The organism is Microbaculum marinum, from assembly GCF_037855135.1.
GTDB lineage: Bacteria > Pseudomonadota > Alphaproteobacteria > Rhizobiales > Tepidamorphaceae > Microbaculum > Microbaculum marinum.
Window position 1 is genome coordinate 342,775 of the sequence record NZ_JAZHOF010000005.1, and the last position, 94,904, is coordinate 437,678.

Genomic DNA, 94,904 nt, shown 5'->3' on the forward strand with positions numbered 1-94,904 from the left:
ATCGTTCAGGCCGCAATTCGGAGAATTCCTTTCGAACCCGCAATGCGCAGTGTTTCGGAAACATTTCGACAGAGGTTGAAGTATCCCCGCCTGATGACGGGCACCGACTGGGAGATATTTGCCTCGGCGGCTCTGAAGCAGTCGGACGAAACAAACACGCCGCCACGGGCCCTTTCGGTGGAAGCGTTCGAGGAACGTTTGTTCGCCTTGTTGGAGTGCACCGGGGCCGGCCTGTGTATCCTTGCGCCCCGATCACTCGCCCTCGCGCCGTCGGTGGACGGCGGCGGCTCATCCTACGACTTTGCATTAAGGCGCCACGGGGGATATCTGCTCCGGATCGCGTTGACTGATGGCGATAGTCTCGACGGAAACCGAATCTCGGTGGCAAACCACGAGGACAGTCGCGCCTTCATAAGATGCCTGGGTGATCAACCCATCGAGCGGCTCGCACAGGGGGACTTTCCCAACAGCGAAAACTTCTCGTTTGATCTGTTGCCGCCGTACGAAAACAACGATGTATTTGATCCTCAGGCGCAGCCGGACAGGGACAATGATCTGACGCGCTATTTTGAGAATTCGGCGCCACTGCGTATTGGATCGAGCTATCTGGCTGGCTTCAAAACCAGAAATGGGACTCACGTCGCCATCGGTTTCCAATGCTTCCGAATCGCGGAAAGCGAAAAGCTGCTGGTAGCCTGGCGAATTCTGAAAATCTGGAAGCCTGACGAAAATCCCTCCCAGATTCTTCCATGGTGGCAGCCGAGTGCCTGGCGCGAGATGTGGCGTCCACCGCAAAACAACCGACATTTGTGATATTCGCTCAGTGATCTGCCCGGTAGACAACGACTTGACCCTCAGAGGAGGTTTCGGACGGGGGCCAGCCAGCGGTTTCGCGGCGAACGGGCGTTGCCTGACGCAGGCGGGATCTCCGTTGTCCCGGCCTCGTCGACGCCAAGGCATGATCGTCAGACCGGCGAAAGCCGGCCGTCCGCCACCTCGAGGCACTGCGCGTCGGCGGCGATGTCGGTGAACAGGGCGCGGTCGGTGCCGGTCATCCAGGCCTGGGCGCCGAGCGCCAGGATCTCGGCAAACAGGGCGGAGCGGCGCATGTCGTCGAGATGGGCGGCAATCTCGTCCAGCAGCAGCAGCGGCGCAACGCCCCCGGAGGCGTCCGCGACCAGGCGGGCATGGGCCAGTATCAGGGCGATCAGCAGACCCTTCTGCTCGCCTGTGGAGGCGAGAGCCGCGGGCACGCCGCGGCCGCGGTGGATGACCGACAGGTCGCTGCGGTGCGGGCCGGAGAGTGTCCTGCCGGCTGCCGCGTCACGGGCCCGCCCGAGACCGAGCTCCTCGCGGTAGGCCTCCTCGACCTCGAGCGAAGGACGCTGGTCGCCGGCGCCCGTCTCGAACGCGCCCTCGATCGCGATTTCGGGATCTGGAAAGACCCCGCCCGCCCGCTGCCGGAGCGCCTCGGTCAACCGCCGCACGGCGCCGGCGCGCGCCGTGGACACGGCGACGCCGAGTTCGGCCATGGCATGTTCGACGCTGCCGAGCCAGCGGTCGTTGCCCCTGAAGTCCTCCAGCAGACGGTTGCGCTGCCGCATCGCCTTCTCGAAGTCGGCGACACGGCTCGCGTGACCGGGATCGAGCGTCAGGACGAGGCGATCGAGGAAGCGGCGGCGGTCGGAGGCCGGGCCGGTGAACAGCCCGTCCATGGCCGGCGTCAGCCAGAGCGCCCGGACGATCTCGCCCAGCACGCTGACGGAGGGCGCCGGCTCGTGGTTCACGCGGACCACGCGACCGCTGTCGCCACGCCGGAAGCCGGTGCCGATGTCGATCGCACCGACGTCCGGCCCGCCGGCCCGCCGGTCGACGCCGGCGGCGACCGCGAACGCGCCCGCACCCAGCCGGATGACGCTGTCGAGCTGGGCGGCCCGCAGGCCGCGGCCGGGCGTCAGGTAGGAGACCGCCTCGAGCAGGTTGGTCTTCCCGGCGCCGTTCGCCCCGGTCAGCACCACCGGCCGCGGATCGAGGTCGAGCCGCAGGCCCGCGTAGTTGCGGAAGTCGGTCAGCGTCAGGCGCGAGATCGAGACGCGGCCGCCGCCGCGCTCGCCGTTCTCAGCAAGGGAAAATCCGGAATTCGGCAGGGCAGGCACCCTCCCCGCTACCCTATCCTGCGCCCGGGCCTCAGGCCGAGCGCGTTCGGCACTCGGAACCCACCGCGCTTCGACCCGTGCTCGCCCGTGGCGCCTAGACCCGCATCGGCATCAGCACGTAGAGGGAGGCGCGGTCGCCATCGTCGCAGATCAGCGTCGGCGAGCCCGGGTCGGCGAGCTCGAAACGGGCCTCGCCCGTCTCCAGCTGCCCGATGATGTCGAGCAGATAACGGGCATTGAAGCCGATCTCCAGCGCGTCGGCCGAATAGCCGACGGGGATCTCCTCGGTGGCGCTGCCGGAATCGGGATTGTTGACCGTCAGCACCAGGTTGTCGTCGCTCATGGCCAGCTTGACGGCACGGCCGCGCTCGCTGGAGACGGTGGAGACGAGATCGACGGCGCGTCCGAAGGACTCCCGGTCGACCGTCATGATCTTCTCGTTGCCCGTCGGGATGACGCGGCCGTAGTCCGGGAAGGTTCCGTCGATGAGCTTGGAGGTCAGCACGACCTGTCCGATGGTGAAGCGGATCTTGTTGGTCGACAGCTCGACGCCGACGGCCTCCTCGGGATCTTCCAGCAGGCGCTGCAGCTCCTGCACCGCCTTGCGCGGCACGATGATGCCGGGCATGCCCGAGGCGCCGTCGGGACCGTCGATCTCGACGCGGGCGAGGCGGTGACCGTCGGTGGCCACGGCGCGCAGCATCGGCCCGGCGTCGGCGTCGACGGCGTGCAGGTAGATTCCGTTCAGGTAGTAGCGCGTCTCCTCCTGGGAGATCGCGAACTGGGTTTTGTCGATCAGCCGCTTCAGGCCGACGGCCGGCACCATGAAGCGGTGGGTGAACTCGCCTGCGGTGATGTCGGGAAAATCCGATTCCGGCAGGGTCTGCAGCGAAAAGCGGGCATGGCCGGCCGACAGCACTATGGTGCCCGAATCGGGTCCCGATTCGAGCTGCACCTGCGCGCCGTCCGGCAGCTTGCGGACGATGTCGTAGATGACGTGGGCCGGCACCGTGGTGGCGCCGGGCTGGGAGACGTCGGCGGAGACGGTCTCGACGACCTCGATGTCCAGATCCGTCGCCTTGAGCTGCAAGGTCGTGCCGTCGACCCGGACCAGCACGTTGGAAAGGATCGGAATTGTGTTTCGCCGCTCGACCACACGATGCACGTGTCCGAGCGACTTCAGAAACGCGGCGCGTTCGAGCGTGACTCGCATGGCGAGGAATCCTGTCGTCTCACCGGCCGGACGCGAAGCCCGCCGGACCCTGATGTCCCACCCCTTTGCAAAGAGGCCCCACCCAACGGGAAAGGACGGAGAACTTGCCTACAAAGCCGCCGCTTTGCAAGTGCGGGACAGCCACCCGGCTGGCGGGCCGGCGGGAGCCTGTCGCCGCACCTGTCGACAGGGTGTGGATGGCCGGTGGAAAGACGGTGGACGCGCGGTGGATGGAGGAGGCCTCAGGCCTCCCCGTCCTCGATCCGGCGCCGCAGCGCCTCGATGTCACGGGCAAGTCCCTTGTCGTTGCCGATCAGCCCCTCGATCTTGCGCACCGCGTGCAGCACCGTGGTGTGATCGCGGTTGCCGAAGCGGCGACCGATTTCCGGCAGCGAGCGCGGCGTCAGCACCTTGGCCAGATACATGGCGATCTGCCGGGGCACGACGATGGCCCGCGTGCGGCGGCTCGACACGAGGTCGGAGCGGCTGACCTGATAGTGGCCGGCGACCACCCGCTGGATGTCCTCAATGCGGATCTGCGGGCGCTCCTGCGCGGCGACGAGGTCGCGGATCACGCGCTCGGCGAGGTCCACCGTGATCGGCATCCCGGCATAGCAGCAGTACGCCGCCAGCCGGTTCAGCGCGCCTTCCAGCTCGCGGCCCGAGGAGGAGACGTGCCGGGCCACGTAGTCGAGCACTTCCGCCGGCAGTTCGATCTTCTGGCCGCGGTCGGCCAGCGCCTTGACGCGCGCCTCGAGGATCTGCCGGCGCAGCGCCAGCTCCTGGTTGCCGATGCCGGCTACCAGTCCGCCGGCGAGGCGCGAGCGGGTGCGCTCGTCGAACCCGTCCAGTTCGGTGGGCGGGCGATCGGCGACGATGACGACCTGCCGGCAGCCCTCGATCATCGCGCTCATGGTGTGCCCGAACTCGCGGTGAGTGGCCTTGCCCTGCAGGAACTGCAGGTCGTCGATGAGCAGCAGGTCGATCGAGCGCAGCGCTTCCTTGAAGCCGATCGCCGAGTCGCTGCGCAACGCGGCGACGAAGCGGAACACGAACTGGTCGGCGGACATGTACAGGATGCGCCGCTGGGGATTGGCCGCCGCCGCCTCCCAGGCGATCGCGTGGAGCAGGTGGGTCTTGCCGCGCCCGACGCCGCCGTGGATGAACAGCGGATTGAACATCGTCCCCTCGGAACCGGCGCGCGCCATGGCCAGCGCCGTATCGTGGGCGATCTTGTTGGATGCGCCGACCGCAAACGAGCTGAAGCGGTAGCGCGGATCGAGCGGCGCGCTGTCGAGCGGCCCGCCCTGCGCGGACTGCGGCTTCCCGGCAGCCTTTGCCGCGCCGGCTTCCGCGCCGGTGATTTCCTTCGGGCGCCGGACGACCGCGGCGGCCTGGGACTGGGATTTCTCCGCCGCCTGCGCCGTCTCCACGCCGCGCACCCGGATATCGATGCGCTCGACACCGACGTTCTCGGCGCGCCACAGCGCAAGGATCCGCGTTCCGTAGTTTGTCCGCAGCCACATCCTGAGGAACGGCGTCGGAACCGACAGCACGGCGGTCATGCCGGAAACCTCGACGAACGCAAGGCCCTTGAACCAGCTCCGGTAGATGTCCTCCCCGAACTCCGCCCGCATGCGCTTGAAGATCCGCCCCCAGGCATCGCTGTGGTCACCGCTACCCGCGCGCACGGCTTTTCTCCTGTCGCCCCGTTGGTCGTCGCGATCGTCCCGCCCGTCGAGCGCCGCCGGCCGGCCGCCACCGTCGCAGCCCGCGGATGCCCCCCCGCCCGGCATTTCGACACGGTCGATCGCCTCATCGTCGATCAGTCTCGGCGCGCCGCTCTGTCCCAGTTCCATTTCCCATCCTTTCTTCTGCGTGGCCCGGGGTCCCATCCCGATACCTCCGGTCATCAGCTCTGCACCCAGGGCAGACCGGCCGCCTTCCAGCCGGCGACGGTGCCGCGATGGCGGGCCTCGTCGGCCGGCCCCTCGAAACCGTCGGAGACGTTGACGCAATTGCTGTAACCCGCCGCGGCCATCGCCGCCGCCGCCGCAGCGCTCCTTCCGCCGGACCGGCAGAGGAAAAAGATCGCCGTATCCTCGCCCGCGCCACGTTCGTCCAGCAGCCGCTTCAGCTCGCCGACGAACTGCCCGTTGACCTGCATACCCGGATACTGCTGCCATTCCAGCAGCACCGGCTCCCGGGCGACCGGCGACAGATCCGGAACGCCGACAAATGTCCACTCCGCACGGCTGCGCACATCCACGAGAACTGCCTCAGAGTCCTTCTCCAGTTCCGGCCAGACGTCACTCGACGGGAGATCCGCCCTGTAGCCACCAGCGGGCATCGACACACACCTCTTCTGATCGCCGGAGACGCTTGATGTCATCGGCTCTGTACGAATGGAATTTGTTTGCTGACTCGAACCCGCCCGACGCCGGGATGCTCGATACTAGACTGAATTAATTATCGACGTAGAGGATGCTGAACACTTGTATTCCAAGGGTCGAACACTTCCCGTGCAACATCGCAATACTTCCCCGATGCTCGTTAAACAAGCATTCATTCGTTGCCTAGAATATTGAGTGATCGACGGCCCCCGCCGATGACTTGAAGATACACATCGGCCTCTGGGGAGGCAACCGCCGGAGTTTAAGATTCCGTCAAAAAACCGACGTCTGAATGTGACCGGCTTAATACCCTTCCGGGCAACCGACTGAGGAGTCAGGCAAAACCCAAATGCCATGACGCATGATCCGGAGCACCGAATTCCGCTCCGAGTCATACCTCCGCTCCGGGACCATCGGTGCGCCGGGGGCGGGGAATCCCCGGGGCCGACCCGTCTTGTCGCCAAGTCATTGACTTAGCAGCCAAAAAGTTGCGCACCGAGGTTCCCGGACCGGGACCTGTGAGCCCCCTCCCGCTAAACCGTTGATTCAACGATTTTCTTCGGAACGAGGCCCGCAACGACAAAGGCCCGGCGCTTGGCCGGGCCTTCAGGATGTCCGCGAGGATGGCGTCGGCTCAGGCCGGCATCGCCTTTACGCGTGCCGCCAGCCGGGAGACCTTCCTGGATGCCGTGTTGGAATGCAGGACGCCCTTCTGCGCGGCCCGCATCAACTCCGGCTGCGCGGCCTTGAGCGCCTCGCTCGCCACCGTCCGGTCGCCGGCGGCGATCGCTTCCTCGACCTTGCGCACGAAACCGCGAATGCGGCTCCTGCGCGCCTTCTTCACAGCCGTCCGCCGCGCAATCTTGCGCGCCGCCTTCTTGGCCGACGGGGTATTCGCCATGTACGCTCTCCGAAACTGGGCCGGTTCGTCGGAAACACCCTCGGGGACCTACCCGCCAAACCGGGTTCGCCCGAGGACAAGACCGGACCTGTGCCCGAAATACCAAAAGCGGCGGTATTGGTCCCCGCCGCGTTCCGGCGCTGTATAAACGGTTCGCCTTCCCGTCGTCAACTGTCAGATCGGGCGATCAGCAGGTGGTCGCCAGTGTCGTTGCGCGGGAAAGTGCCGTTGCGGAGGACGACGTGCGCTGCCGGCGCGGGGTGCCGCCTTATCGGTTCTGGAAGTTGGCGCTGCGCTTGTCGATGAAGGCCTGCATGCCTTCGGACTGGTCCTCGGTCCCGAAAGCGGAGTGAAACAGCCGCCGCTCGAAGAGGATTCCCTCCGCCATCGTCGTCTCGTATGCGCGGTTGACCGCTTCCTTCGTCATCATCACCGCCGGCAGCGACATGTCGGCAATCTTGTCCGCCGCCTCGAAGGCTGTGCCGAGCAGTTCGTCGGCAGGCACCACCCGGCTGACCAGGCCGGAGCGCTCCGCCTCGTCGGCATCCATCATCCGGCCGGTCAGGCACATGTCCATCGCCTTCGACTTGCCGACGAACCGTGTCAGGCGCTGCGTGCCGCCGCCGCCAGGCATGACGCCGAGATTGATCTCCGGCTGGCCGAACTTGGCGGTATCGGCGGCGATGATGAAATCGCACATCATGGCGAGTTCGCAGCCGCCGCCGAGGGCGTAGCCGGCGACCGCCGCGATGATCGGCTTGCGGGTGCGGGGGATGCGGTCCCACTCGCCGAGCAGGTTCTCGACGTAGGCCGTCACCGAGTCGTAGGGCTGCATCTCCTTGATGTCGGCTCCGGCGGCAAACGCCTTCTCGCTGCCGGTGATGATCATGCAGCGCAGGTCGGGATCCGCCTCGTACTTGTCGAGAGCATCGCTCAGTTCGGCGATCAGCTGCCGGTTCAGCGCGTTGAGGGCCTTCGGCCGGTTCAGCGTGACGAGGATTACCGCGCCGCGAGTCTCCGTCTTGATGGTTTCGTAGGCCATGTACTCTCCCCTGAGGTCCCGAACTGTGAATCGCGCCGCGTGAAGCGCTACAGGAGCCCGCGATCGCCTGCAACCGGGCGGCGCGGGCCAATGTCCGCGCCGGCCTATCGCTGGCAGGCGGGACAGTAGAATGTCGACCGGCCGGACTGGACGATCCGCGCCACGATGCCGGTGCATCCCGGCGTCGGACAGGGCTCGCCCTCCCGGTCGTAGACGCGGAAGCGGTGCTGGAAATAACCGAGCGACCCGTCGGTCTGGCGATGGTCGCGCAGCGAGGACCCGCCCGCCTCGATCGCCTCGGCGATCACCGCCCGGATCGCCTCCGTCAGCCGTTCGGCCCGGAGCCCCGGCGCCCCGCGCTTGCGGGTGATCGATCCGGCCTCCCGGCGCGGCGACAGGCCGGCGCGGTGCAGCGCCTCGCACGCATATATATTTCCGAGGCCGGCGATGATGCGCTGGTCGAGCAGGGCCGCCTTCAGCGGCATGAAGCGCCCGCGCAGCGCCTGGTCGAGATACGCCGCGTCCAGCCGGTTGCCGACCGGCTCGACCCCGAGGCCCTTGAACAACGGGTGATCGTCGAGCTCGTTTCGCGGCACCAGCGTCATGAAACCGAACCGGCGCGGATCGTTGTAGGTGATCGTCTTGTCGCCGGACATGGTAAAGACGACGTGGTCGTGAGCGGCGGCCTTCGATCGGTCGTGGTGGAAGACGCCCGGCATCTCCGGATCGCCCGCGCCTTCGATCCGGAACGACCCGGACATGCCGAGATGCATCACCAGCACGGTGCCGTCGTCGAGATCGGCAAGCAGGTACTTCGCCCGCCGGCCGAGGCCGGTCACGTCGCGGCCCTTCAGCCGCTCCTCGAAGCGGTCCGGAAACGGAAAGCGCAGGTCCGGCCGCCGCGCCACTGCGTCAACGAACCGCGCCCCGCTCATCGCCGGCTCGAGGCCACGGCGCACGGTCTCGACCTCCGGAAGCTCGGGCATTGCGGGCGCTCTGTCGGTTCCTGCTGCGAATTTCGCCGGCAACGGGCCGGTAACCGGTCCGCCATTCGGCGGCGCGGCGACGATAGCGCGCGAGGAGGCTCTGCGCTATGGTCCCCGCCATGATCGACAACGGTTCAGACAGCGCGCCCGAGACCGCGCCCGAAAGCGGTATGTCCCGGGACACGCATTTCGGCTTCCAGACGGTCCCGGATTCGGAAAAGCAGGGCCGCGTGGACGCCGTGTTCGACCGGGTGGCGCGGCGCTACGACCTGATGAACGACCTGATGTCGGGCGGCCTGCACCGGATCTGGAAGGACGCGATGATCGCCTGGCTCAGCCCGCCGAGAACCGGGGCGGGCTGGTCGGTGCTGGACGTCGCCGGTGGCACCGGCGACATCGCCTTTCGGATTGCCGAGGCCGCTCCCGCCTCGGAGGTCACCGTGCTCGACATCAACCCGAACATGCTGGATGTGGGGCAGGCGCGGGCCCGCAAGCGCGGCCTTGCCGACCGGCTGACATTCGTGGAAGGCAATGCCGAGGACACCGGCCTGCCGGATGGCGCGTTCGACGCCTACACGATCGCCTTCGGCATCCGCAACGTCACGCACATAGATGCGGCGCTGGAGGAGGCCTACCGGGTGCTGAAGCCCGGCGGCCGTTTCATGTGCCTGGAGTTCAGCCAGGTCGAGATGCCGTTGCTCGACAGGATCTACGACCTGTATTCGTTCAATGCCATTCCCGCGATGGGCCGGATCGTCGCCGGCGACGCGGAGTCATACCGTTACCTCGTGGAATCGATCCGCCGCTTCCCCGACCGTGAGACCTTTGCGGACATGATCCGCGACGCGGGATTCTCGCGGGTACAGTGGCGGGCGCTGTCGGGCGGCATCGCCGTGCTGCATTCCGGCTGGCGGACATAGGGCGACGAAGGTGTTCCAGTCTATCGCGCATCTGGGCCGGCTCGGCCGCGCCGGCTGGGCGCTGACCCGCGAAGGCGCATTCGAGCTCATCGACCCGACCGACCTGCCGGGGCCGCCGGCGACGGCCGTCCGCTTCGGCCGGCTGCTCGGCCGCATCGTCGGCCGCCACACGCCCAAGGACGCCCGTCTGGCCGCGGCCTTCGCGCGGCTCGGCCCGAGCTGGATCAAGCTCGGCCAGTTCCTCGCGACGCGCCGCGACGTGGTCGGCGACGAGATCGCCCGGGACCTGTCGCAACTCCAGGACCGGCTGCCGCCGTTTGCGGACGCGACGGCGCGCAAGGCGGTCGAGGCGGCGCTCGGCCGGCCCGCCCAGGACCTCTTCGAGGAGTTCGGCCCGCCCGTCGCCGCCGCCTCGATCGCCCAGGTCCACAAGGCGCGCGCCGACGGACGCGATCTTGCCGTCAAGATTCTCCGCCCGGGTGTCGACCGGCGTTTCCAGCGCGACCTGCAGACCTTCTTCTTCGCGGCGCAGACGCTGGAGCGGCTCGACCCGCAGACCCGCCGGCTGCGGCCGGTCGATACGGTCCAGACGCTCGCCCGCTCGGTCTCCATCGAGATGGACCTCAGGATGGAGGCCGCCGCGATCTCCGAGATCGCCGAGAACACCGCCGAGGATCCGGGCTTCCGGGTGCCGAAGGTGGACTGGAACCGCAGCGCCAAGCGTGTCCTCACCCTGGAATGGATCGACGGTATCCCGATCGCCGACCGCGACGCACTGGAGGCGGCGGGCCACGACCTACGGCGGCTCGGCGCGCTGGTCATCCAGTCGTTCCTGCGGCACGCGCTGCGCGACGGATTCTTCCATGCCGACATGCACCAGGGAAACCTGTTCATCGACGATGCCGGCAACCTCGTCGCCGTCGACTTCGGCATCATGGGTCGGCTCGGAACGCGGGAGCGGCGCTATCTCGCAGAGATCCTGTGGGGCTTCATCCGCCGCGACTATCGCCGCACGGCCGAGGTCCATTTCGAGGCGGGCTACGTGCCGGCCCATCATGCGGTGGAGGATTTCGCACAGGCGCTGCGCGCCATCGGCGAGCCGTTGCGCGACAAGACCGCCAAGGACATCTCGATGGGCAGGCTGCTGACACAGCTGCTCGAGGTCACCGAGCTGTTCGACATGAAGACCCGGCCGGAACTGCTGCTGCTCCAGAAGACCATGGTGGTGGTGGAAGGGGTCGGCCGCAATCTCGACCCCGAGCTCGACATGTGGAAGACGGCCGAGCCGGTCGTCGGCGAATGGATCAAGCGCAATCTGGGGCCGCAGGGCGCCGTCGCCTCGGCTGCCGAGGGCGCCGCCGGTCTCGGCCGGCTGATGTTCGCCGCGCCCGACCTGCTGATGCGCGGCGAGCGGATCGCCGCGGGCCTCGCGGAGATGGCGAGCAGCGGCTTCCATCTCGACCGCGAAAGCGTCGAGGCGATCGCCCGCGAGGAAGCGCGCAAGACCCGCTCGGGCCGGGTCGCGCTGTGGATCGGCGCACTGTCGCTGGCGGCGATCGCGGTGGCCGTGTGGTGGTAGCGCGATGGTGCGACGCAGCGGGCATCTGTAGTATGGCGGGCGCATGCAAAGTCACTGCGAGCCCATGAAGCGCGTCCTGCTCATCGTCGGCGGCGGCATCGCCGCCTACAAGTGCCTGGAACTGGTCCGCCGCGGCCGCGACCGGGGGATCGCCATGCGCTGCGTGATGACAGAGGCGGCGACCAGGTTCGTGACGCCGCTGTCGTTTGCGAGCCTGACCGGAGAGGCCGTGCACACCGATTTGTTCGCGCTCGACGAGGACACCGAGATCGACCACATCCGCCTGTCGCGGGAAGCCGACCTGGTCGTCGTGGCTCCGGCGACGGCCGACCTGCTGGCCAAGCTTGCCGGCGGCATCGCCGACAGTCTCGCCGGCGCAGTGCTGCTGGCGACCGACAAGCCCGTGCTGGTGGCGCCGGCGATGAACCCGCGCATGTGGTCGCATCCGGCGACCCGCCGCAACGTCGCACGGCTGAAGGACGACGGGGTCGCCTTCGTCGGCCCGAATGCCGGAGAAATGGCCGAACGCAACGAGGCAGGCGAAGGCCGCATGGCCGAACCGCACGAGATCCTCGATGCAATCGAGACGCTGCTCGGCGCGTCCCCGCAGAAATCGCTCGCCGGCAAGCGCGTCATCGTCACCTCCGGACCGACGCATGAGCCGATCGATCCGGTGCGCTACCTCGCCAACCGCTCTTCCGGCAAGCAGGGCCACGCGATCGCCGCCGCCGCGGCGGCCGCCGGCGCCGACGTGACGCTCGTTTCGGGTCCGGTCTCGATCGCCGATCCCGCCGGCGTGCGCACCGTGCATGTGGAGACGGCGCAGCAGATGCTGGCAGCCGTCGAGGAGGCGCTGCCCGTCGACATCGCCGTCTGCGCGGCGGCCGTCGCCGACTGGCGCCCGGACAGCGAGGGCGGCCAGAAGATGAAGAAGGACGGCAGCGGTGCCGCGCCCGACCTCCGTCTGGTCGAGAATCCCGACATCCTGCTCAGCCTGTCGCGCCACCACACGCTGCGTCCGCGACTGGTCGTCGGTTTCGCAGCCGAAACGGAGAACGTCATCGAACACGCCCGGGCCAAGCTCGAACGCAAGGGCTGCGACCTGATCGTCGCCAACGACGTGTCGCAGGCGACCGGCATCATGGGCGGCGACCGCAATACCGTGCATCTGGTCGCGGCCGGCAGCGTCGAGGACTGGGCGGAAATGGGCAAGGCCGACGTGGCGACACGCCTAGTGGATCGCGTAGCCGAGATGCTGGTGGCGAAGTGATGGAGTCCCGCGGAATGCCGGTCACGGTTCGCATCCTGCGGCTGCCGCACGGTGCCGGGCTGCCGCTGCCGGCCTACGAGTCCGAAGGCGCCGCCGGGCTCGACCTGCGCGCGGCGATCGATCAGCCGCAGACACTTCCCGCAGGCGACCGCGCGCTGGTGCCGACCGGCCTGGCCTTCGAACTGCCCGGAGGATACGAGGGCCAGGTCCGGCCCCGCTCCGGGCTCGCGGCGAAGCACGGCGTCACCGTGCTGAATACGCCGGGCACGATCGACAGCGACTATCGCGGCGAGGTCAAGGTGATCCTCGTCAATCTCGGTGCCGAGCCCTTCATCGTCGAGCCCGGATCGCGAATCGCCCAACTGGTCGTCGCTCCGGTGACCCGTGCGACACTCGTCGAGGCGGAGGAACTCACCCGCAGCGATCGCGGCGCCGGCGGCTTCGGCTCGACGGGCCGGTAGGGCTCCCGCCGACGCGCGTCACGCGGAATCATTTTCCCTCCCGACCGGCGGCAGTTATGGGTCGGGAAAGCGAATTCCAATCCTGCCGCCCGGCCTGGATTCCTGTTCCGGTTACGGCCTACAAGAGAAACCTGACGGCCTCGCTGCAAGGCAGCGGCCGCACTATGTTCAGGACTCCCCGAAAGGCGCGGGGCAGCAACGCCGACAAACCGAACGGAGTGAGGACAATGAGCCAAGCCACAGCACGCCAGCAGTCCGCCGAGCCGCAGCCCGGCCGCGGCCGCATCTACGATTCCATCACCGACACGATCGGCGACACCCCGCTGGTGCGCATGGACAGGCTTGCGAAGGCGCACGGGGTCAAGGCCAACCTGCTGGCCAAGCTCGAGTTCTTCAATCCGATCTCGAGCGTCAAGGACCGCATCGGCGTGTCGATGATCGACGCCATGGAAGCCGACGGAAAGATCGACAAGGATACCGTGCTGATCGAGCCGACCTCCGGCAATACCGGCATTGCGCTCGCCTTCGTGGCCGCCGCCCGCGGCTACAAGCTGATCCTCGTCATGCCCGAGACGATGTCGATCGAGCGGCGCAAGATGTTCGCCCTGCTCGGCGCGCAGCTCGAACTGACCGAAGGCCCGAAGGGGATGAAGGGCGCCATCGCCCGCGCCGAGGAACTCAACAGGGAGATCCCGAACTCGATCATTCCGCAGCAGTTCCAGAACCCGGCCAATCCGGCGATCCATCGCGCCACCACCGCCGAGGAAATCTGGAACGACACCAACGGCGACGTCGACGTCTTCGTCTCCGGCATCGGCACCGGCGGCACCATCACCGGCGTCGGCCAGGTGCTGAAGCCGCGCAAGCCGGACCTGCACATCGTCGCCGTGGAGCCGGAGGCGAGCCCGATCCTGTCCGGCGGTGAACCGGGTCCGCACAAGATCCAGGGCATCGGCGCCGGGTTCGTGCCGGACGTGCTCGACCGCTCGGTGATCGACGAGATCCAGACCGTCTCCAACGACGATGCCTTCGCCATGGCCCGCGAGGTCGCCCGCACCGAGGGCATCCCGGTCGGGATCTCGTCCGGCGCGGCGGTCAAGGCGGCGCTGAATGTCGCCAGCCGCCCGGAAATGGGAGGCAAGAACATCGTCATCATCATCCCCTCGTTTGCCGAGCGGTACCTGTCAACGGCCCTGTTCGAGGGCTTGTAGGCCGGCGCCCGAGACAGGGGCAGCGGACGCACCGCGTCCGCAGGACGGAAGGCCGCGGCGATGTCGTCGCGGCCGGCCGGGAAGGTTGCGCGGGCGGTCCGTTCTCCACCCGTCGGTTCGGTCTCGGAAGAAATGGTTGACAAGGAAACCAAAACGACATAGTTTCCTTGTCAACTAACAAGGTGCCCCGATGCCGCCGCGACGCCGTGTCTCCGACCTCGACAACCATCTCGGCTACTGGCTGCGCATGGTGTCGAATGCGGTTTCTCATGCCTTCGCGGCCAGGCTGGCGAAAGACGGCGTCACCGTCGCCGAGTGGGTGTTCCTGCGCAAGCTCTACGACGTCGAGACGCGCGCGCCGACCCGTCTCGCCGGCGATTTGGGCATGACCAAGGGCGCGATCAGCAAGCTGGCCGACCGTCTGATCGGCAAGGGGCTTGTCGAGCGGACCGCCGATCCCGACGACGGCCGCGCCCATACGCTCGGCCTCACGCGCTCGGGGCGGGACAAGGTTCCGCGGCTCGCCGCCCTGGCCGACGAAACCGATGCGGCCTTCTTCGGCGACCTCGAGCCCAGCGATCGTGCGGCGCTCGACAGGATCCTGAGGACCCTCGTCGAGCGACGAGGACTGAACGACGTACCGACCGAATAGGTCGCACCGACCCATCTGCAAGCAAAGGAACGCGCCATGAACGCGCAACAGGACGCTATTGCCAGGGCCTGCCTTTCGGCGGCTCACGACGGCTCAATGTCGTTTCCCGAGGCGGTCGGCGCGCTGATCGCCGCGGGCTTCGAAGGATATGCCGTCGACTACCGGTGCGGCACGACGACCTACTACCTGCCCAACGGGGACAGCCTCGTGCTGGAGAGCGGCGGACACGGCGGCGCCGTTGCGGAGCGGTTCGACGACGACGGGGTCGCGGCCTGCGTGCGCGAGGCCCAGGCAAACGCGCCCGGCTACACCTACCCGCTGTTCTGCGAGAAGGTGAAGGCATCCGGATGCGCCGGCTACCTTGTCTCCTTTTCGGGCCGGAGGGTGGTGTACTACGGCCGCACGGCGGAAACCCACGTCGAGTTCTTCCCGTAGAGAGGCGGCCGGCCGGATCGGCGACGACGATCCCCCGAGTCCACCTGCCTTCTACCCCGGGACGGCACGTTCCGGACCCTTTTATTCAACCATATGGTTGACTGACCGGCTCTGGGCATGTACATTCAACCACATGGTTGAATTACAGACTGTCGAACTCAATGCTGTCTTTCACGCCCTCGGCGACGTCACGCGGCGTCAGATGCTGCGCGAACTCGCCGACGGCGAACGAACCGTGGGACAGCTGGCCGAACCCTACGAAATCTCGCTGGCGGCTGCCTCGAAACACATAAAGGTCCTGGAGACCGCCGGCCTGATCCGGCGCGAGGTGCGCGGCCGCACGCATGTCTGCCGCCTCGATCCCGGACCGCTCGCCAGTGCCCATCAGTGGCTCGTGTTCTACGAACGGTTCTGGACCGGCCGACTGGACGTTCTCGAACGGTTGCTCCGGGCTGAGGACACCGAAGACCCCACCGAAACCAATGGAGACGAAGAATGACCGACGTTGCCACCATCGACACCTACGGTGACACCTACGGCGAAGTGATCGAGCCCGCGACGCTGAAAATCCAGCGTCTTCTGCCTGGCCCGATCAAGCGCGTCTGGGCCTATCTCACCGAGAACGACCTACGCCGGAAGTGGCTGGCATCCGGTGAGATGGATCTGAGGCCCGGCGCGCCGTTCGAGCTCACCTGGCGCAACGACGAACTGGACGATTCCCCGACCCGGCGGCCGGAGGGCTTTCCCAAGGAGCACCGGATGCAGAGCGAGATCATCGAGGTGGATCCGCCGCATCGACTGGTGTTCTCGTGGATGGGAGGCGGCGAGGTGTCCATCGCCTTGGAGGAACAGGGCAACAAGGTGCTTCTCACCCTGATCCACCGGCGCATTTCCGACAGGACCAACATGCTGATGGTCGGCGCCGGCTGGCACATGCATCTCGACATCCTCGTCGCCAGGGTGAAGGGGAACGAGTCGGCTCCGTTCTGGGAGGGCTGGCTGCGGCTGAAGGACGACTACGACCGGCTGATTCCCGCCTGAAGACCGACGGGACAGTCAGGCTCCGCCCGGATCGCGATCACGATCTTCGGGCGGAGCGCCTGAGCGGCAACATCGCCAGGATGCCGACTGCCGGTCCGAGCGCCGTTGCCGCCAGCACCACCGGCCAGCCGAACAGGCCGGCTGCCAGCGGAGCAAGCTGGACCGTCACGGCGGTCAGCGCGAAGCCGAGCGCGGTCTGGAAGGCGAGTAGGCTGCCGACCGACTGCGGCGGCGCGTAGTCGGCCACCAGCGCCGAGAACTGCCCTGAATCGGGCGCTACCGAGATACCCCACACCAGAACCACCGCGAAGGTGATCCAGACCGGACCGCCGAAAGTCACCGCGGTGAGGACCGCGCACAGTCCGCTCACGGCCATTGCGGCGACGGCGACTTCCGCCTTGCCGATCCGATCGGCCACCGCCCCCGCGGCGATGCAGGTCACGGCGCCGACGGCTATGCCCAGGAAAGCCGTCAGCGCCGCCAGCCTGGCCGCCTGGTCCGGCGCCATGGCGCGAGAATAGGAGGCGAGCGTCGCGACCCCCGCCCAGGCCCACATCACGTAGAGTTCCCACATGTGGCCGAGATAGCCCAGATAGGCCGCCCGGATCCGACGGTCGGTCCAGGCGAGCCGGATTGCCCGCGGCTCGAACCGGAGCGAGCGGGCGTGATGCGGCCCGAGTCCGGCCGCCAGCACCGCAAAGCCGCCGAGACACGCGACCGCGGAGACCGCAGCCACCGTCGCGCGCCAATGCGGACCGCCGAGGAAGGCTGCGAGGAACGGAATCGAGTTGCCGAACACCAGTGCGCCGATGAAGAGCCCGACGATGAAGCCGCGGTCCTTCGTGCCCCAGCCCACCGCGATCTTCATGCCGACGGGATAGACGCCGGCCAGCAGCGCACCGGTCGCGACCCGCGCCAGTATTGCCGCGTCGCCGCCTGGCGGCAGCACGACCAGCGACAGGTTGAAGGCGCTTGCGAGTACCGCCGAGAGCGCCAGCACGCGGCGCGGATCGTAGCGGTCCGGAATGCCGGAGATCGAGAAGAACAGGGCTCCGACGACGAAACCGGCCTGCACACCGCTCGACAGCAACGCTTGCCGCACGGTCGGAATTGCCGCCTCGCGCATCATCTCGGGCAGCACGGCTGCCGATGTGAACCAGAGGCTCAGCCCCGCGAGTTCGGCAAACAGCAGGAAGAACAGCGAGGAGGCCTTGGATGCAGCCAATTATCTCTGTCCGGTCGATGTGCCTTGCCGCAGGCGCAGCCTGCGGCACCTATCCACGATTATTCCGTTCCCGACGCGAAGATACAGGTTTCGCAGGCTAAAGTGCTGTTCCACCGCGCCCTGTAGCCCCGCGCGAGCTTGGTTTTCCGGGATTTCCGCCGTATCCTTCCGGCGGGACAGGGGGTGAGGAGAGTACGCCATGGGCCGATCGCCTGGCACCCGCTCGTTCCCGCCGTCGCCGCCGCGACGATCGCCATGCCCGCCGTGGCCCTTGCGGGCGACCTCGCCCGCCTCGAAGTGCTCGGCTTCGGTTCCGAGGGAAAGTACGTCGCCTTCGAGGAATATGGCGTCCAGGACGGCTCGGGCTTTCCCTATTCGACCATCTACATCGTCGACACCGATACGGATTCCTGGCTCCCCGACACCCCGGTGCGGATCGTCGTCGAGGAGGAGAACATCGAAGCGGCTGTGCCGCTGTCCGGGATGACGCGGAGAAGATTGCTCCGGCAACAGGAGCGACAGTGCCCGCCTACTCCCCGAGACCCAGCACGTCGGCCATCGAGTAGAAGCCCGGCTTGCGGCCGCGCGCCCACAGTGCCGCCTTGACGGCGCCGCGCGAGAAGATGCCGCGGTCCTCGGCGCGGTGGGTCAGTTCGATGCGCTCGTGCGGACCGGCAAAGCAGACGGTGTGATCGCCGACGACGGTGCCGCCGCGCAGCGTCTGGAAGCCGATGTCGCCCCGTTTGCGTTCGCCGGTATGGCCGCGCCGCGTCCACACCGAGTGGTCGTTGATCTCGACGCCGCGGCCCTCGGCCGCCGCGCGGCCGAGCATGTGGGCGGTGCCGGACGGCGCGTCGACCTTGTTGCGGTGGTGCATCTCGACGATCTCGATGTCGTAGTCGGCATCGAGCGCGGCGGCGACCTTCCTGGTCAGCGCCGCCAGCAGGTTGACGCCGAGGCTCATGTTGCCGGACTGCACCACGACGGCGTGGCGGGCGGCGGCGACCAGCTTCTCGATGTCGTCGTCGCTGAGCCCGGTCGTGCCGATGACGTGGGCGATCCGCGCCTGGGCGGCGAGTTCGGCGAAGGCGACTGTCGCCGCGGGAACGGTGAAGTCGAGGACGCCGTCGGCGCGCGCGAATACCGGCAGCGCGTCATCGGTGACCTCGACGCCGAGCGGGCCGGCGCCGGCGAGTTCGCCCGCGTCGGCGCCGATCTCGGCCGCGCCCTCGCGCTCTATCGCGCCGACCAGCGTGGCGCCGTCCGTTTCGGCGACGGTACGGATCAGTTCGCGCCCCATGCGTCCGGCGGCGCCGACCACTATCAGCCGCATGTCGGTCATGACGTTCTCCCGGTTAGTGGCGCCGGCACGGCAGGGGCGGGACGCCTGCGTCCCGCTGCGGCCGGTCCGAGCGCAAATGTCGGGATCCGAAGCACCACAAGCAACATCCTGACTCTCGTGGAGCTTTTGGATCTGAGATTCGATACGGCGCTTGCCGTCGCTCCGCTAGGCCGGCTGCGGCCCGTCGTAGCCCTGGACGATGACCAGATCGACCTCTCCCGACTCGCCGCGTTCGGCGATGGCGTGCTGGTACTCCGGCGACGCGTAGCAGTCGAGTGCGTCCTGATAGGAGGGAAACTCGATCACGACGTGCCGCGACTTGAACGCGCCGAGCTTGGTTTCGGAGTCGCCGGCACGCACCAGGAAGCGACCCTGATACTTGCTGAAGGCGGCGCCGTTGGCGGCCTGATAGCGCTTGTAGCCCTCCGGATCCGTCACCGTGACGTGTGCGATCCAGTACCCCTTGGCCATGTGGTTCCTCCGTACCTCATCTCAGGTGACGTTACGCAGCCGTTCCGATTTCCTCGACGATAGCCTCGGCGACTGCCCGCGGGTTTTCCGCCCTGGTGATCGGCCGCGCGACGACGACGCGGTCCGCCCCGTCGCGGATCGCCGTGGAGGGCGTGGCGGCCCGCTTCTGGTCGCCCGCGTCGCTGCCGGCCGGCCGGATGCCCGGCGTGATCAGTTCGAGCGCGTCGCCGACGGCGGCCCGGATCGCAGCGACCTCCTTCGGAGAGCAGATCAGCCCGTCCATGCCGATTTCGGCGGCCTGCTCGGCGCGTCTCAGCACCAGGTCGCGCAGATCGCCCTGATATCCGGCTTCGGACAGATCGCCGTCGTCGAGGCTGGTCAGGACGGTGACGCCCAGCAGCTTCAGGCCTGAATCGCCGCGCGCCGAGACGGCCGCCCGCATCGCCTGCGGATAGGCGTGGATGGTCGTGAAGTCCGCCCCCGTCGCGGCGATCGCCTCGACGGCGCCGGCGACCGTGTTGGGAATGTCGAGCAGCTTCATGTCGAGGAAGACGCTCTTGCCGGCATCGGTGAGGTCGCGGACCAGGCCGAAGCCGCCGGAAAAGGTGAGCTGCATGCCGATCTTGTAAATGCCGACGGCGTCGCCGAGGTTTGCGACCAACTCCTCGGCCGCGGCGCGCGCGGGCAGGTCGAGGCCGACGATCAGGCGGTCGCGCGGGTCGAGCATCGCCCGTGCGGAAGGCGGGGCCGCGTGCGCTGGCATGGTCATCGGGCCGCTCCTGTCTCGAAGATGGCGCTCAGGCGGCGCCGGGCGTTTGTGAATCCCGCAGGCGACGCTGTCAACGGAAAACGGGAAGCAGCCCGTATCGCGCAGCTTGTATCGCGCAGTCCGGATCCTTCAGACGCCTCCTCCGGCTGCCGGCAGTCTGGGGCTATGCCGCAAAGGTCGCCGCCATCGCCACCAGGCGTTCCGCCACGGTCTTCAGCATGGCCGCCGGACGCTCCGCGACGAGCCGGCCGCTGTCGTCGAAAGCCTGCGAGGCGGCGGGAACCGAGACCATCTCCGGGACCATCAGCGTGCCGAGGGCGTTTTCCAGCGAATGGCGGAGCTGGAGCAGGCCGCGATAGCCGCCGAAGCCGCCGTCAGATGCCCCGCCGAGGGCAAAGACGCGGCCTTTGTAGGGCCCGGGCCGATGGTTGGTCGCCTTCGGCCGGGAGACCCAGTCGATGGTGTTCTTCAGTAGCGGCGTGATGCCGCCATTGTACTCGGGGGCGGCGATGAAGATGCCCTGGCTGGCGACGAACAGACCGGCGAGACGGGCGGCGTTCTCCGGAACGCCCTCGTCCTTCTCCAGGTCGCCGTGATAGACGGGCAGGGGATAGTCGGCCAGCGAGATCTTCGTGACGTCGCCGCCGGCCTCACGAATCGCGTCGGCGGCGCTGGCGGCGAGCATCTCGTTGAGCGAGCCGGTGCGTATGCTGCCGGCAAAGACCAGAATTCGGGGGCTCGTCACGCGGGACCTCCTGTGCTCGAGCGAAAGAGCCGCGCGTGCAGGCGCCTCACATGCGGCAGGCGGTGGCCGGGATCCGTCTAGCCCCTGGAATAGACCCAGACGGTGGCCGGCGGCATGTTCAACAGTACCCGCTTGCCCCGGCGCACGTCGAATCGGCCGGGCTGCGCGGGAACCGGCGCCTGCGGCCCATAGGTGAACTGGATCAGCGGCGCGCCCGGTGCCAGCGCCTTGATGCCGGCCTCGATCAGCTCGATGCGCCGATCCATGGGGCGGCTGAGCAGCGGCAGGCCGGTGACGACGGAGGCGATCCGCGAGATTCCAAGCCGCTCCAGGTGGCCCGTGAGCGCGTAGGCGTCGCCGTTGACGATGCGCACACCGGGAAAGCGCCTGGCCAGCAGGCCGCAGAAGTCGGCATTGTATTCGATCAGGATCAGCCGGCGCGGATCTACCCCGCGATCGATCAGCGCCTTGGTGAAGACGCCGGTGCCCGGCCCGAGCTCGACCACTGGAGCGTTCGAGGCAAGGTCGACCTCGGCGGCCATCGCCCTGGCGAGCCACCGGCCGCTCGGGCTCACGGCCCCGGTCTTCAGCGGATTGCCGATCCATTCGCGCAGAAAGATCAACTCGTCGAGGATCGTCTGCTTGCGGATGTCGATTTGGCTTGATCGCATGTCGGAAGCTCCGATTGTTCAGGCGATGCGGTACATTGCGCGGGGCCGGCGGCCGGTCAGCCGCTCAGATCGTCCCAGAATTCCTTGACCTTGGAAAAGAAGCCCGAGGATTCCGGATTGGTCTGCTCGGAGGAGGCCTTCTCGAACTCCTCGAGAAGCTCGCGCTGCCGCCGCGACAGGTTCACCGGCGTCTCGACCATGGTCTGGATGTAGAGGTCGCCGTGCTGAGGGCTGCGCAGGACCGGCATTCCCTTCGACTTCAGCCGGAACTGCTTGCCGCTCTGCGTGCCGGCGGGGACCTTCACCTTGCTGCGGCCGCCGTCAAGCGTCGGAACCTCGAGCTCGCCGCCGAGCGCCGCGGTGGTGATGGAGATCGGCACGCGGCAGAACAGGTCGGCGCCATCGCGCTGGAAGATCTCGTGCGGCCTGACCGACAGGAAGATGTAGAGATCGCCGGCGGCGCTCGCCTGCGGGCCAGCCTCGCCTTCTCCGGCGAGCCGGATGCGGGTGCCGTCCTCGACGCCGGAGGGAATGTTGATCGACAGGTGCCGCTCCCTGGCGACGCGTCCGGCGCCGCCGCAGTCCCGGCAGGGATCCTCGATCACCTCGCCGCGCCCCTGGCAGATCGGGCAGGTCCGCTCGATGGAGAAGAATCCCTGGGCCGCGCGCACGCGGCCGATGCCGGCGCAGGTGCCGCACTGGACCGGGCTGGAGCCTGGCCTGGCGCCGGATCCCGAGCAGGTCTCGCAGGTGACGCTGGTCGGCACCTTGATCTCGGCCGCCTTGCCCGCATAGGCCTCTTCCAGCGTGATCTCCATGTTGTAGCGCAAATCGGCGCCGCGCTGGCGCCCGCCGCGCCCGCGGCCGCGCCCGCCGCCCATGAAGTCGCCGAACAGGTCGTCGAAGATCGACGACATCGACGAGGCGAAATCGTTGCCGAAGCCGTGCATGCCGCCGGTGCCGTCGAAGGCGGCATGGCCGAACTGGTCGTAGGCGGCGCGCTTCTGCGGGTCGCGCAGCGCCTCGTAGGCCTCGCTGACCTCCTTGAACTTGTGCTCGGCGTCGGCGTCGTCCGGATTGCGGTCGGGATGAAACTTCATCGCCAGCTTGCGGAAGGCGCTCTTCAGTTCCGTGTCGCTGGCGGTGCGGGTGCAGCCGAGAACTTCGTAATAGTCGCGCTTCGACATGTTTTCACAGTGTCCGGGTTTCACGGTGTCCGGCGGTCCGGCCCCCGGGGAGCGGAACGGGGCGCGTCAGGTACCAGGCGCGTCAGGTCAGGGTGTCGGGCAAAAAGAAGGGCCCTCGATCCGGCGAGCCATCTGGTCTCGGCGAATGAGGGCCATCCTTCATTTCTCTCGTTCGATCAGGCCGACTTCTTCTGGTCGTCGTCCTTCACTTCCTCGAAGTCGGCGTCGACCACGTCCTCGTTCTGGGTCGAGCCGGTCGCGGCGGAGTCGCCGGCCTCGGCTTCGGCCTGGGAGGCGGCGTACATCGCCTCGCCGAGCTTCATGGCGGCCTGCGCCAGCGCCTGCGACTTGGCCTCGATCGCCTGCGGGTCGTCGCCTTCCATCGCCGTCTTCAGGTCGGCAAGGGCCGACTCGATGACACCCTTGTCGGAGGCCGAGACCTTGTCGCCGAACTCCTCGAGCTGCTTCTCGGTGGAGTGGACGAGCGATTCGGCCTGGTTCTTCGCCTCGACGGTCGCGCGGCGCTTCTTGTCCTCGTCGGCATGCGCCTCGGCATCCTTGACCATCTGCTCGATGTCGGCGTCCGACAGGCCGCCGGAGGCCTGGATGCGGATCTGCTGCTCCTTGGCCGTCGCCTTGTCCTTGGCCGACACGTTGACGATGCCGTTGGCGTCGATGTCGAAGGTGACCTCGATCTGCGGCATGCCGCGCGGCGCCGGCGGGATGCCGACCAGGTCGAACTGGCCGAGCAGCTTGTTGTCGGCCGCCATCTCGCGCTCGCCCTGAAAGACCCGGATCGTCACGGCGGTCTGGTTGTCCTCCGCCGTGGAGAAGACCTGGCTCTTCTTGGTCGGGATCGTCGTGTTGCGCTCGATCAGGCGGGTGAAGACGCCGCCCAGCGTCTCGATGCCGAGCGACAGCGGCGTCACGTCGAGCAGCAGCACGTCCTTGACGTCGCCCTGCAGGACGCCGGCCTGGATCGCCGCGCCGATGGCGACGACCTCGTCCGGGTTGACGCCCTTGTGCGGCTCCTTGCCGAAGAACTGCTTCACGACCTCGTGGACCTTGGGCATGCGGGTCATGCCGCCGACCAGGACGACCTCGTCGATCTCGCCCGCCGACAGGCCGGCGTCCTTGAGGGCCGCCTTGCAGGGGGCCACGGTCTTCTGCACCAGATCGTCGACCAGCGCCTCGAACTTGGCGCGGGTGAGCTTCATGGTCAGGTGCTTGGGACCGGACTGGTCGGCCGTGATGAACGGCAGGTTGATCTCGGTCTGGGTGGCGCTCGACAGCTCGATCTTCGCCTTCTCGGCGGCTTCCTTCAGCCGCTGCAGCGCGAGCTTGTCGTTGCGCAGGTCGATGCCCTGCTCCTTCTTGAACTCATCGGCGAGATAGCCGACGAGCCGCATGTCGAAGTCCTCGCCGCCGAGGAAGGTGTCGCCGTTGGTCGACTTCACCTCGAAGACGCCGTCGCCGATCTCGAGGATCGACACGTCGAACGTGCCGCCGCCGAGGTCGTAGACCGCGATCGTCTTGCCGTCCTTCTTGTCGAGCCCGTAGGCGAGCGCCGCCGCGGTCGGCTCGTTGATGATGCGCAGCACCTCGAGGCCGGCAATCTTGCCGGCGTCCTTGGTGGCCTGGCGCTGGGCGTCGTTGAAGTAGGCGGGAACGGTGATGACGGCCTGATCGACCTTCGAGCCGAGGAAGGCCTCCGCCGTCTCCTTCATCTTCTGCAGGATGAAGGCTGAAATCTGGGATGGCGAGTACTTCTCGCCGTGGCCCTCGACCCAGGCATCGCCGTTGTCCGCCTTGACGATGTTGTAGGGAACGAGACCCTTGTCCTTCTGCGTCATCGGGTCGTCGTAGGTGCGGCCGATCAGCCGCTTGATGGCGAAGAACGTATTCTCGGGATTGGTCACCGCCTGGCGCTTGGCGGGCTGGCCGACCAGCCGCTCGCCGTCCTCGGTGAAGGCGACCATCGAAGGCGTGGTGCGTGCGCCTTCGGCATTCTCGATGACCTTTGGAGAGGAACCCTCCATCACGGCGACGCACGAATTGGTGGTGCCGAGGTCGATACCGATTACCTTACCCATTTTTCGAACCTCTCTTTCCGGCAGGCCGCTAAAGCCCTCTCATCGAGGCACTCATGGCCCGGACCCTCAGCCGGGGTCGCGGAACGGCCCCCACGTTCAATGGAGTCGCGACCCCGTCGGCTGACGAGGCTGCGTTGAGCGCTGATATAAGGAGACCGCCCAGACGTCGCAAGGCGGGAAGCCGATTGATTGGCGAATCCGCGACCGGCCGGTCGCGTGGCGGCTTGACGCAAGCGATTTGCCGAACAGGATGGCGCTCCGGCGTCGCCGGATTCATGGGCTGGTCCATGGGCCGGACCGGGGCGAAGGGACGAGCGAATGGACACCGACGAATTCCGAAGGCGCGGCCACGAGCTGGTCGACCGGATCGCAGAGTACTGGGAGACGATCGAGTCGCGTCCGGTGCGTTCGAAGGCACGGCCGGGCGCGATCGCCGCTGCGCTGCCCGCCGCCGCGCCCGAGGGGCCGGAGGGCTTCGATGAGATCCTCGCCGATTTCGATCGCATCCTGGATCCCGGCCTGACCAACTGGGCGCACCCGCGGTTCTTCGCCTACTTCCCGGCAAACATCAGTCCGCCCGCGGTTCTGGGCGAGATTCTCGCGGCAGGCCTCGGTCAGCAGGCGATGCTGTGGGAGACGTCGCCGGCGGCAAACGAGCTGGAAGCGGTCACCATGGCCTGGCTGGCCGGTGCGATCGGCCTGCCGGATGCCTTCCGCGGGACGATCCAGGATTCGGCATCGACGGCGACGCTCTGCGCGCTTATCGCCATGCGCGAGCGGGCGCTTGACTGGACGGGCAACAGCGACGGCCTGTCGGGCAAGCCGAAGCTCGTCGTCTACGCCTCCGCCGAAGCCCATTCCTCGATCGACAAGGCCGCGCGCATCGCCGGCTTCGGCGACGCGGGGCTGAGGAGGATTCCGGCCGACGACCGGTTCCGGATGACTCCCACGGCCCTGGAAGCGGCGATCGCGCAGGACCTGGCTGCGGGCAGCGTCCCCGCCGGCATCGTCGCCTCGGTCGGCGCGACCGGGGTCGGTGCGGTAGATCCGGTCTCGCAGATCGCCGACATCGCCGCGCGCCACGGGATCTACCTGCATGTCGACGCCGCCTGGGCCGGCTCGGCGCTGATCTGTCCGGAGTTCAGGGATATCGCCGCGGGGATCGAGAAGGCGGACTCGGTGGTCTTCAATCCGCACAAGTGGCTCGTCACCAATTTCGACTGCTCGGCGCATTTCGTCCGCGATCCGGCGGTGCTGCGCAAGGCGCTGTCGATCCTGCCGGCCTATCTCGTCTCCGAGGGCAGCACGGCGGGACCGGAGTACCGCGACTGGACGATTCCGCTCGGCCGCCGGTTCCGGGCATTGAAGCTGTGGTTCGCGCTGAGGAGCTACGGGCTCGAGGCGATCCGTGCGATGATCCGCAACCACGTCGCCTGGGCCGAAGAGGTCGAGGGCATGGTGGCGGCCGAACCCGGCTTCGAGCTCGCCGCGCCGCGCAGCCTCGCCCTCGTGGTGTTCCGGTACCGCCCGCACGGCCTCAGCGATGCGGCGCTCGATGCGCTCAACGACCGCCTGATCTCCATCGTCAACGAGACGGGCTTCACCTACCTGACCCGGACGCTGGTCGGCGGCCGCGTCGCGGTGCGCCTGTCTATCGGCAACCTGGCGACCGAGCGCCGGCACGTCGTCGACGCGTGGGAGCATGTCCGGGAGGTCGCCGAAAGCCTCGGCGGTACCGGCCATGGGTGACTCGCTCGAACTCGCACCCGGATGCCGGTACCTGCCGGGTTTTCTCGACCGCGCGGCGCAGGCGGCCTTGATCGCCGCGCTCGAGGCCGTCGTCGCGGCGGCACCGTTCTACACGCCTCGCATGCCGCGCACCGGCAAGCCGTTCTCGGTCGAGATGACCAATTGCGGTTCGCTCGGCTGGGTGGCGGACAAGGAGGGGTACCGCTACCAGGCGACCCACCCGGAGACGGGCGCGCCATGGCCGGCGATGCCGCCCGTGCTGCTCGAGGCATGGGAGCGGCTGTCGGGCTATCCGCATCCTCCGGAGGCCTGCCTGGTCAACCACTACGTCCCGACCGCCAAGATGGGCCTGCACCGCGACGAGGACGAACGCGACACGGCCGCGCCGGTTGTCTCGCTGTCCCTGGGGGACACCGCGATCTTCCGGGTCGGGGGCGCGCAGCGGAAGGGGCCCACCCGGTCAGTCAGGCTTGCGTCGGGGGACGCCATCGTGCTCGGAGGAGACAGCCGGCTGGCATATCACGGCGTGGACCGGATCGTTGCGGGCACGTCCACGGTGCTGGAGGACTGGCTGCCCGGCGGCGGCCGGGTCAACCTGACCCTGCGGCGGGTCACCCTGCCGGGGACAGGGTGACCTTAGGTTCGGGGTCTTGGGCTCAGCTGTTGACGCGCGGCGCGGCGTTGATGTCGTCCTGGGACAGTTCGGAGATGATCATGCCGTCGCGCTCCAGGATGATCCGTTCCGCAGGAATCGCGACTTCCTTGGCAAACAGGCCGAACAGCCCGCCGATCTTCGCATGAATTTCGGTGACCGCGCCGTTGCCGTCGATCTTGACCTCGCTGACGGTGCCGACCTTCGTGCCGTCTACGGCGGCGATCGGCTTGCCGACCCACTCGACCGCTGCGCCTGAGCCGATCGGCTGCTCCGTCTGCGCGGTGGCTGCGGCTTCACCCAACGTGTTGGCAGTCGGCGCCGCGTCCCCCTCGCCGGTCTCGTCCTCGATCTGGCGAACGATTTCGGCGTTGGGATTGTCGTCGGTTTCCATCTGGTCGATCGCCATCCGGTCAGCGTCGGTCTGTTCGCTCGCGGACTGGGCAACGGCCGTGCCTCCGGCGAGGCCGACCGAGATGAAAAGGACGGGTAGAAGCCTGGTGATGGTCATGTGACGGTCCTCGCTGTTATGGGGCCGGGCTGCTGTGATCGGCAGCCAAACGCGCGCGTCGTCATCACGGTTCCGTCCAAATGCGGCCGGATCCGGGAACTTCCGCGAGAATCGTGGGTGGCCTCAAAAGGACCCCGCCGGCGGCACCAAATCGCTGGAATTCCTGCACCGTTCTGCCTTGATCCGCTTCGGCCGCGCGAAAACGCCCGGTGCGGCAACGCAACTGCGCCCCGGTCGTCCGACCGGGGCGTCAGCACGTCATGCCGTCCTGCGATGAAGTCCGCCTGGCGGCGTCGCGGCTAGGCCTGCAGGCCGGTAGCGGCCTCGGACATTCCCGCGAAGAAGAGCAGGAGAACCGCGAAGATCACCGCCACCAGCGCCGTCGAAACCACCAGCACGTACCAGACGGGGCGATCGCGATCGCCCTGCCGGGCTTCGGTCGCGGTTTCACGGATCGGTTGGTCCTGTCGATAGGGATTACTCATGGCTACCTCGTTAGAGCTATCCTGAGCAAAACGCAGAAACCGGGGCGCCGTTCCGAGAGCCTGTCGCTTTCCGGGACCGCAGGTGAGCGAAACTACGCGGTCCTGTCCGTGCGGGCCGCTTCGCCGTCCGGCCTGGCGGCCTGCTTCGGGCCACCCTTGGAAACGCCCACCATCGCCGGCCGCAGGCAGCGGTCGGCAATCTTGTAGCCGGCCTGGACGACCTGGACGACGGTGCCGCTGGGAACGCTCTCGTCGGGGACCTCGAACATCGCCTGATGGTAGTTGGGGTCGAAGCGCTGGCCCTGCGGATCGATCCGGCTGACGCCGTGCTTCTCGAGCGTCTTCAGAAACTCGCGCTCGGTCATCTCGACGCCTTCGAGGAGACTGGCGAAGACCGGATCGGCGGCCTCGCGCGCCTCGCCGCCGACGGTGTCGAGCGCCCGGCGCATGTTGTCGCTGACGCCGAGCAGATCGCGGGCGAACTGCGAGATCGCGAACTGGGCCGCCTCCTTCTTTTCACGTTCGGCACGCTTGCGGAAGTTTTCCATCTCGGCGACGGCGCGCAACAGCCGATCGCGCAGATCGGCGTTCTCCGCACGCAGTTCCGCGTTCGGATCGGTGCCGGACACGCCCGGGTCATCGGCCGCGGCGGTCTGGTTCTCGGTCGACTCCGGAGCCTGCTCCGGCTTGTCGACGCCTTCCGGCTCGGAATTCTCGTTGGCGGCCTTGTTCATCTCGTCGCTCATTCGAACCTCGGAGAAAGCGGGATTGCGTGCAATGCCAGCCGCACCGCACGTCGGTCGGCCCCGATATCAGGGCTGGGAGGCAAAAAATCAACCGCTGGGCAACAGCCGCCGGAACGGCGGGCCCGTCAGTCCAGCAGCCGGCTCAGCAGCTGGGCCGTGTAATCGACCACCGGAACGATGCGGGCATAATTGAGCCGGGTCGGCCCGATGACCCCCAGCACGCCGACGATGTTCTCGTCGGCATCGCGATAGGGCGCCGCCACCACCGAGGATCCCGACAGCGAAAACAGCTTGTTCTCCGAACCAATGAAGATGCGCACGCCGTCGGCCCGCTCGGCATGGCCGAGCAACTCGATGATGTCGCTCTTCTTCTCCAGGTCGTCGAACAGCACCCGGATGCGCTCCAGGTCCTCGAGGGCGTGCAGATCCTCCAGCAGGTTCGACTGGCCGCGCACGATCAGGGTCCGCGGCCGGTCGTCCGATACCCCGGCCCAGGTCGCCAGCCCGGCATCGACCACCCTGCGGCTGAGCACGTCGAGTTCGGCTTCCAGCAGCGTTCGCGTGCGCTGGATCTCCTCGCGCACGCCGGCCAGCGTGCGACCCTGGATACGGGCATTGAGGTAGTTGCCGGCCTCCACCAGCGCCGAGGGCGGGATGTCCTCGTCGAGTTCGACGATGCGGTTCTCCACCGTGCTGTCGTCGCCGACCAGCACGACGAGGGCGCGTCTCGGCTCCAGCCTGACGAACTCGATGTGGCGGATGCGCATGTCGGTCTTGCTGGCGAGCACCAGCCCGGCGCCGCGCGAGAGCCCGGAGAGCAGGCTGGAGGCCTGCCCGAGCATTGCCTCCACGGACTGGTCGCGCTCGCCCGACGAGAATCGCGAATCGATCGAGCTGCGTTCGGCCGGCGACAGGTCACCGATCTCCAGCAGCGCGTCGACAAAGAACCTGAGGCCGAGCTCGGTCGGCATGCGTCCGGCGCTGGTGTGCGGCGCATAGATGAGCCCCAGCGCCTCGAGATCGCTCATCACGTTGCGCACCGAGGCCGGCGACAGCGCCATCGGCAGGGCCCGTGAAATGTTGCGCGAGCCGACCGGATCGCCGGTGTCGAGATAGGCCTCGACGATCCGCCGGAAGATCTCGCGGGAACGGGCATTCAGGTCGGCAAGCCCGGACAGGCGCGCACCGCTCAGGGTGGACGCGTCGGGGGACTTGCTGCCGGGCGGCCTGATCTGGTTCATGATGGCCGATTATGTGCGGTCGCCGGGCGCGGCCGTCAAGCGGCCTTTGGCCCGACCTCGGCCGCCTCGCGTTGCAGGCAATGGCGACCGGGCGAACCGGGCTGGCGAAGCGCCGATGAAGCGGTTAGAAATCCGCTGGCCGGCACGACCGAAGGGGCGCCGGCTTTCCGAAACCTGTCGTGTCAGGAGAAAAACATGCGGCCCTCCAAACGCGCTGCCGACGAACTTCGTCCGGTTCGCATCGAACGCGGCGTGTCTCGCCACGCGGAAGGCTCCTGCCTGGTCCGGTTCGGCGCCACCGAAGTGCTGTGCACGGCGAGCCTGGAGGACAAGGTCCCCGGCTGGCTGCGCGGCGGCGGCAAGGGCTGGGTCACGGCCGAGTACGGAATGCTGCCGCGCTCGACGACGGAGCGCATGCGCCGCGAGGCCTCGTCGGGCAGGCAATCCGGCAGGACGCTGGAGATTCAGCGGCTGATCGGGCGATCGCTGCGCGCCGTCATGGACATGGGCAAGCTCGGCGAGCGGCAGATCACCGTCGACTGCGACGTGCTCCAGGCCGACGGAGGCACCCGGACGGCGTCGATCACCGGCGGCTGGGTCGCCCTGCACGACTGCGTCCGCTGGATGGCCGCACGCGACATGTTCGTCAGCGAGCCGCTGATCGACCACGTCGCCGCCGTGTCCTGCGGCGTGTACGCCGGCGCCACCGTGCTCGACCTCGATTATCCAGAGGACTCCGAGGCGGAGACCGACGCCAATTTCGTCATCACCGGCGGAGGCAAGCTCGTCGAGGTGCAGGCGAGCGCCGAGGGCGATCCGTTCACGGAGGAGCAGCTCGGCGAGATGCTGGCGCTGGCCAAGACCGGAGTGGCCAGACTGGTGGAGCTGCAGAAGCTGGCAATCGCATGAGGCGGCTGCAGCCCGGCAGGCTGGTCGTTGCGACCCACAATGCGGGCAAACTGAGGGAAATCGACGACCTGCTCGGTCCCTATGGCTTCGACACGGTTTCGGCCGGCGAGCTTGGCCTGCCGGAGCCGGAGGAAACCGGCCAGACCTTCGAGGAGAACGCGATCCTCAAGGCGCGGGCCGCCGCGGAGGCGGCGGAACTGCCGGCCCTTTCCGACGATTCCGGCCTCGCGGTCGATGCGCTCGACGGGGCGCCGGGCATCCATTCGGCACGCTGGGCCGGACCGGACCGGGACTTCGCGCGTGCCATGCGCAATCTCGAGGAAGAGCTGCAGAAGCTGGGGGCGATCGCCCCCGAGCGGCGCACCGCCCGGTTCGTCTCCGCCCTGGCGATCGCCTGGCCGGACGGCCACGTCGAGACGGTTCGCGGCGAGATCGAGGGCACGCTGGTGTGGCCGCCGCGCGGCGAGCAGGGCTTCGGCTACGACCCGATGTTCCTGCCGGAGGGGCATGCGCGCACCTTCGGGGAAATGAGCGCGGAGGAGAAGCACGGCGGCCGGGCCGGTACCGATACCCCACCGCTGTCGCACCGCGCCCGAGCCTTTGCCCTGCTCGTGGAGGCGCACATTGGCGAGTGACACGGGCGGGCCGTCCGGCGGCTTCGGTGTCTATGTCCACTGGCCGTTCTGCGCCGCCAAGTGTCCCTACTGCGATTTCAACTCCCATGTCCGGCGCGAGGTCGACCAGGCGCGATATGCCCGCGCGCTGGTGTCCGAGCTCGGTTACATGGCGAGCCTGGCGCCGGGCCTGACCGTCGATTCGGTGTTCTTCGGCGGCGGCACCCCCTCGCTGATGGACCCTGCGACGGTCTCTGGCGTGCTCGACGCGGTGGCGGCGAACTGGCCCGTCGCCGACGGCGTCGAGGTGACGCTCGAGGCCAATCCGTCGAGCGTCGAGGCCGAGCGGTTTCGCGGATACGCGAGCGCCGGCGTCAATCGCGTCTCGCTCGGCGTCCAGGCGCTGGACGACGCCTCGCTGAAGTTCCTGGGACGACTTCACGACCGCAAGGACGCGCTCGCGGCGCTGGAGATCGCCCGCTCCACCTTCGACCGGGTGTCCTTCGACATGATCTATGCGCGCCCCGGCCAGAGCGCGGATGGCTGGCGGGAGGAGCTCGGCGAGGCCTGCGCGATGGCCGCCGATCACCTGTCGCTCTACCAGCTCACCATCGAGCCCGACACGCCGTTCGCCGCCCTGCATGCGCGCGGCCGGCTCGCTGTTCCCGGCGAGGACCTGTCGCGGGACCTCTATGACGTGACGCTCGAGACGACCGACAGGCACGGTCTTCCCGCCTACGAGATCTCCAATCATGCCCGGCCGGGAGCGGAGTCCCGGCACAACATGGTGTACTGGCGCTGTGGCCAGTGGGCAGGCATCGGCCCCGGCGCACACGGGCGGCTCGATATCGACGGCAATCGCACGGCGCTGTCGACGATCCGGGCGCCGGAAGCCTGGCTCGCCTCGGTCGAATCCGGGCAACACGGCATCGCGGACAGGCAGGTCCTCGATCCGGCCGAGATGACCGACGAATTCCTCGTGATGGGACTGCGCCTCAAGGAAGGAATCGATCCGCGCCGCTACGAGTCGCTGTCGGGACACGGCTTCGCGCCGTCGCGCATCGACGATCTGGTCGGCTACGGCCTGATCGAGATCCTGTCGGACGGCCGCATCCGCGCCACGCCGTCCGGCTTTGCGGTGCTCAACGCGGTGGTCGCGGATCTCGCGGCGTAAGGCTAGCCACCGGCACCGAAGGATCGCGGCGCCGGCTGCCGGATCGTCGCCGACCCGTTCTGCACCTCCAGGATCGCCAGACCGCGCTGGCTGGTGCCGTTGGGGCGGAATCGGAAGATCCCGTCGATGCCGGAAAAGCCGTCCGGATTGGTCAGGGCCTGGTCGGTGAACCCGCCGGCGCCGCCGATCCGCGCCAGCGCCGCCGCCAGCGTCACGGCGTCATAGGCGAGCGTCGCGGGGCGCGGCGGCACGGCGCCGAACCGCGCCTGGTACTTTGCGACGAAGGCCTGCCAGCCGTCCGGGTTGGGTCCCGGGAAAACGCCGCCTTCCAGACCCGTCAGGCGCCAGACCGCGGGCTCGTTCCACTGGCCGGAGCCGAGAAACTGGACGCGTCGCGGATCGATCCGGGCGTTCGCGAGCTCGGCCGTCAGCGCCGGCAGCACGGCCGGACCTTCCGGTATCAGAAGGGCGTCGATCTGGGGATCGGCGCCGCCGGCGACGGTGGCAAGCTGGGCGATCGCCGCCTTCATGGCCTCCGCGCCGGGCTCGTAGCGGGCGATGGTGACGACCCGCCCGGCGCTGGAGGCGACCGACTGCTGGAACGCCGCCTCGACGACGGATCCGTAGGCGCTCTGCGGCAGCAGCGCGGCAAAGGCGCGTTTGCCCTGTCGCCCGGCATAGGACACGATGCGGTTGACGTCGGTCTCCGGCAGGAAGCTCAGCAGGTAGACACCCTGCGAGGCGACGTTCGTATCGGTCGAGAAGGCGAGGACCGGGACCCTGGCCGCCTTGGTGATCGGCGCCACCGCGCCGACTTCGGCTGCAAACAGGGGGCCGATGACCAGCCGCGCGCCGTTCGCCACCGCGGTCTGTGCGGCCGCGCTGGCGCCTTCGGGGGTTCCCCTGGTGTCGATGGGCAGGAGCTGCAGGTCGGCGGAGGGGATCTCCGACAGCGCCAGCTCTGCCGAATTCTGCAGGGCCTGCGCGGTCGAACCGGCATTGCCGGTGGCCGACAGGGGCAACAGCAGCGCGATCTTGATCGAGCCGGTGCCGATCGCATTCGACGTCGCTGTGGCGCCGGGATCCACGGGCGGGCCCGATTCGAAACCCTGGCTGCAGGCGCCGACGATCAGCGCGGCCGCGGCGACGCTCATCCCGCCGGCAAGCCCCCGCAGACGCCTGCGGCCGGCTGCGGCGGCCCTGGTTAGATACGCAAACACGTTACGCTGAGTCCTCTAAGCGGAAGTTCCCCCAGTCGCGCCATGCCGGCAATCGGGCGGGCAGGCGCGGCCCCGTGACAGCGGGCATCATACGCAGGATTGATCGTAGTTGCGACCCGCCAGAAATCAAAGCGTGAACTGCAACGGCCGACTGAGGGGGCCGCTTCGTGCCAGCCGGTTCGTGCCAGCCGGTTCGCGCCCGGCCGGTTCGTGTTAGGCTGCGCCATCCAACCGACCGATCCGTCATGACCGCCAGCCCCGACAACGCCTCCGTCAACGCCGCGATTGCGAATGCCCCGGCCGATCCGCCCGGCCTCTACGTCGTCGCCACGCCGATCGGCAACCTCGCCGACATATCGCTGCGTGCGCTGCGAGTTCTGGCGCGGGCCGGCGTCGTCGCCTGCGAGGATACCCGCGTTACCCGCAAGCTTATGACGCGCTACGGACTGTCGACGCCGCTGTTGTCCTATCATGAACACAACGCCGAGGCGCGCCGCCCCGAACTGATCGGGAGGCTTGCCGAGGGCGAGATCGTCGCGCTGGTCAGCGATGCGGGGACGCCGATGGTTTCCGATCCGGGCTCGAGGCTGGTGATGGCGGCGATCGAGGAAGGCCATGCGGTCTTCTCGGTGCCGGGGGCATCGGCACTGCTGGCCGCCCTCGTCGTCGCCGGACTGCCGTGCGACCGGTTCTGGTTCGAGGGTTTCCTGCCGCCAAAGCAGGCGGCGCGCCGCGCCCGTATCGCGGAACTCGCCCGGATCGACGGACCGGTTGTGATCTACGAGGCGCCCCACCGGGTCACCGCCGCCCTGGCAGACCTTGCCGAGGGGCTCGGCGATCGCCCCGCCGTGCTGGCCCGCGAGCTCACCAAGCGCTTCGAGACCGTGTTGCGGGCGCCGCTGCCCGAACTCGCCGCCAGCCTCGCGGCGGGCGGCTCGCCGAAGGGCGAGATCGTGCTGGTGATCGGTCCCGGCGCCGGTGACGCAGATTTGCTTTCCGACGCAGAGATCGACGATCGGCTCGCCGACCTGGCCGCCGACATGGGTGTCAAGCGCGCCGCCGCGCAGCTTGCCGCCGAAACCGGTCTGCGCCGCAGCGACCTCTACCGGCGAGCGCTGGAGCTCGGCGACCGACGTGCGGCCGGGGACGACGGGGAATGAATCGCACACCCGCCGCGCGCCGCCGGGCGGAATCCGTCGGGCGGACAGCGGAAACGGCGACGGCGCTGCTCTATATGGCTTTCGGTTTCCGGCCGCTCGCGCGTCGTCTGCGCACACCCGTCGGCGAACTCGACCTGCTTGCCCGCCGCGGTTCCCTTCTGGTCGCCGTGGAGGTGAAGCTGCGCGAATCGACCGCGATCGCCTCGGAAACCATCACCCCGCGCAACCGGCGCAGGATTGTCGACGCAACGAGATGGTGGCTTGCGATGAACCCCGAACACGGCCAATACACGATCCGCTTCGATGCGGTGCTGTGGGCACCCTGGTCGTTGCCGCGGCGCGTCGTCGGCGCATTCGACGCTGAGGTTTGAGGAGACGGGAATGGGGCTCAAGGTCGCCGTGCAGATGGATCCGATCGAGACGATCTCGATCAAGGGCGATACGACGTTCGCGCTGATGCTGGAGGGGCAGGCGCGCGGCCACGAGCTTGCCTACTACACGCCCGACACCATGGCGATGCGCGGCGAACAGGTCTTCGCCAGGATCGCGCCCGTCGAGGTTCGCGACGTCCAGGGCGACCATTTCACGCTCGGCGGGTTCGGCCGCTGCGAACTCGCCGAGTTCGACGTGATCCTGATGCGCCAGAACCCGCCGTTCGACATGCATTACATCTCGGCGACGCACATGCTCGAGCACATCCATCCCCGGACGCTGGTGGTGAACGACCCCGTCCATGTGCGCAACGCGCCGGAAAAGCTGTTCGTGATGTCCTTTCCGGACCTGATGCCGCCGACGCTGATAACCCACGACCTCGCCGAGATCCAGGCGTTCCGCGAGGAGTTCGGCGACGTCGTGATGAAGCCGCTCTACGGCTACGGCGGCGGCGCGGTGTTCCGGATGGTCCGCAACGACATGAATTTCGGGTCGCTCTACGACATGTTCGCCACCACCTTCCGCGAGCCCTGGGTCATCCAGCGGTTCCTGCCCGAGGTGACGGAGGGCGACAAGCGCATCCTGCTGGTCGACGGCGAGTTTGCCGGTGCCGTCAACCGGGTTCCCGCCGAAAACGACCTGCGCTCCAACATGGTGCGCGGCGGCGCGGCGAAGGCGACGGAGCTGACGGCGCGCGAACGCGAGATCTGCGAGCGGCTGGGCCCGTCCCTGAAGGAGCGCGGCTTCGTGCTGGTGGGCATCGACGTGATCGCCGGCAACCTGACCGAGATCAACGTGACGTCGCCGACCGGCATTCGTGCCGTACAGGCTCTCGGCGGGCCGAACGCCGCAGCGATGGTCTGGGACAGCATCGAGGCGAATCGGGCCGAATTCGCTGACGTTTCCTGAAGGTACGGGCGCCAACGAGGTTGCGTCCTGACGTTGCGGAGGCTATCCAGTGTGCTCCGGAGCTGGGGCATAGGAGGCCACTGCGGCGTCGTTGTCGGCAACGGCGTGGCGCGGTGAGGCTAATTGTCGGACCCGCGCATGGCACGTCGACCGCCCGAGGTAGTCCAACCTGCCGATGACACGCCCCGCGTGGTGATTGTCGCGCAGTCCGCCCAGGCGCTTTCCGGTGTCGGCGCCGCTGCCGGACGATGGGAACGCCTGGTATCCCATGTCGTCGAATTCGTCCTGCCGGCGCATTCAGGCCGGCTGGTCGAGAGCGGCAAAGGACGCCTGGTCCTCGAGTTCGGCGCCGTGCGGCCGGCACTGGCGGCCGCGTTCGCCATCCAGGCGGCGGCGGCCGGAGATGGCGGCGACGGGGCCTCGGGCGGGCCGCTGCAGCTGAGCCTCGGTATCGAGTTCGACGACGCGATCGCCGAGGGCAACGGCCACAGGGCTAGGGGCATCGAGGTGGCGTCCGGGCTGACGTCGCTGGCCGGGCCCGGCGAGATCGTCGTCTCCGCCGAGGCGCGCAGCCAGCTGACCCAGTCCCTCGACGCAGAGGTCGAGGATCTCGGCGAGTGCCCCGTCGACCGGATCGAGGAACCAATCCGCGCCTACCGCGTCGGTCCGCCGACGGCCGTTGCCTCCGATCTCCTGACGCCGCCGGAAGCCGACGTCCGGCCGACCCTGGCGATCGTGCCCTTCGCCGACCGGACCAATCTCAGCGCCCATCACTTCTTCGGCGAGATATTCGCCGAGGAGCTTATCCGCACGATGTCGCATTCGCACGAGCTCAACGTCATCTCGCGCCTGTCGACGACGGCGCTGCGCGGACGCGACCTCAGTCTCGCGCAGATCAGCACCCACCTGCGTTCCAACTACGTCCTGTCGGGCACCTATCGCGTGCTCGATCTCTATTTCGGACTGGATCTCGAACTCGCCGAGACGCGGTCCGGCCAGGTCATCTGGTCCGACCAGCTGGAAGGCCGGGTGGACGAGGTGGTGAGCGGCCAGCGGGAACTGGTCCACCGCGTGATCGCCGGCATCAGCGAGGCGATCCAATCGCGCGAGGTCCGCCAGGCGCAGCTCCAGACGCTGCCGACCATGCAGAGCTACACGATGCTGCTCGGCGCAGTCGGCCTCATGCACCGCCTGTCAGCTCGCGATTTCGAGCAGGCCCGCCGGCTGCTTGAAGCCGTCCACGAGCGCGCACCAGGCAGGTCGGAACCGCTGGCCTGGCTCGGCAAATGGTATGTTCTGCGGGTTCAGCAAGGCTGGACGGACGATCCGAAACAGGACGCGCAACATGCGCTCCGCTGTACGACAAGAGCATTGGACAGCGATCCCAACAGCGCCCTCGCGCTGACCATCGACGGCATCGTTAACACGAACCTGCTCAAGCGTCTGGATCTGGCGCAAGACCGATACGAGCATGCAATCGAGATCAATAGAAGCGAGGCACTGGGATGGTTGCTGAAGGGCACGCTTCATGCATTCAGAGGCGAGGGGCCTCAAGCTGTTCTGGATACCCAGCGAGCGGGAATGCTTTCGCCGCTTGATCCGCACCGCTATTTCTACGATTCGCTGGCGGCCACCGCGTATCTATCAAACTATCAATATGATCTGGCGCTGGAACATGCGAATCGATCTCTGCGGGCCAATAGAACTCATACTTCGACCCTGCGCGCGGCGGCTGTTGCGCAATGGCGACTCGGCCGCAGGGAAGAAGCAGGAGCGACGATCCGCGAGCTTCTCACGCTTGAACCGACACTGACCGTTAGGGGGTGGCTTAGACGCTCACCCAGCGCTGACTATCCGATTGGGCAGGAATGGGCCGCGATTTTTCGCGAGATCGGAATACCGGACTGACCAAAACTGCACCGCATCCAAAGGGGGAGTATCGATGACTTCGTTGTCACCTGAACAGGCGGGACTGGCGCCGACAGCTGGCATAGCCGGAATCGCCGGCATTGCTGGGATTGCCGGCATAGCCGGGATCGGGGGAGAAGCCGCGATAGCCGCGTGTCTCATAAACAATCGCGATGGAATTGTCGGTCGCTGGACGCCGACGTCCTCGGGACCGATGCCCCTGCAGCTCGAAGATGCGACAAATCTCGATCGCTGGTCATCTCGGGTTCGAGCCGGGATCATCGATTACGAAATGTTTTCTCGGCTCGGCTTTTCGCAGAAGCAAGACACCGGTCGTTTCACCGTCTGGCACCTCAAGACGTCGGCGGCGTCAGGAAACCAGCCACCAATGACACGGTACAGTCGCCTGTTCAACATGTCCCGGCCAAGTCTGGCCGTGTTCGAGAATCAGCTCGAGTACCTCAACCAGTATGCGGCCCTCCGCTCCGACCGGGCCGAGGAAATATTGTTTCAAATCAACGGGGCCATGGATTTCTTCTTTCCGATCATCGGGGTCCATCCCGAGCGCGCGAAATGGACGGTCGAACTAATATCGGCGGCTCAGCGGATGGCGTTCATCACCGAGATGCGCTTCAAACAAGCCCTTGCCTGCCGACGTCCAGACGAGTACTCGCCCCAGGTCCAGCCAATGATCCAGACGCCCGCGCATGGGAGCCTGCCTAGCGGGCATGCGACCGAATGCTTTACGGTTGCGATGGTGCTGATCCGACTCATGAAAGCGGCAGCTGCCGGGTCCGGCGGTGGCGTCCTGGCGCAGATGCCGCTGCTCGGTCAGCAGATCATGCGGCAGGCCGCGCGTATCGCGATCAACCGGACCGTGGCGGGGGTCCATTTCCCCGTCGACAGCGTCGCCGGCGCGGTGTTGGGACTGACCCTGGGCAGCTATCTCGCAGACCGCTGCGAGGGCAAGCCGGGCTACCGGTCGTGGCGCTTCATCGGTCCCGCCTTCCCGGGGGATGCGGATTTCGACTGGCAGACGCTCTACGACGTCGAAAAGGACACCTTCAAGCCCGTCGACTACACCCATCAGCCGGACGACCGCCTGTTCGGTGGCGACACGCAGTCGCCGCTGCTGGCCGAATTCTGGAACAAGGCCCTGTCCGAATGGTCCTGAGCTGACCGACTTCGTTTCCGTCCCGCCGGCGTGAGGGAGAGCGGCAATGGCATCCGAATGGAAGCAGGCAGGCCTGGAGTTCGGGACCGATCCCTATTGCGACTGGAGCCTCGGGCCCGGTCGCGATTTCCTGCTAGGTCACGACGAGCCCGATCCGTGGTTCACGACGCTGTTGCGCCGCGGCACCGATCCCGACACCGGCGATGTCGTCACGACGGCCAGGCTGAAGAGTGCGTTCAACGCGGCGGGGTCGGGGACGCCGGGCAAGGATCCGGTCGCCTACATATCCGCCTATTTCGACCGGCTCAGAGGCAAGTCGCGGCTGCCGGCCTACATCACCGCGATCGTTTCGGCCAAGTTCTTCAAGCTGCTCGCCGAACGGCCGGACCTCCAGGGCCTCGTCCCGGCGGCGGTGCTCGGCCTGCCGGCCGGCTTCCGGACGCCGTTCCCGGCCCCGCGGTCGCCGTCGCCGACCGGGCCCTGCAAGGTGGTGGTCGGCGTCATCGACGACGGTCTCGCCATTGCCCACGAGCGGTTCCGCCACGCCGACGGCACGACCCGGATCGCCTATGCCTGGGCACAGGACGGCCCGGTTCCTGCGAGCGGTGCGCCGGCCGGGTTCGGCCGGGAATACGACAAGGCGGCGATCGATCAGCTGCTCCTGCAGTGCACGCACGGCGGGCTTGTCGACGAGGATGCCTTCTACAGGATCGCCGGGCTCGCCGATTTCGGCCAGGCGGGACACAAGGGGGTCGCCGGCCGCAGCTCCCACGGCACCCATGTCATGGACCTCGCCGCGGGATACGATCCCCGTGACGGCGAGGGCGCCGAGCGCGCGATCGTATGCGTGCAGTTGCCCTCCGCGATCACCGCCGACACCTCGGGGGCGCGCCTGGACCCGTACGTGCACCTGGCGATGAACTACATCCTCGATCGCGCCGACTGGATCGCCCGGCAGCAGGGAAGCGGGCCGCTGCCGGTGGTCATCAATTTCAGCTACGGGACGGTGGCCGGCCCGCACGACGGGACCTCGGAGCTGGAGGCCGCGATCGACGAGTTCGTGCAGATCCACACCGGCCGGCCGCAGCCCGTCTCCGTGGTGCTGCCGTCGGGCAATAGCCACCTGTCGCGCTGCCACGCGCAGCTCGCATACGACACGACATCAATGGTCGATGCCGAGGCTGCGACCAGCGACCTCGAATGGCGGGTGCTGCCCGACGACCGGACCTCCAGCTTCGTCGAGATCTGGCTGCCCTACGCGCCCCCGCCGGTCGGCGCCAGCCGCGTCGAACTGCAGATCGCGCCACCGGGGTCGCCGACCCACCCGACAAGCCCGTGGATCGGGGAGGAGCCAGGACAGGGGGTCGTCTGGGAGCGGGACGGCCAAGTCGTCTGCAAGGCCGTCTACACGTTCGATCCGGATCCCAATCCGACCGGACGCGGCCGCTTCGTCGTCGCCATCCGGCCGACCGTGTATCTCGGTGCGCCCAAGCGGCTGGCCCCGTCCGGCGTCTGGCGCATACGCATCCGAAACATCAGCCTGGGGTCCGGCGAGATCGTCCACGCCTGGGTCCAGCGGGACGATACGCCTCACGGCTATCCGACGCGCGGCCGCCAGGCCTTCTTCGATCACGCCTCCTACGAGCGGTTCGACACCGGCGGCTTCGAGCTCGAGACCGACAGTCCGGCATGCATCGTCAAGCGGGCGGGCCTGATCAATGCCATCGCCACGGGCGAGAAACCGGCGGTGATCGGTGGCTATCTGCGCAAGGAGGCCGTCGTCTCGAAATATTCGGCCGGCGGCCCCACCACTCCCGTCCGCGACGCGCCCGCGCCCTGGCGCACCGGGCCGGACGCCGTGGCGGTCGGTGACGATTCACTCGTCCATTGGGGAGTCCTTGCCGCCGGGACGCGCAGCGGATCGACCGTGGCGCTGACCGGCACCAGCGTCGCCGCGCCGCAGGTGACCAGATGGATCGCCGACCGCTTCGTGGCGGGCGACAGCGGCGACCGCACGGCCGTCGCAGGCAAGGCGACGCAGGACGAAGCCGGCAGGTCGACACCCGCCCCGCCCGTCGCCCGCGGCGGTGCCGGCCGGCTCGACCTGCCGCCCGGGCGGGCGCTGCCCAGGTTCTGGCCGTAGCCCGGCGGCATGCCGTGACGCGGCGCCGGAATTGACGCATGCTTGCGCCGGGATCTGGCGATCCCGGCAGCAGGACGCGACAGGGGCGCAATCGGACATGGGATCCTTTCTGGACTCGATAACCGTCGAGCAACTCGAGACCGACCCCTATCCGGTCTATGCGCGGCTCAGGCGCGAGGCGCCGGTGGCCTTCGTCCCGGCGGTCAATTCCTGGCTCGCCACCCGCTGGGACGACGTTGCGGCAATCGGCAAGGATCCGGACCTGTACTCCGCCGAGGACCCCAACGCGCCGGTGTGCGTGGCCTTCGGCATGCCGGCGATCATCCATGTCGACGGCGACGTGCACAAAGCCCTCCGCGACGGCATCGCGCCGCACTACCTGCCGCGCAAGGTTGCAGGCTACATCGACGCGCTTGTGCGTCCGGTCGCCGAGGACCTCGTCGCGAAGATCGGGTCGAACGGCTCCACCGACCTGATGGCGGAGTATTTCGAGCCGATCTCGGTGCTCAGCCTCGCCCGCTCGTTCGGCGTGATGGATGCCGACGTGCCGACGCTGCGCCGCTGGTTCCAGGGCCTCGCCCAGGGGGCGATCAATTTCGAGCGCGACCCCGATCGCGCCGCCGTCTGTGCCGCGACCCGGGCCGAGATCGAGGAGACCCTGGATCCGATCCTGACGCGGCTCGCGCGGGAAAGCGACGGGTCGCCGATCGCCCACATGATGCACCACGGGATGTCCGACGGCGAGGTGCGGGCACGCGAGTTCATCATGCCGTCGATCCTCGTGACGCTGCTCGGCGGCATGCAGGAGCCCGGCCACGGCGGCGGCTCGACGCTGATCGCGCTGCTCGACAATCCGGACCAGCTCGACGAGGTGCGTGCCGACATGGAACGGATGCTGCCCAAGGCGATCCAGGAGGGTATCCGCTGGATGGCGCCGATCGGCACGCAGATCCGCGTGCCGACACGCGACACCGAACTGGGCGGCGTGACCGTGCCGAAGGGGCAGACGATCGCCGCCGTTGTGGCTTCGGCCAGCCGCGACGAGGCGAGGTTCGCCGATCCCGACCGCTTCGACATCCATCGCGACGAAGGCGGACACGCCTCCTTCGGCTTCGGACCGCATTTCTGCGCCGGCAAGTGGTTTGCGAACGCGCAGATCGAGGTCGCGCTTCGGGTGCTCTTGGAGAACACCAGCGAGATCCACCTGGACGGATCGCAGCCGCCCGTCTTTCGCGGCTGGGAGTTTCGAGCCCCCACGTCGCTGCATGTCCGCCTGGCGTGACCCGGCGATCCGGACGCCGGTCCGCCGGGCGGATCGGGTGCCGCGACGTCGCGTTCTGACTGGACGCTGGGGCAAACCCGTGAGACTGTCCGGCCTGTTCAATTCTGGGGAGGCCAATCGATGGAACCGAACACCACCGCGTCGTCGCAATCCGCAATGGTCGACAGGACGCGTGCCGCCATTCACGAACACCGCACCTGGTTCCTGATCCAGGGCGTCATCATGATCATCCTGGGCGCCGCGGCGATCCTGCTGCCGTGGGTCGCCACGCTGGCCTCGGCGATCTTCGTCGGCTGGCTGTTCATCATCGGCGGCGTCGTCCGCCTCGTCGCGACGTTCAGTTCCCGTCGCGCCCCGGGCTTCTGGTGGTCGATCGTCATCGGCATCCTGGCGATCATCCTCGGCTTCGTCATCGTCGCGAATCCCTTGGAAGGCGTGCTGACGCTGACCTACGCGCTGATCATCCTGTTCTTCATCGAGGGGATCTTCCAGATCATCGCGGCGGTCGAGTTCCGCAAGGCGACGGCGTCGAGCTGGATCTGGCTGATCCTCTCCGGCGTCATCGACATCGTCCTCGCCGTGCTGATCTTCGCGGGCCTGCCGGGAACCGCCGCCTGGGCGATCGGCCTCTTGGTCGGCATCAACCTGCTGTTCGCCGGCATCGCGCTGACGATGACGGCGCTGGCCGCCAACAAGCTGCCCGGCTGAGCAGCGCGCGGCCGCGGGGAGGCTGCCGGATACGGGACGGTCATGTTCGACGCCCTCGTCGCCGGCGCCTCCGTCAGCCTGCTCAACATCGCGATCCACGCTGCCGCGATGTCCGCACTGGTGCGGGCCCTGGCAAGCAGGATCGTCACCGCGTTCCACCGCAGCGCCATGGTGCGCCTGGTCGTCATCATGGTCACCTCGGTGGCCGTGCTGATGGCCGCCCACATCCTCGAGGTGTGGGTGTGGAGCCAGCTCTATCGGCTGCTCGGCGTGGCGCCGGCGACCGCCGACCAGTTCGCCTTCGCCTTCGTGAACTACACGACGCTGGGATACGGCAACGTCCTGCCGGAACCGCAGTGGGAGGTGATCGGCCCGATGACGGCGATGAACGGCGTCCTGCTGTTCGGCTGGTCCACGGCCGTCCTGTTTCAGGTGCTGTCGGTCAGCTACAAGGAACTGGACCGGCAGATCCAGCGCGTCGATCCGGATCGGGCCACCTGATACCGCTCCCGGTGCCGCGCCGGGAACCTTGGCCAATGTTCCCAATTTGTTCTTGATTGCACCCCGGCCTTGGCCTAAACTTGACGTTGCGTCAGAGCTCGCAAGGCCTCGAGGGGCAGGAGGGGGACGGCATGGTCGCTCGCGTCACCACGGTTGCATTCGTCGGCATCGAGGCGCGCCGGGTCGACGTGCAGGTGCAGATCGCACCGGGACTGCCGAACTTCTTCATCGTCGGGCTGCCCGACAAGGCCGTCGCCGAGAGCCGCGAACGGGTCCGCGCCGCGCTGACGGCGGTCGGATTGTCGCTGCCGCCCAAGCGCATCACCGTCAATCTCGCCCCTGCCGACCTGCCGAAGGAGGGCAGCCACTACGATCTGCCGATCGCGGTCGGCCTGATGGCGGTGATCGGCGCGCTTCCCGCCGATGCGCTGGCCGGCTGGAGCGTCCTCGGCGAACTGGCGCTCGACGGGCGCATTACGCCGGTAAACGGGGTGCTGCCCGCCGCGATCGGCGCCAACTCGATGGACCTCGGACTGATCTGTCCCGCCGAGTGCGGCCCGGAGGCGGCATGGGCGAGCCCCGCCATGGAGCTGCTGGCGCCGGCCGACCTGATCCAGATCGCCAACCATTTCAAGGGCACGCAGGTGCTGTCGCGGCCGAAGCCGGCCGTGCGCCAGGTCGAAGGGATCAGGCTGGACCTCGCCGAGATCCGCGGACAGGAGACGGCCAAGCGGGCGCTGGAGATCGCCGCGGCGGGCAGCCACAATCTCCTGCTCATCGGGCCGCCCGGCGCCGGCAAGTCGATGCTGGCGCAGCGTCTGTCCGGCATCCTGCCCAGGCTGAGCCCGGCCGAGCTTCTGGAGATCTCGATGATCCAGTCGATCGCCGGCGTGCTGAGCGGCGGCCGGCTGTCGGCCGAACGGCCGTTCCGCGCGCCGCATCATTCCGCCTCGATGGCGGCCATGGTCGGCGGCGGACCGCGCGCCCGTCCGGGCGAGGTGTCGCTGGCCCACAACGGCGTGCTGTTTCTCGACGAACTGCCGGAGTTCACGCCGCAGGTCCTGGATTCGCTGCGCCAGCCGCTTGAATCCGGGGAGACGGTGATCGCCCGGGCGATGCACCGGGTCACCTATCCTTCCCGGTTCCAGCTGATAGCGGCCATGAACCCCTGCCGATGCGGCATGGCCGGCGAGCCGGGCCACTCCTGCCGCCGCGGACCCCGCTGCGCGGCCGACTACCAGGCCCGCATCTCCGGCCCGCTGCTCGACCGTATCGATATCCGCCTCGAGGTGCCGGCCGTCACGGCGGCCGACCTCATCCTGCCGCCGCCGGCCGAAGGCAGCGCCGAGGTTGCAGAAAGGGTCGCGGCGGCGCGCCAGGTGCAGACCGAACGCTATGCAGCGCTCGGGCTCGACGGCGTACGCTGCAACGCGGAGTGCCCGGCGAGCCGGCTCGAGGAGGTGGCGCGGCCGGACGCCTCTGGCATGGCGCTGCTGCGCGACGCCTCCGATACCCTCGGCCTGTCGGCCCGCGGCTTTCACCGGGTGCTTCGGGTCGCCCGCACGCTCGCCGATCTCGACGGCGCCGATGCCGTCGGCCGGATCCATATCGGCGAGGCGGTCAGCATGCGGGCGGCGGGATCGGGGCTGCTGGCGGCAGCCTGACTGATTCGCCGCCGGCACCGGGCAGGCCTCGTGGCACGTCACGGGGGCTCCCGCCGTTGCGGCCGCCTCGACGGCACACACTATTCTCAGTCCCTGCGGCCACGGCGCACCGGCGAAGCGATGAGCTGTGCTGTCCGGAACGCCGGCAAACGTGCGGGATCCGAGGCCAATCCGGCCCCTCCGGCGAATTCAGGATTTCGGCCCGCACGACAAACCGGTTGCGGGGGCCGCTACGTTCGCAATTGTCACAGAACTGTCTGCGAACTATGATTCTAAGGTCGCGGGCGGGTAGGCTGACGGTCCAGGCGCGGACACCGTCGGCCGAGCGACCGGCCGCGAGGGGGAGACGAGCCGTCTATCAGCCATGATGCGGCAAAAGAACCAGATGCGACTGACCGATCGATTCCGGCCGACGCGACTCGTGCGGCGGTTCGTTCCGCTTGGACCGTTCTCGGGCATTGCGGGGCCGGACGGGGGGCTTTCCCCGCTTCCTGCCAGCAGGCCGCCGCTGCCCGATCCGCTGAAGCGCATCGGCTCGCTGGAGGTGCGGCTCGCCCGCAATGCGCGCGAGGTCCGGCTGGCCCAGGCGCTGCGCTACCGGGTCTTCTACCGCGAAATGTCGGCCCAGGCGGGCGCCACCGGAAAGCTGTGGCGCCGCGATATCGACGGCTTCGACGCGATCTGCGACCACCTCCTGGTGATCGATCACGACCCCGATCCGACCATCTTCCGCCGGCTTGGACGTCGTCTCACCAAGCCCGCCGTGGTCGGCACCTATCGGCTGCTTCGCCAGGATGTCGCCGAGCAGTTCGGCGGCTTCTACACCGCCGGCGAGTACGAGGTGAACGAACTCGTCGAGCGGCACCGGCCGAAGCGGTTTCTCGAACTCGGCCGCTCCTGCGTCCTCAAGGAGTATCGCAACAAGCGCACCGTCGAGCTGCTGTGGTCCGGCAACTGGCAGTACGTCCAGCACCACGAGATCGACGTGATGATCGGTTGCGCCAGCCTGGAAGGCACCGAGCCGAGCAAGCTGGCGCTGCCGCTTTCGTTCCTGCACCATCATGCGGCCGCGCCCGAGGAATGGCGCGTCCGCGCGCTGCCGTCGCGCTACGTGCCGATGGATCGCATGGCCCCCGACCAGATCGACATGCGCTCGGCGCTCGGAATGCTGCCGCCGCTGATCAAGGGCTATCTCCGGCTCGGCGCCCATATCGGCGAGGGTGCCGTGGTCGACCACCAGTTCGGCACCACCGACGTCTGCATCGTGCTGCCGGTCTCCTCGATCAACCCGCGCTACTACGGCCATTTCGGCGCGCCGCGCGAACGGCTGTCCTAGGCAAGCACCTCCCGGGGGCCGTGTCCCGGGCCCGGGCCGCAGACTTGCCCGGCCCTCGGATTGAGCCTCGGGCGTTCGACGCTCGAATTGCGCTGCGTTTCGCCGGCGCTGGCGGGCCGACCGGCGTTCTCACCCGTTGATGTTGTAGGCGGCAACGGAGGCCATGTTGACGAGGTCGGTATCGGTGGCGCCGAGGCCGACGATCTGGACCGGCTTGTCGAGGCCGACCAGCAGCGGGCCGATCACGGTCGAGCCGCCGAGCTCCTGCAGCATCTTGGTGCTGATCGAGGCCGAATGAATGGCCGGCATGACCAGCACGTTCGCCGGGCCCGACAGCCGGCAGAACGGATAGGCCGCCATCGCCTCGCGGTTGAGCGCGACGTCGGCGGACATCTCCCCGTCGTATTCGAAGTCGACATGCTTCTTGTCGAGGATCTTGACCGCCTCGCGCACGCGCTCCGAACGTTCCGAGGGAGGATGGCCGAAGGTGGAATAGGCGAGCAGGGCGACCCTGGGCTCGTAGCCGAGCCGGCGGGCAACGCCGGCAGCCTCCTCGGCAATTGCCGCCAGCTCCACCGCGGTCGGCATCTCGTGGATGGCGGTGTCCGCCATCAGCACGGTGCGTCCGCGCGCCAGCGCGATCGAGGCGCCGATCACCCGGTGGCCGGGCTTGGGATCGATGACCCGACGCACCTCCTCCAGCGCGATCGAATAGTTCCGCGTGACCCCGGTCACCATCGCGTCGGCGTCGCCGGTTGCCACCATGCAGGCGCCGAAGGTGTTGCGGTCGGTATTGACCATGCGCTGGCAGTCGCGGAACAGGTAGCCCTGCCGCTGCAGGCGGGAATACAGGTAGTCCGCGTAGTCGGAATTGCGCCGTGACAGCCGCGCGTTGACGATCTCGATGTCGTCGCGCAGCTCGAGGCCGAGTTGGCTGATCGTCTCGCGGACCTGCTCCTCGCGGCCGACCAGCACCGGCATGCCGAGGCCGCCGTTGGCGAAGGCGAACGCGGCGCGGATAACCTGCTCCTCCTCGCCTTCGGCGAACACCACGCGCTTCGGCGAGCGGCGGATCTTCGAATGAATGCGCTGCAGGGTGCCGGCGATCGGATCGCGCCGCGCCGAAAGCTCCTGCTTGTATCCGTCCATGTCGACGATCGGCTTGCGTGCGACGCCCGACTCCATCGCCGCGGCGGCGACGGCGGACGGGATGGCGCTGATCAGGCGGGGATCGAAAGGGACCGGGATGATGTAGTCGGACCCGTACCTGGGCCGGCTGCCGCGATAGGCGGCCGCCACCTGGTCGGGCACGTCCTCGCGGGCGAGGTCGGCGAGCGCCTGCGCAGCCGCGATCTTCATGTCTTCGTTGATCGTCGTCGCCCGGACGTCGAGGGCGCCGCGGAAGATGTACGGGAAGCCGAGCACGTTGTTGATCTGGTTGGGATAGTCCGAACGCCCGGTGGCGACGATCGCGTCCTCGCGGATCTCGGCGACTTCCTCCGGAGTGATCTCCGGGTCGGGATTGGCCATGGCGAAGATGATCGGCTGGTCTGCCATAGAGGCGATCATCTCCGGCGTGAACGCGCCCTTTGCCGACAGCCCGAACACGACGTCGGCGCCGCGCATCGCGTCGGCCAGGCTGCGCGCGTCCGTCTCGGCGGCGTGGGCGGATTTCCACTGGTTCATGCCGTCCTCGCGGCCCTTGTAGATCGCCCCCTTGGTGTCGCAGAGGATGACGTTGTCGTGGGGAAAGCCCATCGCCTTGATCAGCTCGACGCAGGCGATGCCCGCGGAACCGGCGCCGTTGCACACGAGCTTCGTGCTCTTGATGTCGCGGCCGGTGATGTCGAGCGCGTTGATCAGGCCTGCCAGCGCGATGATCGCGGTGCCGTGCTGGTCGTCGTGGAAGACGGGAATGTCCATCAGCTCGCGCAGGCGCTGCTCGATGATGAAGCAGTCGGGCGCGCGGATGTCCTCCAGATTGATGCCGCCGAACGACGGCGCCAGCGGCTTCACGCAATTGATGAATTCGTCGACGTCGAGCGTATCGACCTCGAGGTCGATCGCATCGACGTCGGCGAAGCGCTTGAACAGGACGGCCTTGCCCTCCATCACCGGCTTGGAGGCGAGCGCGCCGAGATTGCCGAGCCCCAGGATCGCCGTGCCGTTCGAGATCACCGCAACGAGATTGCCGCGGGCGGTGTAGTCGAACGCGCGGCTTGGGTCCTCGGCGATGGCGCGCACCGGCACCGCCACGCCCGGCGAATAGGCCAGCGACAGGTCGCGCTGGGTCGCCATCGGCTTGGTCGGCGTGATCTCCAGCTTGCCCGGCCGGCCCTGCTGGTGAAACTGCAGGGCTTCCTGATCGGTAAAGGTGGGACGGCGGCCCGGGTTCTTGGAATCGGATGCCATCTGCAAAGCGTCTCCCCAGTTGTCGCGCCGCCTTTTGACGGGTCGTCCCCGGCGGGCTTCGGACCTTACAGAGCGCCTTGGACGCGCTCAAGGCAATCAACGGGGTAAACTGTTCTGCTCCGGACGCCGTGTCCCCGCCACGGGCCGCGTCTCCTGTCCGGGCAGGGAAGCGGCACGGATCCTTGGGGATAAGCGCGGCAGCGGTGAAACCTGCGCGACGTTCTGCTAGGGTCCGGCAATGACCGCCCGAGCCGCCGAAATCACAGCGACCGCCGACAGTCACGTGGCCGAATCGGATCCGCGCGTGACCCCGATGATGCGGCAGTTCCTGGAGATCAAGACGGCCAATCCGGACTGCCTGCTGTTCTACCGGATGGGTGATTTCTACGAACTGTTCTTCGAGGACGCCGAGACCGCCAGCCGGGCGCTTGGGATAACCCTGACGACGCGCGGCAAGCATCTCGGCGACGACATCCCGATGTGCGGCGTCCCCGTCCACGCCGCCGACGACTACCTGCAGAGGCTGATCGCGCTCGGCCACCGGGTCGCCGTGTGCGAGCAGCTCGAGGACCCCGCCGAGGCGCGCAAGCGCGGCTCCAAGTCGGTGGTGCGGCGCGACGTCGTCAGGCTGGTGACACCCGGCACGCTGACCGAAGACAACCTGCTCGACTCCCGGCGCAATAACTTCCTGGCCGCGCTGGCCCGCACGAAGGCGGCCGGCGACGACGGGTTCGCGCTCGCTTGGGCCGACATCTCGACCGGCGAATTCGGAGTCGCCGAGGCCGCCCGCCTCGAGCTGCCCGCGCTGATCGCCCGCGTCGAGCCGGGCGAGCTGCTCGTTTCCGATGCTCTCTACGACGATCCCGCACTGCGCAACCTTCTCCGCGAGACGCGCGCGGCCGTGACGCCGCTGCCGCCGGCGGTGTTCGATTCGACCTCCGCGGAGCGTCGGCTGCGCGACTACTTCTCGGTCGCCACCCTCGACGGGTTCGGACCGCTCACCCGCGCCGAGACGGCGGCGGCGGGTGCGGTGGTTTCCTATGTCGACCGCACGCAGGTCGGCGGCCGGCCGCCGCTGAGCCCGCCGATCCGGGAGACGCGCGGCGCGGTGATGGCGATCGACCCGGCGACGCGAGCCAACCTGGAGCTGGTAACGACCCTGTCTGGAGACAGGCGCGGCAGCCTCGCGGCGGCGGTCGACCGGACGGTGACGGCCGCCGGCGGGCGCGAACTGACCCGCAGGCTCGCCTCGCCGCTGACCGACCACGCGCGGATCGCCGCGCGGCACGAGGCGGTCGCCTGGCTCGTCGACAACGCGGCCCTGCGCAGGACGGTGCGCGAGGTGCTGCGATCGGCGCCGGACATGGCCCGCTCGCGCGCCCGCATCGCTGTGGGGCGTGGCGGACCGCGGGATCTCGCCGCGATTCGCGACGGCATCGCGGCGGCTCACGCGCTGGCCGGCCATCTCGGCGAGGTGCCGGACGCGGAGGGGCCGGACCGGCTCGCCGACATCGCCGGCCGTCTGCGGGCCCCGCAACGGGCGGTCCACGCGGAGCTCGCCGCCGCGCTCGTCGATGCGCCGCCGCACCTGCGTCGCGACGGCGGCTTCGTGAAGGCGGGTTTCGCCGCCGAACTCGACCAGGCCCGCGATCTGCGCGACGAGAGCCGCAAGATCGTTGCCGGCCTGCAGGCGAAGTACCAGGACGACACGGGCGTCAGGTCGCTGAAGATCCGCCACAACAACGTGCTCGGCTATTTCGTCGAGGTCACCGCCCAGCATGCCGGCAAGCTGACCGCCGAACCGAACTCGCAGACGTTCTTCCACCGCCAGACGCTGGCCAGCCAGATGCGGTTCTCCACGGGGGAACTGGCCGACCTGGAAGGGCGGATCGCGACCGCCGCCGAGCGGGCGCTGGCCCTGGAGATGGAGATCTTCGACGCGCTCGTCGCCAGGGTCGTCGCCGACGGCGAGGCGCTGGATGCCGCCTCCGCCGCGCTCGGCGAACTGGACGTGCATGCCGGCTTCGCCGAACTCGCCGTGTCGCGGGACTACGTGCGCCCGGTGATGAGCGACGACCTCGCCTTCGACATCCACGGCGGCCGGCACGCCGTCGTCGAGCAGGCGCTTGCCGGCGCGGGCGACGGGCCCTTCGTGGCCAATGACTGCGACCTGTCGCCGCCGCAGCCGGGCGACGGCAGCGAGGCGGACGGTGGCCGGATCCTGCTCGTGACGGGGCCGAACATGGCCGGCAAGTCGACCTTCCTGCGCCAGAACGCACTGATCGCGGTGCTGGCCCAGGCCGGCTCCTTCGTGCCGGCCGAGAGCGCCCGCATCGGCATCGTTGACAGGCTGTTCTCGCGGGTCGGCGCCGCCGACGACCTCGCCCGCGGCCGCTCGACCTTCATGGTCGAGATGGTCGAGACGGCGGCGATCCTGAACCAGGCGGGGCCGCGCTCGCTGGTCATCCTCGACGAGATCGGCCGCGGCACCGCGACCTTCGACGGCCTGTCGATCGCCTGGGCGACGATCGAGCACCTGCACGATGTCAATCGCTGTCGGTCGTTGTTCGCCACACATTTTCACGAACTTACCGCCCTGTCGGAAACCCAGGCGCGGCTGTCCAACGCCACCGTCCGGGTGAAGGAATGGAAGGGCGACGTCGTCTTCCTGCACGAGGTCGTGCCGGGCGCGGCGGATCGCTCCTACGGCGTCCAGGTCGCCAAGCTCGCCGGGCTGCCCGCAGCCGTCGTGTCGCGGGCGCGCGAGGTACTGCATAAACTGGAGGAAACCGACCGCAACGCCGGCGCCGCCGGCATCGTCGACGACCTGCCGCTGTTTGCCAGTCACGTCCGCCGGGCCGCCGCTCCGGCGGCCGCAGCGGGTTCGCCGTCCGTCCTGGCCGAGCGGCTCGCCGCCGTGACCCCGGATGACCTGACGCCCCTGCAGGCGCTGGAACTGCTATATGAACTGAAGGCCCTCGCCGCGAATCAGGCCGCCGATCCTGCCGGCGGCCGGGAACAGAGATGAACCGTCCGCACCGACAGCTCTCCGAAATCGTCGAAGCCGGAACGCTCGCCGCCGAGCTGAGCGACCTCCACGACAGGCATGGGACCGGTGGCGACGGCCGCGCCGCCATGCTCGCGCATCTCAAGACGGTGCGCACCGATGCCCTGAAGACCATCGAGGGGTGGCTGTCCGAAGACGGACGCGGCCTGGCGTGCGCGCGCCGTATCGCCGCGCTGCAGGACGCGATCATCCAGGCCGTGTTCATCTTCACGACGACCAGCCTCTACCCAATCGTCAACCAGACGTCCTCCGAACGGCTGTCGGTGATCGCTACAGGCGGATACGGCCGCGGCACCATGGCGCCGGGCTCCGATGTCGATCTGCTGTTCGTGCTGCCCTACAAGAAGACGGCCTGGAGCGAGAGTGTAATCGAGCAGATCCTCTATACGCTCTGGGACATGGAGCTGAAGGTCGGCCATGCCGTGCGATCGGTGGACGACTGCGTGCGGCTTTCGAAATCCGACATGACGATCCGCACCTCGGTTCTCGACGCGCGCTGGATTTGCGGCGACCGCCCGCTCTTCGACGAATTGGCCGCGCGATTTGATTCCGACGTCGTCGCCGGCACCGGCCCCGAGTTTATCGAGGCGAAGCTCGCCGAGCGCGACGCCCGCCACAAGCGCTCGGGCGAGTCGCGGTATCTGGTCGAGCCGAACGTCAAGGACGGCAAGGGCGGTCTGCGCGACCTGCATACGTTGTTCTGGATCGGCAAATATTTCTATCATGCAGGTTCCGGCGAGGATCTGGTCGCCGCCGGCGTCTTCGACAGGTCCGAGGCGCGCCTCTTCCACAAGTGCGAGGACTACCTGTGGGCGGTGCGCTGCCACCTGCACTTCCTGACCGGCCGCGCCGAGGAACGCCTCACATTCGACCTGCAGCGCGACATGGCGCGGCGTCTCAACTACCTGCCGCATCCGGGCATCCGCGATGTCGAGCGCTTCATGAAGCACTACTTCCTCGTCGCCAAGGACGTCGGCGACCTCACCCGCATCTTCTGCAACGCGCTGGAGGTCCAGCACGCCAAGCAGACGCAGGTGCTGTCCCGGTTCATGCAGCGATTCCGCCGCCGCCGCCCCGGCCTGCTGTCCGAGAGCGACGATTTCGTCATCGAGGCCGACCGGGTCAACGTCGCCGACGACCTCGCCTTCAAGCGCGATCCGGTCAACCTGATCCGGCTGTTCCACCTGGCCGACAAGTACAACCTGCCGTTCCATCCGGACGCGCTGAAACTTGCCCGCCGCTCCCTCAAGCTGATCGACGGGCGGCTGCGGGAGAACCGGGAGGCCAACGATCTCTTCATGAAGATCCTGACCTCCAAGAACGACCCGGAGGTGGTGCTGAGGGGCATGAACGAGGCCGGCGTGCTCGGCCGCTTCATTCCCGACTTCGGCAAGGTCGTCGCGCTGGTGCAGTTCAACATGTACCACCACTACACCGTCGACGAGCACCTGCTGCGGGCGATCGGCCTGCTGGCCGACATCGAACACGGCCGCCTTGGCGACGACCACCCGCTGGCCGACGAGATCATCCATACGATCCAGAACCGCGACGTGCTCTATCTGGCGCTTTTCCTGCACGACATCGCCAAGGGCCGGCCCGAGGATCACTCCATCGCCGGTGCCCGGGTGGCCCGCCGGCTTGCCCCGCGGCTGGGCTTTTCACCGGCGGATACCGAGACCGTCGCCTGGCTCATCGAGCATCATCTCGACATGAGCATGATCGCCCAGTCGCGCGATCTCGCCGACCGCAAGACCATCGAGGACTTCGCCGCCACTGTGCAGAGCCTGGAGCGGCTGAAACTGCTGCTGATCCTGACCGTCGCCGACATCCGCGCCGTCGGGCCGGGTGTCTGGAACGGCTGGAAGGGCCAGCTGTTGCGCACGCTCTACTTCGAGACCGAGCCGATCCTGGCCGGCGGACACAGCCAGGCGCAGCGCAAGTTGCGCATCGAGGCGGCGCGCAAGGATCTCCGCGAGGAGCTGTCGGACTGGTCGCAGGCGGAGTTCGACGCGTACTGCGAGCGTCACTATCCCGCCTACTGGGTGCGTACCGATCTTCGCCGCCAGATCGAGCATGCCCGGTTCCTGCGGGAACTGAGCGGAGGAAACCGCAAGCTGGCGACCAAGATCAGCACGGACGAATTCCGAGACATCACCGAAATCACGGTCTTCGCCCCCGACCATCCGCGGCTCCTGTCGATCATTGCCGGCGCCTGCGCGGCGGCCGGGGCGAACATCGTCGACGCGCAGATCTTCACAACCAGCGACGGATCGGCCCTGGACACGATCTTCGTGTCGCGCGAACTGCCCCAGGACGAGGACGAACGGCGCCGGGCGGCGCGCATCGGTCACCTGATCGAAGAAGCGCTGAAAGGCCAGATCCGGATCGGCGACCTGGTCGGCCAGCGCGCCACCAGGGGGCGCCGGATCCGCGCCTTCTCGGTCGAGCCGGATGTCCTCGTCAACAACACCTGGTCGAACCGCTATACGGTAATAGAGGTCTCCGGCCTCGACCGGACCGGCCTGCTGCACGAGCTGACGGGGGTGCTCGCCCGCCTCAATCTCAACATTGCCTCGGCGCATATCGCGACCTTCGGCGAGCGCGCCGTGGACGTGTTCTACGTGACGGACCTGACCGGACAGAAGATCACCAACGCCAACCGGCAGGCGGCGATCCGCCGGCACCTGCTGCAGGTCTTCACGCCGCAGCAGAAGGAGGCGGCGGCGTGACGACGGCACATCGGTGACGCACCCGTCCCTTTGGGATAGGTTCCGTCGCTTCGCCGGGCCCGGACCGGTCTCATCCTGACGGAACCACGCATGTCCCTGCTCAAGCACTTTGCGACCGTATCCAGCGGCACGGCGACCAGCCGCGTGCTCGGCTTCGTGCGGGACGTGCTGATGGCGGCAGGGCTGGGGGCGGGCCCTGTGGCCGACGCATTCCTCGTGGCGTTCCGGTTTCCCAACATGTTCCGTCGGATCTTCGCCGAAGGCGCCTTCAATTCGGCGTTCGTGCCGCTGTTCGCCAAGTCGCTGGAAGGCGACGGCGCGAAAACGGCCCGCCGATTCGCCGAGGAGGCGCTGTCGGGCCTGGTGTTCGTACTGCTGCTGCTCACGGCGTTCGCGGAAATCGCGACCGTGCCTCTCACCTGGATACTGGCACCCGGATTCACCGAGGACCCGGCCAAGTTCGACCTCACGGTCCTGCTGACGCGAATCTGCTTTCCCTATCTGCTGTTCGTGTCGGTGGTGGCGCTGCTGTCGGGCGTCCTCAATGCGCTGGGACGGTTCGCGGTCGCGGCATTTTCCTCGGCGTTCCTCAATCTGATCCTGATCGCCGTGCTGCTCGCCATCGCCTTCTTCGGGCTCGAGGGGACGCCGCGGGCGGGCATCTGGCTTGCCTGGGGCGTCTTCGTCGCGGGTATCGTGCAGCTTCTCATCCTGCTGCTTGCCTGTCGCCACGCCGGAATGGGGCTTGCGTTCGTGCGGCCGAGGATGACGCCGGGGGTGCGGAGGCTGCTGGCGCTCGGCATACCGGCGGTGGTCACCGGTGGTATCACCCAGATCAACATCATGGTGGGGACCATCATCGCCTCGATGCAGGCCGGCGCGGTGGCTTATCTTTACTATGCGGATCGCGTCTACCAGCTCCCCCTCGGGATCGTCGGAACGGCTATCGGCATCGTGCTGTTGCCGGAACTGGCACGGCGCCTGCGCGCCGGCGACCACGAGGGCGTGCATCAGGCGCAGAACCGCGCGTTCGAGTTCACCATCGCGCTGACGCTGCCGGCGGCCTGCGCGCTCGCGGTGATTTCCGCGCCGATCATGCGCGGCCTGTTCGAACGTGGCGCGTTCGACGAAACCGACACCTACGCCACGGCCGGCGCCCTCGCCGCCTACGCCGTAGGTCTTCCCGCCTTCGTGCTGGCCAAGGTGTTCTCACCGGCGTTCTTCGCCCGCGAGGATACCCGCACCCCGATGTGGTACGCCGGCGCCAACGCGGCGACCAATATCGTCCTTTCGCTGGCCATGTTTCCGTTCCTGAAGCAGGTCGGCATCGCGCTGGCGACCAGCATCGCCGGCTGGCTGTTTGCCGGCCTGCTGGCGCATCGCCTCTGGCGCGACGGCAATTTCGTGCCGGATCAGCGGCTCAGGGTGCGGGGGGTGAAGGCGATCATCGCCTCTGCGATCATGTCCGCGGTGCTGATACTGGGCAACTGGCTGCTGGCTCCCTACACCGGCCCTTCCCGCGAATTCGCCAATGTGGCGGTCCTTGCCGCGCTGGTGATGGCCGGCATCCTCACATACGGAGTGGCCGCGTTCTTCCTCGGCGTCATGACCCGCAAGGAGGTCGTCCGGGCGTTTTCGCGTCCGAAGTCCCCCGCCGCTTGAATCCCGCGACCCTATCGGCCATAAGGCGCCGGCATTTCCGGCTTTGCACGAGACCGGCCTTCACGAGACAGGAAGCGACATGACGGCGTTCCCGCAGCGCGTGTTCTCAGGCGTCCAGCCGACAGGCAACCTGCACCTTGGCAACTATCTGGGCGCAATCACCCGGTTCGTTGCCCTGCAGGACGACTATGACTGCATCTATTGCGTGGTCGACATGCACGCCATCACGCAGGCCGTGTCGGTGTGGGGCGGGCCCGAGGAACTGACCAAGAGCACCCGGGAGGTCACCGCCGCGTTCATCGCCTCCGGGATCGATCCGGAGAAGCACATCGTCTTCAACCAGAGCCAGGTGGCCGAGCACGCGGAGCTCGCCTGGGTGTTCAACTGCGTCGCCCGCATGGGCTGGCTGAACCGGATGACCCAGTTCAAGGAGAAGGCCGGCAAGCATCGCGAGAACGCGTCGGTGGGCCTGTTCGCCTATCCGAACCTGATGGCGGCGGACATCCTGGTCTACCGCGCCACCCACGTGCCCGTCGGCGAGGACCAGAAGCAGCATCTCGAGCTGGCGCGCGACATCGCCCAGAAGTTCAATACCGACTTTGCGGACTCGATCCGGCGGGTCAGCGGCGAAGACGAGTTCTTCCCGCTGCCGGAACCGCTGATCCAGGGCCCGGCGACCCGGGTAATGAGCCTGCGCGACGGAACCAAGAAGATGTCGAAGTCCGATCCCTCCGACTATTCGCGGATCAACCTGACCGACGACGCCGACACGATCGCCCAGAAGATCCGCAAGGCGAAGACCGATCCGGAGCCGCTGCCCGGCGAGGAAGACGGTCTCGAGCCGCGGCCGGAGGCCGCCAATCTGGTCGGTATCTATGCGGCACTGGCCGACAGGTCCAAGGCCGACGTCCTGGCCGAGTTCGGCGGTGCGCAGTTTTCCACGTTCAAGACGGCCCTGGCCGACCTGTCGGTCGCCAAACTGGCGCCGATCGCCTCAGAGATGCGCCGCCTGAGGGACGACCCGGGCTATATCGATTCGGTTCTGGAGCGCGGTGCGGGCCAGGCCCGCGATATCGCGGGCCCGGTGATGCGGAACGTCAAGGACATCATCGGCTTCCTGCGCTGATCATCCTTGGGCTCATCCCGCTTGAGATGAGTCCTGCCGCCCGCCGAGGCGACCGGAACCGGATCGAGGACCCGGTTCCGGAGCGCGCCGCGGACGTTTCCGTCCGGGGACATCAGGGCCGCTGGGGCGGACCTATGACGGGTGCCTTGGTCGGCGCCCCCATGCCCACGAAGATCACGATCTGCTTGCCGCCGGGATTGGTCTGGATCGGTTCCAGCAGCCAGTTGTTGGTGACCCAGACGTTGCCGGAGGGGTCGACCTGGGCAACGGTGTTGCGGGTCAGGCCATCGAAGGCGTAGCCCGACTTAGGCGAGATCGGGTCGCCGGTCGTCTTGCCGGCCGGGCATGTATCCGGATTCGGGCCGCAGAAATGCGACAGTCTCTGGCCACCGAAATTCGAAACCCAGACGTTGTTGTCGCCGTCCAGGGAGATGCCCCAGGGTACGACCACGCCGCCGCCGGTGAACGACCCCTTCACCGATCCGTCAGGTCCGAACATGATGACCGATGCGTCCGCCTTGTTCGGCGCGTTGAGGCTTTCGCCGACATAGCAGGGAATGACGACGGCGCCCGAATTTGCCACCCAGACGTTGCCCTCGGCGTCGGCCACCACGCCCATCGGCCGCTTCAGGCCGCCGGCCCGGCGCTCGGACAGGAACAGCAGGTTGCCGTCGGAATCGAGCTTGGCGATGCGGTTGTTGCGGTTTCCGGCCGTCCAGACGTTGCCGGCCGAATCGGTCGTCACGTCGAACGGCTTGCGGATGCCGATGTCCGAATAATTCTCGGCGAGGCTCGGTTCGCCGCCGGGATAGACCACCAGGGAGTCGTTGCCGCAACTGGCCGTCCAGACGTTTCCTGCCTGATCCGACGCCATACCCTGCGGCCGCAGGATGTCGCCGTTGGTGAAGCCTTTCCTGTCAGGCGACAAGGGCTCGCCGTCCAGGTTGAACTTCGACAGGCTCCTGTCGCGCTGCTTTTCCTCGCAACCCTTGCCCTGAAATCCGAAGTTCGACACCCAGACCTTGTTGTCCCTGTCGATGATGGTTCCGTAGCCGACGCCGTAGAGGCCGCCGCCCTCGTAGGGCGCACCGGGATAATCCTTGCCGGACGGGTCGAAGCGCAGCAACTGCTGACCGCCGCAGGCGGTGTCGAACGGGCTTTCCGTGTAGACGTAGTTGTTGCCGACCCAGGCGTTGCCGTCGGCGTCGAAGGCGAAATTGCCGGGCCCGTCGAGTTCCATGCCATTGCCGACGAAGCGCAGCGCGAGGGTCCAGGTCTTGGGCGCCCCGGGCATCGTCGGCTGATAGAAGTCGACCTTCTCCGACAGCTTGAACAGCTTGCCGCGCCGGTGGCCCGGATTGCGGGCGATGTTGTGGACCGCCTGCAAGGTGTTGGAAGGCGTCCTGGCGCCGGGGGGAGTGGCGAGCTTGAACAACTTGTCGCAGCGGGCCGGGCCGACCGATCGGGCACAGGTCGCCAGCAAATTCGCCAGCGAGTTGAATTCGCCCATGGTCTGGGTCTCGGACCCGTTCGGAGCGGTGGCAAGTACCTCACCCATCTCGCCCGTCTCGATGTCGACCATATTGCCCATCATCGCGAAGGCGTTCTTGGGTCCCGGCGCCACCCCGGCAATCCTGCGGCCGTTGAGGAACTGGTTGAAGGCATAGGCCGTGGCAATGGTGGTGTATTCGTTGATCGTGACCGGTCCCGGTCCACCGTTGGTTCCCAGGACGGTCGCAAACCGGATCGGGCCCCTTGGCTTGCCCTTGACGCCGAAGGCCGTCGCCCCGCCCTCCGACACCAGGTACAGGAGGGCGCCATCCGGCGCGTCATGGCTGATCGAGAAAGTACCGGCCGCATTCGTCCTGTCGCGGCCAAGCAGCATCGCATCCGAACTGCCGTCGCCGGCCTGATAGAGCAGGACGCGCGCTCCCTGCACGGAAGCTCCTGCGCTGACGACCCGGCCGGCCTGTTCGGCAGCAAATGCGGGTGTCGCCGTCAGCGCGCCGGCGACCGCCATCGCCGCCAGGGCCGACATGCGGCAGTTGTTCGTTCGACGGATTCGCAAGTTGCGCATATCCCACCTGTTGGTCTGTTTGCAGTTGGACGGATCGGACCCTAACGCAGCGTCGCCTCCATTGCACGAACGCTAGAACGGCACCGTTAACGTCGCGTGACGGGGACGTCAGTCGGACGCATCGCCATCCACGGGTGCGAGCCGCAAAACCGCGCCATCGACCTGGGCGACGTAGACGCGTCCCTTCGGTCCGATGCCGAAGGAGGTAGGGAAGGCCACTGTCAGCCCGACCGGCTTGTCATCCCGGGCGCCTCGGCGGGGGATGAAGCTGCGAAGTTCGCCGAGGCAGAAGTCCGCATACAGATAGCGGCCGGCGAGATCCGGAAGCGTCGGATCGGTGACGACATAGCCTCCGGTGACCGAGCAGCCTCCGTCGTCGTGGCTGTAGACGAGTGCGGGAAATGTCACCGGGTCGGCGCCGGGACGGTCCGCGTCGAACACCGCCTTTCCCTCGTACTGGGGCCAGCCGAAGTTTGCCCCCGCGGCCCGCACCCTCCTCAGCGAATTGATCTCTTCCCACCGGGCCTGGCCGACGTCGGCGACGAAGATCTTGTTGCCGTGCAGGGAAAACCGCCAGGGATTGCGCAGACCGTAGGCGTAGATTTCGTCGAGGCCGGGTTTGCCGCGAAACGGATTGGATCGCGGAATCCGGTAGGGCCGCTTCCTGCCGGGCGTCGGATCGATCCGCAGGATCTTGCCGAGCAGCCGGTCGGTGCGTCTTGCGTTGTCCCTGGGATCGCCGGTTCCGCCGCCGTCGCCTGTCGAGATGTAGAGATAGCCGTCCGGGCCGAACTGCAGATGGCCGCCGTTGTGGTTGGGCGCATCGCGGTGCGGGACGGTCAGGATGTGCCTTCGGCTTGAACGGTCGGCGCGCCTGCCGGACCGGGCCGATCGCCGGAATTCCTCGATCTCGAGGTCGCCGGTCCGCGAGGTATAGGCGACGTAGAACCGGCCGGACCTGCCGTAGTCCGGGGCGAATGCCATCGACAACAGCCCCTGCTCGTTGCCGGCGTCGTCGTCGGGCGGCCCGAGGACCCGCTTGCTTATGTTGAGGAACGGGCGATCGAGCGGCGTCTCTTTGCGCAGGACGCGAATCGTGCCGCCCTGCTCGACGACGAACACGAGCTTCCTAAATCCCGGCGCGCCCGTGACGGACACCGGTCGTTCGAACGTACCGACCCGTATCGCCTGAAGGTCCTGCGCGGCAGCGTGATGCGGAATGCAGAGAAGCGCAATGGCGGCGGCCGCTGCCAAAGACGTTCGACGCGTGCCGTACGCCCTCCTCCCGCAGTACCATGCCATGGCGTACCTCCCGCAAGCGTGGTGTCGATGCACTTCCATACGGAAACATTTCCGCGACCGGATCAACCCGGGGGCGACGATCAGAGGCAGTGCGCCCTCGCAGGTGCCTGCTTGCCGCGTCAGGCCGGCGATGGCAGCATGCCGCCCGTGGGCGGAGGTACATGATCAGCATGCGACGCAGCGGCGAGCCCGGTCATCGGAGAAAGTTCCTGGTTGTCATCGACGAATCGCCGGAATGCGACCGGGCCGTCTATTTCGCCAGCCGGCGGGCGCAGAATACCGGCGGCAAGCTCGTCATGCTGTTCGTGATGGAGCCCGGCGATTTCCAGCACTGGCTCGGCGTCGAGAACATCATGCGCGCCGAGGCCCAGGACGAGGCGCGCAGGGTGCTGGGCGAATTCGCCGAGAAGGCCCGCAAGTGGGCGGATGTCGAGCCGGAACTGGTGATTCGCGAGGGAAACGCGGCCGAAGAGGTGCGTAACCTGATCAACGAGGACGAGGACATCGCGGTCCTCGCACTGGCTGCCGGAACCGGCAAGGAGGGGCCGGGCCCGCTCGTCAGTTCGATCGCCGCGCGGGCGGCGGGAGACTTCCCCGTCCCGATCACGATCGTGCCCGGATCGCTGTCCGACGAGGAAATCCAGGCGGTTTCCTGATACGAGGTCCATTCGGCGGCAAACGGCCTACTGGATGGTAGAAATCCTCTGATCCGAGTACAATTCGCTGGTCTGCCGCCCTATATTGGGCTGCAGACGGGCCGCGCCCGCGATACGGAATTCCAACATCGGAGCCGCAGCGAAGGGCCCGATGCCTGAAAGGGTCAGACATGTTCATCCAGACCGAAGCGACGCCGAATCCGGCTACCCTCAAGTTCATTCCCGGCCGGCCGGTGCTCCCGGGCGATACACTGGACATCCGGACTCCGGAAGATGCCGCGGCATCTCCGCTTGCCCGCCGCCTGTTCGGCGTGCAGGGCGTCAGCGGCGTCTTCTACGGTGCCGACTTCATCGCCGTGACCAAGGAAGACGGCGAATGGCAGCATCTCAAGCCGGCAATTCTCGGCGCCATCATGGAGCACTACATGTCCGGCGAGCCGCTGCTTGCCGGGAACGATCTTTCGACGGAGGAGGCCGGCAGCGAATTCTTCGACGAAGCCGACGCGCCGACCGTTGCGACCATCAAGGAACTGATCGACACCCGGGTTCGCCCGGCCGTCGCCCATGACGGCGGCGACATCGTGTTCCAGGGCTACCGTGAAGGCGTGGTGTTCCTGCACATGCGCGGCGCCTGCTCGGGGTGTCCGAGTTCGACGGCGACCCTGAAACACGGAATCGAGAACCTGCTGCGGCATTTCGTGCCCGACGTTCAGGAAGTCCGTCCGGTCTGACCGGCTGCACGGGTCGGCCCGGGCCGCACCGGAACGCCGTCCGGATCGGCGTTCCGGTCTTCCATCGGACGCAAAAGCCGAATAGACGGCACTGCGATCTTGCGCGTGTCAGTTCCGGGGCATTGGCCGAGCCATGACAATCCTTGCCGTCGATACGGCGCTGTCGGCCTGTTCCGTCGGGATCCTCCAGGATGACCGTTCCACCGCCGTCAGCGAGGCAATGGCGCGGGGCCATGCGGAAGCGCTGATGCCTATGCTCGACCGGGTGCTCGGCGAAGCGGGGGTAAGCTACGGCGACATCGACCGATTCGCCGTGACGGTCGGGCCGGGAACCTTCACCGGCGTGCGCGTCGGTGTTGCCGCGGTGCGCGGACTGTCGCTGGTGACGGGCAAACCGGCCATTGCCGTAACGACTCTCGAAGGTCTTGCCGAAACGGCCCGCGCGCGAGCGGATGCTCTTGCCGGTCCTCTGCTCGTTGCGGTGGATGCCCGGCGCGAAGAAGTCTACGCGCAGGTGTTCGGCGCCGGCGGGGCGCTGAGCGAACCGATGGTGATCGGCCTGGAATCCCTCCTGATTCGCCTGCCGGTCGAAGTCGACGCGGTATTCGGATCGGCGGCCGAGGCCGTTGCCGCGGCCGCCGCCACTCACGGCCGCGAGATTGCGGTCCTGGGGGGGGGGGCGCGGATTCCGCGCCCGATCCGCTGGCGATCGCGCGCATCGCCGCGACGCGCCCGGCGGGGTCCGCACCGAAGCCGCTCTACCTGCGGCCGCCGGACGCCAAGCCGCAGGACGGTGCGAGGCTGGCGCGAAGATGAGCGACATGCCGGGCGCCCCCGGCCTCCTGCGGGCAGGCATGATCGCCCCGATGCAGGCCGAACAGGCGCGCGCCGCCGCCGCGCTGCACGCCGAAACGATGGACGATCCCTGGAACGAAGCGGCGTGGTCCGGCTTCATCGCCGATTCGACCGTCATCGCCCTGTGCGCGATTGCCTCGGACCGGCTCCTGGCAGTCTCGCTGCTACGGGCGGTTGCTGGCGAAGCGGAAGTCCTGACCATTGCCGTCGAGAGCGCCGCCCGCAATCGCGGTATCGGAGCTTTGCTGCTTTCCGAAGGACTTGCCGAGGCCGTGCGGCGGGGCGCCGAATCGGCGTTTCTCGAAGTCGCGGTGGACAATGCCGCCGCCTTCGCCCTCTATCGCCGGGCCGGATTCGTTGAGATCGGCCGTCGATCCGGCTATTACCGGCGACCGGCGGGACGAAACGGTGCCGCGGTCGACGCGCTGCGCATGGCGTGCCGGCTGTAGGTGCCGGCCGTCTCGCGGCCGATGCGACGAGGTTCCGATTCTGCGTGTGTCGGACTAGATTGGAGGGGGCTCGCAGACTCGCGAGAAGAGATGACGGACGAATCCACCTTCATCGAAGACCAGTGCCAGACGCGCGGCATGCGGATGACGGAGCAGCGCCGCGTGATCGCACGCGTTCTGTCGCAGGCCGTCGACCACCCCGATGTCGAAGAGCTGTACAAGCGCGCTTCGGCGATCGATCCCAAGATCTCCATCTCCACGGTGTATCGCACCGTAAAGCTGTTGGAAGACGCCGGAATCGTCACCCGTCTCGAATTCGGCGATGGCCGGTCGCGCTATGAACAGGTGCCGGAGACCCATCACGACCACCTCATCGACGTGAAGAGCGGCAAGGTCATCGAGTTCCGGGACGAGGAGATCGAACGCCTGCAGGAGGCGATCGCCCGCAAGTACGGCTTCAGGCTGGTCGACCATCGGCTCGAGCTGTTCGGCGTCCCGCTCGGCGACGACGAACGCTGAGACCGGGATCCGCCCATGGGAACACTCCGCGCCGTCTTCATCCTTCTCGTCATCGGCGTCGTCACGCCGCCGCTGATGGTGCTGCAGATGATCTTCCTGGCCACCGGCGCGTCGGCGGCCAGGACGCTTCCGGTCTGGTGGCACAGGTTCGTGTGCCGGATGCTCGGGGTGAGGCTGACCGTCGAAGGGAAGATGTCGCCGGCGCGGCCGCTGCTGATCGCCGCCAATCACGTTTCGTGGCTCGACATCAACGTGCTTGCCTCGATCGCACCCCTGTCCTTCATCGCCAAGAGCGAAGTCGCGACCTGGCCCGTCTTCGGCTGGCTGGCGAAACTGCAGCGTTCGGTCTTCGTCGACCGCAGTCGCCGCACCCGGACCAGGCACGTCAACAACGCCATTGCCGGCCGGCTCGCCGCAGGCGACGTGATGGTGCTGTTTGCCGAAGGCACCTCGAGCGACGGAAATCGGGTTCTGCCGTTCCGATCCGCCCTTCTAGGGGCGGCCCACGAACTGGCCCGCCTGGAGGACGACGACGGCAAGCCGGCCGGCCGCGAATGCTCCGCTGCCATCCACGTACAGCCTGTGGCGCTGATCTACACGCGGCTCAACGGGCTTCCGATGGGTCGACAGCATCGACCGATCGTCGCCTGGCATGGCGACATCGATCTTGGACCTCATCTCTGGCGGCTGCTGCAAGCCGGGTCGATCGATGTTACCGTCGCGTTCGGGGAACCGATCGCGCTGGTCGATTCCGCCGGCCGCAAATCCGTCGCCGTCGCGGCCGAACGCTCCGTACGCGGCATGGCGCAGAAGACGCTGGCCGGCCGCGGCGCCACATGGGGAGTGGCGGATGCAGCGGCGGGACACCTGTCCGCGACACTTCCCGCGCGCGCCGAAACAGGGTAAGGAAGGCGCAATATCGCCCGCCGGCGCGCAACCATTGCGGGACTCACGAGCGCGCAATGCATCCGGCGCAACGTGTTTGGACGCGAATGAAACCGGCATCGACTTTGAACAGGTTCCACGCTCAGGCATGACGGCTTCCCTCAAGAAGCTTTTCGTCAAGACGTTCGGCTGCCAGATGAACGTCTACGATTCCGGCCGCATGGTAGATGCGCTGGCCGGGGAGGGCTACGAGACGACCGAGCGGCTCGACGAAGCCGATCTGGTCATCCTCAATACCTGCCACATCCGCGAGAAGGCCGCCGAGAAGGTCTACTCGGAGATCGGTCGCATTCGCGCCGTCAAGGAAGCCCGCCGCAGTGATGGCAAGCAGACGCTGATCGGTGTCGCCGGGTGCGTCGCGCAGGCGGAGGGCGAGGAGATCGTCCGGCGTGCCCCCGCCGTCGATCTGGTGGTGGGGCCGCAGAGCTATCACCGGCTGCCGGATATCCTGCGCCGCGCCCAACAGGGATCAGTGGTCGAGACCGAGTTTCCGGTCGAGGACAAGTTCGACCATCTGCCCGGCGTCACGACGGGAAGGTTGCGGAAGGCCGGTCCGACAGCCTTCCTGACCATCCAGGAAGGCTGCGACAAGTTCTGCACTTTCTGCGTGGTGCCCTACACCCGCGGCGCCGAAGTGTCCCGCCCCGTCGAGGCGATCCTCGCGGAGGCGAGCGCACTGGCGGAGGCGGGCATGCGCGAGGTGACGCTGCTCGGACAGAACGTCAACGCCTATCACGGCGAGGATCGGGCGGGACGCGAGTATGGCCTGGCCGATCTGATCAGGGCCCTCGCGGCCATCGACGGTCTCGAACGCATCCGCTACACGACGAGCCATCCCCGCGACATGGACGACGCGCTGATCGCGGCCCACCGGGACATTCCCGAGTTGATGCCCTACCTGCACCTGCCGGTGCAGTCGGGGTCGGATCGTATCCTTGCGGCGATGAACCGTCGACACACGCGCGACGACTATCTCGGCCTGATTGACCGCATTCGCGAGGCCCGCCCCAACATCGCGATGTCGGGCGACTTTATCGTCGGGTTTCCCGGCGAGACCGACGCAGATTTCGAGGACACCCTGCGGATCGTCCGAGAAGTCGGCTACGCCCACGCCTTTTCGTTCAAGTACAGTCCACGGCCCGGAACGCCGGCGGCAGGTCTCGGAGCCCAGGTCCCCGAAGCCGTGATGAAGGCGCGCCTCGCCGCCCTTCAGGCGGTGATCGAGGACGGGCAGCGTGCGTTCAACTCGGCGACCGTCGGACGGAGCTTCGACGTGCTTCTCGAAAAGCCCGGCCGCAAGCCCGGACAGCTCGTCGGCCGATCGCCCTACCTGCAATCGGTCAACGTCGATGCCCCCGCGCACCTGCGCGGAGAAATCGTGGGGGTCCGCATCACCTCGGCCGGACCCAACAGCCTGTTCGGCGAAATGACCGCTGTGCGGGGGGACGACGCCCTTGCCAGGATGGAGGCGGTGTCTTGACGGACGCGCCGGTCGGCCGCATGCCCCGTGTTGCTGCCTCCGAACGCGTCCTGACTTTCGAGGACAATCGCCTCGCCAGCGACCTCTACGGCCAGTACGACCAGAACCTGGCACTGATCGAACAGCGTCTCGGGGTCGAGGCAAGTGCCCGCGGCAACCACGTCACGTTGCGCGGCACCCCGGAAGCCTGCGCTGATGCCGCCGATGTGCTCGACAGCCTCTACCAGCGGCTGATGCGCGGCCAGCAGATCTCGCTGGGCGACGTTGACGGCGCGATCCGGGTGGCAACGGCGCTGCCGGACCACCAGGACAACCTGCCCGGCCTGTCGGCCCTGGCCCAGGTTTCCACCCGCAAGCGCACGGTCACCGCCCGCACGCCCCGCCAGGATCTCTACCTGCGCGCGCTTGCCGAGAAGGACCTGGTGTTTGCCATCGGTCCGGCCGGCACCGGGAAGACCTACCTCGCCGTCGCCTTCGCCGCCTCGATGCTGGAGCGCGGCCAGGTCGACCGGCTCATCCTGTCGCGGCCCGCCGTCGAGGCCGGCGAGCGGCTCGGCTTTCTGCCGGGCGACATGCGCGAGAAGGTCGATCCCTATCTTCGACCGCTCTACGACGCGCTCTATGACATGATGCCGTCGGAGAAGGTCGAGCGGGGCCTGCAGAGCAGCACATTCGAGATCGCGCCTCTCGCCTTCATGCGCGGCCGCACCCTGTCGCATTCCGTTGTCATCCTCGACGAGGCCCAGAACTGCACGCCGATGCAGATGAAGATGTTCCTGACCCGGCTTGGCGACGGATCGAAGATGATCGTCACCGGCGACCCGAGCCAGGTCGACCTGCCGCCCGGCCAGAAATCGGGCCTGACCGAGGCAACCCGGCTGCTTGCCGGCGTCGAAGGCATCGCTCAGGTTGCCTTCGGCGATGCCGACGTCGTCCGCAATCCGCTGGTCCAGCGCATCGTGCAGGCCTACGACGCTGCCGAGCGCAACGCCGCGCCGGGGGGCGTCGCCGGAGGCCCCGACAGTGGATCCTGACGCTCCCTTACGTATCGAACTTGTCGAGGAGGCGGGGGACTGGCACCGGTTCGATCCGGCTGCCCGGATTGCAGCGGTGTCTGCAGCCCTTCCGAGATTCGTGGAGGAGGCATCGGGGGAGGTTACGCTCGTCCTTGCCGACGATGCGCTTGTATGCGATCTCAATCGGCGCTTTCGCGGCAAGGACAGGCCGACCAATGTCCTGTCTTTTCCTGCCGGCGATGCGGTTCCGGCTGGACATTTGCCGATCAATACTCATCTAGGCGATGTCGTGCTTGCCGCGGAGACGCTGGCGCGCGAGGCGGAGGCCGAGAACAAGACGCACGGAGACCATTTCAGTCATCTCGTGGTACACGGAATTCTTCATTTGATGGGCTATGATCATGAAACTGACGAGCAGGCCGCTGCGATGGAATCGCTGGAAACGGCAATCCTCGCCGACCTTGGCATAGCCGATCCCTACGCCGACGCGGTGCTTGACGCCGGCGATCACTGACCAGATCCTCATGCTTCAGACCATGCCCGAAGACCCCTCATCCAGGCCAGAAGAGCCTCCCAGTTCCACCGACGGCGGCCGGTCGTCGACCAGACCCTCCGCAATCCGCCGGCTGACAAGCCTCTTTGCACCGAAACGGTCTTCTTCGCTCAGGGAAAGTCTCGCAGGCGCGCTCGACGATGCCGCCGGAATTGCCAGCGACCCGTTTTCCGCCAAGGAACGGTCGATGCTGCGCAACGTGCTGGGCCTTCGGGATCTGCGCGTCGACGACGTCATGGTGCCGCGCGCCGACATCGACGCCGTCGAGATCAATGTCTGCATCGCCGACCTGATCAAGGAGTTCCGGGAGGCGGGTCATTCGCGCCTGCCGGTCTACCGCGATACGCTCGACGAGCCCGCCGGGATGGTCCACATCAAGGACCTGCTCGGCTGGATGACCGCCCGGTCGCTGCTCGACGAGACGGAGGTCGCGAAACGCCGCAGCGCGCCTGGCGGCCTCGATTTCCGCCGCGTACCGCTGAAGATGTCGCTTGCCGAAACCGGGCTGGTGCGGCCGGTGCTCTACGTGCCGCCGTCGATGCCCGCCGTCGACCTGCTCGTGAAGATGCAGGCCACCCGCATCCACCTTGCCATCATCGTCGACGAGTACGGCGGCACCGACGGGCTGGCCTCGATCGAGGATCTCGTCGAGGAAATCGTCGGCGAGATCGAGGACGAGCACGACGAGGAATCCGCGCCGATGATGATCCCCACCGATGACGGGGGCTTCATCGCCGATGCGCGGGCGCCGCTGGAGGAGGTCGTGCAGATCCTCGGCGAGGAACTTGAAATAGGCGATCTGGTCGAGGACATCGACACGCTCGGCGGCCTCGTCTTCAACCGCGCCGGACACGTGCCGGTGCGCGGCGAACTGGTGCAGTTCCCCGGTGGCTACGAATTCGAGATTCTCGATGCGGATCCGCGCCGAATAAAGCGCGTGCGCATTCACCGCCGCAACGGCTCCACGCCCCGCGGCGGTCGCCGCGAGCGGGCAACCGAAAAATCCGAGACCGCATCTCCCGAATCCGCTACATCCGGATCAGGCGTGCCGGAGCCGGATCGCGAACCCGACCGAACGGACGCCGCCTGACCGCAGCGGAGCAATCGCCTGTCCGTGCTTGATCCGATCGCCAGCCGCATCGCCGGCTCGCGGGGCTGGCGGCGAGCGGCCCTGGCGTTCAGCGCCGGGGCGATCTCGGCGCTGGCGATGCCGCCGTTCGATGTCTTCCCGGTCCTGTTCCTGACGTTTTCCGTGTTCGTCTGGCTGATCGACGGCGCTGTCGGCAGCGGCTGGCGAGCCCGCTACGGCGCCGCAGCCGTGACCGGCTGGTGCTTCGGGTTCGGCTATTTCCTGGCCGGCCTGTGGTGGGTCGGGTCGGCGTTCCTGGTCGATGCGGACATCTTCGGCTGGATGATGCCGATCGCCATCCTCGTCCTGCCGGCCGGCCTGGCCCTGTTCACGGCCGCGGCGGCCGTGCTGGCGCGGACGGTGTGGAGCGGCGGGCCGCGCCGGATCTTCGCGTTCGCGTTGGCGATCACGCTCAGCGAACTTGCCCGCGGCCACGTGCTGAGCGGGTTCCCGTGGAATTCCTACGGCTACGCCCTGACGACAAGTCCCGTGATGATGCAGTCGGCGGCGCTGTTCGGTATCGAAGGTCTCACGGCGATTGCCGCCCTCGTGTTCGCCAGTCCCGCAGCCCTGTCGGGCCGCGGGGCACCGCGCGCCCGCCTGGCGCTCCCGGTTCTGGCGGCCTGCATCCTTGCCGGTCTCGCCGGGTTCGGGGCCCTTCGGCTCTCCAGTGCCCACATCGGGATGGTTGAGGGCCTCGACCTGCGCATCGTGCAGCCGTCGATCCCCCAGGCGGAGAAATGGCGGCCGGAGAACCGCAACCGGATCTTCAGCGACTACCTGGACCTGAGCGACGGGGACGCTTCGGCGGACGCCGAGGGTCCCGACCTGCTGATCTGGCCGGAATCGGCTCTGCCCTTCGTGTTCGACAGCGAGCCCAATGCCCTGCCGGCGATCGCCGCGCTGCTGCAGCCGGGAACGACCCTGGTGACGGGCATGGAGCGTATCGAGCGCGATCCGCAGAACCGCAACGACTACCGGATCTACAACTCGGTGATGGTCATCGACGAGGCGGGCGAGATCCGGGACATCTACGACAAGGCCTGGCTGGTACCCTTCGGCGAATTCCTGCCGATGCAGAACCTGCTGGAAGCCCTCGGACTGCAGCAACTCACCCGTATCGTCGGCGGCTTCACGCCGGGACCGGGCCCGACCACGCTGAGCGTCCCGGGGGTGCCGGCCTTCGTGCCCGTTGTCTGCTACGAGGCGATCTTTTCCGGCGCCTTCGTAACTCCCGACAATCGGCCGGGCTGGATTCTCAACGTCACCAACGACGGCTGGTTCGGCGACAGCCCGGGGCCGTGGCAGCATTTCCGACAGGCGCGGATGCGTGCCGTCGAGGAAGGACTGCCGCTTGTGCGGGCCGCCAATACCGGCATATCCGCCGTGATCGATCCCTATGGCCGCATCGTCGAGCGGCTGGACCTCGGCGTCCGCGGCGTCATCGATTCCGGCCTGCCCCAGGCGATCGCACCGACACCGTTCAGCACGTTTGGGACCTGGGTCCTCCTCGCCATAGTTGCGTTGTTAATGATCGGTGCGGTAGAACGTAAATCCGGCTAACAATCTACGCGCTAGTTCATTATGCTGGACACGCATACGTACCCTTCTTCCAATTGGTACAAGGAGGCTTCGGAATAGAGGACAAATGCGCTAGCTTGACGATCAATAACCGTGTCCCCCAACGAATGGCGACACTCATCCCAACCTTGGCGAAGGCGAACCCGTCGCGCCGACTCAAAGACAAGATCCAATGAATCGCAAGGCACCCAACCCGATTGATGTACATGTCGGTAGCCGCGTCCGTCTGCGCCGCGTGCTTATCAACATGAGCCAGGAAAAGCTGGGCGAGCAGCTCGGCATCACGTTCCAGCAAGTCCAGAAGTACGAGAAGGGCACGAACCGCGTGGGAGCGAGCCGACTGTACCGGATATCGCAGGTCCTCGGCGTTCCCGTGTCCTTCTTCTTCGAGGACCTCGTCGGGGAGGGACAGTCCGACTCCGGTTTCGCCGAGACCCAGTCGGAACGTTACGTCGTCGATTTCATCTCCAGCGCCGAAGGCCTCCAGCTCAACAAGGCATTCCTGCGCATCTCCGAGCCGAAGGTTCGTCGCAAGATCGTCGAACTCGTCCAGGCGATCTCGAGCGACAACGACTGAAAACCCGCCTTTGATCACGTGCGCCGGCCGTCGCGGCGCCGCTTGACGGGTTGCATGGGGGCTGTCAAAACCCAGCCGGTTTCGGAGGCTGTCGTCTCCGGGATCGCTTTCTGACACCTGAATCGAGGAGCCCGTCGGCCGTGGCACGCAGCGAATACCTCTTCACCAGCGAATCCGTGTCCGAGGGCCATCCCGACAAGGTGTGCGACCGGATCTCGGACGCGATCGTCGACGCCTATCTCGCGGCTCAGCCGGATTCCCGGGTCGCCGTCGAGACGATGGTCACCACCAACAGGATCGTGCTTGCCGGCGAGGTGCGCGGCCCCTCGACGATCACCCACAGCCACCTGGAGGAGATCGCCCGGTCCGCCGTCAGGCAGATCGGCTATCAGCAGAAGGGTTTTCATTGGCGCGACGCCGCTGTCGAGGTCTACGTCCACCAGCAGTCCGCCGACATCGCCATGGGTGTCGATGCGGCCGGCAACAAGGACGAGGGCGCCGGCGACCAGGGCATCATGTTCGGCTATGCCTGCCGCGACACGCCGGCGCTGATGCCCGCTCCGATCTACTACGCCCACAACATTCTCAAGGCGATGGCCGAGGCACGCCACTCCGGGGCGCAGCCCGGGCTCGAGCCGGACGCCAAGAGCCAGGTCACGCTGCGCTACGAAAACGGCAGACCGGTCGGGGCGGCGTCGGTCGTGGTGTCGACCCAGCACGCCGAGAACCTGTCGACCGACGAAGTGCGCGAGATCGTGCGGCCGTACGTCCTCGATGTGCTGCCGGAGGGCTGGATGTGCCCGGAGGACGAGTTTTATGTCAATCCCACGGGGCGGTTCGTCATCGGCGGGCCCGACGGCGACTGCGGGCTGACAGGCCGCAAGATCATCGTCGACACCTATGGCGGCGCGGCCCCGCACGGCGGCGGCGCCTTTTCCGGCAAGGATCCGACGAAAGTCGACCGCTCCGCCGCCTATGCCTGCCGCTACCTTGCCAAGAACGTCGTCGCCGCGAACCTGGCAAGCCGCTGCACCATCCAGATCTCCTACGCCATCGGCGTCTCCAAGCCGTTGTCGCTCTATGTCGATCTGCACGGCACCGGCGAGGTTGACGAAGCGAAGCTGGAGTCGGTGCTGTCGGAGACCGTGAACCTGTCCCCGCGCGGCATCCGCGAGCATCTGAAGCTGTCCCGGCCGATCTATGCGCGAACCGCGGCCTACGGTCATTTCGGCCGCGAACCGGAGGCGGACGGCGGATTTTCCTGGGAAAAGACCGACCTGGTCGACACGCTCAAGAGCGCTTTTGCCTGAAGCTCCCGAGACCGGCGACAGGAGGCGGCTGCTCTACGGACGCCACAAGGGCCATCGTCTCCGGCAGCGGCAGGCGACGCTTGTCGATGAGACGTTGCCCAAACTGCGCCTGCGGCTCGATGCGCCATGTCCCGATGACCTGACGCGCCTGTTCGACGTGCCGGTCGAACGGGTCGAGATGGAAATCGGCTTCGGCGGGGGCGAGCATCTGGGTTTCCGCGCGGGCGAGAATCCGTGCACCGGCTTCATCGGCTGCGAGCCGTTCGTCAACGGCGTCGCAAAGCTTCTCGTCGAGATAGAAGAAAGGGCGCTCCGGAACGTGCGCGTCCATGACGACGACGCCCGCCAGGTGCTCGACTGGCTGCCGGATGCCTCGCTCGACCGGATCTGGCTGCTCTACCCCGATCCGTGGCCGAAGCGGCGCCACCGCAAGCGTCGCTTCCTCTCGCCGGAAAACCTCGATGTTCTGGCCCGGGTCATGAAACCGGGTGCCGACCTGCGCTTCGCGACCGACATCGACGACTATGCCGACCGAAGCCTCAGACTGCTGGCGGATCGCACCGATTTCGAATGGACCGCACGCCGCGCCGACGACTGGCGGAGACCATGGCAGCCCTGGCCGGGAACGAGGTACGAAGCCAAGGCCGCCCGCGCGGGAAGGACCCCCTGCTATCTGACGTTCCGGCGCCTCTGATCCGCGGCGGGCTGATGCCGCGCCGCCGAACAGATCAATGGCGCAGTGCAAAATTGAAGCGTATCCTGTGACGTCTTTCCGCAGGGGTACACGCTATGGTCCTCGGTCTGTCGATATCCGCATTCACCACGCTGCATGTCCTTCTGAGCCTCGTCGGCATCGCTTCGGGTCTGGTCGCGGTCGCTGCCATGATCTCGAGACGCTCCTCGCCCGGGTGGACGGCGTTGTTCCTGACCACGACTCTTCTGACGACGCTGACCGGCTTCCTCTTCCCGATCAGTGTGCTGACGCCCGCCCTCATCGTCGGCCTTGTCTCACTGGCCCTGCTGATCGCGGCGCTGCTGGCGCTCTACGCATTCCACTCGCGCGGGGCGTGGCGGTGGATCTTTGTCGTGACGGCCGTTGCGGCGCTCTACCTCAACGTCTTCGTGCTGATCGTTCAGGCCTTCCAGAAGATCGGATTCCTGAACGCGCTGGCGCCGACGCAGTCCGAGCCGCCGTTCCTCGTCGCGCAGGCCGCCGCGCTGCTGGCGTTTCTGATTGCCGGATACCTCGCAGCGGTCCGCATTCCGCCGAGAGGACTTCCCGCAGTCTGAGCGCGACCCGAGAGGGTCGCCGTAGCGGCACCCCGCCAGGACCGGAAAAGCGCTCGCGAAAACCGCCGGGCCTTGATTGCAGGCATTGCAGCCGGAAGCGCCGGGCGGCGGAGTCGTGCCGGCGCCACGGTGTTTCGTTGCGCCTTCGTCGTTGCTGCTGCCCGCGGCGCTTCCGCCGGCATCCTGTCGGGAGTCTCCGATTCCTGCGAGCGGGATCGAGTACCGCCATCGGCAGGATCACGCGCAGGCGCCGCGAAAGCCGTTGGCTGCCCTTGCGTTTGATGGGCGGCAAGTATATCTAGGCATGAAATTCCTTCTCATGACGTCTGTGACTGATTGAGAGTGGGTCCCCCGGGCCCGCTCCGCTAGCCGTTACAGCGATCATGAAGGCCGAAGAGAGTGCATGCAGTCAGCTGAGCCGAACCGTACCGGCATCGATCCGGCAGAGACCGAACCGCGTATCGTGCGCGAGACGGGGGTTGCCGCTCGCGTCGCCGCGATCGCCGAGCCGGTGGCCCAGGATCTCGGCTTCCTGCTCGTACGCGTTCGTGTCAGCGGCCGCGACGGCTGCACGGTCCAGGTGATGGCCGAACGGCCGAACGGCGAGATGTCCATCGACGACTGCGCCGACCTGTCGCGCGCCCTCTCGCCGGCGCTCGACGTCGAGGATCCGATCGATCGGGCCTATCACCTTGAAGTGTCATCGCCGGGCATCGACCGCCCGCTGGTGCGGCGCTCGGACTTCGCCCGGTGGCAGGGTCACGAGGTGAAGATCGAAATGGCGGTGGCGCTCGAGGGACGCAAGCGTTTCCGCGGCCGGCTCGCCGGCGTCGATGGCGGCAACGCGCTTGTCGAGCTTTCCGACGGCGCCAAGCCGGGCGACGAAGCGGCAGCCCCGGCATCGATCCCGATGGACGACATAGCCGAAGCGCGGCTCATCCTGACGGACGAACTGATTGCCGAGGCGCTCAGAGCGGGCAAGGCGAGACTGAAAGACGATTTCAACGGCGGCGACGACGCGGCCGGGTGAACGGACAACAACGGAGACCTTCAAAATGGCGACGGCAGTCAGTGCCAACAGGCTCGAGCTTCTGCAGATCGCGGACGCGGTTGCGCGCGAAAAGGTAATCGATCGGCAGATCGTCATCACTGCCATGGAAGACGCCATCCAGAAGGCGGCCCGCTCGCGCTACGGCAGCGAGACCAACATCAAGGCCGAGATCAATTCGAAGACCGGCGAGATCAGGCTGGCGCGGCTGCGCCAGGTGGTCGAGCATATCGAGACGCCCGCCTCCGAGATCGCCATCGAGGAGGCGCGGGAACGCAATCCTGCCGCCCAGGTCGGCGACTTCATCTCCGAGCCGCTGCCGCCGCTCGATTTCGGTCGCATCGCCGCCCAGTCCGCCAAGCAGGTCATCGTCCAGAAGGTCCGTGAGGCCGAGCGCGAGCGCCAGTTCGACGAGTACAAGGATCGGATCGGCGAGATCGTCAACGGCGTCGTCAAGCGTGTCGAATACGGCAACGTCATCGTCGACCTCGGCCGTGCCGAGGCGATCATCCGGCGCGACGAACTGATCCCGCGCGAGATGTACCGGCCCGGCGACCGGGTGCGCGCCTATGTCTATGACGTGCGCTCCGAACAGCGCGGTCCGCAGATCTTCCTGTCGCGCACGCATCCGCAGCTGATGGCCAAGCTGTTTGCCCAGGAAGTGCCGGAAATCTACGACGGGATCATCGAGATCAAGTCGGTCGCCCGCGATCCGGGCTCCCGGGCAAAGATCGCGGTGATCTCCAGCGATTCCGCCATCGATCCCGTCGGCGCCTGCGTCGGCATGCGCGGCAGCCGGGTGCAGGCGGTCGTCAACGAGCTGCAGGGCGAGAAGATCGACATCATTCCCTGGTCGCCGGACGCGGCGAGTTTCATCGTCAACGCGCTGCAGCCGGCCGAAGTGGTCAAGGTCGTCCTCGACGAGGATGCCGAGCGCATCGAGGTCGTGGTGCCGGACGACCAGCTGTCGCTTGCCATCGGCAGGCGCGGCCAGAACGTCCGCCTCGCCTCGCAGCTCACCGGCTGGGATATCGACATCCTCACCGAGCAGGAGGAATCGGAACGCCGGCAGAAGGAGTTCGCCGAGCGCACCGACATGTTCATGGAGGCGCTCGACGTCGACGAGGTTGTCGGGCAGCTGCTGACCTCGGAGGGCTTCTCCTCCGTCGAGGAAGTGGCCTACGTGCCGATCGAGGAGGTTGCCGGCATCGAGGGCTTCGACGAGGAGACGGCAGAAGAGATCCAGCTGCGCGCCCGCGAGTACCTGCAGCGCCTCGAGGAAGAGCTGACCGTCAAGCGCCGCGAACTGGGCGTCGAGGACGCGATGTCGGAGATCCCGGGCATGACCACGGCAATGGCCGTGGCACTCGGCGAGAACGACGTCAAGACCGTCGAGGACCTCGCCGGCTGCGCCACCGACGACCTGGTCGGCTGGTTCGAGCGGGTCGATGGCGAGAGCAAGCGGTTCCCCGGATTCCTGGACGGGTTCGATCTGTCCCGCGAGGAGGCCGAAGCGATGGTCATGGCGGCCCGGCTGAAGGCCGGCTGGGTGACAGAGGAAGACCTCGCCGCTGCGCAAGCCGGCGACGAGGGTGACGAAGACGGCGAGACGGAAACCGAGGAGGGCACTTCTGCCGAATCCGCATGAGGCCTCAGGGGTCGTCGACCTCCCGGCCGAAGGCGCCGGATCCGCTCAGACCGATATCGACACCGATGCCGGCCCGGGCGATCGTGCGCCTATGCGCCGGTGCATCGTCACCCGGCAGTCGCGGCCCGTCGACGACCTGGTAAGGTTCGCCCGCGCACCGGACGGCGCCGTCGTTCCGGACCTGCGCGGACGGCTTCCCGGCCGGGGTGCGTGGGTCACCGCGAAACGCGATACTGTCGCCGAAGCGGCCCGCAGGAAGCTCTTCGGGCGGGCCTTCCGGGCCGACAGCCGGGCACCGGAGGATCTTGCCGAGACGGTGGGAATGCTGATCCGCAAGGCTGCGCTGCAGCGTCTCGGGCTGGAACGCAAGGCGGGGCGGCTGGCGGTCGGGTTCTCGGAGACGGATGCCCGTCTGCGGGCCGGCCGGGCGGCGATGGTGTTGCATGCCAGCGACGCAGCGCCCGACGGAGTTCGCAAGCTCGATCAGGCGGCGCATGCCGGCACGACCGCCGGCGGTGAGCCGCCCTATATCTGCCGCGCGTTCAACTCAGCCGAAATGAGTTTGGCGTTGGGGCGCGGGAATGTGATACATGCTGCCCTCGAGAAGGGTGGCGCCAGCGATGCGGTAATCGCGCGATGCCGCCGAGTTGAACGCTATTTCGGCGGAATCGAACCGGCGGAACGTGTGAAACCGGCCGAATTAGCAGGAAGGACCGAATGACCGACACGAAGCAGCCGGAGGACAAGACGCTCTCGCTCGGCGGGCGCAAGACGCTCAGCCTGCGCCGCACGGTCGAGTCGGGAACGGTGCGTCAGAATTTCCCGCGCGGGCGTTCCAAGCCTGTCCTGGTCGAGAAGAAGAAGCGCCGGACCATCAGCGGTCCCGGCGAGGCCGAACACGCGCCTGTGGCAGCGACGGTGGAGCCCGAGGCCGAGAAGCCGGAATCGAAGCCCGCGGCACAGCCGAAGCCGTCGGCCACGCCGGCCCGGCCGGCCGCGCCGGCGGATGCCGTCAAGCGCCCCGGCGTCGTGCTGCGCACCCTCACCGACGAGGAAAAGGGCGCCCGCGCGCAGGCTCTCGCCGAAGCCAAGGTGCGCGAGAAGGAAGAGCGCCGTTCCGCCGAGGAAGAGGCCAAGGCCCGTGCCCTCGAGGAAGAGCGCCTGGCCAAGGAGCGCGCTGCCGCCGCCGCCAGGCAGGCGGAAGAGGATGCTCGCCGGAAGGCGGAAGATGAGGCGAATTCGCGCGCCGAGGAATCTGTCGCCAAGAGGTCCGGCGACGCCGAAGCGCCGGCCGCTGCCCCTGTCTCCACGCCGTCGCGCCCCGCAGCCGAGAAGACCGCAACGGCGGACGACGACTCGCGCAACAAGCGCAAGCAGACGCCCGAGCAGAAGCCGGTGCGGCGCGGCGAGGAACGCCGTCGTGGCCGCCTGACGATCTCCAATGCGCTGGACGAGAACGAACGCAACCGGTCGCTTGCCGCGATGCGGCGCCGGCGCGAGCGCGACAAGCGCGCAGCGGGCCCGCGCGAGCCGGGCGAGAAAATCGTCCGGGAGGTCGTGCTGCCCGAGACGATCACGATCCAGGAACTCGCCAACCGCATGGCGGAGCGGGCGGTCGACGTCATCAAGCTTCTCATGCAGCAAGGGCAGATGCTGAAGATCACCGACGTGATCGACGCCGACACCGCTGAAATCGTGGCCGGCGAACTCGGCCACACGGTCAAGCGCGTCTCCGAATCCGACGTCGAGGAAGGCCTGCACGGCGAGACGGACGCGCCCGACACGCTGAAGCCGCGGCCTCCGGTCGTCACCATCATGGGCCACGTCGACCACGGCAAGACGTCGCTGCTCGATGCCATCCGGGAGGCCAACGTGGTCTCGGGCGAAGCCGGCGGCATCACCCAGCACATCGGTGCCTATCAGGCGAAGGCGCCCGACGGCGAGGTCATCACCTTCATCGACACGCCCGGCCACGCCGCGTTCACCTCGATGCGCGCGCGCGGCGCCAAGGTCACCGACATCGTCGTGCTGGTGGTGGCAGCCGACGACGGGGTCATGCCGCAGACGATCGAGGCGATCAATCATGCCCGCGCAGCCGGCGTTCCGATGATCGTGGCGATCAACAAGATCGACAAGCCGGACGCCGACCCGAGCCGGGTCCGCACCGACCTGCTGCGGCAGGAAATCGTGGTGGAATCGATGGGCGGCGACACGCTCGAGGTGGAGGTGTCCGCGCTCAAGCACACCAATCTCGACAAGCTGCTGGAAGGTATCCAGCTGCAGGCCGAGGTTCTCGAGCTCAAGGCCAATCCGGACCGTCCCGCCGAAGGCGTCGTCATCGAGGCGAAGCTGGACAAGGGCCGCGGCCCGGTCGCCACGGTGCTCGTCCAGCGCGGCACCCTGAATGTCGGCGACATCCTGGTATGCGGTGCGGAATCCGGACGCGTGCGTGCGCTGATCGACGATCACGGCAACAACGTGACGTCGGCGGGTCCGTCGACGCCGGTCGAGGTGCTCGGCCTGGACGGAACGCCGGAAGCCGGCGACCAGTTCGCCGTCGTCGATACCGAAGCCCGCGCCCGCGAGATCGGCAGCTATCGCCAGCGCAAGAAGCGCGAGAACGTCCATGCGCGAGGCCTTGGCGCCAAGACATCGCTCGAACAGATGATGTCGCAGCTCAAGGAGCAGGGGCTGAAGGAGTTCCCGCTGGTCCTGAAGTCCGACGTGCAGGGTTCGGCCGAGGCGATCGTTGCGGCCCTCGAGGCTCTCGGCACCGACGAAGTTGCCGCGCGGATCCTTGCGGCCGGCGTCGGTGGCATCACCGAATCCGACGTAACGCTGGCTGCCGCGTCGAACGGGGTCATCGTCGGGTTCAACGTGCGTGCCAACAAGCAGGCCCGCGAAGCCGCCGAGCGCGACGGCGTCGAGATCCGCTACTACAACGTCATCTACAACCTCGTCGACGACGTGAAGGCGGCGATGTCGGGCATGCTCTCGCCGGAACTGCGCGAGGAGATGCTGGGCAATGCCGAGATCCTGGAGGTGTTCAACATCACCAAGGTCGGCAAGGTGGCCGGCTGCCGCGTCACCGACGGTATCGTCCAGCGCGGCGCCAGCGTCCGCCTGATCCGCGACAACGTCGTCATCCACGAGGGCAAGCTGTCGACGCTGAAGCGCTTCAAGGACGAGGTCCGCGAGGTCAACGCCGGGCAGGAATGCGGCATGGCCTTCGAGAACTACCAGGACATGCGTCCCGGCGACGTCATCGAATGTTACAAGGTCGAGTCGATCCAGCGCACGCTGTGACCGCTCTCGATTAGGTGCCCTGAAGCACATAGTCCGGTCAGCCGCGGTCCGACTCCGCGGCTCGCCGACAGGGATTTGCGTAATGATCTTCGAGATGTGCCGGCCGTCCGGGCCGGCTTCCGCGCCGTTCGGCGCCTTCCCTGCGCCATGACGCGCCGCGGTTCCAACGTTGCCGGCAAGCCGCCGTCCCAGCGCCAGCTCAGGGTCGGCGAGATGCTGCGTCACGCGCTGGCGGAAATCCTGCAGCGCGGCGACATCGCCGATCCGGTGCTGGAGGTAGCCGTGGTGACGGTGCCGGAGGTCAGGGCGACGCCGGACCTGCGCCATGCCACTGCCTTCGTCATGCCGCTGGGCGGACAGCACGTGGATGAAGTGATCGCCGCGCTGAACCGCAACCGCAAGTTCATCCGCGGCGAGCTCGCCCACAAGGTCACGCTCAAATACATGCCGGACCTGACCTTCGAGATCGACCGCTCGTTCGATGAAGGCGACCGCATCGACCAGCTGTTGCGGAGCCCCGAGGTCGCTCGCGATCTCGGCCCCGAAGACGGCGGGGACGGCGACTGATGGGCCGCCGGCGCCGCGAATCCCGGGTGCATGGCTGGCTGATCCTCGACAAGCCGGTCGGCCGCACCTCGACCCAGGCCGTCGGCCGCCTCAAGCGCCTGTTCGGGACCCACAAGGCGGGCCACGCCGGAACGCTCGATCCGCTTGCCTCCGGCTGTCTGCCGGTCGCCTTCGGTGAAGCAACCAAGACGGTGCCGTTCGTGGTCGACGGACTGAAGGTGTACCGGTTCACGGTTCGCTGGGGGGTCGAGACCGACACCGACGATTCCGAGGGGCGGACCCTCGCAACCTCGCCAAACCGACCGACGGATTCGGAGATCGACGCCGTCCTGCCGGAGTTCCTCGGCGACATCGAGCAGGTGCCGCCCCGGTTCTCGGCCATCAAGATCGCCGGCGAGCGCGCCTACGACCTCGCCCGCGAAGGCGCCGAGGTGGAGCTGCAGTCGCGGCTGGTCGAGATCCTCGCCTTCGAGCGCACCGGCCCGAGCCGCACCGATGACGAGGGAAACCTCGAGACCGAGTTCGAATGCGAGTGCGGCAAGGGCACCTATGTCCGCGCGCTTGCCCGCGACCTCGGCCGCACCCTGGGCAGCCTCGGGCATGTGGTGGCGCTGAGGCGCCTCGCCGTCGGCCCGTTCGGCGAAGAGGACATGATTCCTCTGGATAAACTTGAGGAGGTGTGCAATAGAGCCTCCGATCAGGGCGATCCGGCTCCGGAGGCCCTGGACGTTTTCCTACGACCGGTCGAGACCGCGCTGGACGACATCCCGGCGCTGGCCGTCAACCGGTCGGACGCAACCCGGCTCATCAATGGACAGCCGGTGTTGCTGCGCGGGCGGGATGCACCCGTGCTGAACGGTCTGGTCTACGCGACGACGCAAGGAAAGCTTGTCGCCCTCGCCGAGGCGGACCGTGGCGAGTTGCACCCCAGGCGCATCTTCAACCTGCCCGGATAGGAAACCGGGCACAACAGTTCGGAGACGATGTCGCAATGTCGATTACAGCAGACCGCAAGCAGGAACTGATCAAGGAATATGCCAAGGGCTCGTCGGATACCGGCTCGCCCGAGGTTCAGGTGGCGATCCTCACCGAGCGCATCGTCAACCTGACCGAGCATTTCAAGACGCACAAGAAGGACAACCATTCCCGGCGCGGGCTTCTCAAGCTCGTCAGCCAGCGCCGCCGGCTCCTCGACTACGTGAAGTCGAAGGACGAGGCGCGCTACCGGGATCTCATCGGCCGTCTCGGCATCCGCCGCTGACGGTCCAAACAGGCGGCGGACGATCCGCCGCCTTCCACCCCGGGGGCCTGGTGGCCATGGGGAGGATAGCCGGACGCTTTCTCCAGGAAGCCTCTCGCCATCTTGCCCATGGCTCGCCTGTTGGCCCCGCGAAGCCATGAGGCAAGACGTATGTTTGATATCCATCGCGAAGAGATCGAATGGGGCGGCCGCACCCTGGTCCTGGAGACGGGCAAGATCGCCCGCCAGGCCGACGGCGCGGTGCTCGCCACATACGGCGACACCACGGTTCTGGCAGCCGTGGTCGCCGCCAAGGAACCCAAGCCCGGCATCGATTTCCTGCCGCTGACCGTCCACTACCAGGAAAAGTACTACGCCGCCGGCAAGATCCCTGGCGGCTACTTCAAGCGTGAAGGGCGCCCGACGGAAAAGGAGACGCTGGTCTCCCGTCTGATCGATCGCCCGATCCGCCCGCTGTTCGTGTCGGGCTTCCGCTGTGACACGCAGGTGATCGCGACCGTGCTGTCGCACGATCTCGAGAACGATCCCGACGTTGTCGCCATGGTCGCCTCCTCGGCCGCCCTGACGCTGTCGGGCGCACCGTTCATGGGACCGATCGGCGCCGCCCGCGTCGGTTACATTGACGGCGAGTACGTCCTCAATCCGATGCTCGACCAGCTCGAGCAGTCGTCGCTCGACCTCGTCGTCGCCGGCACCGGCGATGCCGTGCTGATGGTCGAATCGGAGGCGCAGGAGCTTCCGGAGGACGTCATGCTCGGTGCCGTCATGCACGGCCACAAGGGCTTCCAGCCGGTCATCGACGCGATTATCCGGCTCGCCGAGCGCGCCGCCAAGGAGCCGCGCGACATCGCGGTCGCCGACAACTCCGAGATCGAGGCGAAGGTTTCCGAGATCGGCGCCAAGGGGCTTGCCGACGCCTACAAGATCGCCGCCAAGACGGAGCGTCAGGACGCCGTCGCCGCGGTCAAGGAACAGGTCATGGCAGCGCTTGCGCCGGCGGACGCCGCCGAAGGCGGCAATGGCGAGGTCTACGACAAGCAGAAGGTTGCCGACGCCTTCAAGAAGCTCGAGAAGAAGATCGTCCGCGGCTCGATCATCGAGACCGGCCACCGCATCGACGGCCGCGACCTGAAGACCGTCCGCCCGATCCTGGCGGAAGTCGGCATCCTGCCGCGCGCCCACGGCTCCGCCCTGTTCACCCGCGGCGAGACCCAGGCGCTGGTCGTGGCGACGCTGGGCACCGGCGAGGACGAGCAGTTCATCGATGCCCTGTCCGGCACCTACAAGGAGCGTTTCCTGCTCCACTACAACTTCCCGCCCTACTCGGTCGGCGAGACCGGGCGTATGGGTGGCGCCGGACGGCGCGAGATCGGCCACGGCAAGCTCGCATGGCGGGCGATCCACCCGATGCTTCCCGAGCCCACCGAGTTCCCCTACACGCTGCGCGCGGTGTCCGAGATCACCGAGTCGAACGGCTCGTCTTCGATGGCCACCGTCTGCGGCACCTCGCTGGCGCTGATGGATGCCGGCGTGCCGCTGAAGCGGCCGGTGGCGGGCATCGCCATGGGTCTGATCCTCGAGGAAGACGGCAAGTACGCGGTGCTCTCCGACATCCTCGGCGACGAGGATCACCTCGGCGACATGGACTTTAAGGTGGCCGGCACCGACCAGGGCATCACCTCGCTGCAGATGGACATCAAGATCGCCGGCATCACCGAGGAGATCATGCAGATCGCCCTCGAGCAGGCGCAGGGCGGCCGGATGCACATTCTCGGCGAGATGTCGAAGGCGCTGAACACGGCCCGTCCGGAACTCGGCGAGCACGCGCCGCGCATCGAGGTCATCACCATCCCCGTCGACAAGATCCGCGAAGTGATCGGGTCGGGCGGCAAGGTGATCCGCGAGATCGTCGAGAAGACCGGCGCCAAGATCAACGTCGAGGACGACGGCACCATCAAGGTCGCCTCCGCCGACGGCAAGGCGATCAAGGCGGCGCTCGACTGGATCAAGTCGATCGTCGCCGAACCCGAGGTCGGCGCGATCTACCGCGGCAAAGTCGTGAAGGTCGTCGACTTCGGCGCCTTCGTGAACTTCTTCGGCCCGCGCGACGGCCTCGTCCACATCTCGCAGCTGTCCAAGGGCCGCCCCGAGAAGGTGACCGACGTGGTCAAGGAAGGCGACGAGGTCTACGTCAAGCTCGTCGGCCTCGACGACCGCGGCAAGGTCCGCCTGTCGATGAAGGTCGTCGACCAGGAGACCGGCGAAGAGGACGACGCGGGCCAGGCGGCCTGATCGACCTCGGATTGATGTGCGAAGCGGCTCCGTGGGAAACCACGGAGCCGTTTTGCGTTGAGGGCAGCCGCCGACAGTCTCGTCTGGTTGCCGGACGGTGGGAGGAGGAATTGCCAGGACGGCCGAGTAAACCGCCCGAACAGATCAGAGCCGCGGCGGACGCGATTCGTGGCATCTTCCAGGACTCGCTTGCGGCCCTGTACCTGCACGGATCGGCGGTTTCGGCCAGAGGCCTTGGACCGCAGAGCGATATCGACCTTCTGGCGGTCATCGACTGTGCCATGACCGACGTGCAGCGCCGCGGACTCGTGTCGGCCCTCCTCGGGATTTCGGGACGTCATCCCGCAGCGCCTGACGGCCCGCGCAGCATTGAAGTCATTGTCTTCCTGAAGTCTGAACTGCACGCCAACATCCCGACGGCGCACAGCGAGTTCACCTATGGCGAATGGCTGCGAAAGGCGCTCGAAGGCGGCGAGCTGCCGATGCCAAATGTCGATCCCGAATACACATTGGTGCTGGCCCAGGCGCGACGCCGGGCCCGACCGCTATTCGGACCCCCGGCCGCGGAGCTTCTGCCCGATTGTGCGCTGGAGCACGTCATGCACGCCATGCGCGACGCCCTCCCGGCCCTGCTCGATGGACTGTTCGGCGATGAGCGAAATGTCCTGCTGACGCTCGCCCGGATGTGGCAGACCGCGGCGACCGGCGCTATCGTTTCGAAGGATGCCGCAGCAACGTGGGCGGCGCCGCAGATGCCGGACGAGGAAGCCGCGATGCTGACCTATGCTCGGGAGGCCTATCTCGGCCACCTCGAGGACGAATGGAAAGGCCGGCGGTCTGCAGTGCGGCGGACAGCGGCATTCCTGCGCCAGCGCGTCATCGAACTGGTTCAGTGACAGCCGGCGCGGATCTTGTATTTGCCGACTCGAATAGCTGCTCGGCAAAATGCCGTAGCAGGCGCTCTGCTACTCCGCCGCCTTCAGGCTGTCCGCCTCGCCGTTGCCCGCCTCGTCCCTGATCGTCTCCGGTCTCGGCATCGAGATGACGTGGTAGCCGGAATCGACGAAGTGCACTTCGCCGGTAACGCCGGAGGAGAGCGGCGAGAGCAGGTACACGGCGGAACCGCCGACATCGGCGATCGTGGTGGCGCGGCGAAGCGGCGAATGCGCCTTGTGGAAATTGTACATGCGCCTGGCGTCGGTAATGCCCGAGCCGGCCAGGGTACGCACCGGACCTGCCGAGATGGCGTTGACTCGGATCCCCTGCGGACCGTAGTCGGCGGCAAGGTAACGGACGCTCGCCTCAAGTCCCGCCTTGGCGACGCCCATGACGTTGTAGTTGGGCATCACCCGGGTGGCGCCGGAATAGGTCAGTGTCAGCAGGCTTCCGCCCGCCGGCATCATCGCCGCCGCGCGCCGCGCGACCTCGGTGAACGAAAAGCACGAGATCACCATGGTGCGCACGAAATTGTCGCGAGTCGTGTCGGCGTAGCGGCCCTTCAGCTCCGACTTGTCGGAAAAGGCCACCGCATGGACCACGAAGTCGACCGATCCCCAGGCGTCGGCAAGCGACGCGAAGACTTCGTCGACGGTGGACGTGTCCTCGACGTCGCAGGGAAACACGAGGTTCGACCCCAGGGATTCGGCCAGCGGCTTGACCCGCCGCCCGAACGCCTCGCCTTGGTAGGTGAAGGCGAGTTCCGCGCCGTGGCTGGCGAGCGCCTGAGCGATGCCCCAGGCGATGGAGTGATCGTTCGCCACTCCCATGATCAGACCGCGCTTGCCGGCCATCATTGCTTCGCTCATTCGCCTTTCCTGCCTTTCAGGCGCGCCGGCCTGTTGGTCGGACGCCTCAACCGGCGCGGCCGAACACCAGACTCGCATTGGTCCCGCCGAAGCCGAAGCTGTTCGACAGGACGGTATTGATCTCGACGTCGTCGCGCCGCTCGCGGACGATCGGCATGTCGGCGAATGCCGGATCGATCTCCTCGATATTGGCCGATTCGCAGATGAAGCCGTTGTTCATCATCAGCAGTGAATAGATTGCCTCCTGGACGCCCGCGGCACCCTGCGAGTGCCCGGTCAGCGACTTGGTCGCGGAAATCGGCGGGCACTTGTCGCCCGCGCCGAAGACTGCCCGAATCGCCGATATCTCCGGTCCGTCGCCGACCGGCGTCGAGGTGGCGTGCGGATTGATGTAGTCGATCGGATCCTTGACGTTGGCCAGTGCCATGCGCATGCAGCGCTCGCCGCCCTCGCCCGACGGCGCCACCATGTCGTCGCCGTCGGAGGTGACGCCGTAGCCGAGGAGTTCTCCGTAGATGCGGGCGCCGCGCGCCTTGGCGTGCTCGAGTTCCTCCAGCACCAGGACGCCGGCACCGCCGGAAATCACGAACCCGTCGCGGTTGACGTCGTAGGCCCGCGATGCCTTCTCGGGCGTGTCGTTGAATCGCGACGACATCGCGCCCATCGCGTCGAACAGCACCGACAGCGTCCAGTGCAGGTCCTCGCAGCCGCCGGCGAACATCAGGTCCTGCTTGCCGTACTGGATCATTTCGGCGGCATTGCCGATGCAGTGCGACGACGTCGCGCAGGCCGATGAAATCGAATAGCTGACGCCCTTGATGCCGAACCACGTCGACAGCGTTGCCGAGGCCGTCGAGGACATCGCCTTGGGCACCGCGAACGGGCCGATGCGCTTGGGGCCGCGCTCCTCGGCGGTGCGTGCCGCCTCGACGATGGTCTGGGTCGAGGAGCCGCCGGAGCCCATGATCAGCCCGGTGCGCTCGTGGCTTATCTCGTTCTGCTCCAACCCCGCGTCGCGGATCGCCTGGTCCATTGCCACGTGGTTCCAGGCGGTGCCGCGGCCATGGAACCGCATCGCGCGCCGGTCGACGAGATCGGTGACGTCGATGTCGGGCGCGCCATGTACCTGGGAGCGGAAGCCGAGGCGTGCGTAGTCCTCCGCCTTGCCGATGCCGGATTTCGCCTCGCGCAGCGACGCCACCACTTCCTGGGTGGAATTGCCGATGCTCGACACGATACCCATGCCGGTGACTACAACGCGTCTCATGGCTGCCTCGCTAGAAGTCCGTCGCGGATCCGTTCAGGCTCGCAAGTAAGCACCGTGCCGGCTCCGTCAAGACGACGCGGCCTCCGATTCGGGAGTGAACAGCCCGACCCTGATGTCGAGTGCCTTGAAGACAAGTTCGCCGTCCGCCTTCACCCAGCCGTCGGCGATGCCGAGGGTCAGCTTGCGGCGGATCACCCGCTTGAGGTCGACACCGAACTCGACGACCTTCGCGGTCGGTACCACCATGCCGGAGAACTTGACCTCGCCGACAGACAGGGCCCGACCGCGCCCAGGCGCGCCGAGCCAGCCGAGAAAGAAGCCGACCATCTGCCACAGGGCATCCAGGCCGAGCGCGCCCGGCATCACCGGGTCGCCCTTGAAGTGGCAGGGAAAGAACCACAGGTCCGGCCGGATTTCGAGTTGCGCACGGACCTCGCCCTTGCCGTGCTCGCCGCCGTCCTCGGAGATCGCGGAGATGCGATCGAACATCAGCATCGGCGGCAGCGGCAGCTGCGCGTTCCCGGGGCCAAACAGCTCGCCGCGCCCGCAGGCGAGAAGGTCGTCATATTCGAAACTGGACTGGCGTTCGGACATTCGCCTCGCTCGTCGTGACCTGAGACCGAGTTTGTTGTGATGAGAAATGCCGGCCGCTGCACGGGTCGGTCTCCCGGGCGGCCCGCGGCTTAACTATCATAGCTTTCCGGGCCTCGAAAGACCGCCGGGCCGCTCAATCCGGCGTCCGGAACCGTTGGCGCGCGGCCCTCGGGGACGGCAGGCGGCGCTTGCCGAAGGACCGTCCACGCCGTATATTTGTTCCGTATGCAACGATTTGCCGGATTGCCTTGATGACGGACTACAGGTCTGACCGCGAAATCGGAATCGGGTCGCGCGGCCATCGGCCCGACGTCGCCGGGCGGCTGCGCGCCGCCGGACTGCGCCCGACCCGCCAGCGCCTGTCGCTTGGCGCGCTGCTGTTCGACGGCGAGGACCGCCATGTGACCGCCGAGATGCTGCACGAGCAGGCGATCCGGGCCTCGGTGCCGGTGTCCCTGGCCACCGTCTACAACACCCTGCATCAGTTCACCCATGCCGGCCTGTTGCGCGAAGTCGCAGTCGACGGGGCGAAGTCGTATTTCGATACCAATACCAGCGACCACCATCATTTCTACGTCGAGGACGAGAACCGTCTGATCGACATCGAAGGCGGCAGCATCACCGTCGGCGGGCTGCCGCGCGCACCGGAAGGCATGGACATCACCCATATCGACGTGGTCGTGCGGGTGCGGCGGTCGCGGCACCGCTGAGCGCACCAGGTGGCCCTGCCCGACGAGGCGGGCCGCGTCAGTTGACGATTTCCTTCGGATAGACGCCCCAGAGCTGGTCCTGCGGCATCCAGCCGTTCACGTCGCTGACGGTGACGCGGCACCATGAGCCGTCGCATTTCTCCAGGTTGACCAGAACGCCGGGCTCGAGCCGGGCGGCGACCCGCTCGTCCCTGTCGGGATTGCGGAACATGTCCAGCGTCTTTTCCTCCGACCAGGGTGCCACGAGCGCGGTGCGGCGACCCGACAGGAGCGAATGGAAGACCCAGCCTTCCGCCCCTTCGCTGTCTCGGATGCGGCGCCAGTTGTCGTACTCCGCGATGATCTCCACCGGCAACCCGGCCTTCGCAAAGATCCAGCTGACCCGGTGATCCTCGCCGGGGCCGGCGCGCACGTTGATCCGGTCCGACTTCAGGCTGACGAAGCGCGGCAGCGGCAGGCCGCTGGGGCCTGTCCTGACGGCCGGCGCGGACTGGCCGGCGGCATTGTCCGCCCACGGCGGCACCGCGGCTGCGACGAGCGCGGCGACGGCCGTCAGGATGAAACGTCTGCTCAGCGAAGTTCCGGTCATTTCAATCCCGACGCCATTCCGGCCTTCTTGCCGACACCGATTCATCGCCGATCGGTACGACCGGGACCCGCCTGGATTTCCGCATCGACCGGTCCCTGTCGGCCCTGTCGCGCGGGGCCCTGTCGCGCGCCGCCCCATCGCAGCGATCCGCTTTGTGTTTGCCGGGCCGTCTGCTAGAGAATGCCGCAACGCGGCCTGCTGCTGCTGGAACCCCTATCACCTTATGGTAAATGACGGGTGAACGGGGGCCGAATCGCGGCGCGCCGACTCGCTGGATGCAAATCATGGAGAAGGCCGCCGATGCCCAAGACGCGACCGCTCGTCATCGTCACGCGGAAACTGCCTGACGTCGTCGAGACGCGGATGCGGGAGCTGTTCGATACGCGCCTCAATCTCGACGACCGCGCCATGACCCAGGCGGAGCTGGTCGAAGCGGTCCGCGCCGCCGACGTGCTGGTCCCCACAGTCACCGACCGGATCGACGCGGCCGTACTCAGCCAGGCCGGGCCTCGCCTGAAGCTGATCGCCAACTACGGCAACGGCGTCGACAACATCGACGTCGAGACGGCCACCACCCGCGGCATCGCCGTCACCAACACGCCGGGCGTGCTGACCGAAGACACCGCCGACATGACGATGGCGCTGATCCTGGCGGTTCCGCGCCGGCTGTCGGAAGGCATCCACATCATGGAATCCGGCGACTGGTCCGGCTGGACGCCGACCTGGATGCTCGGCCATCGCATCAACGGCAAGCGCCTCGGCATCATAGGCATGGGCCGCATCGGCCAGGCGGTGGCGCGCCGCGCCAGCGCGTTCGGCATGCAGATCCACTATCACAACCGCCGCCGGGTGCCGGCGTCGGTCGAGGAGCAGCTGGAAGCGACCTACTGGGACAGCCTCGACCAGATGCTCGCCCGCATGGACGTCATCTCGGTCCATTGCCCGCACACGCCTGGAACCTATCACCTGCTGTCGGCCCGGCGCCTGAAGCTGCTGCGCCCGGAAGCCTACATCGTCAATACCGCGCGCGGCGAGGTGATCGACGAGAACGCGCTCGCCCGGATGCTGGAAGCAGGCGAGCTGGCCGGCGCGGGCCTCGACGTGTTCGAACACGAGCCGTCCGTCAATCCGAAGCTGGTCAGGTCCGACAAGGTGCTGCTGTTGCCGCACATGGGCTCGGCGACAATCGAGGGCCGGGTCGACATGGGCGAAAAGGTCATCATCAACATCAAGACCTTCGCCGACGGCCACCGCCCGCCGGACCGCGTGCTGCCGTCGATGCTGTAGGGACAGGACGGAGCGTGCTCGATCACGTCTCCATCACAGTCTCCAACATCGACCGGGCGGAGGCGTTCTACGATGCCGTATTCGCCGCGCTCGGCGTGGCGAAGGTGGCGCGGGAGCCGAACCGGATAGGATATGGGGATCGCGCCTCGCAGGACCGTCCGGATCTGACCTACCTGTCGATCCGCGTCGGGGAGGCACGTCGCGTGCAGGGCCGGCACTGGGCCTTCAAGGCAGCGAGCCGGGGCGCCGTGGACGCCTTTTATGCCGCCGGACTTGCCGCCGGCGGACGGGACGAGGGCGCCCCGACTCAGGGCCCATTATCACCCGGCCTACTACGCCGCGTTCCTGGCGGATCCCGACGGCAATCGCATAGAGGCGGTCTGCCACCTGCCGGACTGACGCCTCACCGGCAAATGTCCGCCCGCCGGTCAGGCCGCGCCCTTGCGGGCCTCATGGGCTTCGTAGAGCGCGTATTCCTCGGCGACCGCCGTCGCCACGGCCGGTCGGGCCCGCATGCGGTCGAAATAGTCCTTCAGCGCGGGCCATCGCCCCAGGTCTATTCCCACCGGCCGCGTCCATCCGAGCACCGTCGCAAGATAGGCGTCGGCCACGGTGAAGCGGTCGAGCAGGAACTCGCGACCGGTCAGATGGCGCTCGAGATAGTCGAACCGCTTTTCCAGAAGATCGCGGGCGAAGGCCTTCGCGCCGTCGTTGCTGGCCGGCGAGAACTGCGGGTAGAACAGCGCCTTGTGCAGTTCCGACGTGATGAAGTTGAGCCATCGCTGCAGCCGGTAGCGCGCAGGTCCCGATCTTGCGGCCAGGCGCCCTTCGGGATCGAGATCGGCGACATATTGCAGTATGGCGCTGGTTTCGGTCAGAAGCTCGCCGGAGTCGGTCCGCAGCGCGGGCACCTGTCCCATCGGGTTGACGCGATGGTAATCGGAACCGTCCTCGAGCTTGCCCTCCATCCGGTCGACGCAAACGAAGGTTGCCGTCTGTCCCGTTTCGTAGAGCGCGATTCGCGTGGCAAGGGAGCAGGCCATCGGCGCGAAATAGAGTTCCATCCGTCACCTCCGTCGGTTGATTTTTGTACCGTATCGCACGAAATTAGCTTGAGGCAAGGATTATATGCGAAATGGTACAAAAAAGATCCGCCAGACGTGGAAGGCCGCGCACCTACGATCCTGACCGGGCTCTGCGGGAGGCGCGCGACCTGTTCTGGTCAAGAGGATTTGCCGCCACCTCGCTGGACGATCTCAGCGCGGCGACGAGGATGAACAGGCCAAGCCTGTACGGTGCCTTCGGCGACAAGCGCGCGCTCTATCATGCGGCGATGGCGCACTACCGGCGTGACGTCGGCGCCGAGTTGACCCGCATCGTCGCCGAAGAGGCGCCTTTGCGGGAAACGCTGATGCGAATTTATCGGTACGTGCTCGACATCTATTTCCCCGAGGACGGCCAGCCGCGCGGCTGCTTCATCGTCTCCATCGGTGTCGCGGAGGCGCAGGACGACGCGGATGCCCGGAGGATTGCGGCAGGGGCCTTCGAGGCGTTCGACGGCCTGTTCGAGAAACGCTTCCGGGATGCGGTGAGGACCGGAGAACTGCCGGGCGGCACCGACTGTGCGACGCTGGCGGGAATTGCATCCTCGATCGTCCACTTCCTCTCGGTCCGTTCGCGCATCGGCGAGAGCCGGGACACCCTCTATGCCTTTGCGCAATCCGCGGTCGACATGATCCTCGCCACCGGTCAGGCGCGCGCCGGCAAATGAGCGGGAGCCGGGGACCTCGGGCGTCCTTGCCGATCTCGGCGATCCTTGCCAAAGCCGCTCGGTGCGCTCATATGCGTGACGAGCCGGGTCCGCTGTCGGACCCGGAGAACCCCGAAGCGGAGCCAGCATGTCGGATACGTCCCATTCTCAGCGCATCATGGAATACGACGCCCGGGCGAAGTCCACGTTGCTCGCTTACGTCCTCTGGTTCTTCCTGGGATTCCTTGGTGCCCACCGCATGTACTCCGACCGGGTGGTGTCGGGCCTGCTCCAGCTTCTCCTGCACGGCATCGGCTGGCTGACGACTCCGATCCTGATCGGTTGGGTGTTCGTCGCCCTGTGGGCGGTCTGGTGGTTGATTGACGCGCTCCTCATTCCCGGCTGGATCCGGGACTACAACCTGAAAGTCGTACGCTGGCTTTCGGGTTGACCCGTCGTGTTCGCGACGAGCCGGACGTTGCGAATCCGCGCGCGATATGCCCCGATAAGGACACTTTCGGGAACCAAACCCGATATGTTTCGTTTGTAATGGATTGCCCGGCACTGTTCGCGCGAACGCATCAAGGAGAATGCAGATTATGTGGAAGATCCCCGTCGTACTGGTTTCGCTGTCGCTCCTGACGGCCTGCAACACGCAGCAGCAGCAGGGAGCGCTCGCTGGTGGCGCGATCGGTGCGGGCACCGGCGCGGTCGTCGGCGCCATCGCCGGCGGTTCGGTTGAAGGCGCGCTGGTCGGCGCGGCCGTAGGCGGCGCGGCAGGCTCGATCATCGGCGCGGTCGCCAATCGTCCCGGCTATTGCTACGCCTATGACAATTACGGCAACCGCATCGTCGTCGAATGCCCGCCCGGTTGGCGGGGCTGATCGGCGCTGCGCGTCCGGTCTGATCGTCTGAAAAACCTGCGCACGGGCGCGTCGCATTCGGCGCGCCCGTCTTGCTGTGGACGCAGGGATGCAAGCCTGATCAGTAATTGATGGTCTCGACCCGCATCGACAGTCCGTCGAACAGCAGGAGCCGGCCGATCAGCGGGTCGCCGATGCCGGTGATCAGCTTGATCGCCTCCAGGGCCATCATCGATCCGATCACACCGGTCAGCGCGCCCAGGATGCCGGCCTCGGCGCAGGTTGGCAGGGTTCCGTCCGGCGGCGGTGCGGGAAACAGGTCGCGGTAGGACGGGTTGTCCTTGAGCCGGCCCTCTTCGGCATAGGGCTTCAGGGTGGTGACCGACCCGTCGAAGCGGCCGACCGCTGCACTCACCAGTGGCCGACGCCAGGCGGCGCAGGCATCCGCCACTGCGTAGCGCGTGGCGAAATTGTCCGATCCGTCCGCCACCACATCGAAACCGCAGACCAGTCCCGGCGCGTTGTCCTGGGTCAATCTGAGTGCGTATGGCTCGACGACGACGTTCGGGTTGATGCGCGAGATCGCGGCCATGGCGCTGTCGACCTTGGCCAGGCCGACAGCCCCTGTATCGTGGATCACCTGCCGCTGCAGGTTCGACAGCGACACCTCGTCGTCATCGACGATTCCCAGCGTACCGACGCCGGCGGCGGCGAGATACTGGAGGACCGGGGCGCCCAGGCCGCCGGCGCCGACGACCAGCACGCGGGCGCGCTTCAGGGCCTGCTGGCCCGGCCCGCCGACCTCGGCCAGGACGATGTGCCGCGCGTAGCGCTCGAGTTCCTCGTCGGTCAGTATCATCGGCGTACTCGCGACGTCCTTGCAGCGGCGGGGCGGTGATTCGGGCAGCGTTCCATCGATCGTTCCTGAAAATTCCTACCAATCCGGCAACGCTCCCGTGACGGCCAGATAGCGCTGGTCCGGTCCCTCGGCGAATTCGATCGCCTCGTCGATGTTCCGGTCGAGGCTGGCGAGCTCGCGGGTGAGTGCCTTGACGAGCCGGGCGATGGAGGTCTTCACCCTGGGCGGCGCGGCGTGCTCGCGCTGGCGCTCGGCGACGATCATGGCGACGATCTGCCGGCGCCGGCCGACGAGATCGGCCAGCAACCGGG

At 67.4% G+C, this 94,904-nt stretch carries 87 protein-coding genes and 4 pseudogenes (1 of these 91 running past the window's edge); 61 read left to right on the forward strand and 30 right to left on the reverse strand.

The window, feature by feature from the left end:
• On the forward strand, nt 1-813 hold the 3' portion of the coding sequence (locus tag V3328_RS14325) for a hypothetical protein (protein WP_340330359.1). The gene continues 789 nt to the left of window position 1, outside the view; the window shows 813 of its 1,602 coding nt (coding positions 790-1,602); its start codon lies beyond the left edge, outside the window; its stop codon occupies nt 811-813.
• A gap of 152 nt (nt 814-965) precedes the next feature.
• Here the strand turns inward: V3328_RS14325 and recF are convergent, their stop codons facing one another.
• From recF to mutM, 7 genes are all read right to left on the reverse strand, one after another.
• Nucleotides 966-2,147 (reverse strand): DNA replication/repair protein RecF, encoded by a 1,182-nt coding sequence (gene recF, locus V3328_RS14330; RefSeq protein ID WP_340330447.1) that lies wholly within the window; start codon nt 2,145-2,147, stop codon nt 966-968.
• Between the two features lie 103 nt (nt 2,148-2,250).
• Nucleotides 2,251-3,369 carry a DNA polymerase III subunit beta gene (gene dnaN / locus V3328_RS14335; RefSeq protein ID WP_340330360.1) on the reverse strand — a complete coding sequence of 373 codons (1,119 nt, stop codon included), beginning with the start codon at nt 3,367-3,369 and terminating at the stop codon, nt 2,251-2,253.
• 242 nt (nt 3,370-3,611) lie between these two features.
• A complete protein-coding gene (gene dnaA / locus V3328_RS14340) occupies nt 3,612-5,228 on the reverse strand; it encodes a chromosomal replication initiator protein DnaA (protein ID WP_340330361.1) in 1,617 nt (538 codons plus the stop codon).
• A gap of 53 nt (nt 5,229-5,281) precedes the next feature.
• Complete coding sequence (locus tag V3328_RS14345) at nt 5,282-5,719, reverse strand: rhodanese-like domain-containing protein (protein WP_340330448.1); 438 nt, start codon at nt 5,717-5,719, stop codon at nt 5,282-5,284.
• 677 nt (nt 5,720-6,396) lie between these two features.
• A complete protein-coding gene (gene rpsT / locus V3328_RS14350; protein WP_340330362.1) occupies nt 6,397-6,663 on the reverse strand; it encodes a 30S ribosomal protein S20 in 267 nt (88 codons plus the stop codon).
• 268 nt (nt 6,664-6,931) lie between these two features.
• The gene (locus V3328_RS14355; RefSeq protein WP_340330363.1) at nt 6,932-7,705 is read right to left on the reverse strand and encodes an enoyl-CoA hydratase; all 774 of its coding nucleotides are present in this window, start codon (nt 7,703-7,705) and stop codon (nt 6,932-6,934) included.
• A 104-nt stretch (nt 7,706-7,809) separates the two neighbouring features.
• Entirely contained in the window at nt 7,810-8,691 is an 882-nt protein-coding gene (gene mutM, locus V3328_RS14360; protein ID WP_340330364.1) for a bifunctional DNA-formamidopyrimidine glycosylase/DNA-(apurinic or apyrimidinic site) lyase, read from the reverse strand.
• Between the two features lie 170 nt (nt 8,692-8,861).
• Between mutM and ubiE the strand changes: the two genes are divergently transcribed.
• From ubiE to V3328_RS14405, 9 genes are all read left to right on the forward strand, one after another.
• The gene (gene ubiE / locus V3328_RS14365; RefSeq protein ID WP_340330449.1) at nt 8,862-9,611 is read left to right on the forward strand and encodes a bifunctional demethylmenaquinone methyltransferase/2-methoxy-6-polyprenyl-1,4-benzoquinol methylase UbiE; all 750 of its coding nucleotides are present in this window, start codon (nt 8,862-8,864) and stop codon (nt 9,609-9,611) included.
• A 10-nt stretch (nt 9,612-9,621) separates the two neighbouring features.
• On the forward strand, nt 9,622-11,190 hold the full coding sequence (gene ubiB, locus V3328_RS14370) for a 2-polyprenylphenol 6-hydroxylase (RefSeq protein ID WP_340330365.1): 1,569 nt from the start codon (nt 9,622-9,624) through the stop codon (nt 11,188-11,190).
• A gap of 64 nt (nt 11,191-11,254) precedes the next feature.
• The gene (coaBC, locus tag V3328_RS14375) at nt 11,255-12,460 is read left to right on the forward strand and encodes a bifunctional phosphopantothenoylcysteine decarboxylase/phosphopantothenate--cysteine ligase CoaBC (RefSeq protein ID WP_340330366.1); all 1,206 of its coding nucleotides are present in this window, start codon (nt 11,255-11,257) and stop codon (nt 12,458-12,460) included.
• A gap of 14 nt (nt 12,461-12,474) precedes the next feature.
• Nucleotides 12,475-12,921, forward strand: a complete 447-nt coding sequence (gene dut, locus V3328_RS14380; RefSeq protein WP_340330367.1) for a dUTP diphosphatase — start codon at nt 12,475-12,477, stop codon at nt 12,919-12,921.
• A gap of 227 nt (nt 12,922-13,148) precedes the next feature.
• On the forward strand, nt 13,149-14,132 hold the full coding sequence (gene cysK / locus V3328_RS14385) for a cysteine synthase A (RefSeq protein WP_340330368.1): 984 nt from the start codon (nt 13,149-13,151) through the stop codon (nt 14,130-14,132).
• 190 nt (nt 14,133-14,322) lie between these two features.
• Nucleotides 14,323-14,784 carry a MarR family winged helix-turn-helix transcriptional regulator gene (locus V3328_RS14390; protein WP_340330369.1) on the forward strand — a complete coding sequence of 154 codons (462 nt, stop codon included), beginning with the start codon at nt 14,323-14,325 and terminating at the stop codon, nt 14,782-14,784.
• 36 nt (nt 14,785-14,820) lie between these two features.
• Nucleotides 14,821-15,219: a DUF1398 domain-containing protein gene (locus V3328_RS14395; RefSeq protein ID WP_340330370.1), complete on the forward strand. Its 399-nt coding sequence runs from the start codon at nt 14,821-14,823 to the stop codon at nt 15,217-15,219.
• A gap of 133 nt (nt 15,220-15,352) precedes the next feature.
• Nucleotides 15,353-15,718, forward strand: coding sequence for an ArsR/SmtB family transcription factor (locus V3328_RS14400; RefSeq protein WP_340330371.1), 366 nt, complete (start codon nt 15,353-15,355; stop codon nt 15,716-15,718).
• On the forward strand, nt 15,715-16,260 hold the full coding sequence (locus tag V3328_RS14405) for an SRPBCC family protein (protein WP_340330372.1): 546 nt from the start codon (nt 15,715-15,717) through the stop codon (nt 16,258-16,260). The genes V3328_RS14400 and V3328_RS14405 overlap by 4 nt, the downstream gene beginning before the upstream one ends.
• Nucleotides 16,261-16,297: 37 nt before the next feature.
• On the opposite strand, the gene V3328_RS14410 is transcribed toward V3328_RS14405, so the two are convergent.
• Entirely contained in the window at nt 16,298-17,485 is a 1,188-nt protein-coding gene (locus tag V3328_RS14410; protein WP_340330373.1) for an MFS transporter, read from the reverse strand.
• A gap of 183 nt (nt 17,486-17,668) precedes the next feature.
• On the opposite strand from V3328_RS14410, the gene V3328_RS14415 reads away from it, so the two are divergent.
• Entirely contained in the window at nt 17,669-18,091 is a 423-nt protein-coding gene (locus tag V3328_RS14415; RefSeq protein WP_378758889.1) for a DUF2259 domain-containing protein, read from the forward strand.
• On the opposite strand, the gene dapB is transcribed toward V3328_RS14415, so the two are convergent.
• From dapB to dnaK, 7 genes are all read right to left on the reverse strand, one after another.
• Nucleotides 18,015-18,818 (reverse strand): 4-hydroxy-tetrahydrodipicolinate reductase, encoded by an 804-nt coding sequence (gene dapB / locus V3328_RS14420; protein WP_340330451.1) that lies wholly within the window; start codon nt 18,816-18,818, stop codon nt 18,015-18,017. The genes V3328_RS14415 and dapB overlap by 77 nt on opposite strands.
• Before the next feature lie 174 nt (nt 18,819-18,992).
• Nucleotides 18,993-19,298: a DUF1330 domain-containing protein gene (locus V3328_RS14425; protein ID WP_340330374.1), complete on the reverse strand. Its 306-nt coding sequence runs from the start codon at nt 19,296-19,298 to the stop codon at nt 18,993-18,995.
• Nucleotides 19,299-19,329: 31 nt separating this feature from the next.
• Nucleotides 19,330-20,025: an orotidine-5'-phosphate decarboxylase gene (pyrF, locus tag V3328_RS14430; protein WP_340330452.1), complete on the reverse strand. Its 696-nt coding sequence runs from the start codon at nt 20,023-20,025 to the stop codon at nt 19,330-19,332.
• Between the two features lie 205 nt (nt 20,026-20,230).
• Nucleotides 20,231-20,812: an NADPH-dependent FMN reductase gene (locus V3328_RS14435; RefSeq protein ID WP_340330375.1), complete on the reverse strand. Its 582-nt coding sequence runs from the start codon at nt 20,810-20,812 to the stop codon at nt 20,231-20,233.
• Nucleotides 20,813-20,889: 77 nt separating this feature from the next.
• On the reverse strand, nt 20,890-21,483 hold the full coding sequence (locus V3328_RS14440) for a class I SAM-dependent methyltransferase (RefSeq protein WP_340330376.1): 594 nt from the start codon (nt 21,481-21,483) through the stop codon (nt 20,890-20,892).
• A gap of 56 nt (nt 21,484-21,539) precedes the next feature.
• Nucleotides 21,540-22,670, reverse strand: a complete 1,131-nt coding sequence (gene dnaJ, locus V3328_RS14445; protein WP_340330377.1) for a molecular chaperone DnaJ — start codon at nt 22,668-22,670, stop codon at nt 21,540-21,542.
• Nucleotides 22,671-22,846: 176 nt separating this feature from the next.
• Nucleotides 22,847-24,763, reverse strand: coding sequence for a molecular chaperone DnaK (dnaK, locus tag V3328_RS14450; RefSeq protein WP_340330378.1), 1,917 nt, complete (start codon nt 24,761-24,763; stop codon nt 22,847-22,849).
• 318 nt (nt 24,764-25,081) lie between these two features.
• On the opposite strand from dnaK, the gene V3328_RS14455 reads away from it, so the two are divergent.
• Both V3328_RS14455 and V3328_RS14460 read left to right on the forward strand, forming a co-directional pair.
• Complete coding sequence (locus V3328_RS14455; RefSeq protein WP_340330379.1) at nt 25,082-26,512, forward strand: pyridoxal phosphate-dependent decarboxylase family protein; 1,431 nt, start codon at nt 25,082-25,084, stop codon at nt 26,510-26,512.
• The gene (locus V3328_RS14460; RefSeq protein WP_340330380.1) at nt 26,505-27,146 is read left to right on the forward strand and encodes an alpha-ketoglutarate-dependent dioxygenase AlkB; all 642 of its coding nucleotides are present in this window, start codon (nt 26,505-26,507) and stop codon (nt 27,144-27,146) included. Before V3328_RS14455 ends, V3328_RS14460 begins: the two co-directional genes overlap by 8 nt.
• A gap of 22 nt (nt 27,147-27,168) precedes the next feature.
• Here V3328_RS14460 and V3328_RS14465 read toward each other — a convergent pair whose 3' ends face one another.
• The 4 genes from V3328_RS14465 to hrcA form a co-directional block, all read right to left on the reverse strand.
• Complete coding sequence (locus V3328_RS14465) at nt 27,169-27,675, reverse strand: PRC-barrel domain-containing protein (protein WP_340330381.1); 507 nt, start codon at nt 27,673-27,675, stop codon at nt 27,169-27,171.
• A gap of 299 nt (nt 27,676-27,974) precedes the next feature.
• The gene (locus tag V3328_RS14470) at nt 27,975-28,160 is read right to left on the reverse strand and encodes a hypothetical protein (RefSeq protein ID WP_340330382.1); all 186 of its coding nucleotides are present in this window, start codon (nt 28,158-28,160) and stop codon (nt 27,975-27,977) included.
• A gap of 92 nt (nt 28,161-28,252) precedes the next feature.
• Nucleotides 28,253-28,906, reverse strand: coding sequence for a nucleotide exchange factor GrpE (gene grpE / locus V3328_RS14475; protein WP_340330383.1), 654 nt, complete (start codon nt 28,904-28,906; stop codon nt 28,253-28,255).
• A gap of 125 nt (nt 28,907-29,031) precedes the next feature.
• The gene (gene hrcA / locus V3328_RS14480) at nt 29,032-30,147 is read right to left on the reverse strand and encodes a heat-inducible transcriptional repressor HrcA (protein WP_340330384.1); all 1,116 of its coding nucleotides are present in this window, start codon (nt 30,145-30,147) and stop codon (nt 29,032-29,034) included.
• A 195-nt stretch (nt 30,148-30,342) separates the two neighbouring features.
• Here hrcA and rph point away from each other — a divergent pair, with 195 nt between their 5' ends.
• Genes rph through hemW form a run of 3 tightly spaced genes read left to right on the forward strand, consistent with a single transcriptional unit; the run spans nt 30,343 to nt 32,844 of the window.
• Nucleotides 30,343-31,056, forward strand: coding sequence for a ribonuclease PH (gene rph / locus V3328_RS14485; protein ID WP_340330385.1), 714 nt, complete (start codon nt 30,343-30,345; stop codon nt 31,054-31,056).
• Nucleotides 31,053-31,691, forward strand: a complete 639-nt coding sequence (rdgB, locus tag V3328_RS14490) for an RdgB/HAM1 family non-canonical purine NTP pyrophosphatase (RefSeq protein WP_340330386.1) — start codon at nt 31,053-31,055, stop codon at nt 31,689-31,691. The genes rph and rdgB overlap by 4 nt, the downstream gene beginning before the upstream one ends.
• Nucleotides 31,681-32,844 (forward strand): radical SAM family heme chaperone HemW, encoded by a 1,164-nt coding sequence (hemW, locus tag V3328_RS14495; RefSeq protein WP_340330387.1) that lies wholly within the window; start codon nt 31,681-31,683, stop codon nt 32,842-32,844. The genes rdgB and hemW overlap by 11 nt, the downstream gene beginning before the upstream one ends.
• Nucleotides 32,845-32,846: 2 nt before the next feature.
• On the opposite strand, the gene V3328_RS14500 is transcribed toward hemW, so the two are convergent.
• Nucleotides 32,847-34,064, reverse strand: a complete 1,218-nt coding sequence (locus tag V3328_RS14500; protein WP_340330388.1) for a penicillin-binding protein activator — start codon at nt 34,062-34,064, stop codon at nt 32,847-32,849.
• A 245-nt stretch (nt 34,065-34,309) separates the two neighbouring features.
• On the opposite strand from V3328_RS14500, the gene rsmI reads away from it, so the two are divergent.
• The 11 genes from rsmI (at nt 34,310) to olsB (ending at nt 47,281) form a co-directional block, all read left to right on the forward strand.
• Entirely contained in the window at nt 34,310-35,224 is a 915-nt protein-coding gene (rsmI, locus tag V3328_RS14505) for a 16S rRNA (cytidine(1402)-2'-O)-methyltransferase (protein ID WP_340330389.1), read from the forward strand.
• A complete protein-coding gene (locus V3328_RS14510) occupies nt 35,221-35,595 on the forward strand; it encodes a YraN family protein (protein WP_340330390.1) in 375 nt (124 codons plus the stop codon). The genes rsmI and V3328_RS14510 overlap by 4 nt, the downstream gene beginning before the upstream one ends.
• A gap of 10 nt (nt 35,596-35,605) precedes the next feature.
• Nucleotides 35,606-36,565 carry a glutathione synthase gene (gshB, locus tag V3328_RS14515; protein ID WP_340330391.1) on the forward strand — a complete coding sequence of 320 codons (960 nt, stop codon included), beginning with the start codon at nt 35,606-35,608 and terminating at the stop codon, nt 36,563-36,565.
• A gap of 138 nt (nt 36,566-36,703) precedes the next feature.
• On the forward strand, nt 36,704-38,473 hold the full coding sequence (locus tag V3328_RS14520; RefSeq protein ID WP_340330392.1) for a hypothetical protein: 1,770 nt from the start codon (nt 36,704-36,706) through the stop codon (nt 38,471-38,473).
• A gap of 34 nt (nt 38,474-38,507) precedes the next feature.
• Nucleotides 38,508-39,647, forward strand: coding sequence for a phosphatase PAP2 family protein (locus tag V3328_RS14525; RefSeq protein ID WP_340330393.1), 1,140 nt, complete (start codon nt 38,508-38,510; stop codon nt 39,645-39,647).
• A gap of 46 nt (nt 39,648-39,693) precedes the next feature.
• Complete coding sequence (locus V3328_RS14530; RefSeq protein ID WP_340330394.1) at nt 39,694-41,790, forward strand: S8 family serine peptidase; 2,097 nt, start codon at nt 39,694-39,696, stop codon at nt 41,788-41,790.
• Nucleotides 41,791-41,887: 97 nt separating this feature from the next.
• On the forward strand, nt 41,888-43,072 hold the full coding sequence (locus tag V3328_RS14535; protein ID WP_340330395.1) for a cytochrome P450: 1,185 nt from the start codon (nt 41,888-41,890) through the stop codon (nt 43,070-43,072).
• A 120-nt stretch (nt 43,073-43,192) separates the two neighbouring features.
• Nucleotides 43,193-43,780 carry an HdeD family acid-resistance protein gene (locus tag V3328_RS14540; protein ID WP_340330396.1) on the forward strand — a complete coding sequence of 196 codons (588 nt, stop codon included), beginning with the start codon at nt 43,193-43,195 and terminating at the stop codon, nt 43,778-43,780.
• A 42-nt stretch (nt 43,781-43,822) separates the two neighbouring features.
• Entirely contained in the window at nt 43,823-44,281 is a 459-nt protein-coding gene (locus tag V3328_RS14545; protein ID WP_340330397.1) for an ion channel, read from the forward strand.
• Nucleotides 44,282-44,412: 131 nt separating this feature from the next.
• Complete coding sequence (locus tag V3328_RS14550; RefSeq protein ID WP_340330398.1) at nt 44,413-45,945, forward strand: YifB family Mg chelatase-like AAA ATPase; 1,533 nt, start codon at nt 44,413-44,415, stop codon at nt 45,943-45,945.
• Between the two features lie 385 nt (nt 45,946-46,330).
• Nucleotides 46,331-47,281, forward strand: coding sequence for a l-ornithine N(alpha)-acyltransferase (olsB, locus tag V3328_RS14555; RefSeq protein WP_340330399.1), 951 nt, complete (start codon nt 46,331-46,333; stop codon nt 47,279-47,281).
• Nucleotides 47,282-47,410: 129 nt separating this feature from the next.
• On the opposite strand, the gene V3328_RS14560 is transcribed toward olsB, so the two are convergent.
• The gene (locus V3328_RS14560) at nt 47,411-49,693 is read right to left on the reverse strand and encodes an NADP-dependent malic enzyme (protein WP_340330400.1); all 2,283 of its coding nucleotides are present in this window, start codon (nt 49,691-49,693) and stop codon (nt 47,411-47,413) included.
• A gap of 238 nt (nt 49,694-49,931) precedes the next feature.
• Between V3328_RS14560 and mutS the strand changes: the two genes are divergently transcribed.
• The 4 genes from mutS to trpS all read left to right on the forward strand — a co-directional run bounded on the left by mutS (nt 49,932) and on the right by trpS (nt 58,277).
• Nucleotides 49,932-52,721, forward strand: a complete 2,790-nt coding sequence (gene mutS / locus V3328_RS14565; protein WP_422732924.1) for a DNA mismatch repair protein MutS — start codon at nt 49,932-49,934, stop codon at nt 52,719-52,721.
• The gene (locus V3328_RS14570; protein WP_340330401.1) at nt 52,718-55,489 is read left to right on the forward strand and encodes a [protein-PII] uridylyltransferase; all 2,772 of its coding nucleotides are present in this window, start codon (nt 52,718-52,720) and stop codon (nt 55,487-55,489) included. Before mutS ends, V3328_RS14570 begins: the two co-directional genes overlap by 4 nt.
• A gap of 90 nt (nt 55,490-55,579) precedes the next feature.
• On the forward strand, nt 55,580-57,151 hold the full coding sequence (murJ, locus tag V3328_RS14575) for a murein biosynthesis integral membrane protein MurJ (RefSeq protein ID WP_340330402.1): 1,572 nt from the start codon (nt 55,580-55,582) through the stop codon (nt 57,149-57,151).
• A 79-nt stretch (nt 57,152-57,230) separates the two neighbouring features.
• On the forward strand, nt 57,231-58,277 hold the full coding sequence (trpS, locus tag V3328_RS14580; protein WP_340330403.1) for a tryptophan--tRNA ligase: 1,047 nt from the start codon (nt 57,231-57,233) through the stop codon (nt 58,275-58,277).
• Nucleotides 58,278-58,389: 112 nt separating this feature from the next.
• Here the strand turns inward: trpS and V3328_RS14585 are convergent, their stop codons facing one another.
• Both V3328_RS14585 and V3328_RS14590 read right to left on the reverse strand, forming a co-directional pair.
• A complete protein-coding gene (locus tag V3328_RS14585) occupies nt 58,390-60,315 on the reverse strand; it encodes an NHL repeat-containing protein (RefSeq protein WP_340330404.1) in 1,926 nt (641 codons plus the stop codon).
• A 147-nt stretch (nt 60,316-60,462) separates the two neighbouring features.
• Nucleotides 60,463-61,512, reverse strand: coding sequence for a PQQ-dependent sugar dehydrogenase (locus V3328_RS14590; protein WP_340330405.1), 1,050 nt, complete (start codon nt 61,510-61,512; stop codon nt 60,463-60,465).
• A gap of 305 nt (nt 61,513-61,817) precedes the next feature.
• On the opposite strand from V3328_RS14590, the gene V3328_RS14595 reads away from it, so the two are divergent.
• The 24 genes and pseudogenes from V3328_RS14595 (at nt 61,818) to V3328_RS14705 (ending at nt 85,765) form a co-directional block, all read left to right on the forward strand.
• On the forward strand, nt 61,818-62,312 hold the full coding sequence (locus V3328_RS14595) for a universal stress protein (RefSeq protein WP_340330406.1): 495 nt from the start codon (nt 61,818-61,820) through the stop codon (nt 62,310-62,312).
• Nucleotides 62,313-62,482: 170 nt separating this feature from the next.
• A complete protein-coding gene (locus tag V3328_RS14600; protein WP_340330407.1) occupies nt 62,483-63,043 on the forward strand; it encodes a NifU family protein in 561 nt (186 codons plus the stop codon).
• A gap of 133 nt (nt 63,044-63,176) precedes the next feature.
• A pseudogene (gene tsaB / locus V3328_RS26585) lies at nt 63,177-63,665 on the forward strand (tRNA (adenosine(37)-N6)-threonylcarbamoyltransferase complex dimerization subunit type 1 TsaB); the annotation flags it as partial.
• A 190-nt stretch (nt 63,666-63,855) separates the two neighbouring features.
• Entirely contained in the window at nt 63,856-64,347 is a 492-nt protein-coding gene (locus V3328_RS14605) for a GNAT family N-acetyltransferase (protein ID WP_340330408.1), read from the forward strand.
• 90 nt (nt 64,348-64,437) lie between these two features.
• The gene (locus tag V3328_RS14610; RefSeq protein WP_340330409.1) at nt 64,438-64,866 is read left to right on the forward strand and encodes a Fur family transcriptional regulator; all 429 of its coding nucleotides are present in this window, start codon (nt 64,438-64,440) and stop codon (nt 64,864-64,866) included.
• Nucleotides 64,867-64,881: 15 nt separating this feature from the next.
• Nucleotides 64,882-65,772, forward strand: coding sequence for a lyso-ornithine lipid O-acyltransferase (olsA, locus tag V3328_RS14615; protein ID WP_340330410.1), 891 nt, complete (start codon nt 64,882-64,884; stop codon nt 65,770-65,772).
• Between the two features lie 127 nt (nt 65,773-65,899).
• Nucleotides 65,900-67,291: a tRNA (N6-isopentenyl adenosine(37)-C2)-methylthiotransferase MiaB gene (miaB, locus tag V3328_RS14620; protein ID WP_340330411.1), complete on the forward strand. Its 1,392-nt coding sequence runs from the start codon at nt 65,900-65,902 to the stop codon at nt 67,289-67,291.
• Between the two features lie 20 nt (nt 67,292-67,311).
• Complete coding sequence (locus V3328_RS14625) at nt 67,312-68,325, forward strand: PhoH family protein (RefSeq protein ID WP_340330454.1); 1,014 nt, start codon at nt 67,312-67,314, stop codon at nt 68,323-68,325.
• Nucleotides 68,315-68,821: an rRNA maturation RNase YbeY gene (ybeY, locus tag V3328_RS14630; RefSeq protein ID WP_340330412.1), complete on the forward strand. Its 507-nt coding sequence runs from the start codon at nt 68,315-68,317 to the stop codon at nt 68,819-68,821. Before V3328_RS14625 ends, ybeY begins: the two co-directional genes overlap by 11 nt.
• A gap of 226 nt (nt 68,822-69,047) precedes the next feature.
• Nucleotides 69,048-69,950 (forward strand): hemolysin family protein, encoded by a 903-nt coding sequence (locus V3328_RS14635; RefSeq protein WP_340330413.1) that lies wholly within the window; start codon nt 69,048-69,050, stop codon nt 69,948-69,950.
• 18 nt (nt 69,951-69,968) lie between these two features.
• Complete coding sequence (lnt, locus tag V3328_RS14640) at nt 69,969-71,552, forward strand: apolipoprotein N-acyltransferase (RefSeq protein WP_378758897.1); 1,584 nt, start codon at nt 69,969-69,971, stop codon at nt 71,550-71,552.
• A 190-nt stretch (nt 71,553-71,742) separates the two neighbouring features.
• Nucleotides 71,743-72,147, forward strand: a complete 405-nt coding sequence (locus V3328_RS14645; RefSeq protein ID WP_340330415.1) for a helix-turn-helix domain-containing protein — start codon at nt 71,743-71,745, stop codon at nt 72,145-72,147.
• Between the two features lie 140 nt (nt 72,148-72,287).
• Nucleotides 72,288-73,457: a methionine adenosyltransferase gene (gene metK, locus V3328_RS14650; protein WP_340330416.1), complete on the forward strand. Its 1,170-nt coding sequence runs from the start codon at nt 72,288-72,290 to the stop codon at nt 73,455-73,457.
• Entirely contained in the window at nt 73,450-74,151 is a 702-nt protein-coding gene (gene trmB / locus V3328_RS14655) for a tRNA (guanine(46)-N(7))-methyltransferase TrmB (RefSeq protein ID WP_340330417.1), read from the forward strand. The genes metK and trmB overlap by 8 nt, the downstream gene beginning before the upstream one ends.
• Before the next feature lie 95 nt (nt 74,152-74,246).
• The gene (locus tag V3328_RS14660) at nt 74,247-74,747 is read left to right on the forward strand and encodes a hypothetical protein (protein ID WP_340330418.1); all 501 of its coding nucleotides are present in this window, start codon (nt 74,247-74,249) and stop codon (nt 74,745-74,747) included.
• A gap of 403 nt (nt 74,748-75,150) precedes the next feature.
• On the forward strand, nt 75,151-75,777 hold the full coding sequence (gene rimP / locus V3328_RS14665; RefSeq protein ID WP_340330419.1) for a ribosome maturation factor RimP: 627 nt from the start codon (nt 75,151-75,153) through the stop codon (nt 75,775-75,777).
• Between the two features lie 25 nt (nt 75,778-75,802).
• On the forward strand, nt 75,803-77,443 hold the full coding sequence (gene nusA, locus V3328_RS14670; RefSeq protein ID WP_340330420.1) for a transcription termination factor NusA: 1,641 nt from the start codon (nt 75,803-75,805) through the stop codon (nt 77,441-77,443).
• Nucleotides 77,388-78,164: an RNA-binding protein gene (locus V3328_RS14675; RefSeq protein WP_340330421.1), complete on the forward strand. Its 777-nt coding sequence runs from the start codon at nt 77,388-77,390 to the stop codon at nt 78,162-78,164. Before nusA ends, V3328_RS14675 begins: the two co-directional genes overlap by 56 nt.
• Complete coding sequence (infB, locus tag V3328_RS14680) at nt 78,161-80,749, forward strand: translation initiation factor IF-2 (protein WP_340330422.1); 2,589 nt, start codon at nt 78,161-78,163, stop codon at nt 80,747-80,749. The genes V3328_RS14675 and infB overlap by 4 nt, the downstream gene beginning before the upstream one ends.
• A gap of 147 nt (nt 80,750-80,896) precedes the next feature.
• Entirely contained in the window at nt 80,897-81,316 is a 420-nt protein-coding gene (rbfA, locus tag V3328_RS14685; RefSeq protein WP_340330423.1) for a 30S ribosome-binding factor RbfA, read from the forward strand.
• Nucleotides 81,238-82,272: pseudogene (gene truB, locus V3328_RS14690) on the forward strand (tRNA pseudouridine(55) synthase TruB); the annotation flags it as partial. The gene rbfA and the pseudogene truB, both read left to right, overlap by 79 nt.
• Nucleotides 82,273-82,307: 35 nt before the next feature.
• Nucleotides 82,308-82,577 (forward strand): 30S ribosomal protein S15, encoded by a 270-nt coding sequence (gene rpsO, locus V3328_RS14695; protein WP_340330425.1) that lies wholly within the window; start codon nt 82,308-82,310, stop codon nt 82,575-82,577.
• 150 nt (nt 82,578-82,727) lie between these two features.
• Nucleotides 82,728-84,869, forward strand: a complete 2,142-nt coding sequence (gene pnp / locus V3328_RS14700) for a polyribonucleotide nucleotidyltransferase (protein WP_340330426.1) — start codon at nt 82,728-82,730, stop codon at nt 84,867-84,869.
• 14 nt (nt 84,870-84,883) lie between these two features.
• The gene (locus tag V3328_RS14705; RefSeq protein ID WP_340330427.1) at nt 84,884-85,765 is read left to right on the forward strand and encodes an aminoglycoside adenylyltransferase domain-containing protein; all 882 of its coding nucleotides are present in this window, start codon (nt 84,884-84,886) and stop codon (nt 85,763-85,765) included.
• A gap of 69 nt (nt 85,766-85,834) precedes the next feature.
• On the opposite strand, the gene fabI is transcribed toward V3328_RS14705, so the two are convergent.
• The 3 genes from fabI to fabA all read right to left on the reverse strand — a co-directional run bounded on the left by fabI (nt 85,835) and on the right by fabA (nt 88,535).
• Nucleotides 85,835-86,674 carry an enoyl-ACP reductase FabI gene (fabI, locus tag V3328_RS14710; RefSeq protein WP_340330428.1) on the reverse strand — a complete coding sequence of 280 codons (840 nt, stop codon included), beginning with the start codon at nt 86,672-86,674 and terminating at the stop codon, nt 85,835-85,837.
• 46 nt (nt 86,675-86,720) lie between these two features.
• The gene (fabB, locus tag V3328_RS14715) at nt 86,721-87,941 is read right to left on the reverse strand and encodes a beta-ketoacyl-ACP synthase I (RefSeq protein ID WP_340330429.1); all 1,221 of its coding nucleotides are present in this window, start codon (nt 87,939-87,941) and stop codon (nt 86,721-86,723) included.
• A 66-nt stretch (nt 87,942-88,007) separates the two neighbouring features.
• Nucleotides 88,008-88,535, reverse strand: coding sequence for a 3-hydroxyacyl-[acyl-carrier-protein] dehydratase FabA (gene fabA / locus V3328_RS14720; protein ID WP_340330430.1), 528 nt, complete (start codon nt 88,533-88,535; stop codon nt 88,008-88,010).
• Between the two features lie 251 nt (nt 88,536-88,786).
• Between fabA and irrA the strand changes: the two genes are divergently transcribed.
• Entirely contained in the window at nt 88,787-89,245 is a 459-nt protein-coding gene (gene irrA / locus V3328_RS14725; protein WP_340330431.1) for an iron response transcriptional regulator IrrA, read from the forward strand.
• A gap of 37 nt (nt 89,246-89,282) precedes the next feature.
• Here the strand turns inward: irrA and V3328_RS14730 are convergent, their stop codons facing one another.
• Nucleotides 89,283-89,834, reverse strand: coding sequence for an SH3 domain-containing protein (locus V3328_RS14730; protein ID WP_340330432.1), 552 nt, complete (start codon nt 89,832-89,834; stop codon nt 89,283-89,285).
• A gap of 300 nt (nt 89,835-90,134) precedes the next feature.
• Between V3328_RS14730 and V3328_RS14735 the strand changes: the two genes are divergently transcribed.
• Both V3328_RS14735 and V3328_RS26590 read left to right on the forward strand, forming a co-directional pair.
• Nucleotides 90,135-91,121, forward strand: coding sequence for a 2-hydroxyacid dehydrogenase (locus tag V3328_RS14735; protein WP_340330433.1), 987 nt, complete (start codon nt 90,135-90,137; stop codon nt 91,119-91,121).
• Between the two features lie 14 nt (nt 91,122-91,135).
• Nucleotides 91,136-91,520, forward strand: a pseudogene (locus tag V3328_RS26590) (VOC family protein).
• 29 nt (nt 91,521-91,549) lie between these two features.
• Here the strand turns inward: V3328_RS26590 and V3328_RS14740 are convergent.
• The gene (locus V3328_RS14740; protein WP_340330434.1) at nt 91,550-92,185 is read right to left on the reverse strand and encodes a glutathione binding-like protein; all 636 of its coding nucleotides are present in this window, start codon (nt 92,183-92,185) and stop codon (nt 91,550-91,552) included.
• Nucleotides 92,186-92,256: 71 nt separating this feature from the next.
• On the opposite strand from V3328_RS14740, the gene V3328_RS14745 reads away from it, so the two are divergent.
• The 3 genes from V3328_RS14745 to V3328_RS14755 all read left to right on the forward strand — a co-directional run bounded on the left by V3328_RS14745 (nt 92,257) and on the right by V3328_RS14755 (nt 93,755).
• Nucleotides 92,257-92,892, forward strand: a complete 636-nt coding sequence (locus V3328_RS14745; RefSeq protein ID WP_340330435.1) for a TetR/AcrR family transcriptional regulator — start codon at nt 92,257-92,259, stop codon at nt 92,890-92,892.
• Between the two features lie 127 nt (nt 92,893-93,019).
• The gene (locus tag V3328_RS14750) at nt 93,020-93,322 is read left to right on the forward strand and encodes a TM2 domain-containing protein (protein WP_340330436.1); all 303 of its coding nucleotides are present in this window, start codon (nt 93,020-93,022) and stop codon (nt 93,320-93,322) included.
• Between the two features lie 148 nt (nt 93,323-93,470).
• A complete protein-coding gene (locus V3328_RS14755) occupies nt 93,471-93,755 on the forward strand; it encodes a YMGG-like glycine zipper-containing protein (RefSeq protein WP_340330437.1) in 285 nt (94 codons plus the stop codon).
• A 100-nt stretch (nt 93,756-93,855) separates the two neighbouring features.
• Here V3328_RS14755 and V3328_RS14760 read toward each other — a convergent pair whose 3' ends face one another.
• Both V3328_RS14760 and V3328_RS14765 read right to left on the reverse strand, forming a co-directional pair.
• Nucleotides 93,856-94,593: a molybdopterin-synthase adenylyltransferase MoeB gene (locus tag V3328_RS14760; RefSeq protein WP_340330438.1), complete on the reverse strand. Its 738-nt coding sequence runs from the start codon at nt 94,591-94,593 to the stop codon at nt 93,856-93,858.
• Nucleotides 94,594-94,668: 75 nt separating this feature from the next.
• Nucleotides 94,669-94,904, reverse strand: a pseudogene (locus V3328_RS14765) (hypothetical protein); the annotation flags it as partial.

What these genes read in the sequence shown, in the direction of transcription:
- V3328_RS14465 (WP_340330381.1), bottom strand. Translation starts at nt 27,675, where the DNA reads ATGACCATCACCAGGCTTCTACCCGTCCTTTTCATCTCGGTCGGCCTC.
- V3328_RS14605 (WP_340330408.1), top strand. Translation starts at nt 63,856, where the DNA reads ATGAGCGACATGCCGGGCGCCCCCGGCCTCCTGCGGGCAGGCATGATC.
- V3328_RS14740 (WP_340330434.1), bottom strand. Translation starts at nt 92,185, where the DNA reads ATGGAACTCTATTTCGCGCCGATGGCCTGCTCCCTTGCCACGCGAATC.
- V3328_RS14635 (WP_340330413.1), top strand. Translation starts at nt 69,048, where the DNA reads ATGCTGCGCAACGTGCTGGGCCTTCGGGATCTGCGCGTCGACGACGTC.
- rpsO (WP_340330425.1), top strand. Translation starts at nt 82,308, where the DNA reads ATGTCGATTACAGCAGACCGCAAGCAGGAACTGATCAAGGAATATGCC.
- pnp (WP_340330426.1), top strand. Translation starts at nt 82,728, where the DNA reads ATGTTTGATATCCATCGCGAAGAGATCGAATGGGGCGGCCGCACCCTG.
- miaB (WP_340330411.1), top strand. Translation starts at nt 65,900, where the DNA reads ATGACGGCTTCCCTCAAGAAGCTTTTCGTCAAGACGTTCGGCTGCCAG.
- olsA (WP_340330410.1), top strand. Translation starts at nt 64,882, where the DNA reads ATGGGAACACTCCGCGCCGTCTTCATCCTTCTCGTCATCGGCGTCGTC.
- V3328_RS14520 (WP_340330392.1), top strand. Translation starts at nt 36,704, where the DNA reads ATGGCACGTCGACCGCCCGAGGTAGTCCAACCTGCCGATGACACGCCC.
- V3328_RS14355 (WP_340330363.1), bottom strand. Translation starts at nt 7,705, where the DNA reads ATGGCCTACGAAACCATCAAGACGGAGACTCGCGGCGCGGTAATCCTC.
- V3328_RS14625 (WP_340330454.1), top strand. Translation starts at nt 67,312, where the DNA reads ATGCCCCGTGTTGCTGCCTCCGAACGCGTCCTGACTTTCGAGGACAAT.
- dut (WP_340330367.1), top strand. Translation starts at nt 12,475, where the DNA reads ATGCCGGTCACGGTTCGCATCCTGCGGCTGCCGCACGGTGCCGGGCTG.
- V3328_RS14525 (WP_340330393.1), top strand. Translation starts at nt 38,508, where the DNA reads ATGACTTCGTTGTCACCTGAACAGGCGGGACTGGCGCCGACAGCTGGC.
- rsmI (WP_340330389.1), top strand. Translation starts at nt 34,310, where the DNA reads ATGACCGCCAGCCCCGACAACGCCTCCGTCAACGCCGCGATTGCGAAT.
- V3328_RS14470 (WP_340330382.1), bottom strand. Translation starts at nt 28,160, where the DNA reads ATGAGTAATCCCTATCGACAGGACCAACCGATCCGTGAAACCGCGACC.
- V3328_RS14510 (WP_340330390.1), top strand. Translation starts at nt 35,221, where the DNA reads ATGAATCGCACACCCGCCGCGCGCCGCCGGGCGGAATCCGTCGGGCGG.
- V3328_RS14595 (WP_340330406.1), top strand. Translation starts at nt 61,818, where the DNA reads ATGATCAGCATGCGACGCAGCGGCGAGCCCGGTCATCGGAGAAAGTTC.
- infB (WP_340330422.1), top strand. Translation starts at nt 78,161, where the DNA reads ATGACCGACACGAAGCAGCCGGAGGACAAGACGCTCTCGCTCGGCGGG.
- gshB (WP_340330391.1), top strand. Translation starts at nt 35,606, where the DNA reads ATGGGGCTCAAGGTCGCCGTGCAGATGGATCCGATCGAGACGATCTCG.
- dnaK (WP_340330378.1), bottom strand. Translation starts at nt 24,763, where the DNA reads ATGGGTAAGGTAATCGGTATCGACCTCGGCACCACCAATTCGTGCGTC.
- rimP (WP_340330419.1), top strand. Translation starts at nt 75,151, where the DNA reads ATGCAGTCAGCTGAGCCGAACCGTACCGGCATCGATCCGGCAGAGACC.
- dapB (WP_340330451.1), bottom strand. Translation starts at nt 18,818, where the DNA reads ATGCGGCTGATAGTGGTCGGCGCCGCCGGACGCATGGGGCGCGAACTG.
- V3328_RS14755 (WP_340330437.1), top strand. Translation starts at nt 93,471, where the DNA reads ATGTGGAAGATCCCCGTCGTACTGGTTTCGCTGTCGCTCCTGACGGCC.
- V3328_RS14535 (WP_340330395.1), top strand. Translation starts at nt 41,888, where the DNA reads ATGGGATCCTTTCTGGACTCGATAACCGTCGAGCAACTCGAGACCGAC.
- V3328_RS14610 (WP_340330409.1), top strand. Translation starts at nt 64,438, where the DNA reads ATGACGGACGAATCCACCTTCATCGAAGACCAGTGCCAGACGCGCGGC.
- V3328_RS14585 (WP_340330404.1), bottom strand. Translation starts at nt 60,315, where the DNA reads ATGTCGGCCCTGGCGGCGATGGCGGTCGCCGGCGCGCTGACGGCGACA.
- V3328_RS14560 (WP_340330400.1), bottom strand. Translation starts at nt 49,693, where the DNA reads ATGGCATCCGATTCCAAGAACCCGGGCCGCCGTCCCACCTTTACCGAT.
- V3328_RS14395 (WP_340330370.1), top strand. Translation starts at nt 14,821, where the DNA reads ATGAACGCGCAACAGGACGCTATTGCCAGGGCCTGCCTTTCGGCGGCT.
- dnaA (WP_340330361.1), bottom strand. Translation starts at nt 5,228, where the DNA reads ATGGAACTGGGACAGAGCGGCGCGCCGAGACTGATCGACGATGAGGCG.
- rph (WP_340330385.1), top strand. Translation starts at nt 30,343, where the DNA reads ATGCGGCCCTCCAAACGCGCTGCCGACGAACTTCGTCCGGTTCGCATC.
- pyrF (WP_340330452.1), bottom strand. Translation starts at nt 20,025, where the DNA reads ATGCTCGACCCGCGCGACCGCCTGATCGTCGGCCTCGACCTGCCCGCG.
- V3328_RS14660 (WP_340330418.1), top strand. Translation starts at nt 74,247, where the DNA reads ATGGTCCTCGGTCTGTCGATATCCGCATTCACCACGCTGCATGTCCTT.
- cysK (WP_340330368.1), top strand. Translation starts at nt 13,149, where the DNA reads ATGAGCCAAGCCACAGCACGCCAGCAGTCCGCCGAGCCGCAGCCCGGC.
- V3328_RS14730 (WP_340330432.1), bottom strand. Translation starts at nt 89,834, where the DNA reads ATGACCGGAACTTCGCTGAGCAGACGTTTCATCCTGACGGCCGTCGCC.
- V3328_RS14570 (WP_340330401.1), top strand. Translation starts at nt 52,718, where the DNA reads ATGAACCGTCCGCACCGACAGCTCTCCGAAATCGTCGAAGCCGGAACG.
- V3328_RS14345 (WP_340330448.1), bottom strand. Translation starts at nt 5,719, where the DNA reads ATGCCCGCTGGTGGCTACAGGGCGGATCTCCCGTCGAGTGACGTCTGG.
- murJ (WP_340330402.1), top strand. Translation starts at nt 55,580, where the DNA reads ATGTCCCTGCTCAAGCACTTTGCGACCGTATCCAGCGGCACGGCGACC.
- rpsT (WP_340330362.1), bottom strand. Translation starts at nt 6,663, where the DNA reads ATGGCGAATACCCCGTCGGCCAAGAAGGCGGCGCGCAAGATTGCGCGG.
- nusA (WP_340330420.1), top strand. Translation starts at nt 75,803, where the DNA reads ATGGCGACGGCAGTCAGTGCCAACAGGCTCGAGCTTCTGCAGATCGCG.
- V3328_RS14405 (WP_340330372.1), top strand. Translation starts at nt 15,715, where the DNA reads ATGACCGACGTTGCCACCATCGACACCTACGGTGACACCTACGGCGAA.
- V3328_RS14530 (WP_340330394.1), top strand. Translation starts at nt 39,694, where the DNA reads ATGGCATCCGAATGGAAGCAGGCAGGCCTGGAGTTCGGGACCGATCCC.
- V3328_RS14455 (WP_340330379.1), top strand. Translation starts at nt 25,082, where the DNA reads ATGGACACCGACGAATTCCGAAGGCGCGGCCACGAGCTGGTCGACCGG.
- V3328_RS14540 (WP_340330396.1), top strand. Translation starts at nt 43,193, where the DNA reads ATGGAACCGAACACCACCGCGTCGTCGCAATCCGCAATGGTCGACAGG.
- V3328_RS14550 (WP_340330398.1), top strand. Translation starts at nt 44,413, where the DNA reads ATGGTCGCTCGCGTCACCACGGTTGCATTCGTCGGCATCGAGGCGCGC.
- hrcA (WP_340330384.1), bottom strand. Translation starts at nt 30,147, where the DNA reads ATGAACCAGATCAGGCCGCCCGGCAGCAAGTCCCCCGACGCGTCCACC.
- V3328_RS14760 (WP_340330438.1), bottom strand. Translation starts at nt 94,593, where the DNA reads ATGATACTGACCGACGAGGAACTCGAGCGCTACGCGCGGCACATCGTC.
- grpE (WP_340330383.1), bottom strand. Translation starts at nt 28,906, where the DNA reads ATGAGCGACGAGATGAACAAGGCCGCCAACGAGAATTCCGAGCCGGAA.
- V3328_RS14400 (WP_340330371.1), top strand. Translation starts at nt 15,353, where the DNA reads ATGGTTGAATTACAGACTGTCGAACTCAATGCTGTCTTTCACGCCCTC.
- irrA (WP_340330431.1), top strand. Translation starts at nt 88,787, where the DNA reads ATGACGGACTACAGGTCTGACCGCGAAATCGGAATCGGGTCGCGCGGC.
- V3328_RS14545 (WP_340330397.1), top strand. Translation starts at nt 43,823, where the DNA reads ATGTTCGACGCCCTCGTCGCCGGCGCCTCCGTCAGCCTGCTCAACATC.
- V3328_RS14745 (WP_340330435.1), top strand. Translation starts at nt 92,257, where the DNA reads ATGGTACAAAAAAGATCCGCCAGACGTGGAAGGCCGCGCACCTACGAT.
- V3328_RS14645 (WP_340330415.1), top strand. Translation starts at nt 71,743, where the DNA reads ATGAATCGCAAGGCACCCAACCCGATTGATGTACATGTCGGTAGCCGC.
- mutM (WP_340330364.1), bottom strand. Translation starts at nt 8,691, where the DNA reads ATGCCCGAGCTTCCGGAGGTCGAGACCGTGCGCCGTGGCCTCGAGCCG.
- V3328_RS14600 (WP_340330407.1), top strand. Translation starts at nt 62,483, where the DNA reads ATGTTCATCCAGACCGAAGCGACGCCGAATCCGGCTACCCTCAAGTTC.
- dnaN (WP_340330360.1), bottom strand. Translation starts at nt 3,369, where the DNA reads ATGCGAGTCACGCTCGAACGCGCCGCGTTTCTGAAGTCGCTCGGACAC.
- rdgB (WP_340330386.1), top strand. Translation starts at nt 31,053, where the DNA reads ATGAGGCGGCTGCAGCCCGGCAGGCTGGTCGTTGCGACCCACAATGCG.
- mutS (WP_422732924.1), top strand. Translation starts at nt 49,932, where the DNA reads ATGACCGCCCGAGCCGCCGAAATCACAGCGACCGCCGACAGTCACGTG.
- rbfA (WP_340330423.1), top strand. Translation starts at nt 80,897, where the DNA reads ATGACGCGCCGCGGTTCCAACGTTGCCGGCAAGCCGCCGTCCCAGCGC.
- V3328_RS14705 (WP_340330427.1), top strand. Translation starts at nt 84,884, where the DNA reads ATGTGCGAAGCGGCTCCGTGGGAAACCACGGAGCCGTTTTGCGTTGAG.
- fabA (WP_340330430.1), bottom strand. Translation starts at nt 88,535, where the DNA reads ATGTCCGAACGCCAGTCCAGTTTCGAATATGACGACCTTCTCGCCTGC.
- V3328_RS14460 (WP_340330380.1), top strand. Translation starts at nt 26,505, where the DNA reads ATGGGTGACTCGCTCGAACTCGCACCCGGATGCCGGTACCTGCCGGGT.
- fabB (WP_340330429.1), bottom strand. Translation starts at nt 87,941, where the DNA reads ATGAGACGCGTTGTAGTCACCGGCATGGGTATCGTGTCGAGCATCGGC.
- olsB (WP_340330399.1), top strand. Translation starts at nt 46,331, where the DNA reads ATGCGACTGACCGATCGATTCCGGCCGACGCGACTCGTGCGGCGGTTC.
- V3328_RS14425 (WP_340330374.1), bottom strand. Translation starts at nt 19,298, where the DNA reads ATGGCCAAGGGGTACTGGATCGCACACGTCACGGTGACGGATCCGGAG.
- V3328_RS14735 (WP_340330433.1), top strand. Translation starts at nt 90,135, where the DNA reads ATGCCCAAGACGCGACCGCTCGTCATCGTCACGCGGAAACTGCCTGAC.
- V3328_RS14750 (WP_340330436.1), top strand. Translation starts at nt 93,020, where the DNA reads ATGTCGGATACGTCCCATTCTCAGCGCATCATGGAATACGACGCCCGG.
- V3328_RS14440 (WP_340330376.1), bottom strand. Translation starts at nt 21,483, where the DNA reads ATGCGATCAAGCCAAATCGACATCCGCAAGCAGACGATCCTCGACGAG.
- fabI (WP_340330428.1), bottom strand. Translation starts at nt 86,674, where the DNA reads ATGAGCGAAGCAATGATGGCCGGCAAGCGCGGTCTGATCATGGGAGTG.
- dnaJ (WP_340330377.1), bottom strand. Translation starts at nt 22,670, where the DNA reads ATGTCGAAGCGCGACTATTACGAAGTTCTCGGCTGCACCCGCACCGCC.
- V3328_RS14390 (WP_340330369.1), top strand. Translation starts at nt 14,323, where the DNA reads ATGCCGCCGCGACGCCGTGTCTCCGACCTCGACAACCATCTCGGCTAC.
- ubiE (WP_340330449.1), top strand. Translation starts at nt 8,862, where the DNA reads ATGTCCCGGGACACGCATTTCGGCTTCCAGACGGTCCCGGATTCGGAA.
- coaBC (WP_340330366.1), top strand. Translation starts at nt 11,255, where the DNA reads ATGAAGCGCGTCCTGCTCATCGTCGGCGGCGGCATCGCCGCCTACAAG.
- trpS (WP_340330403.1), top strand. Translation starts at nt 57,231, where the DNA reads ATGACGGCGTTCCCGCAGCGCGTGTTCTCAGGCGTCCAGCCGACAGGC.